Source organism: Microbacterium sp. SLBN-146 (assembly GCF_006715145.1).
Classification (GTDB): Bacteria; Actinomycetota; Actinomycetes; order Actinomycetales; family Microbacteriaceae; genus Microbacterium.
The window spans coordinates 1,670,279-1,782,450 of sequence record NZ_VFMR01000001.1; the positions used below are offsets into that span (position 1 = coordinate 1,670,279).

General features: G+C 68.5%; 110 protein-coding genes, 3 tRNA genes and 2 pseudogenes (2 of these 115 running past the window's edge). 64 read left to right on the top strand and 51 right to left on the bottom strand.

Annotated elements, in window-relative coordinates:
* The 4 genes and pseudogenes from FBY39_RS07090 to FBY39_RS07105 all read right to left on the bottom strand — a co-directional run.
* On the bottom strand, positions 1-1,124 hold the 5' portion of the coding sequence (locus tag FBY39_RS07090) for an ABC transporter permease (RefSeq protein WP_141931409.1). It extends 481 nt beyond the left edge of the window; 1,124 of the gene's 1,605 nt are visible here — the first part of the coding sequence; its start codon is at positions 1,122-1,124; its stop codon lies off the left edge, out of view.
* A gap of 62 nt (positions 1,125-1,186) precedes the next feature.
* Positions 1,187-1,840 (bottom strand): annotated as a pseudogene (locus FBY39_RS07095) (ABC transporter ATP-binding protein); the annotation flags it as partial.
* Positions 1,841-1,980: 140 nt separating this feature from the next.
* A complete protein-coding gene (locus FBY39_RS07100) occupies positions 1,981-2,637 on the bottom strand; it encodes a response regulator transcription factor (RefSeq protein ID WP_141931413.1) in 657 nt (218 codons plus the stop codon).
* A gap of 1 nt (position 2,638) precedes the next feature.
* The gene (locus FBY39_RS07105) at positions 2,639-4,165 is read right to left on the bottom strand and encodes a HAMP domain-containing sensor histidine kinase (protein ID WP_141931415.1); all 1,527 of its coding nucleotides are present in this window, start codon (positions 4,163-4,165) and stop codon (positions 2,639-2,641) included.
* Between the two features lie 90 nt (positions 4,166-4,255).
* Here FBY39_RS07105 and FBY39_RS07110 point away from each other — a divergent pair, with 90 nt between their 5' ends.
* The 3 genes from FBY39_RS07110 to FBY39_RS07120 all read left to right on the top strand — a co-directional run bounded on the left by FBY39_RS07110 (position 4,256) and on the right by FBY39_RS07120 (position 6,654).
* The gene (locus tag FBY39_RS07110; RefSeq protein WP_141931418.1) at positions 4,256-5,407 is read left to right on the top strand and encodes a phosphotransferase; all 1,152 of its coding nucleotides are present in this window, start codon (positions 4,256-4,258) and stop codon (positions 5,405-5,407) included.
* 102 nt (positions 5,408-5,509) lie between these two features.
* Positions 5,510-5,941: a hypothetical protein gene (locus tag FBY39_RS07115; RefSeq protein WP_141931420.1), complete on the top strand. Its 432-nt coding sequence runs from the start codon at positions 5,510-5,512 to the stop codon at positions 5,939-5,941.
* Positions 5,942-6,075: 134 nt separating this feature from the next.
* On the top strand, positions 6,076-6,654 hold the full coding sequence (locus tag FBY39_RS07120; RefSeq protein ID WP_141931422.1) for a hypothetical protein: 579 nt from the start codon (positions 6,076-6,078) through the stop codon (positions 6,652-6,654).
* A 111-nt stretch (positions 6,655-6,765) separates the two neighbouring features.
* Here FBY39_RS07120 and FBY39_RS07125 read toward each other — a convergent pair whose 3' ends face one another.
* Entirely contained in the window at positions 6,766-8,811 is a 2,046-nt protein-coding gene (locus FBY39_RS07125) for an NAD(+) synthase (protein WP_141931424.1), read from the bottom strand.
* A gap of 75 nt (positions 8,812-8,886) precedes the next feature.
* Between FBY39_RS07125 and FBY39_RS07130 the strand changes: the two genes are divergently transcribed.
* The 4 genes from FBY39_RS07130 to FBY39_RS07145 all read left to right on the top strand — a co-directional run bounded on the left by FBY39_RS07130 (position 8,887) and on the right by FBY39_RS07145 (position 14,850).
* On the top strand, positions 8,887-12,450 hold the full coding sequence (locus tag FBY39_RS07130) for a bifunctional RecB family nuclease/DEAD/DEAH box helicase (protein ID WP_141931426.1): 3,564 nt from the start codon (positions 8,887-8,889) through the stop codon (positions 12,448-12,450).
* A gap of 238 nt (positions 12,451-12,688) precedes the next feature.
* Positions 12,689-13,009 (top strand): DUF3467 domain-containing protein, encoded by a 321-nt coding sequence (locus tag FBY39_RS07135; protein ID WP_141931428.1) that lies wholly within the window; start codon positions 12,689-12,691, stop codon positions 13,007-13,009.
* A 63-nt stretch (positions 13,010-13,072) separates the two neighbouring features.
* Entirely contained in the window at positions 13,073-13,600 is a 528-nt protein-coding gene (locus FBY39_RS07140) for a hypothetical protein (RefSeq protein WP_141931430.1), read from the top strand.
* Positions 13,597-14,850: a type III PLP-dependent enzyme gene (locus FBY39_RS07145; protein WP_141931432.1), complete on the top strand. Its 1,254-nt coding sequence runs from the start codon at positions 13,597-13,599 to the stop codon at positions 14,848-14,850. The genes FBY39_RS07140 and FBY39_RS07145 overlap by 4 nt, the downstream gene beginning before the upstream one ends.
* A gap of 37 nt (positions 14,851-14,887) precedes the next feature.
* On the opposite strand, the gene upp is transcribed toward FBY39_RS07145, so the two are convergent.
* Entirely contained in the window at positions 14,888-15,520 is a 633-nt protein-coding gene (gene upp / locus FBY39_RS07150; protein WP_141931434.1) for a uracil phosphoribosyltransferase, read from the bottom strand.
* Positions 15,521-15,553: 33 nt separating this feature from the next.
* On the opposite strand from upp, the gene tadA reads away from it, so the two are divergent.
* Positions 15,554-16,015: a tRNA adenosine(34) deaminase TadA gene (gene tadA / locus FBY39_RS07155; RefSeq protein WP_396652256.1), complete on the top strand. Its 462-nt coding sequence runs from the start codon at positions 15,554-15,556 to the stop codon at positions 16,013-16,015.
* A gap of 42 nt (positions 16,016-16,057) precedes the next feature.
* Here the strand turns inward: tadA and FBY39_RS07160 are convergent, their stop codons facing one another.
* The 5 genes from FBY39_RS07160 to FBY39_RS07180 form a co-directional block, all read right to left on the bottom strand.
* Positions 16,058-16,987, bottom strand: coding sequence for an LLM class F420-dependent oxidoreductase (locus FBY39_RS07160; RefSeq protein WP_141931436.1), 930 nt, complete (start codon positions 16,985-16,987; stop codon positions 16,058-16,060).
* 25 nt (positions 16,988-17,012) lie between these two features.
* A complete protein-coding gene (locus FBY39_RS07165; protein WP_141931438.1) occupies positions 17,013-17,978 on the bottom strand; it encodes a cation diffusion facilitator family transporter in 966 nt (321 codons plus the stop codon).
* A 32-nt stretch (positions 17,979-18,010) separates the two neighbouring features.
* A complete protein-coding gene (locus FBY39_RS07170; protein ID WP_141931440.1) occupies positions 18,011-19,123 on the bottom strand; it encodes an alpha/beta hydrolase in 1,113 nt (370 codons plus the stop codon).
* Between the two features lie 102 nt (positions 19,124-19,225).
* Entirely contained in the window at positions 19,226-19,897 is a 672-nt protein-coding gene (locus FBY39_RS07175; RefSeq protein WP_141931442.1) for an SRPBCC domain-containing protein, read from the bottom strand.
* Between the two features lies 1 nt (position 19,898).
* On the bottom strand, positions 19,899-20,258 hold the full coding sequence (locus tag FBY39_RS07180) for a helix-turn-helix transcriptional regulator (protein ID WP_141931444.1): 360 nt from the start codon (positions 20,256-20,258) through the stop codon (positions 19,899-19,901).
* A 66-nt stretch (positions 20,259-20,324) separates the two neighbouring features.
* Here FBY39_RS07180 and proC point away from each other — a divergent pair, with 66 nt between their 5' ends.
* Positions 20,325-21,176 carry a pyrroline-5-carboxylate reductase gene (gene proC / locus FBY39_RS07185; protein WP_141931446.1) on the top strand — a complete coding sequence of 284 codons (852 nt, stop codon included), beginning with the start codon at positions 20,325-20,327 and terminating at the stop codon, positions 21,174-21,176.
* A gap of 188 nt (positions 21,177-21,364) precedes the next feature.
* On the opposite strand, the gene FBY39_RS07190 is transcribed toward proC, so the two are convergent.
* Both FBY39_RS07190 and FBY39_RS07195 read right to left on the bottom strand, forming a co-directional pair.
* Positions 21,365-22,036, bottom strand: coding sequence for a TrkA family potassium uptake protein (locus FBY39_RS07190; RefSeq protein ID WP_141931448.1), 672 nt, complete (start codon positions 22,034-22,036; stop codon positions 21,365-21,367).
* The gene (locus FBY39_RS07195) at positions 22,029-23,468 is read right to left on the bottom strand and encodes a TrkH family potassium uptake protein (RefSeq protein ID WP_141931450.1); all 1,440 of its coding nucleotides are present in this window, start codon (positions 23,466-23,468) and stop codon (positions 22,029-22,031) included. Before FBY39_RS07195 ends, FBY39_RS07190 begins: the two co-directional genes overlap by 8 nt.
* Positions 23,469-23,541: 73 nt before the next feature.
* Here FBY39_RS07195 and FBY39_RS07200 point away from each other — a divergent pair, with 73 nt between their 5' ends.
* The 6 genes from FBY39_RS07200 to FBY39_RS07225 all read left to right on the top strand — a co-directional run bounded on the left by FBY39_RS07200 (position 23,542) and on the right by FBY39_RS07225 (position 26,631).
* Entirely contained in the window at positions 23,542-23,949 is a 408-nt protein-coding gene (locus tag FBY39_RS07200) for a helix-turn-helix transcriptional regulator (protein ID WP_141931452.1), read from the top strand.
* A 123-nt stretch (positions 23,950-24,072) separates the two neighbouring features.
* Positions 24,073-25,473 carry an HNH endonuclease signature motif containing protein gene (locus FBY39_RS07205; protein WP_222115673.1) on the top strand — a complete coding sequence of 467 codons (1,401 nt, stop codon included), beginning with the start codon at positions 24,073-24,075 and terminating at the stop codon, positions 25,471-25,473.
* A gap of 130 nt (positions 25,474-25,603) precedes the next feature.
* Positions 25,604-25,795: a helix-turn-helix domain-containing protein gene (locus FBY39_RS07210; protein WP_141931454.1), complete on the top strand. Its 192-nt coding sequence runs from the start codon at positions 25,604-25,606 to the stop codon at positions 25,793-25,795.
* Between the two features lie 83 nt (positions 25,796-25,878).
* A complete protein-coding gene (locus FBY39_RS07215; RefSeq protein WP_003792170.1) occupies positions 25,879-25,977 on the top strand; it encodes a 30S ribosomal protein bS22 in 99 nt (32 codons plus the stop codon).
* Between the two features lie 106 nt (positions 25,978-26,083).
* A complete protein-coding gene (locus tag FBY39_RS07220; protein WP_141931456.1) occupies positions 26,084-26,377 on the top strand; it encodes a rhodanese-like domain-containing protein in 294 nt (97 codons plus the stop codon).
* Positions 26,374-26,631, top strand: a complete 258-nt coding sequence (locus FBY39_RS07225) for a glutaredoxin family protein (protein ID WP_141931458.1) — start codon at positions 26,374-26,376, stop codon at positions 26,629-26,631. Before FBY39_RS07220 ends, FBY39_RS07225 begins: the two co-directional genes overlap by 4 nt.
* A 27-nt stretch (positions 26,632-26,658) precedes the next feature.
* On the opposite strand, the gene FBY39_RS07230 is transcribed toward FBY39_RS07225, so the two are convergent.
* From FBY39_RS07230 to aspS, 3 genes are all read right to left on the bottom strand, one after another.
* Positions 26,659-27,453 carry a tyrosine-protein phosphatase gene (locus tag FBY39_RS07230; RefSeq protein ID WP_260838059.1) on the bottom strand — a complete coding sequence of 265 codons (795 nt, stop codon included), beginning with the start codon at positions 27,451-27,453 and terminating at the stop codon, positions 26,659-26,661.
* Positions 27,454-27,503: 50 nt separating this feature from the next.
* Positions 27,504-28,739 carry a mechanosensitive ion channel family protein gene (locus tag FBY39_RS07235; protein WP_141931462.1) on the bottom strand — a complete coding sequence of 412 codons (1,236 nt, stop codon included), beginning with the start codon at positions 28,737-28,739 and terminating at the stop codon, positions 27,504-27,506.
* A gap of 78 nt (positions 28,740-28,817) precedes the next feature.
* On the bottom strand, positions 28,818-30,158 hold the full coding sequence (gene aspS, locus FBY39_RS07240; RefSeq protein WP_141931464.1) for an aspartate--tRNA(Asn) ligase: 1,341 nt from the start codon (positions 30,156-30,158) through the stop codon (positions 28,818-28,820).
* A gap of 34 nt (positions 30,159-30,192) precedes the next feature.
* Here aspS and FBY39_RS07245 point away from each other — a divergent pair, with 34 nt between their 5' ends.
* The 8 genes from FBY39_RS07245 (at position 30,193) to FBY39_RS07280 (ending at position 37,615) form a co-directional block, all read left to right on the top strand.
* The gene (locus FBY39_RS07245; RefSeq protein WP_141931466.1) at positions 30,193-31,278 is read left to right on the top strand and encodes a DUF368 domain-containing protein; all 1,086 of its coding nucleotides are present in this window, start codon (positions 30,193-30,195) and stop codon (positions 31,276-31,278) included.
* A gap of 46 nt (positions 31,279-31,324) precedes the next feature.
* On the top strand, positions 31,325-31,954 hold the full coding sequence (locus tag FBY39_RS07250; RefSeq protein ID WP_141931468.1) for a histidine phosphatase family protein: 630 nt from the start codon (positions 31,325-31,327) through the stop codon (positions 31,952-31,954).
* Positions 31,951-32,565 carry a TlpA disulfide reductase family protein gene (locus FBY39_RS07255; RefSeq protein ID WP_141931470.1) on the top strand — a complete coding sequence of 205 codons (615 nt, stop codon included), beginning with the start codon at positions 31,951-31,953 and terminating at the stop codon, positions 32,563-32,565. Before FBY39_RS07250 ends, FBY39_RS07255 begins: the two co-directional genes overlap by 4 nt.
* Positions 32,562-33,440, top strand: coding sequence for a cytochrome c biogenesis CcdA family protein (locus FBY39_RS07260; RefSeq protein WP_141931471.1), 879 nt, complete (start codon positions 32,562-32,564; stop codon positions 33,438-33,440). The genes FBY39_RS07255 and FBY39_RS07260 overlap by 4 nt, the downstream gene beginning before the upstream one ends.
* Positions 33,421-35,151: a cytochrome c biogenesis protein ResB gene (locus tag FBY39_RS07265; RefSeq protein ID WP_186336931.1), complete on the top strand. Its 1,731-nt coding sequence runs from the start codon at positions 33,421-33,423 to the stop codon at positions 35,149-35,151. Before FBY39_RS07260 ends, FBY39_RS07265 begins: the two co-directional genes overlap by 20 nt.
* Positions 35,152-35,160: 9 nt before the next feature.
* Complete coding sequence (gene ccsB / locus FBY39_RS07270; RefSeq protein ID WP_141931473.1) at positions 35,161-36,225, top strand: c-type cytochrome biogenesis protein CcsB; 1,065 nt, start codon at positions 35,161-35,163, stop codon at positions 36,223-36,225.
* Between the two features lie 219 nt (positions 36,226-36,444).
* The gene (locus FBY39_RS07275; RefSeq protein ID WP_141931475.1) at positions 36,445-37,380 is read left to right on the top strand and encodes an Ltp family lipoprotein; all 936 of its coding nucleotides are present in this window, start codon (positions 36,445-36,447) and stop codon (positions 37,378-37,380) included.
* A 46-nt stretch (positions 37,381-37,426) separates the two neighbouring features.
* A complete protein-coding gene (locus tag FBY39_RS07280; RefSeq protein ID WP_141931477.1) occupies positions 37,427-37,615 on the top strand; it encodes a hypothetical protein in 189 nt (62 codons plus the stop codon).
* Here the strand turns inward: FBY39_RS07280 and FBY39_RS07285 are convergent.
* On the bottom strand, positions 37,599-38,087 hold the full coding sequence (locus FBY39_RS07285) for a hypothetical protein (protein WP_141931480.1): 489 nt from the start codon (positions 38,085-38,087) through the stop codon (positions 37,599-37,601). The two genes, FBY39_RS07280 and FBY39_RS07285, sit on opposite strands and share 17 nt — an antisense overlap.
* A 183-nt stretch (positions 38,088-38,270) precedes the next feature.
* Here FBY39_RS07285 and FBY39_RS07290 point away from each other — a divergent pair, with 183 nt between their 5' ends.
* Complete coding sequence (locus FBY39_RS07290) at positions 38,271-38,648, top strand: hypothetical protein (RefSeq protein WP_141931482.1); 378 nt, start codon at positions 38,271-38,273, stop codon at positions 38,646-38,648.
* A 408-nt stretch (positions 38,649-39,056) separates the two neighbouring features.
* On the opposite strand, the gene FBY39_RS07295 is transcribed toward FBY39_RS07290, so the two are convergent.
* Together FBY39_RS07295 and FBY39_RS07300 are read right to left on the bottom strand one after the other, a co-directional pair.
* Positions 39,057-41,057: a YhgE/Pip domain-containing protein gene (locus FBY39_RS07295; protein ID WP_141931484.1), complete on the bottom strand. Its 2,001-nt coding sequence runs from the start codon at positions 41,055-41,057 to the stop codon at positions 39,057-39,059.
* Positions 41,054-43,849, bottom strand: coding sequence for an efflux RND transporter permease subunit (locus FBY39_RS07300; RefSeq protein WP_141931486.1), 2,796 nt, complete (start codon positions 43,847-43,849; stop codon positions 41,054-41,056). Before FBY39_RS07300 ends, FBY39_RS07295 begins: the two co-directional genes overlap by 4 nt.
* Before the next feature lie 147 nt (positions 43,850-43,996).
* Here FBY39_RS07300 and FBY39_RS07305 point away from each other — a divergent pair, with 147 nt between their 5' ends.
* Positions 43,997-44,623, top strand: a complete 627-nt coding sequence (locus tag FBY39_RS07305; protein ID WP_141931489.1) for a TetR/AcrR family transcriptional regulator — start codon at positions 43,997-43,999, stop codon at positions 44,621-44,623.
* Between the two features lie 22 nt (positions 44,624-44,645).
* On the opposite strand, the gene FBY39_RS07310 is transcribed toward FBY39_RS07305, so the two are convergent.
* Positions 44,646-45,623, bottom strand: a complete 978-nt coding sequence (locus FBY39_RS07310) for an o-succinylbenzoate synthase (protein WP_141931491.1) — start codon at positions 45,621-45,623, stop codon at positions 44,646-44,648.
* A 100-nt stretch (positions 45,624-45,723) separates the two neighbouring features.
* On the opposite strand from FBY39_RS07310, the gene FBY39_RS07315 reads away from it, so the two are divergent.
* Genes FBY39_RS07315 through FBY39_RS07325 form a run of 3 tightly spaced genes read left to right on the top strand, consistent with a single transcriptional unit; the run spans position 45,724 to position 48,617 of the window.
* The gene (locus tag FBY39_RS07315) at positions 45,724-46,524 is read left to right on the top strand and encodes an LLM class F420-dependent oxidoreductase (protein ID WP_141931493.1); all 801 of its coding nucleotides are present in this window, start codon (positions 45,724-45,726) and stop codon (positions 46,522-46,524) included.
* 32 nt (positions 46,525-46,556) lie between these two features.
* Entirely contained in the window at positions 46,557-47,456 is a 900-nt protein-coding gene (locus FBY39_RS07320) for a 1,4-dihydroxy-2-naphthoyl-CoA synthase (RefSeq protein WP_396652257.1), read from the top strand.
* Between the two features lie 6 nt (positions 47,457-47,462).
* On the top strand, positions 47,463-48,617 hold the full coding sequence (locus tag FBY39_RS07325; protein ID WP_141931497.1) for an AMP-binding protein: 1,155 nt from the start codon (positions 47,463-47,465) through the stop codon (positions 48,615-48,617).
* A gap of 42 nt (positions 48,618-48,659) precedes the next feature.
* Here the strand turns inward: FBY39_RS07325 and FBY39_RS07330 are convergent, their stop codons facing one another.
* Positions 48,660-49,034, bottom strand: a complete 375-nt coding sequence (locus FBY39_RS07330; protein ID WP_141933992.1) for a VOC family protein — start codon at positions 49,032-49,034, stop codon at positions 48,660-48,662.
* A 113-nt stretch (positions 49,035-49,147) separates the two neighbouring features.
* On the opposite strand from FBY39_RS07330, the gene FBY39_RS07335 reads away from it, so the two are divergent.
* Positions 49,148-50,128, top strand: coding sequence for a 1,4-dihydroxy-2-naphthoate polyprenyltransferase (locus FBY39_RS07335; protein ID WP_141931499.1), 981 nt, complete (start codon positions 49,148-49,150; stop codon positions 50,126-50,128).
* A 24-nt stretch (positions 50,129-50,152) separates the two neighbouring features.
* Here FBY39_RS07335 and FBY39_RS07340 read toward each other — a convergent pair whose 3' ends face one another.
* Entirely contained in the window at positions 50,153-50,425 is a 273-nt protein-coding gene (locus FBY39_RS07340; RefSeq protein WP_396652258.1) for a DUF4229 domain-containing protein, read from the bottom strand.
* Between the two features lie 77 nt (positions 50,426-50,502).
* Between FBY39_RS07340 and FBY39_RS07345 the strand changes: the two genes are divergently transcribed.
* The 3 genes from FBY39_RS07345 (at position 50,503) to FBY39_RS07355 (ending at position 53,687) form a co-directional block, all read left to right on the top strand.
* Complete coding sequence (locus FBY39_RS07345; RefSeq protein ID WP_260837478.1) at positions 50,503-50,937, top strand: PLD nuclease N-terminal domain-containing protein; 435 nt, start codon at positions 50,503-50,505, stop codon at positions 50,935-50,937.
* A 1-nt stretch (position 50,938) separates the two neighbouring features.
* Positions 50,939-52,762, top strand: a complete 1,824-nt coding sequence (menD, locus tag FBY39_RS07350) for a 2-succinyl-5-enolpyruvyl-6-hydroxy-3-cyclohexene-1-carboxylic-acid synthase (RefSeq protein WP_260837479.1) — start codon at positions 50,939-50,941, stop codon at positions 52,760-52,762.
* A gap of 61 nt (positions 52,763-52,823) precedes the next feature.
* Positions 52,824-53,687, top strand: coding sequence for a polyphosphate kinase 2 family protein (locus FBY39_RS07355; RefSeq protein WP_141931505.1), 864 nt, complete (start codon positions 52,824-52,826; stop codon positions 53,685-53,687).
* Positions 53,688-54,013: 326 nt separating this feature from the next.
* Here FBY39_RS07355 and FBY39_RS07360 read toward each other — a convergent pair whose 3' ends face one another.
* Positions 54,014-55,276 (bottom strand): isochorismate synthase MenF, encoded by a 1,263-nt coding sequence (locus tag FBY39_RS07360; RefSeq protein WP_141931507.1) that lies wholly within the window; start codon positions 55,274-55,276, stop codon positions 54,014-54,016.
* Positions 55,277-55,304: 28 nt separating this feature from the next.
* Here FBY39_RS07360 and FBY39_RS07365 point away from each other — a divergent pair, with 28 nt between their 5' ends.
* From FBY39_RS07365 to FBY39_RS07395, 7 genes are all read left to right on the top strand, one after another.
* Positions 55,305-55,841 (top strand): DUF402 domain-containing protein, encoded by a 537-nt coding sequence (locus FBY39_RS07365; RefSeq protein ID WP_141933996.1) that lies wholly within the window; start codon positions 55,305-55,307, stop codon positions 55,839-55,841.
* An 84-nt stretch (positions 55,842-55,925) separates the two neighbouring features.
* Complete coding sequence (locus FBY39_RS07370; protein WP_141933999.1) at positions 55,926-56,585, top strand: class I SAM-dependent methyltransferase; 660 nt, start codon at positions 55,926-55,928, stop codon at positions 56,583-56,585.
* 23 nt (positions 56,586-56,608) lie between these two features.
* Complete coding sequence (locus tag FBY39_RS07375; protein ID WP_141931509.1) at positions 56,609-57,664, top strand: polyprenyl synthetase family protein; 1,056 nt, start codon at positions 56,609-56,611, stop codon at positions 57,662-57,664.
* 74 nt (positions 57,665-57,738) lie between these two features.
* Entirely contained in the window at positions 57,739-59,112 is a 1,374-nt protein-coding gene (locus tag FBY39_RS07380) for an FAD-dependent oxidoreductase (RefSeq protein WP_141931511.1), read from the top strand.
* Positions 59,113-59,161: 49 nt separating this feature from the next.
* A complete protein-coding gene (locus FBY39_RS07385; protein WP_141931513.1) occupies positions 59,162-60,169 on the top strand; it encodes an alpha/beta hydrolase in 1,008 nt (335 codons plus the stop codon).
* 123 nt (positions 60,170-60,292) lie between these two features.
* On the top strand, positions 60,293-60,496 hold the full coding sequence (locus FBY39_RS07390) for a hypothetical protein (RefSeq protein ID WP_141931514.1): 204 nt from the start codon (positions 60,293-60,295) through the stop codon (positions 60,494-60,496).
* Between the two features lie 14 nt (positions 60,497-60,510).
* Positions 60,511-61,434 (top strand): CPBP family intramembrane glutamic endopeptidase, encoded by a 924-nt coding sequence (locus FBY39_RS07395; RefSeq protein WP_160133017.1) that lies wholly within the window; start codon positions 60,511-60,513, stop codon positions 61,432-61,434.
* A 203-nt stretch (positions 61,435-61,637) separates the two neighbouring features.
* On the opposite strand, the gene ykgO is transcribed toward FBY39_RS07395, so the two are convergent.
* Positions 61,638-61,760, bottom strand: coding sequence for a type B 50S ribosomal protein L36 (gene ykgO / locus FBY39_RS07400; protein WP_067949122.1), 123 nt, complete (start codon positions 61,758-61,760; stop codon positions 61,638-61,640).
* A gap of 76 nt (positions 61,761-61,836) precedes the next feature.
* Between ykgO and FBY39_RS07405 the strand changes: the two genes are divergently transcribed.
* Positions 61,837-62,859 (top strand): GTP-binding protein, encoded by a 1,023-nt coding sequence (locus FBY39_RS07405; protein WP_141931519.1) that lies wholly within the window; start codon positions 61,837-61,839, stop codon positions 62,857-62,859.
* Between the two features lie 303 nt (positions 62,860-63,162).
* Here FBY39_RS07405 and FBY39_RS07420 read toward each other — a convergent pair whose 3' ends face one another.
* Positions 63,163-64,677 carry an HNH endonuclease signature motif containing protein gene (locus FBY39_RS07420; protein ID WP_141931521.1) on the bottom strand — a complete coding sequence of 505 codons (1,515 nt, stop codon included), beginning with the start codon at positions 64,675-64,677 and terminating at the stop codon, positions 63,163-63,165.
* Positions 64,678-65,035: 358 nt separating this feature from the next.
* On the opposite strand from FBY39_RS07420, the gene FBY39_RS07425 reads away from it, so the two are divergent.
* The 3 genes from FBY39_RS07425 (at position 65,036) to FBY39_RS07435 (ending at position 66,556) form a co-directional block, all read left to right on the top strand.
* Positions 65,036-65,212, top strand: a complete 177-nt coding sequence (locus FBY39_RS07425) for a CsbD family protein (protein ID WP_141931523.1) — start codon at positions 65,036-65,038, stop codon at positions 65,210-65,212.
* Positions 65,213-65,369: 157 nt separating this feature from the next.
* Positions 65,370-65,855, top strand: a complete 486-nt coding sequence (locus FBY39_RS07430) for a DUF1003 domain-containing protein (protein WP_313901687.1) — start codon at positions 65,370-65,372, stop codon at positions 65,853-65,855.
* Positions 65,855-66,556, top strand: coding sequence for a DUF1345 domain-containing protein (locus FBY39_RS07435; protein WP_260837481.1), 702 nt, complete (start codon positions 65,855-65,857; stop codon positions 66,554-66,556). The genes FBY39_RS07430 and FBY39_RS07435 overlap by 1 nt, the downstream gene beginning before the upstream one ends.
* 35 nt (positions 66,557-66,591) lie before the next feature.
* On the opposite strand, the gene FBY39_RS07440 is transcribed toward FBY39_RS07435, so the two are convergent.
* Positions 66,592-67,080, bottom strand: a complete 489-nt coding sequence (locus FBY39_RS07440) for a YajQ family cyclic di-GMP-binding protein (protein WP_141931525.1) — start codon at positions 67,078-67,080, stop codon at positions 66,592-66,594.
* A 247-nt stretch (positions 67,081-67,327) separates the two neighbouring features.
* On the opposite strand from FBY39_RS07440, the gene FBY39_RS07445 reads away from it, so the two are divergent.
* From FBY39_RS07445 to FBY39_RS07480, 8 genes are all read left to right on the top strand, one after another.
* A complete protein-coding gene (locus tag FBY39_RS07445) occupies positions 67,328-68,572 on the top strand; it encodes a maltose ABC transporter substrate-binding protein (RefSeq protein WP_141931526.1) in 1,245 nt (414 codons plus the stop codon).
* Between the two features lie 88 nt (positions 68,573-68,660).
* Positions 68,661-70,274, top strand: a complete 1,614-nt coding sequence (locus tag FBY39_RS07450; RefSeq protein ID WP_141931528.1) for an ABC transporter permease subunit — start codon at positions 68,661-68,663, stop codon at positions 70,272-70,274.
* 1 nt (position 70,275) lies between these two features.
* Complete coding sequence (locus FBY39_RS07455; RefSeq protein ID WP_141931530.1) at positions 70,276-71,268, top strand: sugar ABC transporter permease; 993 nt, start codon at positions 70,276-70,278, stop codon at positions 71,266-71,268.
* A 128-nt stretch (positions 71,269-71,396) separates the two neighbouring features.
* Positions 71,397-73,373 carry a glycoside hydrolase family 13 protein gene (locus tag FBY39_RS07460; RefSeq protein ID WP_141931531.1) on the top strand — a complete coding sequence of 659 codons (1,977 nt, stop codon included), beginning with the start codon at positions 71,397-71,399 and terminating at the stop codon, positions 73,371-73,373.
* Positions 73,370-74,182 carry a hypothetical protein gene (locus tag FBY39_RS07465; protein ID WP_141931533.1) on the top strand — a complete coding sequence of 271 codons (813 nt, stop codon included), beginning with the start codon at positions 73,370-73,372 and terminating at the stop codon, positions 74,180-74,182. Before FBY39_RS07460 ends, FBY39_RS07465 begins: the two co-directional genes overlap by 4 nt.
* Positions 74,183-74,209: 27 nt before the next feature.
* Positions 74,210-74,710: an FBP domain-containing protein gene (locus tag FBY39_RS07470; RefSeq protein WP_141931535.1), complete on the top strand. Its 501-nt coding sequence runs from the start codon at positions 74,210-74,212 to the stop codon at positions 74,708-74,710.
* Positions 74,707-75,618: a PfkB family carbohydrate kinase gene (locus FBY39_RS07475; protein ID WP_141931536.1), complete on the top strand. Its 912-nt coding sequence runs from the start codon at positions 74,707-74,709 to the stop codon at positions 75,616-75,618. Before FBY39_RS07470 ends, FBY39_RS07475 begins: the two co-directional genes overlap by 4 nt.
* Positions 75,619-75,705: 87 nt before the next feature.
* Positions 75,706-75,787: transfer RNA gene (locus tag FBY39_RS07480), tRNA-Tyr, on the top strand.
* A gap of 52 nt (positions 75,788-75,839) precedes the next feature.
* On the opposite strand, the gene FBY39_RS07485 is transcribed toward FBY39_RS07480, so the two are convergent.
* From FBY39_RS07485 to FBY39_RS07500, 4 genes are all read right to left on the bottom strand, one after another.
* On the bottom strand, positions 75,840-77,024 hold the full coding sequence (locus FBY39_RS07485) for an IS481 family transposase (protein ID WP_141931538.1): 1,185 nt from the start codon (positions 77,022-77,024) through the stop codon (positions 75,840-75,842).
* 159 nt (positions 77,025-77,183) lie between these two features.
* The gene (locus FBY39_RS07490; protein WP_141931540.1) at positions 77,184-77,645 is read right to left on the bottom strand and encodes a hypothetical protein; all 462 of its coding nucleotides are present in this window, start codon (positions 77,643-77,645) and stop codon (positions 77,184-77,186) included.
* A complete protein-coding gene (locus tag FBY39_RS07495; RefSeq protein WP_141931542.1) occupies positions 77,642-78,637 on the bottom strand; it encodes a hypothetical protein in 996 nt (331 codons plus the stop codon). Before FBY39_RS07495 ends, FBY39_RS07490 begins: the two co-directional genes overlap by 4 nt.
* On the bottom strand, positions 78,634-79,194 hold the full coding sequence (locus FBY39_RS07500; protein WP_141931544.1) for an RNA polymerase sigma factor: 561 nt from the start codon (positions 79,192-79,194) through the stop codon (positions 78,634-78,636). The genes FBY39_RS07495 and FBY39_RS07500 overlap by 4 nt, the downstream gene beginning before the upstream one ends.
* 343 nt (positions 79,195-79,537) lie before the next feature.
* Between FBY39_RS07500 and FBY39_RS07505 the strand changes: the two genes are divergently transcribed.
* Entirely contained in the window at positions 79,538-79,969 is a 432-nt protein-coding gene (locus tag FBY39_RS07505) for a hypothetical protein (protein WP_141931546.1), read from the top strand.
* Between the two features lie 21 nt (positions 79,970-79,990).
* Here FBY39_RS07505 and FBY39_RS07510 read toward each other — a convergent pair whose 3' ends face one another.
* Together FBY39_RS07510 and FBY39_RS07515 are read right to left on the bottom strand one after the other, a co-directional pair.
* On the bottom strand, positions 79,991-80,551 hold the full coding sequence (locus tag FBY39_RS07510) for a small multidrug efflux protein (protein ID WP_141931548.1): 561 nt from the start codon (positions 80,549-80,551) through the stop codon (positions 79,991-79,993).
* Between the two features lie 96 nt (positions 80,552-80,647).
* Positions 80,648-81,349: a GPP34 family phosphoprotein gene (locus tag FBY39_RS07515; protein ID WP_141931550.1), complete on the bottom strand. Its 702-nt coding sequence runs from the start codon at positions 81,347-81,349 to the stop codon at positions 80,648-80,650.
* An 84-nt stretch (positions 81,350-81,433) separates the two neighbouring features.
* On the opposite strand from FBY39_RS07515, the gene FBY39_RS07520 reads away from it, so the two are divergent.
* On the top strand, positions 81,434-82,042 hold the full coding sequence (locus tag FBY39_RS07520) for a TetR/AcrR family transcriptional regulator (RefSeq protein ID WP_160133019.1): 609 nt from the start codon (positions 81,434-81,436) through the stop codon (positions 82,040-82,042).
* Positions 82,043-82,223: 181 nt separating this feature from the next.
* Here the strand turns inward: FBY39_RS07520 and FBY39_RS07525 are convergent, their stop codons facing one another.
* Genes FBY39_RS07525 through FBY39_RS07540 form a run of 4 tightly spaced genes read right to left on the bottom strand, consistent with a single transcriptional unit; the run spans position 82,224 to position 86,369 of the window.
* The gene (locus FBY39_RS07525; RefSeq protein ID WP_222115674.1) at positions 82,224-83,099 is read right to left on the bottom strand and encodes an anchored repeat-type ABC transporter permease subunit; all 876 of its coding nucleotides are present in this window, start codon (positions 83,097-83,099) and stop codon (positions 82,224-82,226) included.
* Entirely contained in the window at positions 83,093-83,872 is a 780-nt protein-coding gene (locus FBY39_RS07530) for an anchored repeat-type ABC transporter ATP-binding subunit (protein WP_141931556.1), read from the bottom strand. The genes FBY39_RS07525 and FBY39_RS07530 overlap by 7 nt, the downstream gene beginning before the upstream one ends.
* Positions 83,869-84,807 carry a choice-of-anchor M domain-containing protein gene (locus FBY39_RS07535; protein WP_141931558.1) on the bottom strand — a complete coding sequence of 313 codons (939 nt, stop codon included), beginning with the start codon at positions 84,805-84,807 and terminating at the stop codon, positions 83,869-83,871. Before FBY39_RS07535 ends, FBY39_RS07530 begins: the two co-directional genes overlap by 4 nt.
* Positions 84,804-86,369, bottom strand: a complete 1,566-nt coding sequence (locus tag FBY39_RS07540) for an anchored repeat ABC transporter, substrate-binding protein (RefSeq protein WP_141931560.1) — start codon at positions 86,367-86,369, stop codon at positions 84,804-84,806. The genes FBY39_RS07535 and FBY39_RS07540 overlap by 4 nt, the downstream gene beginning before the upstream one ends.
* Before the next feature lie 99 nt (positions 86,370-86,468).
* On the opposite strand from FBY39_RS07540, the gene FBY39_RS07545 reads away from it, so the two are divergent.
* The 3 genes from FBY39_RS07545 to FBY39_RS07555 are packed head-to-tail and all read left to right on the top strand — an operon-like array spanning position 86,469 to position 90,683.
* Complete coding sequence (locus FBY39_RS07545) at positions 86,469-88,058, top strand: TIGR03773 family transporter-associated surface protein (RefSeq protein WP_141931562.1); 1,590 nt, start codon at positions 86,469-86,471, stop codon at positions 88,056-88,058.
* Between the two features lie 46 nt (positions 88,059-88,104).
* A complete protein-coding gene (locus FBY39_RS07550; RefSeq protein ID WP_160133021.1) occupies positions 88,105-89,577 on the top strand; it encodes a choice-of-anchor M domain-containing protein in 1,473 nt (490 codons plus the stop codon).
* Positions 89,578-89,585: 8 nt separating this feature from the next.
* Positions 89,586-90,683, top strand: coding sequence for a WxL protein peptidoglycan domain-containing protein (locus tag FBY39_RS07555; RefSeq protein ID WP_141931566.1), 1,098 nt, complete (start codon positions 89,586-89,588; stop codon positions 90,681-90,683).
* Positions 90,684-90,736: 53 nt separating this feature from the next.
* On the opposite strand, the gene FBY39_RS07560 is transcribed toward FBY39_RS07555, so the two are convergent.
* From FBY39_RS07560 to FBY39_RS07580, 5 genes are read right to left on the bottom strand one after another with little or no spacing between them, the layout of a single operon-like run.
* Positions 90,737-91,210: an S-ribosylhomocysteine lyase gene (locus tag FBY39_RS07560; RefSeq protein ID WP_141931568.1), complete on the bottom strand. Its 474-nt coding sequence runs from the start codon at positions 91,208-91,210 to the stop codon at positions 90,737-90,739.
* Positions 91,210-92,373 (bottom strand): aminotransferase class I/II-fold pyridoxal phosphate-dependent enzyme, encoded by a 1,164-nt coding sequence (locus tag FBY39_RS07565; RefSeq protein ID WP_141931570.1) that lies wholly within the window; start codon positions 92,371-92,373, stop codon positions 91,210-91,212. Before FBY39_RS07565 ends, FBY39_RS07560 begins: the two co-directional genes overlap by 1 nt.
* Positions 92,374-92,375: 2 nt before the next feature.
* Positions 92,376-93,044 carry a methionine ABC transporter permease gene (locus FBY39_RS07570; protein ID WP_141931572.1) on the bottom strand — a complete coding sequence of 223 codons (669 nt, stop codon included), beginning with the start codon at positions 93,042-93,044 and terminating at the stop codon, positions 92,376-92,378.
* Positions 93,041-94,072 carry a methionine ABC transporter ATP-binding protein gene (locus FBY39_RS07575; RefSeq protein WP_186336932.1) on the bottom strand — a complete coding sequence of 344 codons (1,032 nt, stop codon included), beginning with the start codon at positions 94,070-94,072 and terminating at the stop codon, positions 93,041-93,043. The genes FBY39_RS07570 and FBY39_RS07575 overlap by 4 nt, the downstream gene beginning before the upstream one ends.
* Positions 94,069-94,923, bottom strand: a complete 855-nt coding sequence (locus tag FBY39_RS07580; protein WP_141931574.1) for a MetQ/NlpA family ABC transporter substrate-binding protein — start codon at positions 94,921-94,923, stop codon at positions 94,069-94,071. Before FBY39_RS07580 ends, FBY39_RS07575 begins: the two co-directional genes overlap by 4 nt.
* Before the next feature lie 283 nt (positions 94,924-95,206).
* Between FBY39_RS07580 and FBY39_RS07585 the strand changes: the two genes are divergently transcribed.
* Positions 95,207-96,211, top strand: coding sequence for a hypothetical protein (locus tag FBY39_RS07585; RefSeq protein ID WP_260837483.1), 1,005 nt, complete (start codon positions 95,207-95,209; stop codon positions 96,209-96,211).
* A gap of 44 nt (positions 96,212-96,255) precedes the next feature.
* Here the strand turns inward: FBY39_RS07585 and FBY39_RS07590 are convergent, their stop codons facing one another.
* Complete coding sequence (locus FBY39_RS07590; RefSeq protein WP_141931578.1) at positions 96,256-97,860, bottom strand: NAD(P)/FAD-dependent oxidoreductase; 1,605 nt, start codon at positions 97,858-97,860, stop codon at positions 96,256-96,258.
* A 54-nt stretch (positions 97,861-97,914) separates the two neighbouring features.
* Here FBY39_RS07590 and FBY39_RS07595 point away from each other — a divergent pair, with 54 nt between their 5' ends.
* The 4 genes from FBY39_RS07595 to FBY39_RS07610 all read left to right on the top strand — a co-directional run bounded on the left by FBY39_RS07595 (position 97,915) and on the right by FBY39_RS07610 (position 100,418).
* Positions 97,915-98,706, top strand: coding sequence for an inositol monophosphatase family protein (locus FBY39_RS07595; protein ID WP_141931580.1), 792 nt, complete (start codon positions 97,915-97,917; stop codon positions 98,704-98,706).
* Positions 98,707-98,997: 291 nt separating this feature from the next.
* A complete protein-coding gene (locus FBY39_RS07600; RefSeq protein ID WP_260837484.1) occupies positions 98,998-100,173 on the top strand; it encodes a M23 family metallopeptidase in 1,176 nt (391 codons plus the stop codon).
* 65 nt (positions 100,174-100,238) lie between these two features.
* Positions 100,239-100,310, top strand: a tRNA-Thr gene (locus tag FBY39_RS07605).
* A 31-nt stretch (positions 100,311-100,341) separates the two neighbouring features.
* Positions 100,342-100,418, top strand: a tRNA-Met gene (locus FBY39_RS07610).
* A 191-nt stretch (positions 100,419-100,609) separates the two neighbouring features.
* Here the strand turns inward: FBY39_RS07610 and FBY39_RS07615 are convergent.
* Both FBY39_RS07615 and FBY39_RS07620 read right to left on the bottom strand, forming a co-directional pair.
* Positions 100,610-101,146 carry a hypothetical protein gene (locus tag FBY39_RS07615; protein ID WP_141931582.1) on the bottom strand — a complete coding sequence of 179 codons (537 nt, stop codon included), beginning with the start codon at positions 101,144-101,146 and terminating at the stop codon, positions 100,610-100,612.
* A gap of 60 nt (positions 101,147-101,206) precedes the next feature.
* Positions 101,207-101,560 (bottom strand): PASTA domain-containing protein, encoded by a 354-nt coding sequence (locus FBY39_RS07620; RefSeq protein WP_141931584.1) that lies wholly within the window; start codon positions 101,558-101,560, stop codon positions 101,207-101,209.
* Positions 101,561-101,683: 123 nt separating this feature from the next.
* Between FBY39_RS07620 and FBY39_RS07625 the strand changes: the two genes are divergently transcribed.
* Complete coding sequence (locus FBY39_RS07625; RefSeq protein ID WP_260837486.1) at positions 101,684-102,529, top strand: helix-turn-helix domain-containing protein; 846 nt, start codon at positions 101,684-101,686, stop codon at positions 102,527-102,529.
* An 11-nt stretch (positions 102,530-102,540) separates the two neighbouring features.
* Here FBY39_RS07625 and FBY39_RS07630 read toward each other — a convergent pair whose 3' ends face one another.
* Together FBY39_RS07630 and FBY39_RS07635 are read right to left on the bottom strand one after the other, a co-directional pair.
* Entirely contained in the window at positions 102,541-103,131 is a 591-nt protein-coding gene (locus FBY39_RS07630) for a hypothetical protein (RefSeq protein WP_141931588.1), read from the bottom strand.
* Between the two features lie 55 nt (positions 103,132-103,186).
* The gene (locus FBY39_RS07635; protein ID WP_141931590.1) at positions 103,187-103,951 is read right to left on the bottom strand and encodes an SDR family NAD(P)-dependent oxidoreductase; all 765 of its coding nucleotides are present in this window, start codon (positions 103,949-103,951) and stop codon (positions 103,187-103,189) included.
* 174 nt (positions 103,952-104,125) lie between these two features.
* On the opposite strand from FBY39_RS07635, the gene FBY39_RS07640 reads away from it, so the two are divergent.
* Both FBY39_RS07640 and FBY39_RS07645 read left to right on the top strand, forming a co-directional pair.
* Positions 104,126-104,575, top strand: a complete 450-nt coding sequence (locus tag FBY39_RS07640) for a hypothetical protein (RefSeq protein WP_141931592.1) — start codon at positions 104,126-104,128, stop codon at positions 104,573-104,575.
* A 148-nt stretch (positions 104,576-104,723) separates the two neighbouring features.
* The gene (locus FBY39_RS07645) at positions 104,724-105,416 is read left to right on the top strand and encodes a tetratricopeptide repeat protein (protein WP_141931594.1); all 693 of its coding nucleotides are present in this window, start codon (positions 104,724-104,726) and stop codon (positions 105,414-105,416) included.
* A 231-nt stretch (positions 105,417-105,647) separates the two neighbouring features.
* On the opposite strand, the gene FBY39_RS07650 is transcribed toward FBY39_RS07645, so the two are convergent.
* From FBY39_RS07650 to FBY39_RS07670, 5 genes and pseudogenes are all read right to left on the bottom strand, one after another.
* The gene (locus FBY39_RS07650; protein WP_141931596.1) at positions 105,648-109,259 is read right to left on the bottom strand and encodes a hypothetical protein; all 3,612 of its coding nucleotides are present in this window, start codon (positions 109,257-109,259) and stop codon (positions 105,648-105,650) included.
* A gap of 133 nt (positions 109,260-109,392) precedes the next feature.
* A complete protein-coding gene (locus FBY39_RS07655; RefSeq protein ID WP_141931598.1) occupies positions 109,393-109,743 on the bottom strand; it encodes a hypothetical protein in 351 nt (116 codons plus the stop codon).
* 31 nt (positions 109,744-109,774) lie between these two features.
* A protein-coding gene (locus tag FBY39_RS07660) for an IS3 family transposase (RefSeq protein ID WP_141931600.1) occupies positions 109,775-111,027 on the bottom strand; the annotation gives its coding sequence in 2 pieces (ribosomal slippage) (positions 109,775-110,745 and positions 110,745-111,027; 1,254 coding nt in all).
* 605 nt (positions 111,028-111,632) lie between these two features.
* Positions 111,633-111,746, bottom strand: a pseudogene (locus FBY39_RS07665) (hypothetical protein); the annotation flags it as partial.
* A gap of 354 nt (positions 111,747-112,100) precedes the next feature.
* On the bottom strand, positions 112,101-112,172 hold the 3' portion of the coding sequence (locus tag FBY39_RS07670; RefSeq protein ID WP_141931602.1) for a LacI family DNA-binding transcriptional regulator. It continues 1,005 nt past the right edge of the window; 72 of the gene's 1,077 nt are visible here — the last part of the coding sequence; its start codon lies beyond the right edge, outside the window; it ends in the stop codon at positions 112,101-112,103.

Here is a 112,172-nt window from a genome sequence, read left to right on the forward strand (position 1 = left end):
TCCGCCTCGTCGGCACGCATCCGGGTCATCGCCTGGACCCCCGCTGCTGTGGCGAGTGTCGCGCTGAGCCCGAGGAGGGCGACGGTGAACGCGGCACCGGTGTCGACCTCGAGCCCCGGCGACAGGCGTCCGATGAGCTCCGCGAGGGCGTCGTTCTCCGCTACCGCCTCCGCGACGACCGGACTGAGCAGTCCCGCGAAGAGGCCGAGGATGCCGGCACCGATAGCCCAGCCGATCGTGGACCCCCGCTGCATCCTCACGGCGAGACGACCCGCCGACGCCCGCGCCCAGACGGGCCGACCCGTCCGCTCCGCGATGAGGCTCTCCCCGAGGTCGCGTCGGGCCCGGACGAGGATCGCGGCGACTCCGGTCACGGCGCCGAGGCCGACGACCGCGAGGAGCGGGAGCGGATCGGCCGATGAGAAGGGAGCGGTCGCCTGTGCCCAGCCGATGGGCGAGAGGAAGGAGATCCAGGACGGCGAGACCGACGTGAGATCGGTCGCCGTGCCGAGCGCGTCCCCGATCCCGCGGATGAGATAGGCCACTCCGACGATCGCCGCCGCGAGCCCGTTCGCGCCGCGTGAACTCGGCATCACTTGCGCCGCGAGCGCGGCAATTCCGGCGAAGCACACACCGATCGCCCCGATCGCCGCCGCCATGACGACGGCCGATCGCAGCTCGTAGCCGAGAGCGAGTCCGATCCCTGCGGCACCTGCCGCGAGCAGGACGTCGGCAGCGAGCGCGATCCCGAGAGTCACCCTCAGCGGAAGAGTGCGCGCGATGGGCGTGGCCGCGATGAGCTCCGCACGGCCGCGTTCCTCATCGGCGCGGGTGTGGCGCACGACGAGGAAGGTGTTCATGAGGCCCGTGAGGATCGCGAGGAAGGCGAACGTCTGGAAGAAGACGAGCGCACCGGTCTCCGCTCCATCGGGAAGGCCACGCAGGAAGAGGAACGCCGGATTGCCCGCCGCGACGGCAGCGAGGGCGATGCGCTCCTGCTCGTCGCCGAACTCACGCGCGACTGCGATGCCCGACGCCGCGAGCAGACCGAGGATCCCGAGCATCCAGATGGGCAGCAGCCAGCGTTCGCGCCGCAGCTGAGCGCGAACGAGAGCGCGGGTCACGACGCGTCCCTCGTGTAGTGGCTGAGGAAGAGCTCCTCGAGCGACTCCGCACCCGATCCCGTGATCTCGGCCATCGTGCTGGTCTGCACGGTGCGCCCGTCGCGGATGATCGTCACGCGGTCGCACAGTTGGCTCACTTCGCTGAGGATGTGGCTCGACAGCAGCACCGTCGCCCCGCCCGCGCGCACGCGGTCGATCTCCCGCCGGAATGCCGCCTCCATGAGTGGATCGAGCCCCGACGTCGGCTCATCGAGCACGTAGAGGCGTGCGGGGCGCGCGAGCGCCGCGATCAGCGCAACCTTCTGCCGGTTGCCCTTCGAGTACGTCCGGGCCTTCTTCCGGGGGTCGAAGTCGAACTCCTCGACGAGTCGCTCCCGCTCGGTCGTCGAGCCGCCACCCCGCAGACGCAGGAGGAGATCGATCGTCTCGCCGCCCGTCAGGTTCGGCCAGAGCGCGACGTCGCCGGGCACGTAGGCGATGTCGGCGGTGATCTCGGTCGCGTGGCGCCACGGGTCGCGGCCGAAGACGGTCGCTGTTCCCGAGCTCGCGCGGGCGAGTCCGAGCAGGATGCGGAGAGTCGTCGACTTTCCCGCGCCGTTCGGCCCGAGGAAGCCGTGCACTTCGCCCTCCGCGACATCGAGGTCGAAGCCGTCGAGGGCCGCCGTCCGGCCGTAATTCTTGCGCAGATCGCGCACGTGGATGAGGGGAGAGCCCATGGTCTTCCTCCGGTCGAGCCAGGCGCCCGAATGGTCGCCTGAGGTTGCCGCTGTGTCGCGGGCCGACCAGGCTTCCCGGCTCTCCGAGGGATGACGGTACTCCTCGCCGGGCCCCCGCGCCAGTGCCTTTCGAGCGCGTGTCAGACGAGCCGGTAGCCCACTCCGCGCACCGTTTCGATGCGTCCCTGGCCGAGCTTCTGCCGCAGGTACCCGACGTAGACGTCGACGACGTTCGAGCCGGGATCGAAGTCGAAGCCCCAGACGCGGCTGAGGAGCTGCTCGCGGCTCAGCACCTGTCCGGCGTTGCGCACGAACTCCTCGGCGAGGGCGAACTCCCGCGCCGACAGTTCGACGGCGCTTCCGTCGAGATGGGCTCGGCGGGTGCGGATGTCCAGCACGAGATCGCGGTGCGAGAGCACGGTCGTCGTCGACCCCGTGTCCCGCCGCATCCGCAACCGGATACGCGCGACGAGCTCGTCGAAGCGGAAGGGTTTGCCGAGGTAGTCGTCGGCACCGCCCTCGAGCCCCGCCACGGTGTCGGAGATCTCGACGCGCGCCGTCAGCATGATGACGGGCATCGTGGATCCCGACCCCCGCAAGTTCTCCAGCACGGCGAATCCGTCCATGCCCGGCAGATTGACGTCGAGGACGAGCAGATCGAACTCGCCGCTCAGCGCGAGATCGAGCGCTTGCGGCCCCGTTGTCGCGACCGATGTCGCGTACCCGGCTGCGCGCAGTCCTTTGTCGATGAAGCCCGAGATCCGTGCTTCGTCGTCGGCGATCAGAATGGATGCCACGTCACGTCCGCCTCTCCGCTGCGCCGACGGGGGTCTGGGGGGAAGCCGCGTCCACCGGGAGCGGCGGGCGCGGGGGGATCACGAGCCCCGGGGGGAGGGATGCCGCCCCGATGAGGGGGAGGGAGATCACGAACTCGGCGCCGCCGCCCTCGGCATCCACGACGCGGACGCTGCCGCCGTGTGCCCGCGCGATGACCTGCACGATGTTGAGGCCGAGGCCGCTGCCGGCGCGCTCGCCGGCGTCGGCGCCGCGGTGGAAGCGGTCGAACACGTGCGGCTTCGACTCATCGTCGACTCCGGGCCCGAAGTCGCGAACGGACAGCTCGAGCCGTTCGCCGACGACGCGGCTGGACAGCACCATTCGGCCACCGGCATGGGTCACGGCGTTCTGGGCGAGCTGGAGGACCGCTTGCGTCACGCGCCCCGGATCGAGCGACGTCACGATCTCCGCACGCGTGCCCATCGCCGCATCCGCGCCGTCGATGCCTTCGGCCTTGCGCAGGATCTGGCGCATGAGGTCGTCGACGTCGGTCGGCACGGGGCGCACGGGAGCGGGGCCGTGGAGGGCCGCCGCCGCCGCGAGATCCTGGACGAGGTCGGCCATGCGCTGGAGCTCGTCCACGACGAGGTCCCGCGTCTCGCGCACATCGGCGGAGTCGTCGGGGTCGACGACTTCGAGGTGACCGCGCACGATCGTCAACGGTGTCTTGAGCTCGTGCCCGACGTCGCTCAGGAGCCGTCGCTGCGAGTCGAGCGCTTCGTCGAGCCGGTCGAGCATCTCGTTCATCGTGCGGGCGAGCTCCGAGACGTCGTCGCGCCCCTCGATCGGCAGCCGTTCGGAGAGCGATTGGGCGGAGACGCGCTCCGCCGTCTCACGCATCTGACGGAGCGGACGCAGCAGCCGCGTCGTCACGAGAGCCGCCGCGGCCGCGATGAGGAGGAGGGTGACGAGCGAGGCGATCAGGAAGACGCGCGCGGCGCTGTTGATCTCGGCGAGCTCGGCCTCGACGTCGTACGCGATCACGAAGGTCGCGGGGGGTGCGGCATCCGTGTCGACCGAGATCGGAATCGCGAGGTACCGCCACGTCACTCCGTCGTCGGCATACGTGCCGATGACGGGATCGGCGCCGCGTGAGGTGCTCACGACGTGGCTGACGAAACCGGGGGCGGACTGCAGGTCGACGTCGAGGGGCACCCCTGGGACGAGACGGGGCTGGCCGTCGACGAGACCGATGACGCCCGTATTGTCGTCGGGTGCCGCGCGCTGGACGACGGCTGCGAGCGCCGCCGTCGCGTCGTCCCACGCGAGCGTCTCGCCGTCGCCCTGTTCGACGAGGTAGCGGGCCGAGGCGAGGTTCGCCTCGAGGAGATCGTCGACCTGGTCGAGGATGCGCTGGCGTTCTTCGACGTAGACGACGAAACCCACGGCGATGAGGCCGAGGGCGGCGACGACCGTGATGACGGCGATGAGGCGCGTGCGGACGGACACGACGGGAAGTCGTACGCGCGTTCCCCGTCTCCTTTCCACGATTTCAGTATGGATGTCTGATCGGGCACGAACCGGATTGATAAGAGACATCTCATGGGTCGGGACGCTCTCCCGTGCTGTGATCGAAGGATGTACATCGCACCGCCCGAGCGCGCGCTCCTCGTCGACGCGCTCGCGCTCGACCCCGCTTCGGAGATCACACTCGTGAGTCGCGAGCCGCTCGGTAGCGGGTCGGTGGCAGGCTTCTCCGTCGCGTCCGTCGACGGCTCCCTCACCTACTACGTCGACACGTCGACGCGTCGAGTGGTGCAGGAGACGGGCCTCCTCGTCGGCACGCCGGAGGAGCCGTCGGTGCGGATCTGGCTGCATCCCTCCGATCCGTACCTCCCCGCTCTCGCCGCCGTCGCGTTCTCGCAGGCGGCCGAGACGCTGCTGGACAGGCTCGGCGTCCGGGCGACCGGGATGCCGCAGATGGTGGCGTACCGGCCGGGTCGGCGCGCTGTCCTGCGCGTCCCTGTCGGAGACACGTTCGCGTGGATCAAGGCGGTCCTGCCGTCCCGGACGTCGGCCATCGTCGACGCGCACCGTGCCCTCGCGGACGCCGGGGTGCCCGTGCCGGCGCTCCGTGGATGGTCGGACGCGGGCCTCGTCGTGTGGGATCACGCCTTCGGCACCGCCGCGCAGGACGCCGACTGGACGGCCGACGGGCTCCTCGACGAGGTCGACGCGCTCCGCGACCGCCTCGCGCGGGCTTCGATCGAGCGTTCCGCCCGTACGGACCTCGTTCGCCGCCTCGAGTGGTACGCCGACCGACTGGACACCGTCCTCCCCGACGCCTGGCGTCCCGTCGCCGCCGGCATCGCCGCCCGAGCGCGCGCGTCGTGGGGCGAGGAGCCGGCCGTCACGATCCACGGCGATCTGCACTTCGGGCAGGTGTTCCTCGACGCGGACCTGCGGGTGTCGAGCGTCATCGACGTCGACACGGCGGGTCGCGGCGAGCCGAGCGACGACACCGCCGCGTTCCTCTCGCACGCCATCGCGAGCGCCCTTTTGACACCTGCGCCCCGCGATCTGCGGCTCTGGGAACTCGCCGATCGAGCGATTCGCCGATGGGATGCCGCCGGCTCCGGGCTCCGAGCCCGGGCCGCGACACACCTCCTCGGCCACGCGATCGGCGCGTGGGAGCTCGGTGACCGGGAGCGTGCCGAGCTCCTCCTGCGCGCAGCGGACGACGTCTCGCTCGGTCGCGTCGAGCCTCTCCGGGCAGCCACGGAAACCTAAGAGGCGTCTCACGGACTCCTTCGATACGGCTTACCGCTCGCCGTGACACTGGAAGAGTCCCGGCGGGGTCCGACCCCCCGTCGGAGTCGGAAGGAGAAGGAAATGCCTGAGAAGAAGAAGTGGATCACGTACGGTGTCGCGGGTGCCCTGGGTCTCACGCTCGTCGGCGGCGCCGCAGCGGCGACCGCGGCGAACATGGACCTGCGCACGGGTGACGGCGCCGTCGTTCCCGGTGGGGCCGTCGTCGGCTCGAAGGGGTCGGTGCTCGACAGTGGCACCGTCCAGATGCGGGCAACGGACACGTCGGCATCCGTCATGTCGTCGCCCTCCCCGTCGCCGTCGCCGGCTTCCCCGGTGACGCCGGCATCCCCCGCATCGCCCGTCTCGGCGGTGAGCGCCCCCACGCCGGTCCCCCCTGCACCGGCACCCCCCGCACCGGCGCCCGCGCCGCCGGCACCTGCGCCGGTCGACTCGCCGGCATCCCCGCCGTCGGCACCCTCGGCCGGATCGGTCGCGTCTGCCGGCAGCAACTGAGCAGGTCCCTTCGGAGGGGCGGCGTCTTCACGCCGCCCCTCCGTGGTGTCTTTTCTCCGGCGCGTGCCGCTATCGCCCGGAGTCGTGTCCGGGCAGGATGTGAGTGCGGCCCCGCCGCACGAAGTGGAGGACACATGCAATCCGTCCTGCTGGACACTCCCGCCGGCATCACCGCGCGGCTCGGCTGGGATCCGAAGATCGCCGAGCACGACCGCAAGCGTCTCCTCGCGAAGGAGATCATCGCCGAGCGACTGGGTATCGAGGAGAAGGCCGTGCGCGTGGAGCGCGAGTCTCCGGGGACGTTCGGTTTCCACACGCAGCTCATCGCCGAGGTCGCGGGCGCGGAGGTGCCGCTCTCGGTGAGGAACGCGAACTTCCGCGCCGCGACCGTCGTGGCCGTCGCCGATCCCGCCGTCCCGATCGGGCTCGACCTGCGTGACGCGCACCCCGACGATGCGGAACTGCGCGTCATGAAGCGGCACTCGCACCTGTTCGACGAAGACGATCTCGGCGTACTCCTCGCTCACTGGACGCGTGTGCAGGCGGTCCGCGACGCCGACGGCCGCGGGACGAGGGTCGCCGCCGACCACGTGCGGCTCGACTCCGCCCGCACGAAGGGGTGGATCCCCGACCGCCGCGTCTTCTATCAGCTGTCGGACCTGTCCCGCGACGGCTGGATCATCACGCTCGCCTACGGAGCCCACCCCGCCTGATCCCTCGGCTTCCCATCGCAGAACTGAGGGGATCCGCGATTCTGAGGAGGTTTGCGGCATCCGGGTCCTCAGGTTCGCGGATCTCCTCGCGAACGCGCGGATGCCGCGGGGTCAGGCCTGCGGAAGGGCGGCGTCGAGCTCCGCGAGCCACGCGCGGGCGTTGCCGTCCGAGGGGGCGCGCCAGTCGCCCCGCGGCGAGAGAGAGCCCGCGGGGGAGACCTTCGGTCCGTTGGGGATGGCGGACCGCTTGAACTGCGCGAACGCGAAGAAGCGCTGGAGGAAGACGCGGAGCCACTTCGCGACGGTCTCGAGGTCGTAGGCGAAGCGGTCGCTCTCGGGGAAGCCGGGGGGCCAGGCTCCGGCATCCGGATCCGCCCATGCCCGCGAGGCGAGGAAAGCGATCTTCGAGGGCGCGAAGCCGTAGCGGAGCACGTGGAAGAGGGCGAAGTCGTGGAGGGCGTAGGGCCCGATGCGGTCCTGTGTCGACTGGATGCGGCCGTCCTCGCCCGCCGGCACGAGCTCGGGGGAGATCTCGGTGTCGAGCACCGACTGCAGAACGACGGCCTCGGCATCGTCGACGCCCTCGCCCGCCGCGATGACCCAGCGGATGAGGTGCTGGATGAGGGTCTTGGGCACGCCGGTGTTGACGGCGTAGTGGCTCATCTGGTCGCCGACGCCGTAGGTCGCCCAGCCGAGCGCGAGTTCGGACAGGTCGGACGTGCCGATGACGATTCCGCCGCGCTGATTGGCGAGGCGGAAGAGCAGGTCGGTGCGCACACCGGCCTGCACGTTCTCGAACGTGACGTCGTAGACCGGCTCGCCGTCGGCGAAGGGGTGGCCGATGCCCTTCAGGATCTCCGTCGCGGTGGGGCGGATGTCGATCGTCTCGATCGACGCTCCGACCGCCTCGGCGAGGGCGATGGCATTGGACTTCGTGTGGTCGCTCGTGGCGAAGCCGGGCATCGTGTAGGCGAGGATGTCGCTCCGCGGTCGCCCGAGCCGGTCCATCGCCCGCGCGACGACGAGAAGCGCGTGCGTGGAGTCGAGTCCGCCCGAGACGCCGATGACGGGCTTCGGGTTGCCGATCGCCCGTAGACGCTGCTCGAGCCCGGAGACCTGGATGTTGAAGGCCTCGTAGCAGTCCTGAGCGAGGCGGGACGGGTCGTCGGGGACGAAGGGGAAGCGATCGAGCGATCGCCGCAGCCCGATGTCGCGCGGCGTCGGGTCGAGCTGGAAGTGCACCGTGCGCATGCGGGGATCCGTCGTGCGCCGGTTGTCGTCGAAGGTGCCCTGGCGAAGACGGTCCTGTCGCAGCCGGTCGAGGTCGACGTCGGCGACGGAGCGTCGGGGTCCGTCGGGGAAGCGCTCACTCTCGGCGAGCAGCATCCCGCCTTCGTAGATCATCGTCTGGCCGTCCCACGAGACGTCGTTCGTCGACTCGCCCGTACCTGCCGCCGCATAGACGTAGGCGGCGAGGCAGCGCAGCGACTGCGACTGCACGAGCGTCTTGCGGTCGTCCGCGCGGGCGATCGTGATGGGACTCCCGCTGAGGTTGACGAGCACCGTCGCTCCCGCGAGGGCCGCCGACGACGAGGGGGGGATCGGCACCCAGACGTCTTCGCACACCTCCGCGTGGAGGACGAGGCCCGGAACGTCGAGCGCTTCGAAGAGCAGATCGGGGCCGAACGGCGCCTCGAAAGCTCCGATCCGGATGTCCGCGCCGGCCTGGTCGTCGCCGGGGGCGTACCAGCGACGCTCGTAGAACTCGCGGTAGGTGGGGAGGTACGACTTCGGCGCGACGCCGAGGATCTCTCCGCGGTGGATCACGACGGCGCAGTTGTAGAGGCGCGAGCCCTGCCGGAGCGGTGCCCCCACGACGAGGACGGGCATGAGGTCGACGGATGCCGCGACGAGCTGCTCGATCGCGGCGACGACGGCCTCGAGCACGACGTCCTGCATCACGAGGTCCTCGATCGCGTATCCCGTGAGGCACAGCTCGGGGAAGACGGCGACCGCTGTGCCGTCCTCATCGCATGCGCGTGCCGCGTCGAGGACCGCCGCGGCGTTGGTCTTCGGGTCGGCGATCGCAACGGGGATCGTGCACGCGGCGATTCGTGCGAAGCCGTGCCGGTACACGCTCTCGAACGGAAGGCTCATGACCCCAGTCTGGCACTCACGCGCGCGGATCCGGCTGTCCGAACCCCCGGCTAGGGTCGGGGGGAAAGGGGAGGCATGCGCTACATCGAAAGTGAAGGCCGGATCGTCTGGAGTGCGAGCGACCTGAAGGCCGCGGCCGAATGCGAGTTCGCGTGGATGCGGGCTGTCGACGCCAAGCTCGGCCGTGTCCCCGCCGTCGAGGAGCCCGTCGATGAGACGCTGGCCCGCGCCGGGCGTCTCGGGATCGTCCATGAGCAGCGCGTCCTCGCCGACTACGTCGCGCGGTTCGGTGCGGCATCCGTCACCGTCATCCCCGAGACGGCGTCGCGCGACGTCGAGGCGCTCGCGGCCGCCGTCGCAGCGACGAACGCGGCTCTCGCCTCCGACGCGCAGGTGATCTACCAGGCGGCGTTCGCGACGTCCGACTTCGTGGGGTTCGCCGACTTCCTCGTGCGCGACGAACGCGGCAGGTGGATCGTGCAAGACACGAAGCTCGCCCGAAGGGCCCGCGTCACGGCGCTCATGCAGCTCGCGGCATATGTCGATCAGCTCGACCGGTTGGGAGTTCCCCGCGCCGACCGTGTGGAACTCCTCCTGGGTGACGGCACGACCTCGGTCCATGCGGTCGACGACCTCATGCCCGTCTTCGGGCTGCGGCGCGAGCGGCTCGCGGCCCTCGTCGCCGATCGGCGGCTCGACCTCGGTGCGGGCGGCGCGCCGCTCGCGTGGGGCGACGATCGCGGCCAGCTCGCGGTCGTCGCGTGCGGCCGGTGTGCGACGTGTGACGCCGAGGTCACGGCCGCCCGGGATCTGCTGCTCGTTGCGGGCATCCGGCCCGTCCAGCGGCAGCGCCTCCGCGATGCGGGGGTCACGACGATCGACGACCTGGCCCGGCTCGACGAGCCCCCGGCGCGGATGAGCGTCGAGGTGTTCCGGATGCTCCGCACGCAGGCCCGACTGCAGCTCGAGAGTCCTGCGGGCGGTGTCGCCGTGGCATCCGAACAGGCGAGCGACGCTCCCGTCGCGATCCCGACGTTCGAGGTCGTGCAGGCGCAGGCGCTCGCGGCGCTTCCGCGCCCCGACAACGCCGACATGTTCTTCGACTTCGAGGGTGACCCGCTGTACACGGAAGACGGCGTGCACCCCGATGCCGTCAAGAACTGGGGCATCGACTACCTCTTCGGGTGGGTCGATGACCGCGAACAGTACTCGGCGCTCTGGGCGCATTCCTTCGCCGACGAGAAGCGGGCGTTCGAGACGTTCATCGATGTCGTGACGCTCAGACTCGCGCAGAGCCCCGGCATGCACATCTACCACTACGCACCCTACGAGCCGACGCACCTGCTCGCGATGGCGGCGCGATACGGCGTGCGCGAGGCCGATGTCGACCGGCTCCTGCGCGACGCGGTCTTCGTCGACCTCTATCCCATCGTGCGGCGTGCCCTGCGGGTCGGGTCGAGGTCGTACTCGATCAAGAAGCTCGAGCCGCTCTACATGGGCGCCGACGTGCGCACGAGCGACGTGCAGAAGGGCGACGACTCGATCGTCAGGTACGTCGAGGCACGGGCGCTCGCCGAAGACGACCCCGATGCGAGCGCCGCGATCCTCGCAGACCTCGCCGACTACAACCGCTACGACTGCGTGTCGACGAGGCGCCTGCGCAATTGGCTCGTCGATCGGGCACGCGAAGCAGGACTCCGCCCCACGCCGAATCCTGATCCCGACGAGAACACCTACGAGCCGTCGCCGCGCGCCGGGATGCTTGCCCGTCTTGCGGGCGATCACGAGGCGGAGTCGGCTGCCGCGCTCGCCCTGCAGTTGGGGGCCGCGGCGATCGACTACTACCCGCGCGAGGCGAAGTCCTTCTGGGCGACCCACTTCCTCCGGCTCCGCGAACCCGTCTCCCTCTGGCAGGAGACCCGCGACGTCCTGGTCGTCGATCCCGATCTGTCGCGCGCCACCGACGACTGGCACTTCGCCGAGAGTGGTCGAGGAGGGGAGCGCCGCACGATCGAGCTGCGCGGCGAACTCGCTCCGGGAACGAGGATGAGCGTCGGCACCCAGCCATTCGCGCTCTACGAGGTGCCGGCGCCCTATCCGTTCGAGGCGAAGCCGCGGTGGATCCATGCGGCGCGACCCGTGACGGTCGTCGAGGTGCTCGACGACGGCGTCGTGGTGGAGGAGACCGCGGTCGACGGAGTGACGTGGAGCGACCTCCCGCTCGCGGTGACTCCCGCTCCGCCGCCCCACGCGGGCAAACAGCAAGCGGCGATCGACGAATGGGCCGACGCCGTCATCGCGGCGGCACCCGGGCTTCCCGGCGACGCCGCGACGGATCTCCTCGCGCGTCGACCGCCTGCGACGAAGAGCGGCGCTCTGCCGGCATCGCGGGGTGATGACGTCGATGCGATCGTCCGCGGCATCCTCGACCTGGACCACAGTTTCCTCGCCGTGCAGGGTCCTCCCGGCACGGGCAAGACCTACGTCGGCTCGCACGTGATCGCGCGGCTCGTCCGCGAACGCGGCTACCGCATCGGCGTCGTCGCGCAGTCTCACGCGGTGGTCGAGCACATGCTCGATCGGATCGTCGCGGCGGGTGTTCCTCCGCAGCAGGTCGCGAAGGCGCCGAAGTCGACGGCGTCGGATGCCGCACCCCCATCGTTCACCGTCATCCCGAAGAACGGCGTCGCGGCGTTCGCCGCCGAGCATCCCGAGGGCTTCGTCGTGGGCGGAACGGCGTGGGACTTCGCGCACGACGGCCGCATCCCGCGCGGGAGCGTCGACCTTCTCGTCATCGACGAAGCGGGACAGTTCTCGCTCGCCTCGACGATCGCCGTCTCGCTGGCATCACCGCGGCTCCTCCTCCTCGGTGATCCGCAGCAGCTTCCGCAGGTGAGTCAGGGAACGCATCCCGCTCCCGTCGACACGTCCGCCCTCGGGTGGATCATGGACGGCGCCGACGTCATCGCGCCCGAGTTCGGCTACTTCCTCGGCCGCACACGCCGGATGCGTCCCGAGGTGGCGGCACCCGTCTCGGTGCTGTCGTACGGGGGTGAACTCGCGGCGCATCCCGCGACCCACCTCCGCGCGCTCGAGGGTGTCGCACCCGGAGTGATCCCTCTGCCGGTCCGCCACCGCGGGAACGCGACGCAGTCGCCCGAAGAGGCCGCGGTCGTCGTCGAGCTCGTGCGGGATCTCCTCGGCCGCACGTGGCGCGACATCCGCTTCGGCGACGGAGATGACGCGACGACGTGCGATCCGCGTCCGCTGGAGCAGCGCGACATCATCGTCGTGACGCCCTACAACGCCCAGCAGGTCGAGGTCGAAGAGGCGCTCGCTGCGGCGGGATACGCCGACGTGCCGGTGGGGACGGTCGATCGCTTCCAGGGCCAAGAGGCCGCCGTCGCGATCGTGTCGCTCGCGGCCTCCTCGGGGCGCGACGCGCCGCGCGGACTCGAGTTCCTCCTGCTGCGCAACCGTCTCAACGTCGCGCTGTCGCGTGCGATGCACACGGCCTACCTCGTGCATTCCCCCGAGCTGCTCGACGACCTTCCCCACACGCCCGAGGGCGTTGCGCGGCTCAGCGGCTTCGCGCGGCTCGTCGGACGCGACACGTCGGCCCGCCCCTCGGGGGTTTGAGCACGGGGGCGCCCGCCATCGGCGACGCCGATCCGGCACGTTTCGGCAGGTCGCATCCCTGCGCCCCGCCGGCGAGGCGATGCGCCGCGTGCGAGGCGCTGCGCCGCGTGCGCACGCCGTGTATGGCCTCGGTCGCGGGGTGTCGTTTCGGCGGCGAGGTGCTGCGTGACACCCCCTCCGGCCCGCCCCTCGGAGTCGTCCGCGTAGACTCGCGGAAGCGACCCGACGGAGGCATTCTGTGGCCGATGAGGCAGCCCGACAGTTCGAGATCGATCTTCCCCCGGAGGTGGTTCCCGGCTCTTACGCCGACTTCGCGAACGTATGGCACACGCCATCCGTCTTCGTGATGGACTTCCTCGCCCTCGCGAGGCCGCCGCGCGAAGAGGTCGACGAGACGACGGGGGAGCGGCGGACGGTCGTCCCCGCCCGTGTGGTCAGTCGCATCCGCATCCCTCCGGAGCAGGTGTTCGAACTCGCCAAGGCCCTGACGCAACAGCTCGAGTTCTGGGAGCAGGAGACGGGACGCCGTTCCGCGTCGGACCCCATCGTCGGAGACTGACCCCCGCCCGCAGACGTATCACGTCGCACCCTCGGCCCTCTCACGGTGAGAGAGGGGCGCATCATGACGTCGATCCAGGCCGCGGGCTCCCGCGGCGAATCCGAGGGAGCCGAGGGTGATGCACCCACGCGCCGGCGCCGCGGCATCCGGTTCTGGATCATCCGCTACCTGCCTGCCGAGATCTCCGGCACGGCGGCGATGGTGGTCGCGGGGCTTGCCGCATCGGTCTGGACCGAGAACGACGCCCTCGTCGCCGTAGCCGCGCTCGTGGGCGAGATCGTGGGCTTCTACGTCGTGCTGGCCGCGACGGTCGCGATCGAACAGGCGCGGCTCGGCCAGCGTCGCGTCCTCGCGCGCACGTCGATGCTGCTGGTCGCCGAATTCGGCGGTGCCGAACTCATCGACACCCTCCTCGTGCGGCCCCTCGCGCTCCTCGCGGGCGTTTCCCTGCTGAAGGACCCCGTCGTGGGTCTGCTGGCGGGCAAGATCGTGGCCGACGTCATCTTCTACGCCGTCGCAGCGGGTGCATTCACCGTGACCGAGCGAACGGGCCTGCGCCGTCGCGGCACGGACCGGAGGGTCGCCTCATGAGCGTCCGACTCGTCGATCGCGTCGCCGTTGCGGAGCTCGTCGAGGTGCGGCGTCGCGAGACGGCGGCGCTGTTGTCATCGGATGCTGCGCGTGCCGCGCTCGCCGTCCGGGGGACGCCGCTGCTGCTCCTCGACGTCGGCCGCGTCACGCGACAGTACCTCCGCCTGAGGCGGGCTCTTCCCTTCGTCCGCTTCCACTACGCCGTCAAGGCCCTCGCCCATGAGGCTGTTATCGGAGCCCTCGCCCGCGCCGGGTGCGACTTCGATGTCGCGACGCGCGAGGAACTCGATCTCGTGATGCGCCAGGGAGCACTTCCCGGGCGTGTGCTCCACACGCATCCGATCAAGAAGATCTCGGAGATCTCGGGTGCCGTTGCGCTCGGCGTCCGCACGTTCGTCGTCGACAACGAGGTCGAGCTGGAGAAGTTCCGCGGTGCGCCGTCGGGCGTCCGTGTCCTCGTGCGTCTCGCGTATCGGAGCCCGCACGCCGCGAGTGATCTGTCGAGCAAGTTCGGTGTCGGCGCGCACGAAGCGGAGCGTCTCGTTCGCCACGCGGTCGACCTCGGCGTGTGCGTCGCGGGCTTCAGCTTCCATGTCGGAAGCCAGCTCGACGACCCCGACCGCTTCGCCGATGCCGTCGAAGAGACGATGGCGCTCGTCGAGGATCTCGAATCCCGACTGCCGGTGCGCTTCTCGGTTCTCGACATCGGGGGAGGCTTCCCCGTCGCCTACGACGTGCCCGTCTCGTCGATCGAGGCGATCGCGGAGCGGATCCGCCCCTCCCTCGAGGTCGCTGCATCGAGGCTGGACGTCATCGCCGAGCCCGGACGGATCCTCGCTGCGGAGTCGATGACACTCGTCACGAGCGTCGTCGGGATCGCGGAGCGTGACGACGGACGCTGGTATTACATCGACGACGGCGTCTACGGCTCGTACTCGAACGTGGTCGCCGAGGGCGTGCATCCGCTCGTCTTCGCGGCGTGCGAGCTGCGCTCGCGCCGCGACGATCACCGCTGGGCGACGGTCGCGGGGCCGACGTGCGACTCGACCGACGTCGTCGCCCGCGAAGTCCTCCTCCCCGACCTCGCGGTCGGCGATCTCCTCGCGAGCCCCGTCATGGCGGCGTACACGAGCGTCACCGCGACACGCTTCAACGGTCGAGAGCTGACTCCCATCGCGGTCGTCGATCGCCGGATGGTGCAGCCCGCGGCATCCGTTTCGCCACCCGTTCTGCGACGGATTCCGGCCTGACGCCCTGCGGGCAAGGCGGTGCGCAGTGCCGCTGCCGTCAGACGGTGCCGTAGAGGCGGTCGCCGGCGTCGCCGAGACCCGGCACGATGTAGCCCTTCTCGTTGAGCCGCTCGTCGAGGGCTCCGAGCACGAGGGTCACATCGCGTCCGTCGACCTGTTTCTCGATGGCCGCGACGCCCTCGGGTGCACCGAGGATGCAGATCGCCGTGACGTCCTGCGCGCCGCGCTGGAAGAGGAACTCGATCGCGGCGCCGAGCGAGCCGCCCGTCGCGAGCATGGGGTCGAGGACGAAGCACTGCCGGTCGCTGAGGTCGTCGGGCAGGCGTTCGGCGTAGGTCGTGGGCTCGAGCGTCTCTTCGTTGCGCGCCATGCCCAGGAAGCCGACTTCGGCCGTGGGGAGGAGCTTCACCATCCCCTCGAGCATGCCGAGACCCGCGCGCAGGATCGGCACCACGAGCGGCCGCGGCTCGCTGATCTTGACGCCCGTCGTCGTCGTGACGGGGGTGCGGATCTCGATCGGCTCGACGCGCACGGCACGCGTCGCCTCGTAGGCGAGGAGCGTCACGAGTTCTTCCGTGAGTTGCCGGAAGACCGGTGAGGGGGTGCGCTCGTCGCGGAGGACCGTGAGCTTGTGGGTGATCAGCGGGTGTTCCGCGACGTGCAGGCGCATTCCTCCAGGGTAGTCGCGTCATAGTCTCGTCGTGTGAACTCCTCGTCCGCCGACCTCGCCGCGATGGATCGCGCGCTCGACCTCGCGCGTGACGCTGCCGCGGACGGCGACGTGCCGGTGGGGGCGGTCGTGACGGATGCCGCGGGCGCGGTCATCGGCGAAGGCCGGAACCTCCGCGAAGCCACGCACGACCCGACGGCGCACGCCGAGATCGTCGCGCTGCGTCAGGCTGCGGCATCCGTCGGGTCCTGGAACCTCGACGGCTGCACGCTCGTCGTGACCCTCGAGCCGTGCGTCATGTGTGCGGGTGCTGTGCTCCAGTCACGGATCTCGCGGCTCGTCTTCGGCGCGTGGGACGACAAGGCGGGCGCGGCCGGTTCGATGTACGACGTCGTCCGTGACCGCCGGTTGCCCTACCGGGCCGAGGTCGTCGCGGGAGTGCGCGAGTCGGATGCCGCGGGGTTGCTGCGCGACTTCTTCGAGGCCCGCCGCTGACGTCCGTCCATCTTCCGCCCGTCGGAGCCGCGCCCCCCGACCTCAGCGGGGGAGGAGAGGGAGCACCTCGGTGCCGAGGAACTCGACGTGCTCGACGTCGCGCAGGTCGAGCAGCTGGAAGTGCACGCGCTCGGCACCGAGCGCCCTGAGCCGCTCGACCTTCGCCGCGATCTCCTGGGGTGTGCCGACGATGTTCGTGCCGTCGCGCGCCTCGTCGAGTGTCTCGCCGACGTTCTCGGCGCGGCGGACGAGCGCCGCCTCATCGGCGCCGGCGATCGTCGGGAGGGCGACCGAGAGAGTGAGTGTCGCGGGGTCGCGCCCGATCCGTTCGCAGGCCTCGCGCACACCCGCGAACTTCTCGGCGATGACCTCTTCTGCGACGAACCCGATGTTGAACTCCGTCGCGTAGCGCGCGGCGAGGGAGGGAGTGCGCTTCGCTCCACCGCCCCCCACGATGACGGGCATGCGTTCCTGCACCGGCTTCGGAAGCGCGGGTGCGTCTTCGAGGCGATAGTGCTCGCCGTCGAAGGAGAAGGTCTCGTCGATCGGGGTCTGCCACAGCCCCGTGACGATCGCGAGCTGTTCCTCGAACCGTCCGAACCGTTTGTCGGGGAAGGGGATGCCGAGGGCCCGATGCTCGGCCTCGAACCAGCCTGTCCCGAGCCCGAACTCCACGCGACCACCCGACATCGCATCGACCTGCGCGACCTGGATCGCGAGGATCGCGGGGTGCCGGTGCGTTGCGGAGGACACGAGGGTGCCGAGACGGATGCGCGACGTCTCGCGCGCGAGCCCCGCGAGCGTCGTCCAGGCGTCGGTGGGACCGGGCAGAGCGTCGCCGGGACCCATCCTCATGTAGTGGTCGGACCGGAAGAACGCGTCGAACCCGACACGCTCCGCCGTCTGCGCGAACGCGAGCTGGTCGTCGTACGAGAAACCCTGCTGCGGCTCGGTGAAGATCGTGTACTCCATCCGACCATCCTTCCAGCGGCGGGGATCAGTCGGACGAGCGGACCACGAACTCCTCTGTCGCGGGTCCCGCCGCAGCCCTCGCGCGGTAGACGTCGGGCTCCAGGTAGACGATGCGCGCGGCCGGAACGGCGTCCCTGATGCGCGCTTCGACGATGTCGATGTCGTGCGCGACCTCGACGAGCGACTTGTCGGTCGGGAGTCCGATCTTCGCCGCGACGAGCAGTTCGTCGGGGCCGAGGTAGAGCGTCTTGAGGTGGATCAGCTTCTCGACCTCGGGGCCGTCCTCGACGGCGGAGACGATGCGATCGTGGTCGGCATCCGTCGCCCCTTCGCCGACGAGGAGGCTCTTGGTCTCGATGCCGAGTGTGATCGCGACGAGGATCAGGAGCGTCCCGATCATGAGCGTGCCGATCGCGTCGAAGAGCGGGTTGCCCGTGATCCACGTGAGCCCGACGCCCAGCAGCGCGAAGACGAGGCCCGTCAGGGCGGCGACGTCTTCGAGGAGGACGACGGGGAGCTCGGGAGCCTTCGCGCGGCGGACGAACGAGACCCACGACTGCCCCTTCTCGCGCACAAGGTTGCTCTCGTGGATGGCCGTGCGCAACGAGAACGACTCGAGCCCGATCGCCACGATGAGGACGAGGATGGGGATCCACACGTTCTCGAGTTCGTGGGGGTGCGTGATCTTGTCGACGCCTTCGTAGATCGAGAAGAGTCCGCCGACGGAGAAGAGGATGATCGCTACGACGAAGGCGTAGACGTAGCGTTCGCGTCCGTGCCCGAACGGATGCTCCCGGTCGGCCGCCCGCTTGGCGCGGCGCCCGCCCAGCAACAGGAGCAGCTGATTGCCCGAGTCGGCGACCGAGTGGATCGCCTCGGCGAGCATCGAGGCCGAGCCCGAGAAGAACCACGCGATGAACTTCGCGACCGCGATTCCCATATTCGCCAGGAACGCCGCGATGATCGCCCGCCCGCCACCCGATGCACTCATGCGGGGGAGCTTACGCCCGCCCGGCGACGTCGTCAGTCCGCCGAGCGGATGATGATGGCCTCGGTGGGCGGCGACGGGTTCGCCGGGATGCCGACGTACCCGATCCGCGAGAGGAGCGCGCGGCGGAACTCCGCGGGACGCTCGAGGTGCGGGGCATGACCGACGCCCCCGAGGAGGACCTCCGTGACGTCGCCTCCCGCCGCCGTGTACGCGCCGAGCACGTCGCGCGTCTGCGACACCATCTCCTGTGCTGGGGCGGCGTCGGCTCCCGGCCATCCGGGGATGATCCCGAGCTGGCCCAGATGATTGAGGTCGTAGAACGACGTGTCGGAGACGATCGCGTCAGCCGTGCCGTGGATCCACAGGATCGGCGGCTTGGGCTCGATGTCGACGATGCCGGAAACGTCGAAGTACTGCGGCGCCATCGTGTTGAGCACACCGAACCGTCCCGCCGCGAATCCCGGCCAGTTCTCGCTCGGGACACCGTCGCCGGGGTAGTTCGCGTCGGCCGTCGACGTCGTGAGCATCGACTCGACCCACAGGTCCTCGTTCTCGCTCGTGAAGCCCGGCGCGACGTAGCCCGAGCGGAAGACGCTCCGCGGCGATGTCGGGGCCTCGTCGCTCGTGTCCTTGGCTGCGAGCCGCTGCACGAAGTCGGGGTTGGCCCCGCCCGCACCCGCGCCCGCGTCGTCGTCGGTCACCCGTGTGCCGTCGCGTCGTGTGCCGCCGAATCCGTACGGCGACACGGGCGCCTGGAGCGTGAGGCTGAGTGCGGGGTGGTCGAGCGCGTACTGCATCACGACGCCGCCGCCCATCGACCATCCGACGAGGTGCGCTGTCGGGATGCCGAGCGCTTCGAGCGTCGCGTGCACGTCGTCGCTGAAGTCCCGAACCCCGCGCGTCGCATCGACGGGAGCATGCTCGCTCCCTCCGAAGCCGCGCAGGTCAATCGCGATGACGCGGAGGTCGCTCGGGAGATCCTGCATGATCTCCTGCCAGAAGAGGCTTGACGAGACGTTTCCGTGAATGAGGACGACGGTCTGCTCCGGTGCCGTGGCGGGATCGTCTCCCGTGCGTTCGAGGATGTTCACCGCGAGCCGCGGCGTCTCGATGATGCGTGAGCTGATGCCGTCGAGCAGGGTCATGATCGGGGTCCTCCGGGTGCGGCCGCGGGGGGCGGCGCAGCCCCCTCCGGCTCGACTATAACCCCGCTCACCCGTGCTCACCCGGGGGTTTCGCCCCGGGTGTCACGCCTCGGGGGACGCGGGTGCGGGTTGGCCCGTGTAGAACCGGTACGTCGCCTCGGCGGCTGCGGCGGCGGCATCCGGATCTGCCCCGCCCGCGACGTGCGCCTCGGCCCAGGCATCCGCGGCACGCCGCGAGAACCGCATGCCCTCCTCGCTCAGCGACCACGCTTCCGCGTCGGCCGGAGTGACGCTCGCGTCGCTCCGCAGATGCAGCGCGAGCCCGAGGAGCGACAGATCCCATCCGACGCCCGTCGCTCCGGGTCCGTACAGCTCCCAGAAGCCCGGCGGCACATCGCCCGGGCGGGCCGCATGTGCGAGCTCGAGCCGCGTCGAGTCGCCCTCCGCCGTGAGCACGATCTCGACCCAGGAGACGGCGCCGCCCATCTCCCACGACAGGCGGTATCCGGCGCTGCCGTCGGCGGGCGGCGAGCACGCGAGGACGTCTCCGCCGGCGTTGCCGACGATCTGGTAGCGCCCGCCGAGCACGGCATCGCCTTCGACCGGCGCGAACCAGCGTGCGATCCGTTCGGGGCTCGTGACGGCATCCCAGACGTCGTCGATCGGCGAGGCATAGGTCTGCACGATCCGCTGGAGGCGCAGTTCCTCACCCTCGGTCTGCTCGATGCCGGTGCTGCGGCTCACGGCGCGGATCTGGGTGTCGACGTCGACCATGTCAGTTCTCCTTCATTGGGGGCGGCGGTGCGGGGGCGCGGCGCGCCTTGCGTCCGCGCGCGAGTTCCGTTCCGAGAGCATCGAGGCGCGGCTGCCAGAAGCCGCGGAACGGATCGAACCATTCGTCGGCGGCTTCGAGCGGCGCGGGATCGATGGCGTAGAGCCGCCTCGTGCTCTCGCGGCGGACGGTGGCGAACCCGTTCTCGCGCAAGACGCGGAGGTGCTGCGACGTGGCCGGCTGCGAGATGCCGAACTCGTCCTGCACCGTCGCAGCGATGTCTCCCGCGCTCCGCTCGCCTGTGGCGAGGAGCTCCAGGATCCGGCGCCGGACGGGGTCTCCGAGGACGTCGAGAGCGTGCATGGTCCCATGATTCAGCCGCGGCTTATATAAGTCAATACCGAAATAGGGGCGATCTAAGATGAACCCATGACCGCGTTGCTGCCGCCCATCGCCATTCTCGGAGCAGGATCGATGGGCGGTGCGATCCTCTCGGGCCTCGTCGAGTCCGGCCTGCTGGCCTCGGGTCTCGAGGTCAGCGGGATGACCGTGACGAACCGTTCACGCGCGAAGGCCGAAGCGCTCGCCGGTCTTCCGGGAGTCACGAGCGTCGCGCTCGAAGACGCCCCGACGGGCAATCCGGATGCCGCCGGCTCGGCCGACATCGTGCTGATCGGCGTCAAGCCGGTCATGGTTCCCGACCTCCTGAGAGAGATCGCGCCGCACCTGCGCCCCGGAACGATCGTCGTGAGCCTCGCCGCCGGCGTGACGATCGCCACCTTCGAGCAGATCCTGGGGCCCGGCATCGCCGTCCTGCGATCGATGCCCAACACTCCCGCGGTCGTCGGGAAGGCCGTGACGGGGCTCGCTGCCGGGGCATCGGCATCCGACGACGACGTCGCCGTCGTCCGCCGCCTGTTCGAGACCTGTGGGTCGGTCGTCGAGGTTCCGGAGTCGCAGATCGACGCGCTGTCGACGATCTCCGGATCGGGTCCGGCGTATGTGTTCCTGCTCATCGAGGAGCTCACGAAAGCCGCCGTCGGCAAGGGCTTCTCCGAAGAGCAGGCACGGCTCATGGCCGAGCAGACGTTCATCGGCGCGGCGGCGCTGCTCGAGGCATCCGGAGAAGACCCCGCGGAGCTGCGCCGGCGCGTCACGAGCCCGGCCGGAACCACGGAGCGCGCGATCGCCGTCCTGCAGGCGGCGCGCCTCGACGTCGTCTTCGAGAGTGCGACGGATGCCGCGCTCGTGCGGGCCCGAGAACTGGCCGCCCCGGCCTGAGCCGCGGTCCTGAGTCGCCCGGTCCTGAGTCGCCCGCCCGGAGCCGCCCGGCGTGCGAGACGACACGCGGCGTGCCAGACGACACACGGCGTGCGCGCGAGGAATGTCGTTTCGTGCGCGCCGTGTCGACTCGGGAGCCACCGCCGAGCGGGAGCCACCGCCGAGCGGGAGCCCCGCCGAGGCGCGAGTTACCGCTCGAGGGCGGCGAAGCGCTCGATGTCGACGTTCGTCCCAGACACGATGATGAGGTCGTGGTTCGTCACGATCGTGTTGGCCTCGGCGTAGCGGAACGGCTTTCCAGGGCTCTTCACGCCGACGACCGTGACGTTGTACTTCGTGCGGACGCCCGACTCATTGAGGCCCACGCCGCGGATGAACTTCGGCGGGTACATCTTGGCCAGCACGAAGTCGTCGTCGAAGCGGATGAAGTCGAGCATTCGCCCGCTCACGAGGTGGGCGACGCGCTCGCCGGCTTCGCGCTCGGGGTAGATGACGTGGTTCGCGCCGACGCGGGCGAGGATCTTGCCGTGCGACTGCGAGACCGCCTTCGCCCAGATCTGCGGCACCTTGAGGTCGACGAGGTTCGCCGTGATCAGGACGGATGCCTCGATGAGCGACCCCACCGCGACGACGGCGACCTGGAAGTCCTGCGCCCCGATCTGCTTGAGCGCGTCGATGTTGCGTGCGTCCGCCTGCACCGTGTGGGTGACGCGCTCCGACCACTTCTGGACGAGGTCGAGGCTCTCGTCGATCGCGAGCACTTCGCGCTCGAGTCGGTCGAGCTCTCCCGCGCACGCCGCGCCGAAACGGCCAAGCCCGATCACGAGGACGGGTGCGTCGCTGCGAATCCTCTCACCCAACGATCGGCCTTTCCACTGGCAGCGCGTAGAGCTGCGAACGGGACGACGCAGCGACCGCTGCGGCGAGTGTCACTGTACCAACGCGACCCATGACGATGGTGATGGCGAGGACGTAGACGGCAGGATCCGGCAGTTCCGCCGTCAGTCCCGTCGACAGTCCGACGGTGCCGAACGCCGAGATGACGTCGAAGAGCACGTCACCGAGGTCCGCTTTCGTGATCTGCGTAATGATGATCGTCGACAGGGCCACGATCGTCGATCCCCACGCGACGACGGAGAGGGCGACGCGCAGGACGTCGCTCGGGATCCGGCGTCCGAACACCTGGTTGGATGCGCGTCCTTTCGCCTCGGACCAGACCGCGAGCGCGATGACGGCGAGCGTCGTGACTTTGATGCCACCCGCCGTCGACGCCGACCCGCCGCCGACGAACATGAGCATGCACGCCACGAGCAGGCTCGACTGGTTGAGTTCGCCGATGTCGAGGAGCGAGAATCCGCCCGAGCGCGTCATGGCGGACAGGAAGAACGCCTGGAACGTCGTGTCCCACGCGTTCTGCGTGCCGAGCGTGAGCAGGTTGTCGTACTCGAGGATCAGGAAGACGACACCGCCGCCGATGAACAGGGCCACCGTCGTGATGATCGTGAGCTTCGCGTGCAGCGACCAGCGGCGCACGTGCCAGAGGTGCCGGCGCAGCGTGTAGATGACGGGGAATCCGATCGAGCCCATGAAGACGCCCGCCATCAGCACGGTCAGGAAGAAGTAGTCGTTGGCGAACGGGGTGAGCCCCTCGGCGTTGGGGGTGAAGCCCGTGTTCGTGAACGCCATGGCGGCGTAGAAGGGCGCCTCCCACAGTGCCGTGTACCAGGGGATTCCGGCGAGGAGGAGCCCCGGAAAGAGGAGCGCCGCTACGACGCCTTCGATCACGAGGGTCGACAGCGCCACGGTCGCCAGCAGGCTGCCGATCTGGCCCAGCTGCACCGTCTGGCCCTCGTTGACGGGACCGCCGTGCGAGCGCAGGGGGTTCGAATCGCTCGCGGCGATGAGCTTCGCGCGCAGGCCGAGGCGCCGCGAGATGACGAGGCCCAAGATGGATGCCAGTGTCAGCACGCCGAGCGCGCCGATCTGCACGCCGAGGAACACCAGCACATGGCCGAACGGCGACCAGTGCGTCGCCATGTCCACTGTCGCAAGGCCCGTGACGCAGATCGTCGAGACCGCCGTGAAGAAGGCGTCGGCGAAGGGCGTCACCTGGCCGTCGGCGGCGGCGAAGGGCAGGGAGAACAGGGCTGTGAAGACGAGGATCAACGAAACGAAGATCAGGATCGCGAAGCGCGAAGGCGACCGTTGCGTCAGTCCGCGGAAGAAGTCCACGATCGCATGGCCCGCTCTGCGTACCGTCGAGGTGCCCGGAACGCGCGTGGCGTCCGGCATCCGGATCCTCCCTGTCACGGTCCCACGGTAGGCCCTCATGGTACTCCCCAGCGTCCGCGGCTAATCTGAGCACATGGCGGACATCTTCGACGTGATCGCGGACGGCACGCGTCGCGACATCTTGCGACTCCTGCTCGATCGCTCCGCCGACGGCGAGCGGGGAACGAGCGTCTCGCAGATCGTGCACGAGCTGGGCGTCAGCCAGCCGACGGTCTCCAAGCACCTCAAAGTGCTGCGCGACGCGCACCTCGTGTCGGTCCGCGAAGAGGGGCAGCACCGCTTCTACAGTCTCGCTGCCGAGCCGCTCGACGAGATCGACGATTGGCTCATGCCGTTCCTGAGCGATGGGACCGAGTTCGAGTTCGGTGGTCCGTCGACGCTGACGGAGGGTGCGGCACATGCCGCCGACGTCGTGGGCCGGGCTGCGGCATCCGCCAAGCACGCCGTCGCTGCCGCGTTCAAGCGCCTGCCCAGCCGCTGAGTTTCGGGTCGTCTGGGGCGGCGTCGCGAGGCGCCGACACTGGTCGTGGTTCCGCGTGTTTCCGCGCGCAAGAGGCCTGTGGATAACCCGTTTCGCGGATGGGTCGGCGCCTAACATTAGAACATGCGTTCTCCTCGGTTCTCCGGCATCAGCGACGGTGATGCCGCCGTTCTCGCGCAGATCGTGGCCGACGTGGAGAAGTCGCAGTCGATCATCGCGGCGGCGCAGGCGGAGCAGACTCGCGCTCTCGCACGCGCTGGCGAATTGGCTCGCACGCAGACCGCGGGATCTCGTGCTTCGGTCCGCGATCACGACATGGCGCTGAGGTCGATCGCGGCAGAGTTGGCCGGGGTCTTTCGGGTGACCGATCGGTCTGTCCAGCGCCAGATCGGCGACGCGTCGGTGCTCGTGGCCGACTATTCCGAGAGCATGGCCGCGTGGGAGAGCGGGCGTATCACGCGAGGACATGTCCGAGTGATCGCCGAGGCGGGCGCGGTTCTGCCGGTGGAGCAGCGGGGTGAGTTCGAGTGCGAGGCGCTGCGGCGATGCGAGCGCGAGACTCCGGGCCGAGTGCGGGCGGAGCTCGATCTACTGGCTCAGCACCTGCACCCGCGGCCGCTCACCGAGCGCCACGCCGAAGCGGCCAAGGGGCGACGCGTGCGGGTCGTCACGGTCGGCGACGGCATGTCCGAACTCTGCGCGACGATGCCTTCGCTCCTGGCCGACGCGATCTACGATCGGATCACGCAGCAGGCTCGCTCCGTCATCGATGCGCGCAAGGTGACCGGTACGGCCGACGACGGCGACGCGGATGCCGCGTCCCGCGGTGCAGCCATCTCGAACGACACCCGCACGACCGACCAGGTGCGGGTCGATGTTTTCGCCGACATGCTCCTCACGGCGGCGCCCGACGCCGATCCCACCCGCACCGATGACGGTCCGGGAGTGCTCGGCGCGATCCGCGCGAAGGTCCAGGTCGTCGTTCCGGCGCTCGCCCTCCTCGGCGTCACGAAAGAGCCCGCCGATCTCGTGGGACGCTCGCCCATCGACGCCGACACGGCCCGTCGGCTCGCCGGCGCCACGCGCGTGCCGTGGGAGCGGATCCTCACGCACCCCGTGACGGGTGCCGTCCTGCACGTCGACGCGTACCACCGCACGACGGCGATCGATCGGCACCTGCGGGCGCGCGATCAGCACTGTCGCTTTCCCGGATGCCGGATGCCGGCTGTCCGCTGCGAAGTCGATCACACGGTCGACGCCGCCCGTGGAGGCCCGACGCGGGTCGAGAACCTGGCCCACCTGTGTCAGCGCCATCACAGCATGAAGCAGTTCACCGCCTGGCGCGTGCGACAGCTGCCTGGCGGCGTCCTGCAATGGACGTCACCGCTCGGACGTGTCTACGACGATCATCCGCCGACGCTCGGCGTGCACTTTCGGCCATCGGGGAGTCCTGATGCGACCCCGAACTGGCGCGCTGAACCGTGGACGGTCGATCCGCGACGTACTGGCTCGCCACCGTTCTGAGGAACCCGAGGATGAGCAGGGCTCCTGAGAACTCCCGCACCAGTCGTCACAAGGGCCACGCGGGTTTACACGCGTACGCTCCTGACCCTAGAGTGGCCACAGCAGACTGGGGAAAGATCTGGAGGGCCCGATGGCTGAGTTGCCCGATATGCGCTTCTTGACCGTCGCAGAGGTCGCGGAGCTTATGCGCGTGTCCAAAATGACGGTGTACCGGCTCGTCCACGCGGGGGAACTCCCCGCTGTGCGGTTCGGACGGAGCTACCGCGTGCCCGAATCGGCGGTCACCGCCGCCCTGCAACGTCCTATCGCCGACGTCGGCTAGACTGATCCGAGGCATTTTTTCCGATTGCCAGATCCCGGGCGCAGGCGACCCTGCGTCCAGACCCCGATCTAGTGAGGTTTTCCGTGGGTTCAGTCATCAAGAAGCGCCGCAAGCGCATGGCGAAGAAGAAGCACCGCAAGCTGCTTCGCAAGACTCGCCACCAGCGCCGCAACAAGAAGTAAGCGGCATCCGCACCAAGCGCCTCCCGGCCGACCGTCGTGTCGTCGAAGGGGGCGCTTCGTGTCTCGATAGCGCCCTCATGAGCCATCGCATCGAAGGAGACAGCCGATGAAATCGGTAGACGTCCAAGCTCTCCAAGCCGGCACGGGCCGGCCGCTCATCGACGTGCGCGAGGAGTGGGAGTACGCCGAAGGCCACGTGCCGGGTGCCGTGAACCTTCCCATGTCGACGCTCGGAGAGCACCTCGACGAGCTCCCCGCCGAGCCGTTCGACGTCATCTGCAAGTCCGGAGGGCGTTCCGCCCGCGTCATCGAGGCACTGACGCCCCGAGGACACGACGCGACGAACGTCGACGGCGGAACCGACGGATGGATCGCGGCGGGGTTCCCCGTCGAGCGATGACGACGCTCACCCTCATCACGAAGCCCGACTGCCACCTGTGCGACGTGGCCCGCGAGGTCGTCGAGACAGTTCTCGCCGACCTGCCGGACGACGTCGCCGACGCTGTCGAGGTCGATGAGCGTTCCATCATGGACGACCCGGCGCTCTACGACGTGTGGTGGGAGAAGATCCCCGTTGTGCTCGTGGACGACCGCCTCGTCGGCCACTGGCGGATCTCTCCCGAGCGTCTTCGGGCCGCACTCGCCGTCGAGTAACCCCGCCGTCGCCCCGCGCCGACGTCGTCAGCCTGCGAACCGCGAACGGACGCCCTCGAGCTCCGCGTCCGTCAGACCGCCGGACTGCAGGTATGCCGCCGATCCACCCCGCTCATCCAGCCACGCGAGCACACGCTCGATCGCGTCCGCGGGGCTGCCGCCGATCAGCTCGGCGAGCGGCGGAGTGACGGTGACGCCGAAGCGCTCGATCGAGTGCGTCATCGCACCGAACCAGGCCCCGCTCAGGTTCTGCTGCGTCGCGGTGTAGTCGGCGACGATCGCGGGGCGCTCCACGCCCACGGCATCCAGGATCACCGCCGTGCAGACGCCCGTGCGGTCCTTCCCGGCCGTGCAGTGGATCAGGACGCCGGGATGATCGGCGTCCTCGGGGGTGGCGATCATCCGCGCCACCTCCGCGAAGGGAGTGGCGCCGTGATCGAGCATCTGCGCGTACATGTCCCCGAGCGTCGGAAGGTTCGCCATCGCCGCCTCGGCAGCGCGTCCGAGGGCCGAGTGGTCGCCGAGCGCGCGGGCTTCGAGTGCTTCACCGACGATGTGCGACATCGCGCCCTCGAGGAGCGGTAGGTGCATATCCCGGATGCGCCGCGCGGCGGGTCGGCGGTCGGGAGCGAGGTCACGCTCGATCGGGGTGCGGAAGTCGACGATGACGCCGATTCCGGATGCCGCGAGCTCGGCTTCTCCCGCCGGTGTAAGGGCGTGGAGGGCATCCGAGCGGTACAACACCCCGTAGGCGGTGGGCTCTCCCGCTGTCGGCAGTCCGCCGAGATCGCGGAAGTTGACGGTACCTGGCAGTTCGCTCATGACGGTCACCGAGCCAGGCTATCCGGAGCGTCGGGGACGGCGCCCCGTCATCACGGCGTGCGGCGCGCCGGTGGGTCGATCTCGGATGCCTCGGGGTCCGCCGTGATGATCGGGATCGCGTTCGTGAATGCCGCCGCGCGCTCCTCGGCCTCAGCGCTGCCCGTGAACAGCCCGGGTGACACCTCGGGCATCTGGGTGTCCACGGGATCCTCCATCGCCCGGCTGTTCGTCGACGCTCCTCCCGCGGTCGGATTGTCTGCGACGAGCACGCGCTGAACCGGAACCGCGTCGGGCATCGAGCGCTGGATCCACGTCACCATGCCTTCGCGGACGTAGCAGCGCAGATCGAACAGCGTCGGTGCATCCTTCGCCGTCACGAGGATGCGAACTCGGACGAGTCCGCCCACGGCATCCGTCACCTGGACGACGGAGGTCCGGCCGTCCCACAGATCGGTGGTCGCGAGGATGTCCTTCAGATGCGCTCGGATGTCAGCGGGCGACACCCGCCAGTCGACGTCGAGTTCGACGGCGCCGAGAAGCTCGCTGCTCTGACGGGTCCAGTTCTGGAAGGGCTGCGTCGTGAAGTAGGTGCACGGGAGGACGAGCCGCCGGTCGTCCCACAGGTTCACGACGACGTACGTCAGCGTGATCTCGCCGATGCGGCCCCACTCGTTCTCGACCACGACGACATCGTCGACGCGCAGCGCGTCGCTGAAGACGAGCTGCACACCGGCGAAGATGTTCGCCAGCACCGACTGCGCCGCGAGACCCGCGACGATCGAGGCGATTCCGGCGGATGCCAGGATGCTTGCGCCCACCGCGCGGACGGCGGGGAATGTCAGGAGCATCGCTCCGATCGCGATGATGACGATGAGGACGATCGCGAGTCGGCGCACGATGAGCGTCTGCGTGCGGATGCGACGCGCGACACGGTTGTCGGGAACGTCGATGCGGTGCCGGCCGAGCGCGATGTCGGTGACGAAGAGGACGGCGCCGGCGAGCATCCACGCCGATGCGGCGATGACCGCCATCGTGAGCACCTGCTCGATCACCGGCATCCATTCCCCCTCGGATGCGGCGGGGAAAGCGAGGCCCACGGCGATCCACAGGCCGATGAGGAGCAGGACCACCCGGAAGGGCGCTCTCAGTCGACGGACCAGTCCTTCCGGCCAGGACTGCTTACGCGCCAGGAGGCGCGTCGCGAGCGAGACGAGTGCGGCGAAGACGGCTGCCGCCGCGAGACAGACGGCGACCGTGATCGCGAAGGAGACCCAGGGATCAAGCATCCGGCCACCTTACGGACCGAGTCTCCGAGACCCCTCACCGTGGGGGCTGCGGCAGCTGATATCGGGACCGGCGTCCTGCTACGGCGCGAGGCGCGTCGGTCCGCGGAAGAGGTAGGTCACTTCGCGGATCGACGACTCTCCGAGGAGGAGCATCAAGACGCGCGCGAGGCCCATCCCGAACCCGCCGTGGGGTGGTGCACCGAACCGGAAGAAGTCGAGGTAGAAGTCGAGGTGCTCGGGGTCGAGCCCCTTCTCCTTCGCCTGCTCGATGAGCACGTCGACGCGGTGCTCGCGCTGCGCGCCCGTCGTGATCTCGACGCCGTTGAAGAGCAGGTCGTACGACTTCGTGAGCCCCGTCTCCTCGTCTCGCATGTGGTAGAACGCACGGATTTCGGGGTGGTAGTCGGTGATGAAGACGAACTGGTGGCCGTAGGTCTCCTCGACGTACGCGGCGATCTGACGCTCGCCCTCGGGGTCGAGGTCGCCGTCGGTGCGAGGGATGTCGTAGCCGCGGCTCTTGACGATCTCGCGCGCCTCGGCGAGCGGGATGCGCGGGAAGGGGACCGCGGGAACGCGGACCTCGACGCCGAAGAGCTCTTCGATCTCGGCGCCGTGCTTGTCCTTGACCGCCTGGAACGCCGTCTGGAGGAGTTCCTCCTGCATGCGCGCGACGTCTTCGTGCGAGTCGATCCAGCTGATCTCGGCGTCGATCGAGGTGAACTCGGTCGCGTGGCGCGACGTGAACGACGGGTCGGCGCGGAAGGCCGGGGCGATCTCGAAGATCTTGCCGAAACCCGCGACCTGGGCCATCTGCTTGAAGAACTGCGGCGACTGCGCGAGGTAGGCCGTCTGGTCGTTGAAGTACTCGAGCGAGAAGAGCTCAGCGTTGGACTCGGACGGGCTCGCCATGAGCTTGGGGGAGTGGACCTCGATGTAGTCCCGCTCGATCCAGTACGTGCGAAGGGCGTGCTCGAACGTCGTCTGCACGCGGAAGATGAGGTTGTTGCGACGCTGGCGGAGGTCGAGGAAGCGCCAGTCCATGCGCTTGTCGACACTCGAGTCGGCCGCGATCGGCGTCTCGGGGTTGGCCGCCGCCGCGATGTCGAGCGTGCCGATCTTGATCTCGACGCCGCCGAGCTTGACCCGCTCGTCGTGCTTGAGCTCGCCGTGCACCGTGAGGAAGGTGCCCGTCGCGAGCTCGGAGATCGCCGAGGTGAGGGCGAGGGCTGCGGCATCCTGGTCCGTGCCGTCTTCGGCGGGACGCGTCGCGGGGTTCACGAGCTGCACGGCGCCGGTCTCATCGCGCAGGATGACGAACTGCACCTTCTTCTGATCGCGCACCGTCTCGACCCACCCGGACACCGAGACGGGTCCGTCTTCGCGGGACAGCAGCTGGGAGACGAGAGTGCGTTCAGTCACGAGCACTCAGTCTACGTGCGGGTAGGTTCGAAGAATGCCGCCGCACTCACCTGCCGACGACAAGCCCCTCCGACCCTCGGGGACGTCCGACGTCTCGGGATCCACCGAGCCCCGCACCGACGTTCCGCCCCTCCCTCTCGATACGCCCCGTCCGGACCGGCGTTTCCAGCCCGTCCACCTCGTGCTCAACGCCATACGCGGCGCTCTCATCGGGCTCGCGGAGCTCGTGCCCGGGATCTCCGGCGGAACCGTCGCACTCATCACGGGTGTCTTCGAGCGACTCATCGACGGCGCCTCGCACGTCGTGTCGGCGTTCAAGCGCCTCGTGTTCGGGCCCGAGAGAGTGCGAGGCTTCGCTTCGGAGATGCGTCGCGTCGACTGGTGGCTCGTCGTGCCGGTCGTGAGCGGCATGATCGCGATCCTGCTGACGCTCGCGGGACCCATCGAGCACCTCGTGAGCAGCAACGTCGAGGCCTCGCGGGGGCTCTTCTTCGGCCTCGTCGCCGTCAGCATCATCGTGCCGCTGCGCCTTCTTCCCAAAGGCCCGCACTCGACGGGCGCGGTGATCGGCGGAGTGGTGCTCTTCGTCGTCGCGGCCGCCGTCGCTTTTCTCCTCATCGCGCTGACGGGGTCGGAGGTCGACGCGGAGCCGCCGCTGTGGTTCGTCGGGATCGCCGCCGCGATCGCCGTGTGTGCGCTCGTCGTGCCGGGTGTGTCGGGCTCCTTCTTCCTCCTCGCGGTGGGCTTGTACTCGCCGACCCTCCGCGCCGTCGACGAGCGCGATCTCGCCTACCTCGGCGTCTTCGCGCTCGGTGCCCTCGTCGGGCTCGTGACCATCGTCCGCGTCGTCAAGTGGCTCCTCGACCGATATCGCCGCCTCACGCTCCTCGCGATGTCGGGCCTCATGCTCGGTTCCCTCCGGGCCCTGTGGCCGTGGCAGGACACCCCGGAGGACTCCCACGGGGTCGGTGCGCTCCTGCTTCCGACGGAACCCCTCGCGCTGCCGATCCTCCTGGCGCTCGCCGGGGCCACCGCCGTCATCGTCCTCCTCGTCGTGGAGCACCATCTCCACCGGCGGACATCGGCAGCGACCCAGGTGCCGAGCCTCGACATCGAGTGACGCACGCTCAGCCCGTCCACAGAACGCGCCGCCGTAGACTGGACGCGTGCCCGCCGATCGCCTCCATCTCGTGCGCCACGGAGAGGTCTTCAACCCCGACCGTGTCCTGTACGGGCGGCTCCCCGGGTTCGGACTGAGTGCTGACGGGCGCACGATGGCACGGCAGGCGGCCGAGTACATCCACGGCCTCGAGCGGCCCGTGGCATCCCTCGTCTGCTCCCCGCTTCAGCGTGCGAAGGAGTCGGCGGAACCTTTCACCGAGATCTTCGGGATCGAACCGGTCGTCGATGACCGCGTCATCGAGCCGACCAACGTCTTCGAAGGGCGCCGCATGGCGCGCGCCCTCTTCAACCCGTGGAACTGGCGGCACTTGCGAAAGCCCGCCCTTCCCAGCTGGGGCGAACCGTACGCCGACGTCGTGGGCCGCATGAACGCCGCGATGACGCAGGCGTGGGAGGCCGCGGCATCCGGTGACGTCGTGATCGTGTCGCACCAATTGCCCATTTGGATCACGCACCTCGCGATCGCGGGGGAGTCCCTCCGGCACGACCCTCGACAGCGCCGGTGCGCGCTGTCGAGCGTGACGAGCTTCGAACTCGCCGACGGCACGTGGACCGAGGTCTCGTACATCGAGCCCGCCGCGACCGCCGGGGCCGTGGACGTGGGGGCGGTATGACGCGCACGACTCCCCGCCGCAGGCTGCGGGCCGTGGCATCCGTCCTGCTCTCGCTCTCGCTCGTCGCGACGCTGGCCGCGTGCGCGAACGACCCGCTGGCCGACCAGTATCGCGAAGGCAGCAACAAGGGCTTCATCGAGGGCGACTTCCGGTGGGTGGAGATCCCGCCCGAGGAGCGCACGGATCCCGTCGAGTTCGAGGCGGTGCTCGACACGGGCGGCACCGCGACGACGGCCGACTACCTCGGCGAGGTCTCCGTCGTGAACTTCTGGTACGCCGCGTGCGCACCGTGCCGCGTCGAAGCGCCGTTCCTCGAAGAAGTGCACGAGGAGTATGCCGACGACGGCGTGCAATTCCTGGGGGTGAACCTCTACGACGGCGCTGAGGCGTCGCAGGCGTTCGCCGAGACCTTCGGTGTCACGTATCCGAGCGCGCTCGTGACGGAGGACGGCTCGATCAAGCTCGCCTTCGCGGGTCAGACTCCGCTCGGTGCTGTCCCGTCGACGCTCGTCCTCGACCGTGAGGGGCGCGTCGCCGCGCGCATCATCGGGATGCTCGAGGACGCCTCGATCCTCTCGACGCTCGTGCGCGACGTCATGGACGAATCGTGAACATCGGCGGCATCGTCGCCGACGGCTCGCTCCTCGTCGCCGTCCCCATCGCGGTCCTCGCGGGGCTCATCTCGTTCCTCTCGCCGTGCGTCCTCCCGCTCGTGCCGGGCTACCTCGGGTTCATCGGGGGCGCCGCCACTCCTCGGCCGCCGCGTGCGTCCCGCGCAGCGCTCGCCGGTCGGACGATCCCGCGTTCGTCGGAGGATACGGCCGGAATGCTCCGGCCGGCGACCGATTCTCCGACCGCGACGGTCGCCGAATCGGATGCCGGACCGGATGCCCCGGCCCCGGCTCCGACGCGGGGGCGGCTTCTCGCGGGCGTCCTGCTGTTCATTGCGGGGTTCGCCGTCGTCTTCATGGCGATCAACATCCTCGGTGGCACCCTCGGGGTGTTCCTCGTGCAGTACACCGACCTCATCACGCGCATCCTCGGCGCCGTCGTCATCGTGCTGGGCCTCGTCTTCGTCGGCGCCTTTGGATTCGCGCAGCGGATCGCACGTCCGCAGGTGCGCGGCAACCTCGGCCTCGTCGGCGCCCCACTCCTCGGACTCGCGCTGGGGATCGGGTGGGCGCCCTGCATCGGGCCCACCCTCGCCGTCATCCTGGGCATGTCGTTCGACTCCGCGTCGGCGGGGCGCGGCGCGCTCCTCGGCCTCGCGTACTCGCTCGGTCTCGGCATCCCGTTCGTCCTCATCACGCTCGGCTTCGGCTGGGCCGTGCGATCCGTCGCTTTCGTCCGTCGCCACATCCGCACCGTCAACATCGTCGGCGGCGTCGTGCTCATCGTCCTCGGCATCCTGATGGTCGCGGGCGTCTGGAGCACGTGGATGGCGCAACTCCAGGGGGTGTTCGCCGGTGTCCCGACCCTCCTCTGACGCGCCCGAGACGCTGCGGCCGGCCGACCACGCCGACGCGGCGGTCGAGTCCGACGACGCGATCGTCTCGCCCGCGCTCGGGTTCGTCGGCTGGCTCCGCTGGGGCTGGCGGCAGCTGACCTCGATGCGGACGGCTCTCGTGCTGCTCCTCCTCCTCGCGATCGCCGCCGTCCCCGGGTCGCTCGTGCCGCAGCGGAGCGCCGACCCCAACGGCGTGACGCAGTACTTCGCCGACAACCCCGACCTCGCGCCCGTGCTCGACAACCTGAGCATGTTCGACGTCTACGCCTCGCCGTGGTTCTCGGCCATCTACATCCTGCTGTTCATCTCGCTCATCGGGTGCGTCATCCCCCGCACGAAGCACCACTGGAAGGCGATGCGGTCGCGCCCTCCGCGGACGCCCGCGCGCCTGTCCCGCCTCGACGATCACGTCACCGAGACGCTCGAACTGGCACCCGGCGCAGCTGCGGATGCCGCGGCATCCGTCGCCATCGAGACCGCCGCCGAGCAGTTGAAGAAGGCGGGATACCGCGTCGAGCGCTACGACTCCCGCGGGACGCTGTCGGTGTCGGCCGAGCGCGGCTACCTGCGTGAGACGGGGAACCTCGTCTTCCACGCGTCGCTCATCGGCGTGCTGCTGTCCGTCGGCATCGGCGGCGGCTTCACTTACACGGGGCAGACGGTCATCATCGAGGGCCGGACGTTCGTCAACACGCTCCTCGACTACACGTCCTTCAACCCGGGACGCTTCGTCGACTCCGACGGACTGACGCCGTACGCGCTGACCCTCGACCGCTTCGACGTCACGTACATCCCCGCCGGTGAGCAGGGCGGCGGGCAGGCAGGTGACTTCGTCGCGAACCTCACGACGCAGTACGCCGACGGCGAGACGTCGACGGGTCAGGTGCGGGTCAACCAGCCGCTCGATATGGCGGGCGACCGCGTCTACCTCATGGGCAATGGGTATGCGCCGACGATCACGATCCGAAACGCCGACGGCGACGTCGTCTTCTCGGAGTCGGTGCCGTTCCTGCCTCAGGACACGCAGATGACGTCGCTCGGCGTCATCAAGGTGCCGGATGGGATGCCGGAGCAGCTCGGTCTCACCGCGTTCTTCTACCCGACGCAGGTCGAGCTGTCTTCGGGCGCGTACGCGTCGAGCTACCCCGACCTCGTCTATCCGATGGTGACGCTCGACGTCTATTCGGGAGATCTCGGGATCGACGGTGGAATCCCGCGATCGGTGTACACGCTCGACACGAGCGAGATGACGAAGCTCGCGGGGCGCGAGACGGACACCCCCGCGCTCGAACTGCTGCCGGGTCAGACCGCCGACCTTCCCGACGGACTCGGCACCGTGACGTTCGAGAACGAGGCGCCCGCGGGCGCGAACGACTTCGAGGGCGCCGTCAAGCGGTACGTCTCGCTCTCGATCCATCGGGATGCCGCCGCCACCTGGGTGCTGCTGTTCGCGGTGCTTGCGACGGCGGGCCTCCTCGCGGCGCTCTTCGTGCCTCGGCGCCGCATGTGGGTGAAGGTGTCGGCCGAGGGGTCGTCGCTCAACCTCGAGTACGCAGGACTCGCGCGTGGGGAGGACCCGACGCTGTCGGGTGCCGTCGCTCAGGTGGCCGAACGCCATCGCGCCGAGGTGGCGGAGCGCCTCGACCTTCCCGACTCACCGCCCGCGTCGTCACGACCGACCCGCGCGTAGAATAGCCCCATGCCCGAATCCGCCCCGCTCTCGCTCGATACGGTCTCGGTGCTCCTGGTCTGGACGGCCATCGCGATCTACGCGCTCGCGTTCATCGCGTACGCGGTCGACCTCGCTCGCCGCTCCGCCGCAGCCACCCAGGTGGAGGCTGCGGAGACCCGCGAGCTCGTCGGAGCATCGGCCAAGGGATACGCGGGCATCAACGAGGTGCGGGCGGCTGAAGCCGCGGCATCCCGTGACGTGTCCGGACCCCGCTCCGAACGGCCTCGCCTCGTGTGGGCGCGGATCGGCACGTCGCTGACGGTGCTCGGGTTCCTCTTCCACCTCGCTGCGACCGTGCTGCGCGGCATCGCCGCCGAGCGCGTGCCGTGGGCGAACATGTACGAGTTCGCCATGACGGGCACGCTCCTCATCGTCGCGGTGTACCTCGCCGTGCTGTTCCGCTACGACCTGCGCTTCCTCGGAACGTTCATCACGGGCCTCATCGTCGTGCTTCTCGGCGCCGTCATGGTGGGCGACATCTACGTCCAGGTCGTGCCGCTCATGGACCCCCTCAAGTCGGTCTGGCTCGTCATCCACGTCTTCGTCGCATCGCTCGCGACGGCCCTCTTCGCCCTCGCGTTCGGCCTCTCGATCATGCAGCTGCTGCAGGCGCGCCGGGAGCAGCGGGTGATCGCGGCAGCGGCCGTTGCCGAGGCCGACGGGGCCGCGGCATCCGCCCCCGCTAAGACGGGCCCGGGGTTCCTGCGCACGCTGCCGAGCTCGGAAGCGCTCGAGACGCTCGCGTACCGCTTCGCGATCATCGGGTTCATCTTCTGGACCTTCACCCTCATCGCCGGGTCGATCTGGGCCAACGACGCGTGGGGTCGCTACTGGGGCTTCGACACGAAGGAAGTCTGGACCTTCGTCATCTGGGTTCTCTACGCCGGATACATCCACGCGCGGGCGACGCGCGGCTGGCGTGGATCGCGGTCGGCTTGGCTGTCGATCATCGGATTCACGGCGGTCCTGTTCAACTTCACGATCGTGAACATGTTCTTCAAGGGCCTCCACGCCTACAGCGGCCTCAGCTGAGCCCACGCGGTTTTCCCTGCGGCCGCAGACACCTGATGCCGGATTCTGTGATCGGCACTGGTGGATGTTGCGGGTGCCCGCTACGGTGATCTGACGCACGCGGGAGTGCAGATCCGACTCGTGAAGGGTAGGTCGCGCATTCGTTGGGGAACGAACCCGGGTGCGACGACTGGGGGACGAGTCTTGGGGCCCTCGGCGATTCAACGAAGGGGAACTCCTATGACCACTCCCAACGACGGGCAACCGATCTACCCGGCCGGGTGGTACGCCGATGTCAACATGCCGGGCACCGAACGCTGGTACGACGGAACTGCCTGGACCGCGCATGTGCGTCCCGCCGCACCTCGGGTGGCTCCTGAGGTCCCGCTCCCCGCAGCAGGAGCGGATCAGTCGATGCCGACGCAGACGAGCTCGCTCGCTCATCCCGTTCTCGACTCAGAGTCGGCGGACGTCCCCTCTACGCTCCCCTGGTACAAGCGCAAGGGAATCGTCATCCCGGCAGGAATCGCCGCCGGCATCATCGTGATCATCGGCGTCTCCGGCGCTCTTGCGGGTGGCGGAGACGAGGACATCGTCGCGATCGCCGAAAGGACCGCTGCATCCCAACCGCAGGTTGAGGAAGTCGTCGAGGAAGACACGGTGGTCATGGTGGCCGTGCCTAGCGTGGTCGGGATGACCGGCACGGACGCGCAAGCAGCTCTTTCCGCGCTCGGCTTCCGGGTTGACGTGGCGGGCGAAGACCTGACGATGCCTGTCACAGCTCAGGATGTCGCGGCGGGCGCGGACGCTGAAGAAGGATCGACGGTGACGATCACCCTCCAAGAGAAGCCGAAGCTCACACTGGGTCAGGAGAACGCGATTCGCTCAGCGGAGCAATACCTGAGCTTCATGGGTTTTAGCCGGGTCGGCCTCTTTGAGCAGTTGACCAGTGAGTACGGGGAGGGTTTCGCCGCCGAGGACGCTGAGTTCGCTATCGCAACGCTCGAACAGGGCGGCAGAGTCGACTGGAACGCCGAGGCCGCCCAGTCCGCACAGTCCTATCTCGACACGATGGCATTCAGCCGCGACGGATTGTTCCAGCAGCTCACAAGTGAGTACGGCGAAGGCTTCACTGCCGACCAAGCCAATGCGGGGCTCGCCGCAGTGGGCTACTGATCGAACATGGTGAACGACGGCTCTCCGCGGGAGGTCTGAATTCGGGATGGATGACGCGCAAAGGTCGGCGATCTCACGCCACATCGAGGAGCTCAGTCTCGCTCGCGATGAGGCACTCCAGCGCTGGGCCTTCTCTCCTCGCGGTGCCACGGCCGGCGCCATGATGCGCGACCAGATCGACGCCATCGATGCCGAGATCGGCGCGCGCCGACTCCTCCTCATGAAGTCCGGGTGAGGTCGTGCGCTTCATCGTGAGTGGTGCCGACCGCGGAAGCCTCGTGCTCGCTCACGCGCTCACGGACCACGCCGCCGTCGTCGTCGACAAGCGGGGAGTCGCGAGGCGAGCCGGGACGAGGCCACCGCAGCCGAACTCTCGCGACTCCGCGCCATGAAGGTGAGCCACGCACTCTCGTCCTCACCTGCAGAATCCGGACGGGCTTCGTGCGCCGCTCGTCATTCAGCGGCGTGAAGACCTCGCTCTGACGAAGGTGGAAGCTGAGATCGCCGAGCGACCCATCGAGGCATCCGCGAGAGAACTCCCTCGTGAGAAGGAAGGCCCGCACGAGGAGTTCTCCGAACTTCCGGGCAGGCTCGCGTTCCTCCATGCCCAGACGGCGCCGGACGTCGTCCTCCTCGGCATCGAGTTCTTCCGTGTGCCACGATGCGCCGAGGCCCGTGAAGCGGAGGCTCCTCTTGGTGATCTCCATGCGTTGGTCGGCGATCTCGTCGAGGCGCTGTCGCAGACGATGCTCGTCCGAGGCGTCGGGCGGGTCTGGATCGTCGGTCGGAACTGTGCCACAGAACCAGGATCGGGGCTGGGCGCGCAACCACGGGGATGCTGCCTCGCCGGATGCGTGACCGTCAGCCGGCGCTTGCGTAGAGTCGTGGCCATGAGTGCAGTGTCCACGCAGAGCAGGATCGTGCCGGTCACGCGTCGGCGCATCAGCCGCGGGCTCGTTCTCGTCCTGGGCGTCATCGTCGTTCCGTTCGCTCTCAGTGCCGCGCTGAACAGCTACGGAGCGCTCACGGTCGACGGAGCCCTCCGGATGGCGTACGCCACGGTCGCGGGGCAGACGATCGCGATCTTGAGTGCGATCGCGGCGGTCGTCCTGACAATCACTCAGCGGCGCCCATGGCCTTCGCTCGTGTTCTTCCTCGTCGTCGGAGCATTCATCACGGTCGCGGCGCTCAGCACGATGGGGTCCGCCGGCGACCTCCTCCTCACCCGCCTCGACCTGATCGCGGACGTTGACCGGATGAACGGCTAGCAGCGCCTCCCCGCGGCATCCTCCCCAACCAGCGAAAAGACCCGAACTGCTCATCTCCGCCGAGATTTCGGGAAGTTCGAATCTTCTCGAAAGGGGTGCTCGCCGGGGGAGGGCCGAGCCCTCTCCGCCGAGAAGACCCAAACTGCGGGCTGGGGGTCTGATTTCCCGCAGTTCGGGTCTTCTCGCTTGGCGTGCTTACCCGCAGGCATCGGGGACGGGACCGGTCGAGGTCAGTGTCCCTCCATCGAAAAGACCCGAACTGCGCGAATCCTCAGCGGATCGCAGCAGTTCGGGTCTTCTCGGCACTCAAGCGCCGGCCACCGGCGGAAGGGGCCTCGGCGCCGGGGGTGGGCGCCGAGGCCGGGGGAAGGCGCCGGGGGAGGGCGCCGGGACCGGGGAGCCTTGCCGTCAGGCGGTGGCGGGAGCCGCCTTCAGGATGGCGCGGGCTGTCGTCGTGCGGCGGCGGGCGACCGCGAGGATCGTGGCACCGAACGCGAGAAGCGTCCAGATCACGAGGCCCGCGACGGCGGCGCCACCGCCGGTCGCCGACGTGAGGGCCGCGACCATGCCGTGGTAGGCCGGCGACGTCGGGAGGAGCGACGCGAGACTCGCCAGCACACCCGGCACGGTCGAGACGATCCCGGTCGCGACGGCGAGCACACCCACGAGGGCGGCGATCCAGCGTCCTGCGCCGCCGAACACCGCGACGAGCGCCTGGTTGACGGCAGCGAACGCGATTCCCGCGACCACCGCGACTCCCGCGAAGCCCCACCACTGGCCCCAGTCATAGGATGCCGCGACCTGGACGACACCCGCGACGAGAAGTCCCTGCGCGGCACCGAGAGCGGCGGCCGGGAGGAACGACCGCAGCGCGAGCGCGAACGACGGCTCGCGCGCGGCGAGGGCGCGTCGCGAGACGGCCTGGAGCGCCACGAACGTTCCGAGACCGCCGAACCACAACGCAAGCATCGCGAGGAGGGGGATCGCCGACGCTCCGAAGAGCGACGTGCCGACGCCATCCGTCTCGACGGGGTTCGCGACGACGTCGGCGAGGCTCGACGCCTCCGCGTCCGTGTACGTCGGGATCTCGTCGACAGCGGTGGACAGACCGGATGCCAGTTCGCCCGTGCCGTCGGCGAGCTGCTGCACGCCGTCGGCGAGCGACACAGCTCCCGCGCCGGCCTCGTCGAGGCCGCCCGCGAGCTGCGAGGCACCCGAGGCGAGCTCGCCCGCACCGGCCGCCGACTGGTCGGCACCCGTCGCGAGCTGCGCGACGCCGCTCCCGAGCGACGCGACGTTCGCGCCGATCGTGCGGAACTGGTCGGCGATCTGCGTCGGCGCCTGCTGCGCGAGCTGCGTGATCCCCGTCGCCGTCCCCTGCGTGAGGGTCACGGCGCCGGGGTTCGAGGCCGTGCCGTTGCCCGACAGGATGACAGACGCGGTCCCGGCCGACAGAGCAGCCTCGCCGAGCTGCGCGCAGAAGTCCTCCGACTGCGTGCACGATGCGGCAAGCGTCTGGAGCGTCGCAGCGGCGGCGGCCGCGTTCTGCGCCGCGAGTCCCGTCGCCGTCGCAGCGCCGTTCGCGGCCTGCGTGAGCTGCGCGGGAACGATTCCCGTCGCCTCGAGCTCCGCAGCGCCCTGGTTCACGCCCGCCGCGAGCTGGTTGGCTCCGGATGCCGCCTGCCGGGCACCGCCCGCGAGGCTTCCCAGCCCCGACTGCAGCTGCGAGGCGCCCGACGCGAGGCCCGAGGCGCCGCTCGAGAGCTGCGGGAATCCGTCGGCGAGCTGCGTCGCGCCGTCCGCGGCGGATCCCGCGCCGTCGGCGAGCTCCGACGCGCCCGAGGCTGCCTCGCCGAGCTGGTCGCCGAGCGTCGTGAAGCCCAGGAAGACGTTCTCGAGGTAGACCGACGAGAGCTGTTCACCCATGACGGATGCCGCGGCCGTGGCGACCTGCGCCGTGATGGCGTCGTCGACGATGAGGCTGTCGGGCGGCGTCTGTACTTCGATCGTCGCGCGTTCGGGCGTCTCGCCCGGGCGGGTCGACGTCGCGGCGGCGGAGAAGTTCGACGGGATCGTGATGACGGCAGCGTACGTGCCGTCCTCGAGGCCCTCGGCGGCGTCGTCGGCGTTCGAGATCGTCCAGTCGAGGTTCGACGGAAGGTCGTCCGACCCCTCGACGAGGCCCGCCGTGAGCTGACGACCGAGCGGAACCTGCTGGCCGTCGATCGTGACCGCTTCGTCCTCGTTCACGATCGCGGCCTTGACCCCGTCGAGTCGTTCGACCGGGTTGTAGAGAGCGGCGACGAGGATCCCGCCGATGACGACGGGGAGGAGCAGCACGCCGACGAGGGTCAGCCACGTGACGGGGCGCCGCGAGCGGGCGCGTTCGATGGTGGGTGTCGTGGTCATGAGGTCACCTCGGTGGCGTGGGTCGAGCGGATACCGGCTCGAAGGGGAAGCGAAGAGATGTCGGGACGGTGTGCATCGGCGAGCACAGCGAGAGCGCGTCCTTCCGACTGGGCCGTCGCGACGATGGTCAGGGGGCGGTCGTCCCGCGTGTGCCGGGCGGTCGTCGCGTCGCGGAGGACGGCGGCGACCTGGTCGCGCTCGGCGGCGTCGAGCATGTCGAGACCGTCGATCACGAGGATGCCGGGACGCCCGCGGAGCGCGCGGCGAAGATCGCGCACGGGCTCGTCGGAGCCGGCGAAGAGCGCGACGCCGACGTGGGCCCTCACCCACGCCGCGCGTCCGGGCAGCAGGTGCCCAGCCACGCGAAGGAGCCCGTCGCTCGGCGTCAGACGTCCCGCGACGGCGAGCGCGAACGCCGTCCCCGCGCGGGGGTCGCCCGTCGCGACGAGCGTGCCGCCGGGTTCGATGCGGAAGCTCGCGTCCTGGAACAGGTCGACCTCGCCCGCGTCACCTCCCGCCTCGGCGCGGACGGTGAGACTCTCCGCGACGACGGCGGCCGTCGTCTGGGGCTCGGGCCACTCGGCGAGTGCGAGCTCGCGCTCGACCGCTTCGCCCTCGATGTCGAAGTGGGGGAGCAGTCGATCGAGCCATCGTGGCATCCACCACGCTTTTTCGCCCAGGAGCGCCATGAGCGCGGGGATGAGTGTCATGCGCACGAGGAAGGCGTCGACGGCGATGCCGACGGCGAGTCCCAGCGCGATCGGTTTGATCGACGAATCGCCTTCCGGCACGAACGCGGCGAAGACGGCGAACATGATGAGCGCGGCAGCCGTCACGACGCGGGCCGACGCCGTGAAGCCCGAGCGCACGGCGCCGACGGCGGTCAGGCGGTCAGCCCGGCCCTTGCGAGCGCGAGACGCGTGGACGTAGTCCTCCCGCATGCGCGAGACGAGGAACACCTGATAGTCCATCGCGAGTCCGAAGAGCACGCCCATGAGGACGATCGGCATGAAGCTGATGACAGGACCCACGCGGGCGATGTGGAGGAGGTCGGCGAACCAGCCCCACTCGAAGACGGCCGCGACGACACCGAAGGCCGCGAGGACGGACAGCAAGTATCCGAGCGCCGCGGTCAGGGGGACCGCGATCGAGCGGAAGACGATCATCAGGAGGATGAACGACAAGCCGACGACGAAGATGCCGAAGGGGAGGAGCGCCGCACCGAGTCGGTCGGAGATGTCGATCCCGACGGCCGTGAATCCGGTCACGATGAGGTCGATCCCGTACTCGTCGGCGAGCTCGGGCGCCAGGGCGCGGAGATCGCGGACGAGCTGCGCCGTCTCGGGGGAGTCGGGGGCGGTGTCGGGGATGATCTGGATGATGCCCGTGTCGGCCGTCTCGTTGGGGGTCGCGAGCGCGATCTCCTTGACGCCCGGCACCTTCTCGACCTCGGCTGCGAGATCCTCCATGAGTCCGAGGGGGTCGGTCGACGTGACGATCGTGCCCGTCATGATGAGGGGGCCGTTGAAGCCCGGACCGAACTCTTCGGCAGCGAGGTCGTAGCTGATGCGGGCGGGCGACGACTCGGGTTGCACGCCGGCGTTCGGGAGCGCGAGGGCGAGGCTCGACGCGGGGATCGCGAGCACGCCGAGTCCGACGACGACGGCGATCGTCGTGACGACGGGATGCCGCGTGACGCCGCCGACCCAGCGCGCGGCGAAACCGCGGCGCGGACGCGTGCGCGTCTTCGCGGGCCGAGCCTTCGGCATCCGTCCGACGACGCGGCCCTTGACGAAGCCGAGGAGTGCCGGGGTCAGCGTGATGGCGACCGCGACGGCGAGGGCGACGGCGACGGAGGCCGCGACTCCCATCGTCGTGAGGAAGGGGATGTTCGCGAACCCGAGTCCGATGAGGGCGATGAGCACCGTGACGCCGGCGAAGACGACGGCGGATCCTGCCGTGCCCGTCGCCCGGGCGACGGACTCTTCGGGTTCCATCCCTCCGCGCACTTGATCCTGATGTCGCGCGGCGATGAAGAGGGCGTAGTCGATGCCGACCGCGAGCCCCAGCATGAGGGCGAGGAGCGGCGTCGTCGAGGAGATCGAAGCGAACGCGGTCGCGAGCAGGATGAGCGCCATCGACAGACCGACGCCGATGATGGCGGTCGCGAGCGGGAGGCCCGCGACGAGGAACGAGCGGAACGTCACCATCAGAACGACGAGGGCGATCAGGATGCCGAGGAGCTCCGTCACCGTGAGGCCGGGCACCGAGGTCGAGAAGAGGTCGCCGCCGAGGGCGACCTGCGCGCCGGCGGGGAGGGCTTCTTGCAGGCTGTCGGACACGGCGCTCAGGGAGTCCTTCGCTTCGTCCGAGACGTCGGTGGCCTGTCCGTCGAACTGCAGGCGGATGATGGCGGCGTTCTCGTCGTCGTTGACGAGTCCCGTGACGAGCTCGTCGAACGGGTCGGTCACGCCGAGGACCCCGTCGATGTCTTCGAGGTCGGCGACGGCGTCGTCGATGGCACCGCGGTAGGGCTCGTCGACGACGAGATCACCCTCGTCCGCGACGACGACGATCTGCGCGGAGGTTCCGCTCACTTGCGGGAAGGTACGGTTCAGCTGTTCGAGCCCCGCCTGCGACTCGGTGCCGGGGATCGAGAAGGTGTTGTCGGTGCCCTGGCTGAAGAGTCCGGCGCTCGCGCCGGCGATCCCGAGGACGAGGATCCAGGAGACGAGCACGCGCCACGGGTGCCGATACGACCAACGTCCGAGCGAGTACAGAAGGGTGGACACAGCGCCTCCGCGATTTCGGGTCGATCAGTTCGTCGGTCAGATTTCGATACAGCGCTGTATCCGATGCATGAGTGTATCGTAGAGGCCGCGAGCGTCGCGAACCTGAACGGTCCGTGTGTATCCCAAAATGGGGAAAGGGGGTAGCTCATGAGCGAGAGCGTCATCGTGACGTCGAAGCGACGAGAGGCGACGCGTCAGAAGCTCCTCGACGCCGCTGCCCAGGTCTTCGCCGAGGTCGGTCTCGACGCGGCATCCGTCGAGGCCATCTGCGAGCGCGCGGGCTTCACACGCGGCGCCTTCTACTCGAACTTCGAGACGAAGGACGAGCTCATGCTCGCCCTGACCGAACGCACTGCCGAGGAGAAGATCGAGCTCGTCACGGAGCGCATCCAAGCCCTTCGCGCGACGGGCGAGCAGTTCTCTCCCGCCGAACTCGTCCAGCGCGTGCTCGATGTCGCGATGGACGAGAAGATGGGGATCCTCCTCACGAGCGAGATCCGCACGCGCGCGCTGCGCGACCCCGCCCTCGCTCAGGCCTACCTCGCGTGGCAGGCCGGCCTCATCGAGCGCGTCGCCGCCGTCATCGAGGAGCTCGGCCGCACCTATCGCCTGTCGCCGCGGCTTCCCGCGCGCGATTTCGCGCAGCTGATTCTGCAGCAGTGGGAGGACACGTCCGCCTACGCCGTGATGGCGGGACTCGACACCGATGCCCTGTGCACCCTCGCGAACGAGCGCACGGCCCAGCTCGCGATCGCGCTCGTCGACCCGGCGTGAACAGCGGCACTTCGAACGCGAGTCAGAGCAGGTCGTAGCATCGCGCGAGCCGCGCGAGCCACCACTCTCTGCGTTCAGCGGGCGCCGCGAGATCGTCGAGCATCGCGGCGTCCGGGACGACACGTCCGACCGGCAGCGAACCGTCGTGCGGAGCGAGTGACGGCACACTGACGTCGGCTGTGAAGAGCGACGACGTGCCGAGACCGCAGTCGTAGTCGAGTTCCGCGAGGGATGCCGCGAGCCACACGCCCATCGACAGTCCGATCGACGTGTCGAGTGCACTAGAGACGACGGCGGGAAGTCCCGCTTCGGCGACGATGTCGAGCGCTCGCCGGACTCCGCCGAGGGGCTGCGCCTTGATGACGAGGAGGTCGGCTGCGCCGGCGCGCGCGACGGCGAGGGGATCCGCAGCCTTGCGCACGCTCTCGTCGGCGGCGATCGGAATGCCCATGTACTTCACGCGGCGGTGGAGCTCGGCGAGCTCGTCGACCGACATGCACGGCTGCTCGACATACTCGAGATCGAACTCCGCGAGGGCGTGGATCGCGTGCTCGGCTTCGTCGAGGTTCCACCCGCCGTTCGCGTCGACGCGCACGCGCCCCTCGGGGCCGAGGGCCTCGCGCACCGCGCGTACGCGGGCAACGTCGTCGGCGAGGACCTGCCCAGGCTCGGCGACCTTGACTTTGGCCGTCCGGCATCCGTCGAACCGGGCGAGCACGTCGGGGACGGATGCCGCGGCGACCGCCGGCACGGTCGCGTTGACGTTCACCCGGTCGCGCAGCGTCGCCGGCTGCGGCCTCCAGCCGAAGTCGATCGCCGCCGCGAGCCACGTCGCCGCTTCGAGGTCGTCGTACTCGGTGAACGGCGAGAACTCCGTCCACCCTTCGGGTCCTTCGAAGACGACGGCTTCGCGCACGTCGACGCCGCGGAAGCGTGTCGCGAGGGGCAGGGCGACGACGCGGGCCGAGGCGAGGAGGTCGGCGAGGGCGGGATGCGACATGTGCCCATCTTGCCGCGTGGCATCCGAATCCGCGGGAGATCGGCGCAGCTGATCGACCACGGCGGAGCCCGGTCGCCCGCGCGAGCCTAGGCTGGAAAGCATGCTCTTCGACACCCCTGTCCGGCTCGGCGTGCAGCTGCAGCCCCAGCACGTCACGTATCCGCAGATCCGCGATGCCGTCCTCCGCCTCGAAGACGAGGGCGTCGACATCCTCTTCAACTGGGACCACTTCTTCCCGCTCTACGGCGACCGCTACGGGCTCCACTTCGAGTCGTGGACGATGCTCGGCGCATGGGCCGAGCAGACGGAGCGCGTGGAGTTCGGGGCGCTCGTCAACTGCAACAGCTACCGCAACCCCGATCTGCAGGCCGACATGGCCCGCACGATCGACCACATGTCGGCCAAGGGCGGCGGCGAAGGCCGATTCATCTTCGGTACGGGGTCGGGCTGGTTCGAGCGGGACTACGACGAGTACGGCTACGAGTTCGGCACGGCGGGATCACGCCTCGACGACCTCGCCGACGGACTCGCACGCATCGAGGCGCGATGGGAGAAGCTCAACCCCGCGCCGACCCGCCGCATCCCCGTCATGATCGGCGGCAAGGGCGAGCAGAAGACACTGCGTCTCGTCGCCCGTCACGCCGATATCTGGCACAGCTTCGTGACGGCCGAGGAGCTTCCGCACAAGCTCTCCGTCATCGAGAAGTGGGCGGACAAAGAAGAGCGCGACACGTCGGGTCTCGTCATCTCCAACGAACTGCAGCGGCGCGGGCAGGACGACGCCGACGCGCTCTACGCCGCCGGCACGCGCGTCTTCACGCTCGGGTTCCCCGGCCCCGACTACGACTACGACCTCGTGCGGTCGTGGCTGCGCTGGCGCGACGCCAAGAACGGAGCGTGAGCGGCGGCATCCGTCGTTCTATGGTGGAGTCCATGGTCTCCGAGCTCTTCGACGAGCGTGAATGGATGCCGGCCCCCGGCTCCGACGCGTACACCGACATCACGGCCCACGTTTCGAAGGACGGTCGGATCGCGCGTGTCGCCTTCAACCGTCCGGAGGTGCGCAACGCCTTCCGGCCGCACACGGTCGACGAACTGTTCCGCGCACTCGACACGGCGCGGCAGGATCCGCGGATCGGCGTCGTGCTCTTCACGGGCAACGGCCCGAGCCCCAAGGACGGCGGGTGGGCGTTCTGCTCGGGCGGCGACCAGCGCATCCGCGGGCGCGACGGCTACAAGTACGACGGGCCGGAGGAGCACGCACCCGATCCGGCGCGCGTCGGACGCCTCCACATCCTCGAAGTGCAGCGTCTCATCCGCTTCATGCCGAAGGTCGTCATCGCCGTCGTCCCCGGCTGGGCGGCCGGGGGAGGACACTCGCTCCATGTCGTCTGCGACCTGACGATCGCCTCGCGCGAGCACGGCCGGTTCAAGCAGACGGATGCCGACGTCGGATCGTTCGACGCGGGATACGGGTCGGCCTACATGGCGCGCCAGGTCGGGCAGAAGATCGCGCGCGAAGTGTTCTTCCTGGCCGAGGAGTACTCGGCCGACCGCGCCTACGAGATGGGCGCTGTCAACCGCGTCGTGCCGCACGCCGAGCTCGAGACCGAAGCGATCGCGATGGCGCGCACGATCCTGACGAAGTCGCCCACGGCCATCCGGATGCTGAAGTTCGCCTTCAACGCCGTGGACGACGGACTCATGGGCCAGCAGGTGTTCGCGGGCGAGACGACCCGTCTCGCGTACGGCACCGACGAAGCCGTCGAGGGCCGGAACGCCTTCCTCGAGAAGCGCGAGCCCGATTGGTCGCCCTACCCGTGGCACTTCTGAGGCGCCATGCGGCTTGAGCCCGCCACCGGCGACGATCCGCGCGACATCCTGCGGGCGCTGCGGGTCGCACTGCACGGCGCGGGTCCCGCACTCGGTCTCGGCCTCGTCGACGATCTGCCGGGGGAGGTGCGTGCGGGGACCGCGGTCGTCGTGACGACATCGGGCTCGACCGGCATCCCCAAGAGCGTCCTACTCAGCAGAGACGCCCTCACCTCGAGCGCGCTGGCCACGGCCGACCGCATCGGTGACGGCACGTGGCTCCTCGCCCTGCCCGCCGCGTACGTCGCCGGGGTGCAGGTGCTCGTGCGTTCGATCATCGCCGACCGCGAACCCGCGATCCTCTCCGGAGCATTCACGCCCCAGACGTTCTCGGCGGCGGCCCTCATGATGGTGTCGACCGAGCGCGGCCACCGCATCCCGACCTTCACGTCGCTCGTTCCCGCGCAGTTGTCGAAGCTCCTCGACGCCGCCGAGCACGACGGGCAGGTCCTCGCGGCGCTCCGGTCGTTCGAACGGATCCTGATCGGCGGGCAGGCGCTCCCCGCTCTCGTCCTGGAGCGGGCCGAGGCCGCGGGCGTCCGGATCACGAAGACCTACGGGTCCACCGAGACGAGTGGCGGCTGCGTCTACGACGGCGAACCGCTCCGCGGAGTCCGCCTTCGCATCGTCGGGGGCGAAGTGCAGATCGCGGGTCCGACGCTCGCCGACGGCTACCTCGGCGATCCCGCGCGGACGGACGCCGCGTTCCCGCGCGACGCCGACGGGACGCGCTGGTACCGCACGGGCGATGCCGGGATCCTCGAGGACGGTCGCCTGCGCGTCCGCGGCCGCCTCGACAACGTCATCGTCTCGGGCGGTGTGAACATCTCCCTCGACCGCGTCGAGCGGATCGTGCGGTCGGTGCCAGGGCTCGCCGGGGCCGTCGTCGTCGGGGTCTCCGATGAGCGGTGGGGCGAGGCATCCGTCATCGTCGCGCCGCGCGGCGAGGCGCTCCGGCGGAGCGAATCCGTGCAGCTGTCGGAAGCGCGGACTCTCGTGGCGGAAGAGATCGGCCCCCACGCCCGCCCGTCGCGCCTCGTCCTCGTCGACGAGATCCCGGCTCTCCCGTCGGGCAAGCCCGACCGCGAGGCCATCCGCCGCGCGATCGCGGCGCTGCATTGAACCCACGCCCACGCGGCGGCTCTCCCCGCATTCGGGGTCGGCTCACTCCGCCGACACGTCGACGACGCAGAACCTGTTGCCCTCCGTGTCCTCCAGCACGACCCAATCGGCACCGGGCGGGTAGTGGTCCCAGTCGACGTGCCGTGCGCCCAGACTCGTCAGGCGTTCGATCTCGGCTGCCTGGTCGTCGGCATACAGATCGAGGTGGATCCTCGGAGGGTACTGCTGGGGGTATCCCGAGACCGACAGGGCGATGCTCGCACCGGGCTCGCTCCAGTGCTCCTTGTCGGCCGGATCGAGGATGACCCAGTCGTCGCTCGCTCCGCCACGGCTGACGTACCCGAGCGCTGCACGCCAGAAGTCCCCTGCACGGTCGATGTCTTCGACGGTCAGGACGACCGTTCCCATTCTCAACATGCCGCCATCGTGCGCCTGCGCGTCGAGGGATGCCAGGGGCTTGCGCTGCAGCGGAACACCGCCCTGCGGCATCGTCGGAACGACATATCCGCAGCGCCGTAAGATGACTGCTCGTGGCAGGAACCTCCAGCAAGAAGCGCAAACGTCCGGCTCCCAAGAAGCGGCCCGTCCGCGGCAATCCGCAGAAGCCCCGCGAGACGGGCGACCCGCGCCGCGTCGAGAAGGCGACGCCGCGTGACTGGATCGGCGCCGCACGGCTGCGGACGCTCCCTCTCGCGATCGCCCCCGTCCTCCTCGGTACGGGTGCCGCGATGGTCGTCGTCGACGAATTCCACTGGGTCATCGCCCTCTTCTGCCTCCTCGTCGCTGTCGCGCTCCAGATCGGCGTCAACTACGCCAACGACTACAGCGACGGCATCCGCGGGACGGACGACGTCCGTGTCGGCCCCGCGCGTTTGACGGCATCGGGGAGCGCGAAGCCCCGCACGGTCGCGATCGTGGCGCTCGCCTTCTTCGCGATCGCCGCCGTCGCAGGTCTTGCCCTCACGATCCGCACGCAGCAGTGGTGGTTCCTCGTGATCGGGGCCCTCTGCCTCCTCGCAGCGTGGTTCTACACGGGCGGGAAGCGCCCCTACGGCTACTTCGGGCTCGGCGAGGTCTTCGTCTTCGTCTTCTTCGGACTCGTCGCAACACTCGGAACGACGTGGGTACAAGCCTTCACGCTCCCGCAGGAGGCGTGGTTCGGCGCCGTTGCGGCGGGCCTCTTCGCGTGCGCCGTCCTGCTGGCGAACAACCTCCGCGACATCGACCAGGACCGCGCCGCAGGCAAGCGCACGCTGACGGTGCTCGTCGGGCGCACCGCGACGCGTGTGCTCTTCACGCTCTTCGTGCTGCTTCCGTTCCTCATCGCGGGATTCCTCGCGATGTTCTATCCGATCGCGTGGCTGAGCCTCATCGTGCTGCTCCCCGTGCTCGCGGCGATCCTCATCGTCTGGACCTACCGGCTGCCGCGCGAACTCGTCGTCGCCCTCGGCCTGACGTCGCTGTCGTCGCTCGCTTACGCCGGGTTGCTCTTCTGGGCCTTCGTCGGCTGAGAACCGGATGCCGCGGCCCGGCCGTCAGCGGTCGGTCGCAGCATCCTCGACGTCTTCGTCACTGGTCTCGTCGCGCAGTGCCGCGCGTCGCTCGGCGAGTCCCACCGAGACCTGCTCGAGCGGGCGCCGCAGGAACAGCACCGAGAGGCTGAGGCCGATGAGGGCGGCGAAGATCGCCGCGAGCCAGTAGTACTCCTGGAAGAACGGGAAGAGCATCATGATCCCGAAGGGCACCAGGAAGGCGAGAAGTCGCAGCACGGTATAGAGCAGGACGGACCGGGCTTTCACACCTCCCATGGTAAGCGAGCCCCGTCCCGGCGTACGCGGCGTCGGTTCGGTCACAACCCAGTCCCTGTCCAGGCAGCGCACCTAGGATGGACAACGTGGCACGAGCGCTCCTGATCTTCGCGCTGGTGGCGACCGTGTTCTGGGTCTTCACCATCGTCGACTGTGCTGTGCAACCGCCCACCCGCCATCGCGGCGTGAGCAAGCCCGTCTGGATCGCGATCGTCGTGCTGATCCCCGTTCTGGGTGGCATCCTGTGGCTCACGATCGGCCGCGTCCGCCGGTCCGCCGTGCTCGTCTACCAGGCCCCCGACGACGACCCCGACTTCCTCGGGAGCCTCGGCGGGATCACCGATCAGGACGAGCGGATCCGCCGGCTGGAAGAAGAGCTCGCGCAGCTCGATTCCGAAGACGACGACCCGCGATGGCAGGATCCGCCCGTCGGCGGTACGCCCGACCCAGGGCCCACGCCGCGGACCGACGGAGACGACGACTCCCGCGGTCAGCGCGGGGCCGTCAACTGACGTGTCCGCCGGTGAGACCGCGCACGATTCGCGCGCCATCGCCTCTCCCGCGACCGACGCCGCAGCCGCTCTGCTGTGCGCGCTCGTCGAGCGCGGTGTCCGTCACATCGTCCTGAGCCCGGGATCACGCTCGCAGGCGCTCGCCCTCATGGCGGCTGAATTCGAGCGCCGAGGGCTCGTCCGGCTCCATGTGCGGATCGACGAGCGGGTCGCGGGCTTCACGGCACTCGGACTGGGGCGCGAGACGCGGATGCCGGCGGCCGTCGTCTGCACGTCGGGCACGGCTGCGGCGAACCTCCTCCCCGCGGCCCTCGAGGCCCACCACGCGGGCGTCCCGCTCCTCTTGCTGACCGCCGATCGGCCCCTCGAACTGCGTGGCGTCGGCGCCAACCAGACGACGCGTCAGCCCGGCATGTTCTCGCCGAACATGCGATACGAAGCAGACCTCCCCGCGCCGGAGGAGACCGATCCCGACGGGACGGGCGAGCAGAGCGCGATGCTCCGCGCCGTCGCCGCCGAGGCCGTCGCCGCGGCGCTCGGCGAAGGCCTGCGTTCGGCGGGCCCCGTGCACCTCAACCTCCCCTACCGCGAGCCGCTCGCGGGCGACCTGCCGCAGTGGATCGGCGTGCCCGAGTCCGAGCTGGGCGCGGCATCCGACACCGATGCCGACGAGGTTCCGCCGGTCGACGTCGTCGCCGAGGGCGAGGTCTTCGGCGCGCTGTACCAGGGTGGTGGCGGCATCGGACAGGCCGACCTTCCCGCCGAACCCGACGACGACCCCTGGGTCATCGAGCGAGGCCCGCGAACCATCGTCGTCGCGGGCGCCGACGCGGGCGTCGAGGCCGAAGCGATCGCGCACGCGGGCGGCTGGCCGCTCGTCGCCGAGATCGTCAGCGGGGCGCGCTTCGGTCGCTACCTCATGCACGGATACCGCGCGCTGCTCTCCGACCCCGACCTGGGTTCGCGGGTCGAGCGGGTCATCGTGCTCGGGCACCCGACGCTGTCCCGCGAGGTCACGCGGCTCCTTTCGCGCGCGGACGTCGAGGTCGTCGCGCTCCGCGGACCCGGCGAGCCCCTCAACCTCAACGGCCGGACGACCCCCGTCGACGCCATCGCGGTGGCCGCGGGTGACTCCGACCGCGAATGGCTGGGGGCCTGGCTGCGGGCGTCGCGCGCGGCATCCGTCGATCTGACTCCGCCGGCACCGGATGCTGCGGCGCTCTCCTCCGCCGAGCCCTCGACGCGGCTCGGGGCGATCGCGGCCGAACTCGACGTCATCCGCGCCCCGCTCGATCGCGAGGCGCTCGTCGATGCCGTGTGGCGGGCGACCTGGCCCCATGACCGGCTCGTCTTCGGATCGTCGCGGCTCGTGCGGGTGGCCGATGCCGTGCTGGGTGGCAAGAAGGTCCCCGTGCACGCCAACCGCGGACTCGCCGGCATCGACGGGACGGTCGCGACGGCCACGGGGGTCGCGCTCGCGCGCGCGGGGCACCCCGGCGTCACGCGCGTCCTCCTCGGCGACCTGGCGCTCCTCCACGACGTCGGGGCGCTCCTTCTGCCACCGGTCGAGGACGAGCCGCGCATTCAAGTCATCGTCGGGAACGACGGCGGCGGAACGATCTTCGACGGCCTCGAGGTGGCGGACGTCGCGTCGCGTGAAGCGATGGATCGCGTTCTCTACACGCCGCAGACGGCCCGTTTCGCGGAGCTCGCTCTCGCGTACGGCTGGGAGTATCAGCGCGTCACGACGCGGACGGCGCTCGATCAGGCACTGACATCGCCGGTCGGGGGACGCCAGATCATCGAGGTCCCGCTTCCTCGCTGATCCCGTCGCGCGTTCGCCGCGGACCCTGGAGCGCGGGCGGCAGGACGGGCAGGATGGGCTCATGACAGCGACGAGTCAGAAGGATTGGACGACCGATGTCCGCGAGATCCTCCGGGTCGGCCCGGGCTTCCGACTCTCCGATGTCGATGCGGATTCCTCGCCGGGCCACAACGGCGACAAAGACGCCGGCGGCCGCGATCTGGAGGCAGGGGTCGCGCAGCTCGAGGAGTACCAGGAGCGGCTCTTCGCGGCATCCCGATCTGAAGCGACCGACGCGAGCGTCCTGCTCGTGCTGCAGGCGATGGACACCGCGGGGAAGGGCGGCATCATCCGGCACGTCGTCGGATCGGTCGATCCGCAGGGGATCATGCTGACGGCATTCAAGAAGCCGACGCCCGAAGAACTCGCCCACGACTTCCTGTGGCGCATCGAGAAGCGTGCGCCGACTCCCGGCATGATCGGCGTGTTCGACCGATCGCAGTATGAAGACGTCTTGATCGGACGAGTGCGCGAACTCGCGCCGCCCGCGGAGATCGAGCGACGCTACGGCGCGATCAACGACTTCGAGAAGCGGCTCTCCGACGCCGGGACCCGCATCGTGAAAGTGATGCTGCACATCTCGCCCGAGGAGCAGAAGGAACGCCTCGCTGAACGGCTCGAGCGCCCCGACAAGCACTGGAAGTTCAATCCCGGCGACATCGACGAGCGCGCGCTGTGGCCCGCGTACATGGACGCGTACCAGACCGTGTTCGATCGGACGTCGACCGATCACGCGCCCTGGTACGTGATCCCCGCGAACCGCAAGTGGTACGCGCGTCTCGCGGTCCAGGCGCTCCTGCTCGAAGCCCTCGAAGACATCGATCCCCAGTGGCCCGCGGCGACCTTCGACGTGGAGGCCGAGAAGGCGCGCCTCGCGGCGTCCTAGCCCCCCCTCGCCTGGTTCTCCCCCATCCGCCGAGAAGACGCGAACTGCTTTCTTTCGAGCAGCTACACGCCAGTTTGGGTCTTCTCGGCCACGGGGGTGCCTCGATCGGAGCAGGTCATGTCGGGCGCGGCCTGCTCGCGAGGGAGTCCGTACCTGTCGCCGAGAAGACGCAAGTTGCTCGAAAATGAGGCGCTGGACGCCCGTTTGCGTCTTCTCGGCACAGGGCAGGGGCACAGGGAAGCGGTGCAGGGCAGGGGCACACGGCAGCGGCACAGCGCAGCGGCATAGGGCAGCGGCGCAGGGCAGCGGCGCGGGGGAGCGCGGGTCTACGCGAGTGCGTCGACGATGGGGCGGAACTTCACTCGGGTCTCGAGCAGCTCCGTCTCGGGATCGCTGCCGGCGACGATGCCCGCTCCCGCATACGCGGTGACGGCGATGCCGGCAGCCGTGTCCGTGGCATCCAGGTCGAACTGCGCGCACCGGAGCGCGATCGCCCACTCGCCGTCGCCCGTGCCGTCGATCCAGCCGACCGGACCCGCGTAGCGTCCGCGATCGAAGGGTTCGAGGCGACGGATCACCTCGATCGCCGCTGCCGTCGGTGTCCCGGCGACCGCCGCGGTCGGGTGCAGTTCGCGCACGAGATCGAGAGCGGATGCCGCGCCCGCCAGCTCGCCTTCCACGTCGGTCGCGAGGTGCCACACGTTCGGGAGCTTGAGGGTGAACGGTGCCTCCGCCGCGGCGAGGGCGCGCGTGTGCGGGCGGAGAGCGGCCAGGACGCTGCGGACGGCGAACTCGTGCTCATCGAGGTCCTTCGCGCTCGACGCGAGGCCGGCGGATGCCGCGACGTCGGCGTCGGCATCGGCTCCGCGCGACGCCGTACCGGCGAGCACACGGGCGGTGATCGAACCGCCACGCACCGTCACGAGGGTCTCAGGGCTCGCCCCGATGAGTCCGTCGACGGCGAACGTCCACGTGTCGGGGTAGTCCTGCGAGAGCGCACGCGCGAGGCGGCGGAGGTCCGCGCCCGCGGGGACGGAACCGCGGAGATCACGCGCCAGCACGACCTTGCCGACCTCGCCGGCGGCGATCGCCTGCAGGGCTGCGCGCACCGACTCCATGTAACCGCCCGCGGTCTGCTCCCCGGGACCGAGGGTTCCCGCCCAATGCGGACCGTAGGGCTCGGGCAGGCGAACGGGCACGGGGTCCCGCGTGTCCGCGACGTCGCTGATCGTCGTGATCCACGCACGGCCCCCTCGGCGGCCGACGATGACGGACGGGACGATGAGGATGCTCCGGCGTGCCGAGTCGTCGTCGAAGGCGAGCGTCCCGAACGCCACGAGGCCCGTTCCCGGAAGGTCGACGTCGTCGCGGACGTCTGCCGCGGCAGCGAGCCGGGACCAGCGATCCGTGAGCGGCGGAGTGCCGTGACCCGCATGGTGCACGAGGGTGTGGGCGACACCGAATCCGACGATCCCGTCGCCCTTGCGCGTCCACGCGAGAGGATGCGACGGCGATGTGTAGGGGAGCAGGTCTTCGACCGCGTCGATCTCGCGGGTTTCCACGCGGAGTCGCGGGGCCGAGGGTGTCACCTTCCCAGCCTAGACTCGCGTCGTGACGATGGATCGCCCCGCCCCCGGTACCCGGCTGATCTTCCGCTGGCGGAAGTGGGACGGCGGACCGCACTGGGTGCACGACTGCGTCTACCTCGGGTCGGACCAGTGGGGCGACTGGTTCGGTCAGCCGACGGGCTGGCGCAGTTCGAGGCCGGGACGCGATCACGTCGCGGGCGGCCCGAACGTGACGCTCCTCCCGCCGAGCGGCGACTACGCGCTCACCGTCAACCTCGCCCCGCCCGCGTCGTATCGCATCTACATCGACATCGCATGGGATGTCCGCTGGGATGGCGGTGAGCCGACCGGCATCGACATGGATCTCGACGTCATCCGCGCGATCGACAGCCGTGGGGTTTGGATCGACGACCGCGACGAATGGGACGAGCACCGCGTCGCCTACGGCTATCCGCTCGACGTCGTCGCCGAACTCGAAGCGCTCGCCGTCGACCTCGAGCGTCGTGTCCAGGGTCGCGAGGCGCCCTTCGACGATGCGACGGGGGATGCCTGGCTGGCACGGCTGGCATCCATGGACCTGTCCTAAGCTCGACGCGTGACCGAGAACGAAGGCGACCGCGCCGATCTCACCCGCGCTGATCTCGACAAGGACCCGGCGAAGGTCAGCGGCATGTTCGACCAGGTCGCGAAGCGCTACGACCTCACGAACGACGTCCTGAGTCTTGGCAACGACCGCTTCTGGCGGGCCGCCACGACGCGCGCCGTCGCCCCTCGAGCGGGCGAGCGCATCCTGGATCTCGCGGCGGGCACGGGTGCGTCGAGCGTCTCCTTCGCGCGCAGCGGTGCGCACGTCGTGGCCGCGGACTTCTCTCCGGGGATGATCGCCGAGGGCAGGCGCCGACACGGCGGCATCCGCAATCTCGAGTTCCGCGAAGCGGATGCGACGGATCTGCCGTTCGCCGACGACGAATTCGACGCCGTGACGATGTCCTTCGGCCTGCGCAACGTCAACGAGCCTCGGACGGCACTCGCGGAACTCCTGCGCGTCACGCGTCCGGGCGGACGACTCGTCGTCTGCGAGTTCTCGCACCCGCCGTCGCGGGCATTCGCGGGTCTGTACCGCTTCTACAACGACCGCGTCCTCCCGGTCGTCGCCAAAGCGATGAGTTCGAATGCCGATGCATACGACTACTTGAACGAGTCGATCCGGGATTGGCCCGATCAGCCCACATTGTCGGCGTGGATCCGCGACGCCGGGTGGAGCGAGGTCGCGTACCGCAATCTGTCGTTCGGTATCGTCGCCCTTCACCGTGCGGTAAAGCCGGTATGACCGCACCCCGGTAGGCTGGGGGTGTGACTCCCTCAGCGTCGGACTCGCGGATCGCGGGCAAGCTGGGCCTCACCGACCGCATCTTCGCGGGGCCTCGATCGCGGCGCCTCATGTCGACGGTCGAAAAGGGGCTCCAGCGCGTCGACGAGACCCTTGCGGCGGAACTGCGCATCACCGATGCGATCGCCGATGCGCCCTCGCGCTATCTCTACGAAGCGGGGGGAAAGCGCGTTCGTCCGATGCTGGCTCTGCTGACCTCTCAACTCGGCGACGGCGCGACCGATGCGGTCATCCAGGCGGCGACGGCTCTCGAGCTGACGCACCTCGGTTCGCTCTACCACGACGACGTGATGGATGCCGCGGACAAGCGCCGTGGTGTGCCCAGTGCGCACGCCGTGTGGGGCAACAACGTCGCGATCCTCACGGGCGACCTCCTCTTCTCGCGTGCGAGCCAGATCATGGCGCGAAACGGCGAGAAGGCGATCCAGCTGCAGGCCGACACGTTCGAGCGTCTCGTCCTCGGACAGATGCACGAGACGGTCGGAGCGCAGCCGGGCGACGATCGTGTCGCGTTCTACCTCCAGGTCCTCTCCGACAAGACGGGGTCGCTCATCGCGGCTGCCGCGCAGTCGGGCATCCTCTTCTCCAACGGGCCCGAAGAGCTCGAGCAGCCGCTCGTCGTCTTCGGCGAGAAGGCCGGTGTCGCCTTCCAGCTGCTCGATGACGTCATCGACCTCTCCGCCGATCCCGCCGAGACCGGGAAGGTGCCCGGCACCGATCTGCGTGCCGGAGTGCCGACGATGCCGTACCTGCTTCTTCGCGAGAAGACCGACGCTGCGTCGGTTGCGCTCCGCGAGACGATCGACGAGGGTGTCGATCGCATCGCCGATGGCGCCGACATCGCGATCCTCGACGAACCGCTCGCGCTCCTCCGTGAGCACGCCGCGACGGAAGAGACCCTCGATCTCGCGCACGCGTGGTCGCGCGAAGCCATCGACGCCCTCGCCCCCGTGCCAGACGGCCCGGTGCGCGAAGCGCTCACACGCTTCGCGCAGGCCGTCGCCGATCGCTCCAGCTAGCATCTCGACGGCCGCCGAGCCCGTCCCCGCTCGATCGCGACGGAACGGTGGCCGGACCTGAAAGGAAGACCTCCATGACCAAGCTCCGACTCGCTATCGTCGGTGCGGGCCCTGCGGGCATCTACGCCGCCGACATCCTCCTGAAGGCCGAGCGCAAGTTCGACGTGTCGATCGATCTCTTCGAGCAGCTTCCGGCGCCGTACGGTCTTGTCCGCTATGGCGTCGCCCCCGATCATCCGCGGATCAAGGGTGTCGTGTCGGCCCTGCGGGATGTGCTCGACCGCGGCGACATCCGCATCTTCGGCAACGTCCGCTTCGGTCAGGACATCACGCTCGACGACCTGAAGTCGCACTACAACGCGGTCATCTTCTCGACCGGTGCGATCCTTGATGCCGACCTCGACCTCCCCGGGATCGATGCCAAGGGCTCCTACGGCGCTGCGGACTTCGTCAGCTGGTTCGACGGTCACCCCGACGTTCCCCGCGAGTGGCCGCTGGAGGCCGAGTCGATCGCCGTCATCGGCAACGGCAACGTCGCCCTCGATGTCGCGCGCATGCTCGCGAAGCATCCCATCGACCTTCTCCCGACCGAAGTGCCGGCCAACGTCTATGAGGGACTCGAGGCATCGCCCGTCACCGACGTGCACGTGTTCGGTCGTCGCGGGCCCGCGCAGGTGAAGTTCACGCCGCTCGAGCTTCGTGAACTGGGCGAACTGCGCGATGTGGACATGGTCGTCTACGACGAGGACTTCGACTACGACGACGCGTCCCGCGCCGCGATCGAGACGAACAAGCAGGTCAAGGTCATCGACCGTGTTCTGCAGTCGTGGCGGCAGCGCCCGAGTGTCAACGGTGCCGGTGGCGAAGCATCGCGCCGTCTTCACTTCCACTTCTACGCTCGGCCGGTCGAAGTGAAGAAGGATGCCGAAGGCCGCGTGGCTGCGCTCGTCTACGAGCGCACGCGGCCCAACGACGAAGGCGGTGTCGAAGGTACGGGCGAGATGCGAGAGGTTGCCGTTCAGGCCCTCTACCGGGCGGTCGGCTACTTCGGTTCTCCGCTTCCCGGTGTGCCGTTCGACAAGCGGCACGGCGTCATCCCCAACCACGAGGGACAGGTGCTCCACAAGGACTCCAACGAACGCGTCCCCGGTGTCTACGCGACGGGATGGATCAAGCGCGGTCCCGTGGGTCTCATCGGCCACACGAAATCCGACGCCATGGAGACGATCCGTCACGTCATCAACGATCAGGGGTCGTGGTGGACCCCCGAGGATCCGTCGGAGGAGGCGATTCCGGCTCTCCTCGCGGAGCGGGGTGTCCAGTGGACGGATCTCGACGGATGGCACCGGCTCGACGAGCACGAGATCGCCCTCGGTGCGCCGCACGAGCGCGCGCGCATCAAGGTCGTTCCTCGCGAAGAGATGATCAAGATCTCGCGAGGCGAGTAGACGAAACCAGATCCTCCGGCGGCGGAGAGCGCCTGGCTAGGCTGGGAGCATGTCCGACGAGTGGGTTCCCGACGTTCTGGGGGAGCCGTTCGAGCAGCTGACGCTGCCGCTCGGAACGGACGAGGAGGGCGAGGTCGTTGCGACGCTCGTTCGCCTTCTGCCGTCTGCGGCACCGTTCGGCGGCCTGTTCGGTGACCATCGTCCGTTCGCCGATGTCGATGTGCTCTACGTGCACGGCTGGTCGGACTACTTCTTCCAGGCGCGCTTGGCGCGATACTGGGCGGATCGCGGTGCGCGGTTCTACGCGCTGGATCTGCGGAAGTACGGTCGGAGTCTCCGTGACGGACAGACCGCGGGCTTCATCACCGACTTGAGCCACTACGACGCCGACATCGGTGCAGGCCTCGAAGCGATGGGTCGATCGGCCGACGGTGGAGGTGAACGGCGGCTCGTGCTGCTCGGGCATTCGACGGGCGGGCTGACGCTGAGCCTGTGGGCTGCGCGGCATCCGGATGCCGTGAGCGCCGTCATCCTCAACAGTCCGTGGTTGGAGTTCCAGCTGAGTGCGGCCACGCGCGCCGCGATCGCTCCGATGCTGGGTCTCCACTCGCGCCTTCGGCCGCTCGATCTCTGGCCGCAGGTGGATGCCGGGTTCTATTCGCGTGCCCAGACCGAGGTCGCGGACCCCGACGATCCGGTGTCGATCAATACCGTGTGGCGACCGGAGCAGACGATGCCCGTGCACGTCGCCTGGATGAATGCCGTCATCGCAGGACACACGAAGGTCTCGGCAGGACTCGGGATTCCCGCGCCGGTCTGCGTGCTCCTGTCGGCCCGCACTGTTCCGCCGACACGATGGGGTGAGGATCTCACGTCGGCCGACACGGTGCTCGTCGTCGATGACATCGCGCGAGCGTCGTTAAAGCTCGGGCCCTCGGTGACCGTCGAGCGGATCGACGGCGCCCTGCACGACGTGTTCCTCTCGCGACACGACGCGCGCGACCAGGCCTATCGGCGTCTCGATCGCTGGGCGATGGGGATGCTGCGCCGCCACTGAGCCGCGCACGTCGCACCTGGCGCGCATCCGTCGCGTGATGCCGGCATCCGATGGGACGTTCGACCCGCTCGCGCCCGCTCGACCTCGGGACGATGGACGGAGTCGGACGAACCGGGAGGCATCATGGCTGACAGTCGTCGCAGCGTTCAGGTCGTGGAGCGCAACGGTACGTGGGGTGTCTTCTTCCTCCTCGCGTACATCGGTGCCGCGATCTTCTTCATCTCCCGCTCGGACGGGTCCTTCTGGTCCGTCGTGCTGGGCCTCCTCCAGGCGATGGTATGGCCCGTGTACGTCACCTACTACGTTCTCGACGTCCTGATCGCGTGACGAGGGATCGCGAGATGGCTCGGGATCCCGTGCAGGCGACGGTGGCGCGGGGGACCGGCCGCCGTCGCCCATCCGTCGCGATGGCGTGGGTGGCGACGGCCCTCTTGGGTGCCGTGCCCGCGATCGTCACGCATCTGGTCTTCGGTCGCGTGCCGTCGTGGATGGTGTTGGCTCAGCTGTCGGTCGGTGCGCTCGTGCTGGTCGGAGTCGTCACGGTGCCGCCGCTGCGGCGACTGTGGCGATTCGTCGCTGTGCTGTTGACGCTCCTCACCGCCACGACGCTCACCTCGTGGGGAGACTTCTCCCTCGAGCCCGTGCAACGTCTCCTGGGTGGGACGGCTCTGGACGCTCAGCTGCAGCCTGTGCTGACCGCGAAGCTCGCGGTCGCCGCCGTGATGGTCGTGGCACTGATCGGGATGGGGCTGCGGCCTCGGGAGTTCTTCATGACGGTGGGCGACCTCGCCGCTCGGATACGGCCGGTACCGGCGCTGGGATTCCCGAAGCCCGACTCGTGGACGCGCTTCGGGCTCATCTGGGGGTTCGGAATCGCCGCGGTTCTCGGAGTCGGGCAGTACCTGCTGCTGCGACCGCCGGCATCCGCGTTCGTCGTGATCCTGCCGATGGTGCCGGCGATCCTCGTCTACGCCGCCGTCAATTCCGTTGCGGAGGAACTCGCGTACCGCGCTCCCCTGCTGGCGACCGCGCGACGCGCCGTCAGTTCGGCGCAGGCGCTGTGGATGTCGGCGGTGTTCTTCGGCCTCGCGCACTACTTCGGCATCCCGGGTGGCCTCTTCGGCGCGCTCGCCTCGATCTTCATGGGCTGGATTCTGAGCAAGGCCATGCTCGAGACGCGCGGCCTGTTCTGGCCGTGGCTGATCCACTTCCTCAGCGACGTCGTGATCTTCGCGTTCCTCGCGGTCGCGTTCGTCAGCGGCTGAAGCGTTCTCTCCCCGGAGGACTTTCGTCCCGCTGCGAATCGACGGGCGTGGGGTACCGTCAGCGTACGGGCGGACGAAGAGGTGGCGCTGGCACAGATCGGGCTGTGCCCGCTCTCGGGCTCTTCTGCCCCGCGGGCGCCGGGCCGCGTGCATGCACGCCGGGGACGGCGCCCGCGACTCTTCCCCTCGCGAAGGCGTTTGTCTCAGCCCTGGCGGCCCTTGAATCTGGGGTTGAGCTTGTTGATGACGTACACGCGTCCGCGACGACGGACGACCTGAGCGCCCGGCTGGTTCTTGAGGGACTTGAGCGATGCGCGTACCTTCATTGAGGACTCCTATCGAGAACGATTCTCAATAAACAGTATGATCGATCACGGTCATCGTCAATGTGAAGGGTCTTCCATGAGTGCTCGTCCGGTTCTCGTCGTCGGTGTGTGTGTACCCGAGCGGCGACGCTTCGTCGAGAGCTTCGCCGTCTCGTCGGGTGCAGGTGTCGTGCGGATTCTGGACGCTCCGCGCCGGGGAGCGGTGTCGTGGCCCGGGCAGGTCGATGTCGAGGTGCTCGAGGGGGAACCGGTCGTCGTGGATGTCTCTTCGGGGGTCGATATCGCCCATGTGAGCGCCGCGGGGACCGATGTGCCGACGGTCGTCTGCGTCGTGGATGCGCCGCATATGATCGACGACTTCTGCGACGACGTTGCGCTGATCGATAACCCCGGCGCCGGGGATGAACGGGGTGATACCGGGGCGCGGGCGCGCCAGGCGGCGACCCTCATCGAGGCGGCGACGCTCGTCGTCCTCGTGAACTGGGAGGGCCTCGACACGTCGCGGCTCGCGATGCTGATGGCGGTCGTTTCGCACCTGAGCCCGACGTCGAGGGTGAGGTTGAGTCGCGGGGCTGTCGAGGATGCGCGCGCGATCGCGAAGTTGGGTGACGATGGCATCGCGATTCAGGAGCGTGCCGGGTGGATGCGGGCGCTGAACGAGGAGCACGACCCGTACATGACGGATCGGCGAGTGAGCACGTTCCGCTACGAGCAGCTGCGGGCGTTCCACCCCGGGAGGTTGGCGCGGGTCCTCGATGAGGAACTCGACGGTGGTGCGTGCGGGTTGCTTCTTCGGTCGGTGGGATTCTGCCGGTTGGCAACGCGGCCGGGGGTGCTCGCGCGGTGGGAGCATGTGGGATCGGCGATCTGGCTCAATCCGCTCGCGCCGGACGCGGGATTCGCGGCGCTCGGGCAGGAGATCGCGATCACGGGCCTCGATCTGAAGCGTGGGGAGATCACTCGCGCGCTGGATTCTGTGGCGCTCACCGATTCAGAACTCGCCGGTGGTCCGGATGTGTGGCGCCGGTTCGCGGATCCGCTCCCGGCGTGGCCCGTGTGGCCCCTGGACGTCGGCACGTCTGACGGCAGCGGTCGTTAGGGGTGGCAGCGCGCTGGGCCATGCTTCGTGCTCCGCGTTCCGTGCTTCGTGCTTCGTGCTTCGTGCTCGGTGCTCGGTGCTTCGTGCTCCGCGTTCCGTGCTCGGTGCTTCGTGCTCCGCGTTCCGTGCTCGGTGCTTCGTGCTCCGCGTTCCGTGCTCCGCGTTCCGTGCTTCGTGCTCCGTGCTCCGTGCTCCGTGCTTCGTGCTTCGTGCGCCGTGCTCCGCGTTCCGTGCTCCGCGTTCCGTGCTCCGTGCTCCGCGCTCCGTGCTCCGCGCTCCGCGCTTCCCGCGGATCGGGCACGGTCAGGCGGCGCGCCAGTGTGCGCGAGGGGGTGGGGTGGGTGGGTTCCAGGCCCATTTCCAGGTGGCGTGGGATTGCACGGTGATGGGGTCGCGGTGGTCGCCGGGCGGGGGATGGAGGGTGAACGGGCCCGTGTGTTCGCGTCGGATCTTCCAGCCATGGTTGTGGAGGAGGAGATGGTGGTGTCGGCAGAGAAGAATGCCGCGGTTGATGTCGGTGCGGCCGCCGTCGGCGACGTGGTCGATGTGGTGGGCCTCGCAATACGAGGCGGGCGTCGAGCACCCGGTCCATGCGCAGCCGCCATCTCGGACGGCGAGAGCGATGCGCTGCTTGGGGGTGAAGAGGCGGTGCTCGTGTCCGACGTCGAGCGGGTTGCCGGTCTCGTCGAACCTGAGGCGGGTGGTGCCGGAGGTGCACACGGCTCGGTCGATGAGAGAGCCGGGGAGAACGTGCCCGCCGTCTTCGGCGTACCCCGCGGCGCGGAGTCGTCCGAACGCATCCCGACGTTCCGCGTCATGTTCGGGAGCGGTCTCGATGGTGACGACGCGAACCCCGGGTTGCCGGGCGCCGAAGACGTCAGAGGCTTCGGCGAGGGATCCGGCGCGGAGGATCGACATGAACAGGTCGTACTGCAACTGATCGTTCGTGCGGGGGTCATCGACCAGGGCGGTGGCTGCGGCGCGCTCTTCGTCGGTCATGAATCGGGGTCCGCCGCGGCGAGGCCGCAGAGCCGCGTCGCGGATCGCGTGAACCCACAGGGCCATCTCATCGTCGAACACGATCCGGCCGTGGTGCTGCCCGGTGTCGTCGATCCAGGTGCGGAAGGACCGGTTGGCGTACCTCTGTGCGAACCTCTCTTCCGCTCCGATGAGATCGAGGGAGTCCCTCAGCGCCCGCGCACGGATCGCGAGGTCTTCCACCGTGAGACCGGCGGCATCGTCGATGAGGTGCCGCGCTGCGGTCGCCCACACGGTGCGGGCATCGGGGGAGTCGTCGCGCGGGTCGGCCAGACCGCGGCGGATCGTGTCGTGCTGAGGGGTCGTCAGTCGCCCGGCCATCAATGCCTCCCGCAGCACCGCGGCATGAGTCACCGCGGCAGCATCGGTCTCGGCAGCATCCGGCCCTGCATCACCACGCGAGTCGTCGCCCTGTCGTCCGTCGCTGCCAGCGAGAGCGTCTTCCAACAGTGCTGAGCCGACACGCACGTGCCTGGTCGCGTCGGCTTTCGTCCCGCCGGTGATCGCCTGGATCAGCGAAGCCGGACTCCCGTGCCCTTGCGTCGCGGCAAGCCCGGACTGCCCCGCGGACCTCTGTGATCGGTGCGCGGCCACCCCGGCAAAAAGCGCCTGCAACCGTGCGATGTCGTTCGCGATCCCGGCGAGGTCTCTGCTGATCTCGAGCACGGACGCGTCACTGAGTCGTAGTGCCGCCACCGGCAGTTCTCGCGCGGGGACCCGCAGCTCGGCGAACACCGAGATGCGGTCGAACCGCTCTGCGATGTTCGTAATAAGATCCATAAGAGAATCCTCGCAGAGCCCACCGACATTCGAATATGGCAACGATCAGTCTGTGGATAACCTCTGCCGGGCACAGCCCGATCGCTCGACGCGACGGCGCTCATCTCGAGAGGAGCCATCCGCATTCGGCGAGAACCTCGCACCATACGCGCATCGCGCTCGGATCACAACCACCCCTGACGGCACAGCTTCGTTGTCTACCGTCGAGTGATGAGCGCTGATGAACGGGGCATCGAAGCCGCGGAGTCACGTCCGGATCCGCGTCGCTCGAAGCCGCATTCACCCTCGACCGCACCGCCCACCAGAACCACCGACCACTGACGGTCACCAGATCGTCAGACTGTTGAGAGGAGAACCCATGGGTATGGGAGACGACATCAAGCACAACGCCGAAGACCTCAAGGGCAAGGCCAAGGAGGCCTACGGCAAGGCGACCGACGACAAGTCGACCGAGGCCGAGGGTCACGCCGAGCAGGCCGCGGCGAAGACGAAGAAGGCCGGCGACGACATCAAGGATGCCGTCACCGACAGCTGAGTACACGACGGAAGTGCCCGGCGCTGCGTGCGAGCGGTGCCGGGCACTTCTGCGTCTGGGCGCAAGGGACCTTGGTCCCTGCGGCAGCGGGCGGGCGGGACGTACGTTTCGGAGGTGGGCCGGATCGCACGAGAGACTGGCCCGTCGGAGGTGCGACGTGAGGAATGCGGGAGCGACGCAGTCGCCGTCGACCGATTCGGAACCCTTTCGCGGTGACGCCGAGCGCCCGATTTCGCCCGCTGCGCGGCATCCGTTCAACTGGCACGATCGGCACCTCGACAGCTTGACGCGAGGCGAACGCGCCGCGGATCGACTCCGCAACGGCATGGGCTCCTGGGCGTTCATCGCGGGATTCGTCGCCTTCATGCTCCTGTGGGCCGTCGTGAACGTCATGGATGTCGCGTGGGACCCCTATCCCTACATCCTGCTGAACCTCTTCTTGAGCATGCTGGCGGGACTCCAGGGGGCGATTCTTCTGATCGCGGCCAAGCGGCAGGACGCGATCGCAGCTGCTCTCGCTCAGCACGACTACGAGACGAACGTTTCGGCCAAGCGGGAGCTCGAAGAGCTGATGGAGATGAACAGGGCTCAGCTCGACCTGATCGTCCGGATCCATCAGCGGATGCCGGACTCGGAGACGTGATGGGCGATGAACCTCCCGTGCGCCGGGAGGATGCCGTGAGTCGAGCCGACTCCGACCGTGATTTCAGCGGGTTCTGGCATCGGGCGGGTGTGAGGGTCGGCGCGATGCTGTCGATCTTCGCGGTGGTCGCCGTCGTCACCGGGGTTGCGGGATCGTGGGTGTTCGCGCCCGCGGTCGGGTGGATCATCGCGATCGGCGTGTACGCGTCGTGGGTGTGGCGCAGCGTCGTGACGCTAGGCCCGGCTGACACCGCCAGTCATGCCACCCGGGAGGATCCCACCCAGCCGGTCGCGCAGGCGCTGTTGATCGCAGCCGGCGTCGCCAGTGTCGGAGCTATCGTGCTCCTGCTCGTCGAAGCGGGAACGACGCAGGGTCCCGCCAGATTCGGTTTGGCGGGGGCGGCACTGGGAACCGTCGGTGCGTCTTGGCTGCTCGTGCAGATCGTCTTCACCCTGAGGTATGCGGGCGTCTACTACCGGGATGGGGGCACCGGAGTCGACTTCAACCAGTCTGAACCGCCGGCATACCGGGACTTCGCCTACGTGGCGTTCACGCTCGGCATGACGTACCAGGTGTCGGATACCGACCTCACCAGTACGTCGATCAGACGGGAGGCGCTGCGTCACGCCGTCTTGTCGTACGTGCTCGGGGTGATCGTGCTCGCCGCGGCGATCAACCTCATCGCCGCCCTCATCCGGTGACGCCGAACGGTGACGAACCTCGGCGTCGAGTCGCGTCAGCGGTAGTTGACGAACTGGAGATCGACGTCGAGGTCGGCTGCCTTGAGCAGACGCTGCACTTCCTGAAGGTCGTCGCGGCTCTTCGACTGCACGCGCAGCTCGTCGCCCTGGATCTGCGACTTCACGGACTTGGGTCCCTCGTCGCGGATGATCTTGGAGATCTTCTTCGCGTTCTCCGACGAGATGCCGTCCTTGAGGGTCGACGTGATCCGGTACTCCTTGCTTCCCGCGACCGGCTCACCCGTCTCGAGACTCTTCAGCGAGATGCCGCGCTTGACGAGCTTGGACTGGAACACGTCGAGGACGGCCTTCGCCCGTTCCTCGGTGCTCGCCTTGATGAGGATCGCTTCGCCGCTCCACTCGATCGAGGCGTTTGTGCCCTTGAAGTCGTAACGCTGCTCGACCTCTTTGCGGGCCTGATTGAGCGCGTTGTCGGCCTCCTGGTTGTCGACCTTGCTGACGATGTCGAAAGAGGAATCAGCCATCCCAGAAGTCTACTCACGCCGACCGCTCGCGGGAGTTCTGCAAACGCTTCCACATCGATGGATGCCGCGGTGTGACCGCCACGGAAGATCACAAAGCCATATCGACGCTCTGCCTTGTGTTGCACACAGGGTCGAGAACGTACACAATGTAAGCGCTTGCAGCTCTGTGCAGGCGTCAGAACCACGGCCTCTCCCACTCAACAGGTGCGGAGACGGCAAGAGAAGCACTCAAGAGAGGCACACACCAATGAAGGTGAACAAGAAGAGCATCGTCGCCTTCGGCGCGATGGCTGCTGTTTCATCCCTGGCTCTGGTCGGCTGCGCGAGCGGCGGAAGCGGCGGCGGTTCGACCGACGCCCCCGACGCTGCCGGAACCCTCACGGTCTGGGTGGACGCCGACCGCGCGGGCGTCCTGAAGGAGCCTGCCGCCGAGTTCACCCAGGAGACCGGCGTCAAGGTCAACCTCGTGCAGAAGGACTTCGGCGAGATCCGCGATCAGTTCATCTCGCAGGTCCCCACGGGCAAGGGCCCGGACATCGCCGTCGGCGCGCACGACTGGCTCGGAACGCTCGTCACGAACGGTGTCGTGGCGCCGGTCGAGCTCGGTGACACGGCCGCGGACTACGAGAAGGTCGCGATCGACGCCTGGTCGTACGACGGACAGGTCTACGGAGTCCCGTACTCGATCGAGAACATCGCGCTCATGCGCAACACGGCTCTCGCTCCCGAAGCCCCCGCGACCTGGGACGACATGATCGCCGCCGGGACGGCAGCGGGCACGGAGTACAAGTTCCTCGTCGGGCTCGACCCCGAAGCGGGCGACCCGTACCACATGTACCCGTTCCAGACATCGTTCGGCGCCCCCGTCTTCGGCACCAACGCTGACGGCACCTACAACCCCGACGACCTCCAGATCGGAAACGCGGGTGGCGAGGCCTTCGCTCAGTGGCTCGCGGCGCAGGGTGCTGCCGGCATCCTGAACCCGAACATCTCGGGCGATCTCGCGCGGGAGAACTTCGTCGGCGGTAAGTCGCCGTTCTTCCTGACCGGACCGTGGAACGTCCCCGCGGCGCAGGAGGCGGGGATCGACATCGCGATCGACGCCGTCCCGACCTCCGGTGGCGAGGCCGCGCAGCCGTTCGTCGGTGTGCAGGGCTTCTTCATGAGCGCCAAGAGCGAGAACGTCGTGGCCGCCACGAACTTCCTCACGAACTACGTCGGCTCCGAAGAGGTGCAGACGGCGCTCTACGAGGTCGGTGGACGCGCCCCGGCGCTGTCGTCGGCCTTCGACGCGGCCGTCGCTGCAGACCCCATCGTCGCCGGCTTCGGCGAAGTCGGTGCGACCGCCGTCCCGATGCCGAACATCCCCGAGATGGGCTCCGTCTGGGAGTTCTGGGGCGTCACCGAGAACGCCATCGTCAAGGGTGAGGGCGACCCGGTCGCCCTGTGGCAGAAGATGGCGGCGGACATCCAGGCCGCGATCGCCCGCTGATCCACACGAAGTCCGGGGCGGCACCCACCGAGGTGCCGCCCCGGACCTCGCTCACCTTTAGCTCCCACTTCATCGGAGGGTCCAGACGATGACGACGACGCCCACCCGCACGCCGGCCGAGGTCCGCCTCGACAAACGGCGCAAATCCGCGGCACGCATGGCCGAAGCCGCCGCCGGCGGCTGGAAGCTCGTGCTGTTCAAGATCGTGGCCCTCGGCCTGATCGACGCGATGGCCGTCTACGCGTGCCTCGTGCTCTTCAGCACCGGCAATTGGCTGATCGGATCCCTCGTCGCCGTCGGGACCCTCGCCGTCAACTGGATCTACCTCCGCAAGGGCGGCCTGCCGGCGAAGTACCTGACGCCGGGGCTCATCTTCCTGCTGATCTTCCAGATCTTCGTCGTCCTCTACTCGGGCTACATCGCCTTCACGAACTACGGCACGGGCCACAACAGCACGAAGGAAGATGCCGTCGAGGCGATCCTGCTCCAGAACACGGAGCGCGTCCCCGACTCGCCGTCCTACCCCCTCACGATCGTCGAGTCGTTCGGGGAGCTGTCGTTCCTCGTCACGTCACCCGAAGGCGAAGCGCTCCTCGGCGGGGAAGAGCGTCCGCTCGAAGAGGTCGCCGATGCGACGTTCGACGGCGGCAAGGCGACCGGCGCTCCCGGCTACACCACCCTCGACTTCGCCGCCGTCATCGCCAACCAGTCGGCGATCGCACAGCTCGTCGTCCCGATCAGCGATGACCCCAACGAGGGCTTCCTCAAGACGCAGGATGCCACGACGGCGTTCCAGTACACCTCGCGCTACGTCTACGACGAGTCCGCCGAGACGATGACGGACTCGCAGTCGGGCACCGTCTACTCCGACACCGGCAACGGCGCCTTCACCGCGCCCGATGGCACGGAGCTCCTTCCGGGATGGCAGATCACGGTCGGCTTCGACAACTTCGTCCGAGCGTTCACCGAGCCGACCATCCGCGGTCCGCTCATCTCCGTCACGATCTGGACGTTCGTCTTCGCGATCCTCTCGGTCGCAACGACGTTCGTCCTGGGTCTCTTCCTCGCGATCGTCTTCAACGACCCGCGGATGAAGAGCAAGAAGTACTACCGCGTCGTGATGATCCTCCCGTACGCCTTCCCGGGGTTCCTCTCGGCGCTCGTGTGGGCGGGAATGCTCAATCAGGAGTTCGGCTTCGTCAACGTCGTCCTGTTCGGAGGCGCCGAGATCCCGTGGCTCACGAACGAGTGGCTCGCGAAGTTCAGCATCATCTTCGTGAACCTGTGGCTCGGCTTCCCCTACATGTTCCTCGTGACGACGGGAGCGCTGCAGTCGATCCCCGACGAGCTCCAGGAGGCCGCGCAGATGGACGGAGCCTCGGTCTTCCAGGCGTTCCGCCTCATCAAGTTCCCGCTCCTGCTCGTCTCGGTCGCGCCGCTGTTGATCTCGTCGTTCGCGTTCAACTTCAACAACTTCAACCTGATCTACATGCTCACCGGCGGCGGACCGCGCGATGTGACAGCCGGTGTGAACGTCGGGGCGACCGACATCCTCATCTCGATGGTCTACAAGGTCGCCTTCATCGGCGCCAACCGCGATTACGGGCTCGCCAGCGCATTCTCGATCATCATCTTCATCCTGGTGGGCACGATCTCGATCATCGCCTTCCGACGCACCAAGGCACTCGAGGAGCTGAACTGACATGACGCAGCCAGGACTCCAGACGGGCGGTGGCGTCGCCGCCACGCCCGAAGGCTTCGAAGCCGGCACCCCGGAGGGCGGCAGGAAGCTCGACGTGACAGCGGCCCTCCGTCGCGACGAGCGGATCGCGTATCCGCGCCGACCGTTCCGCAAGTACTTCCGCGAGACGGGATGGCGTCACCTCGTCGGCGTCGTCATGCTGATCTTCTCGGCGTTCCCTCTGCTGTACGTGCTGTCGGCATCGCTCAATCCGGGCGGAACCCTGATGACGGCGAACTCGCTGTTCTCGACCGTGAACCTCGGCAGCTATGTCGAGCTCTTCAACCGTCCGCAGCAGCCCTACGCCGCCTGGTTCGGGAACACGCTCTTCATCGGACTGACGTCGGCCGCCGGCACCGTGCTCCTCGGCGCACTCGCGGCGTATTCGTTCTCGCGGATGCGCTTCACGGGCAGGCGCTTCGGCCTCATGACCCTCCTGCTCGTGCAGATGTTCCCGCAGCTCCTCGCGATGGTCGCGATCTTCCTGCTCATGAGCGGCATCGCCGAGATCTTCCCCGCGATCGGCCTGAACACCCAGATCGGCCTCATCATGGTCTACCTCGGCGGCGCACTGGGGGTGAACACGTACCTCATGTACGGGTTCTTCAACACCGTCCCCGCGTCGATCGATGAGGCCGCGAAGCTCGACGGCGCCGGCCACGCACGCATCTTCTTCACGATCATCCTGCGCCTCGTCGCGCCGATCCTCGCCGTCGTGGGTCTCCTGTCGTTCCTCGGCACGATGAGCGAGTTCGTGATCGCGAGCGTCATCCTCATCGATCCCGAGAAGCAGACCCTCGCCGTGGGGCTGTACCAGTTCATCTCGCAGGAGACGTCGCGCAACTGGAGCGTCTTCGCAGCGGGCGCGGTCCTCGCCGCCATCATCCCGATCGGCCTGTTCCTCGCGCTCCAGCGCTTCATCGTGGGCGGCCTCACCGCCGGCTCGGTCAAGTAAGCGCAGCAGGCTCTGCCACCGACCTGGCAGGATCGTCACGACAACTGAACAACAATCCGAGGGCTCTGTCATGGCGGGTGCGCCGTGCAACCACGACGCGCACCCACCCCCTCTCGAAGGAGACAGTCATGACCCCCCTCACCCCGCACCACGACGGCTCGCCGCTGTACGTGTCCGACATCGCGCCGCAGCTGGGCGACATCGTGCGCGTGCGCGTACGCGTACCCGCCGCGTACGGTCCGCTCACCGCCGTCCGCACGCGATCGAACCCCGATCACGAGCCCGAGTGGGCGGATGCCGCGCTCGTCGGCTCGGCGGACGGGTGGGACTGGTGGGAAGCGCCCCTCGCGGTGCGCAACTTCCGGCACGGATACCGCTGGCTCTTCGTGCACGAGAGCGGTCTCGTCGAGTGGCTCAATCAGGTCGGCATCCATTCGATCGAGACGCGGGACGACGATGACTTCGCCCTCGTCGCCCATCCGGCGCCGCCCGCATGGCTCTACGACGCCGTGATGTACCAGGTGTTCCCCGACCGGTTCGCGCGGTCGCCGCAGGCCGACACTCACCCGACTCCGGAGTGGGCGATCGCGACCGCGTGGGACGAGCCCGTCGACCCCGTGCTGCCCGGACGCTCGCAGCAGTTCTACGGGGGCGATCTCGACGGGATCACCGGCAAGCTCGACCACCTCGTCGAGCTCGGGGTCAACCTGCTGTATCTCACGCCCGTCTTCCCCGCCGCCTCCAACCACCGCTACGACGCGGCGAGCTTCCACTCCGTCGACCCGCTCCTCGGCGGTGACGACGCCTACGTTCGGCTCATCGAGGCGGCTCATGCCCGCGGCATCCGTGTCATCGGCGATCTCACTCTGAACCATTCCGGCGATCGGCACGAGTGGTTCGCGTCGGCGTTCGGCAACCCGGGTTCCGAGACCGAGGACTACTACTACTTCCTCGACGACGACAACCTGACGTACGAGTCGTGGCTCGGCACACCGACCCTCCCGAAGTTCAACTGGGCGTCGGAGGCGCTGCGCGCCGCTTTCGCGGATGGTCCCGACGCCGTCATCGCGAAGTGGCTGCGTCCGCCCTACTCCGCCGACGGCTGGCGGATCGACGTCGCGAACATGACGGGCCGCCTCGGAGCGATCGACCTCAACGCCGAGGTGCGTCAGCTGATGCGCCGGGCGATGATCGACATCAACCCCGAGACGATTCTGCTGGGGGAGTCGACGAACGACGCCGCGAGCGACCTGCAGGGCGACGGATGGCACGGAGCCATGACCTATCCGTCGTTCACGCGACCGCTGTGGGGCTGGCTCTCGCAGCCCACGGGCGAGCCGTACCTGACGGCCGAGGGCGAGGAGCGCACGGAACCCTGGTTCTTCGGACAGCCGATCGGCGGCATCCCGTCGTTCACGGCCCGTCAGTTCGTCGATGCCGTCGTGCGGTTCACGAGCGGGATCCCGTGGCGCGTGCGGCTCGGCAACATGCAGCCGCTCGACACGCATGACACGGGGCGGTTCGCGACGAACGCGGCACCCGGCACGATCCCGGTCGCCGTAGGCCTGTCGATGACGCTTCCCGGGATGCCGGTCGTGTTCGCCGGCGACGAGTACGCGTTGACGGGAGTCGACGGCGAGATGAGTCGCACGCCGATGCCGTGGGGGACGGAGGGTGAGCCCCTCGTCGCCGAGCGTCTCGCGCTGTACCGGCAGCTGATCGGACTCCGCCGGGAGCACCCCGTGCTGGGGACGGGCGGACTCCGCTGGCTCCACGTCGACGACGAGACGATCGTGTTCGTGCGGGAGTCGGCCGAGGAGTCGGTGCTCGTGCTCGCCACGCGCGGTGATGCCGACGTCGAGCTCGTGCCTGGAGTGCTCGCGGGCGTCACGGAGGCGTCGACGCTCGTCGGTAAGGCGACCTTCGCGACGGCAGCCGACGGGTCCGTCCTCCTCTCAGCCGACGGTCCGGCGTTCGCCGCATGGGCCCTCCCCGGCGTCGTCGCGCCCGAGGCCCACGTCGATGCCGACCTTCCGGCATCCGTCGGAGCTGTCGACGGGGCGCGGGCCGTGAGTCCCGCCGACCTCGTCGCAGAGACGCCGTGACGACGCCCGACCGTTTCGAGGACCTGTCCGACGGGCTCGCTCGCGGCGTGCGCGACCACGACGATCTGATCGGACTCGTTCTGCTGGGCTCCGCATCGGATGCCGCGCGCGCTCGCCGCGATGAGTGGTCGGACCACGACTTCTTCGCTCTGATCGCGCAGGGTCGGGGCGCTGCCGTGCGGCCCGACCTGTCGTGGCTCCCGGATCCGCACCGCGTCGCCCTCACGGCTCGCGAGGGCGAGATCGGCTTCGTCGCGGTGTACGACGACGGCCATGTGTTCGAGTTCGCGCTCGCCGAGCCCGCGGAGCTCGCCGGTGCCGTGGCCGAAGACGCCACCATCGTCGTCGACACGGGAGACGTGACCGCCGAGCTCATCGCCGCCGCGCGGGACCGGGCCGCGGCATCCGACACATGGGATCCCGTCAACGACACGCGACTCGTCCTGGTCAAGCTCCTGATCGGGGTGGGACGCGCCCGTCGTGGCGAGACGCTCGTCGCGGGGTCGTTCGTGCGTCAGTGGGCCGTCCAGCATCTCGTGCGCGCGGTGCGCGGGCGCTTCCCCTCCCGCTCGACCGCGCACCGGGATGCGATCGATCCTGTCCGCCGGTTCGAGCTCGACTTCCCCGCCGAGGCCGCCGCCATCGCCGACGCTGTCGCCGAGCCCGTCGAGTCGGCGGGGCGCGCGCTCTTCCAGCTGACCCGTCAACTGCTCGAGCCGGGCTGGGACCTGTTCCCGAGTCGCGGTGCCGATGCCGTCGCCGCGAGACTCGGGTGGCACGACGGTGCCGGTGGGCCCAGGCGTTCGTAGACTGGGGCGGAACGCCGAGGAGGTGGCATGCGCCCACTGACAGAAGACGACATCCGATCCGCGATCGTCAATGCATCGAGCGACGAGATGCGGGTGATGGCCGTTCCGGCCGACGTGCTGCTCGCCGACTGGGACCACCTCGACTTCTACGCGTGGCGCGACCCGCGCTCGCGGGATCGCGGCTACATCGTCATCGAGGTCGACGGAGAGCCGCGCGGCATCGTTCTGCGCGCCGCCAACGGCTCGTCGCACGCACGCGCGGCGATGTGCAACCTCTGCCACACGATGCAACCCGCCGACCAGGTCACGATGTTCAGTGCGCGCAAGGCGGGTGAGGCCGGCGAGCACGGAGACAGCATCGGCACGTACATCTGCGCCGATCTGTCGTGCCACGAGAACGTGCGGCTCGCGGCACCCCTCGCACCGAACGAGATCCGCGCGAGCGTCGATCGCCGCATCGACGGCACGCGGCACCGCACGGAGTCTTTCGTGTCGCGCGTGCTCGAGACCGCGGGGTCGCGGCGATGACCGGCCGGGTCGTCGTCGTCGGCGACGCGCTTATCGACGAACTGCGCGACGACAACGGCGTGCGAGAGTTCGTCGGGGGAGCAGCGCTCAACGTCGCGGTCGGTCTCGCGAGGCTCGGGGCGCCGGCATCCCTCGTCGCGATGATCGGCGACGACGAGGCGGGGGAGCGCATCCGTGCGTATCTCGCCGACTTCGGCGTGGATCTCCTCCCGACGATCTCGCCCTACGGCAGTGCCCGCGCCGTCAGCACGCGATCGGCGGGTGGGGAGCCCGTGTACGAGTTCAACAAGGCCGCGTGGGAGCGTCGCATCCGCTACGGCGATGAGGTCGCTGCGGCGATGGCCGACGCGGCGCTCGTCGCCGTGAGCTGCGTGCGCTTCGACGATACGGAGCAGACGGTCGAACTCGCTGCGGCCATCGGACCGACGAAGCTCGCGATCGACCCGAACCCGCGCACCGGGATGCTGCACGACCGGCACGTCTTCCGTGAGGGATTCGAAGCGCTCGCCGCCCGGGCCGATCTCGTGAAGGTCGGCGAGGACGACGCGCACCTTCTGTACGAAGAGCCGCTCGACGTGCTGCGCACGCGCCTCGTCGACCTCGGCGCCGGCGCCGTGCTGGCGACCTACGGGTCGAACGGCGCCGCGATCGACGTGGGCCGCGAGACGGTCACCCGGCCGGTATCCGATCTTCCGGGACGCATCATCGACACGATGGGCGCGGGTGACGCCGCGTTCGCCGCGACGATCGCCGCTGTGCTCGAGAACCCGCCACGGACGCGCGACGACTGGTCCGACGTGCTCGAGAAGGCGATGGATGCCGCCGCGGCGACGTGCCGATTCGAAGGTGCGCTGCTGCGTCTCCCTTCGTCCCTGCAGGGGATGGACCTCGACCGGCTCGGCACCTGACGCATCGATTTCTGGCAGTCGTCACGAACCGGTAAGATGGTGGATCGCGCCTCTGTTCGACTGGAAAAGCCGGGCAGGTGCGCACCTGGCGAGTTACCCAAGCGGCCAAAGGGATCTGACTGTAAATCAGCCGTCTTAGACTTCGGGGGTTCGAATCCCTCACTCGCCACCGTGTGATGAGTCGCGACATAGGAGTCATCTGAGTCGCGACATAGGTGACATCAAGAGAGAGAGCCCGGCCATCGGCCGGGCTCTCTCTCGTTGTTTCGCCAGTAGGTTCGGGCGGGGTCGATGGTGTTGGTCGCGATGATCTCGCCGGTCTCGAGGTGCACGACGGTGACGGTGTGTTCGTCGGCGATGAGGATGCAGCGTTTCCCGCGGTGTTCGACGCCGATGCCGAGGTGGTGCATGCGAGCGGCTCTGCGGAAGCTGATCTTCCCGTTGGTGCCGACGTGGTCGTGGCGGATTCGGTAGTGGACGGCGTCGGTGCGCGCGCCGGCGGGGAGGGCTTTCGGGGTCGCGGTGTAGGCGTTGGCTGGTGTGGTTCCGCGGGCGCGGTGGGGGCGGTGGGTGTTGTAGTGCGTTCGGAACGTGTCGAGTTGTGTGTGCAGCTCGACGATGTCACGGGCGCGTGGTCGGACGCCGAGCCACTTCTTCAGGGTCTGGTGGAACCGTTCGATCTTCCCTTGGGTTTGCGGGTGGTTCGGTGCGCCGTTCTTCTGCCGGATGTTCAGCGCGGCGAGGACGTACTCGAATTCGTTGCGGCCGCCTCCGTGGCGGGCGGTGTAGACGCGGCCATTGTCGGTGAGGGTGGAGGCGGGTGGTCCGTAGGCGTCGACGCAGGCGAGGAAGGTGTCCACGACGGTGCGGCCGGTGACGGGGCGGTGGGCGGTGCAGGACAGCAGCAGTCGGGAGTGGTCGTCGAGCCAGCTGAGGATCTCCATGTCGGTGCCGTCAGCCAGGCGCCAATGGGTGAAGTCGGACTGCCAGGTCTCGTTGGGCCGGTCGGCTTCGAACCGGACGTAGGAAGAGCGGGGACGTTTCCGGGGTTCCGGGGTGATCAACCCTGCCTGATGCAGGATGCGGCGGATCGTGGACGTCGATGGGGCGGTCAGTCCTTGCTGCCGCAGATGCCAGGCGATCGTGAGCGGTCCGGCGTCCGTCCCTGCCGCTGTCAGAGCGTGCCGCAGCTCCACGATCCGGTCACGGACACGTTCGGTGACCGCCTGGGGGCTGGTCAGCGGGGCTCGGGACCGCGGGTCGAGCCCGGCAAGGCCCTCGTCCCGGTAACGGGCGAGGAGCTTATGGAGATACTGCCGGGACATCCCGTACTCGGTCGACGCCTGGGTGACCGTGATCTCTCCGGCGACAATCTTCAACACCACGACCCGATGCTTCGACGACATGCCCGAGTGTCGCCTATGTCCCGACTCACGTGTCGCCCATCACTTGTCGCCTATGTCGTGAACCCAGACACCTCACTCGCCACCGATCGACTGAGGGGCTCCGCGTAGCGGGGCCCCTCAGTCGTTTCCGCCTCCGCGGCTACAATCCTCTGCCCCGCGTCAGCAGTAGACGTTCGTGATGCTCGACCAGTACGTCGAGGGCACGTTCGCCCACGAGTTGGCGCTCGCCCACGCGCGCACCGTCGTCACCTGGCGAGCGCTCAGGATGCCGCTCGAGCGGGCGTTGGCGATCGAGCGGACCTGGCTGAGTGCCGCGGTCGACTTCTGACCGCACGTCGACCACGACAGCTGCGTGCCGGCGAGGCCCGTCCCGGAGTAGGCGCAGATGCTGCCCGTCGCGCACGAGCCCACGGCGCGAAGCATCCCGTTCGGAACGTCAACGCGCATGCCCGTCTCTGGCCACGCTGCCGAGTAGTAGCCTTCGGCGACACCGCCCGGTACCGCGGCCAGGGCGTAGGCCACGTCGGGATGAACATCATTCTTCTCTACGGCGCCGGCCATGGCCGGGGTGCTCAGCGCGAGCGCGACGCCAACCGCGATCGCTGCGAGAGCTCGTCTCATTCGGGATCCTTCCAAAGGGTGTACGAGATGACGGTGCCATCTGGTACCCCCAGGGCATCGTCGGGTGAGAGCACAGTGCGCTCGACACCGACGATACGGCCTGTGCTCGCGGACAGCAGCAGGGTCGCTTCTCTCTCATCCGCGCCCGGCGCGGCGATTCCGACGACTTCGCGCCCCAGGCGGTCCGTCGTCGTTCCGAGCGGGCGTAGACCTTCGTAAACGAGCAGACCCTCCAGCAGGTCGGCGTGCTGATCCGCGGTGAGCGTCCATTCCGTGAGGAGGCCCGCGACGGCGAACAGCGCGTCGCCGGGATACTGCGGGTCAGGAGCCACGAGCGCGTAGAGCTGGGCGATGTCGTCGGCGTCGAGATCCGCGGCATCCGGGAACGCCGCTGGATACTCGCCCGGACCGTAGACGCGATCATCGATGACCGCCCCGGGGGCCCACGTGTCGTCGTCGGGCACCGCGCTCTCCCCGCCGTCGGCGGGGAAGGGCTCGCCGGCGATCGTCACCATCCTCCCGGAGAGGTCGGCCGCCCAGGTCAGCTCGGTGACGATCGGAAGGATCGAGAGGACCTGTTCGGGGGAGCCGGCTTCGTCGACCGACAGGTTCCACGCGGTCGAGGCCGATGTTCGCTCCGCGACAGCGGGTTCCCCCGAAGCGCGCAGAAGCTGTGTAGCCGTCGTGACTGTCTCCTCGACGGTGGCGGTGGTGCCCTGGTACACGAGCGGCGCGGGTCCCCACGCGGCGGCGGGGGAGGTGCCGAAGATCGTCAGGAGTGACACCGACAGCACCGTCAGGATGGCGAGGGCCGCGGCCAGCGGAGTCAGCAGGGTGAGTGCCAGTCGGCGGGTGCGCGGTGTCTGCCGGCGGGGTGTCTGCTCGACGATGCTCGCAAGGATCGTCTGCTGCCGCAGCGTCAGGGAGTCGCCGGAGTGAGGCGGCACGGGAGCGCTGGCGCGCAGCATCCGGTCGAGCTGTTCGTCGTTCACCGCTCACCTCCGGATCCCGAGTCACCCTGTGTCGAGTCACCCAGCGTGGAGTCACCCAGCGCCGAGCGCAGTGCTGCTCGCGCCCTGTGGAGTCGCGTCCACACGGTGCCCTCGCGGATCTTCAGCACTTCCGCGACCTCGGCCGCGTTCAGGCCGTCCCAGTAGGTCAGGCGCACGATCTCACGGTCCTTCTTCGGGAGCCGGTCCACCGCATCGGAGAGAGCGAGCCTCTCGTCGTGCGGAATCGCTTGCTGAGCCGCCTCCTCGACGGAGTGCGATATCGAATCGACTGCCGCGGCCGAGCGGTAATGCTCCCGCTGCGCATCGCGCATCTTGTGCATCGCGGTGCGGATGAGCCACGGCAGTCCGAAGGGATCGTGGGGATCGAGATTGTGCCAGGCCGTCTGGAACACCTCGGACGCGACGTCTTCGGCTGCGGTGGGGTCGCCGATGTTGCGCTGGATGTACCTCGTCACTCGCGGGAAGTACGTCGTGAACATCTCGCGGAACACCGCTTCTCGGAACAGGCGTTCCTGTTCCGCGGTGTCGCTGGTCACGTGTCGGTTCTCCGGGCTTGCAATAGGTCGGTGTCGCCAATGTAACCGCCCCTCACGCCTCGCAGGACCAGATTCGGCATCTTGCGCGCGCTGCACAGGACGCCAGGAGGGAGGATCCGGATGCCGCCAGGACCGCACTCGCCGCGTCGCTCCGAGGAGAAGGGGTGCGCCGTCGCTGAGCGACGGCGCACCCGGCGCGGACACCGCCACCCGAAAGCAGTGCCCCGCAACGAGGGGAAGCCGAAAAGTCCCTCCACTATGTAGTCGCTTGGGAGAGCGGATTCCTTACAGAATTGCTCAAACTTTTTTTGGGGAGTTTTTCCGACCCCGCCATACTGGGGCCGTGAGCAACCCGCGGGGGCGACGATTCGACCCGATCCACCTTGTCGATGTGCTCGTCTATCTCGTCGTGCTGGGACTGTTCACGCAGTTCTTCCCGAGCGTCATCTCGGAGTCGTTCTCGGTGTCGCTCATCACGGCGATCCTCTTGAAGCTCGCGCTCGAACTCGTCGTGCGGGCGAAGTCGGCCGTCATCACGCGCTTTCGCGCCGCCGCGAGTCCGGTCGGAAAGGTGCTCCTGGCGCTCGCGCTCGTCGCGACGGGAGCGGGCAGCAAGTTCCTCGTGCTGTGGCTGACGGACCTCTTGCTCGGCGACGCCGTTCACCTCGGAGGGTTCTTTCTCGTCACGGTGCTCGTGATCACGCTCGTCCTGTCGCGGACGGGCGTGCGGCTCTTGCTCCAACCACGAGCGGCGGTCACGCGAGAGATCGCGTAGCCGCCGCTGTCGCGGCATCCGTCAGCCCACGACGAGTGCGAGGACCCCCGTCGCGACGGCCGTCGTGAGACCCGTCCACAGCAGGATCGCGATCGCCTGCCACAGCAGCACCCAGCCCTTCGCGACGCCGGAGGCGACGAGCATGGCGGAGGTGAACTGCGTGGGCAGGGCGAGCGGACCGAGGAGGCTCGCGCCGGGGACGCCGAAGCGGACGAGGAAGCGACGGAATCGCTGACGGCCCTTCGACTCGGGCTTGGACTCGGTGGCATCCGGTGCCGAGGACACCGCCATCGTCTCGGTCGACCCATCGGACATGACCCGCGCCGCTCGCGACCGGGCACGGCGGGCGACGATCGCGCTTCTGATGCGGGATCCGAAGAAGACCACGACGAAGACCGACAGGAAGTTGCCGATCGCGGCGGCGAAGAACGCGACGAGCGGGTGGAGTCCCGCCCAGACGCCGAGAACCGAGGCGAGCTCGCCTTCGACGAAAGGAATGGCGCCGGCGAGGACGACGATGAGGGGCTGGATGAGGTCGGGGACCTCGGACATGAGGTCTTGCAGGCCTTCGATGATGTTCATGGGGAGTTCCTTCCGGGCGCGCCGAAGCAGCGCCCGTGTACTTTCAGGCGCGCCGACGCAGCGCCCATGGCGATGGATGGAGGGAGGGAGGGGTGGTCAGGCCCGGGTGGCGATGATGCTCGTCGCGACGACGGAATTGACGACGATCGCGGTCATCGTTCGCGTGATGGCCTCGGATGCCGCATCCGCACCCCACTCGCCGCGCTCGAGTTCTTTCGCGCGCTCGATGACGGGCGAGGTCCACGGGATCTCGCGATCGAAGACCGGCAGTGAGCCGCTCGCCGAGAGGAGGGCTGCCAGGGCGGCCGTCCGGGAGTCCGGGATGCTGCCGTCGACGAGGGCCGAGCGCACGCCCGAGATGAGGTCGACTCGGCGTCCGGTGTCGCCTTCTTCGAGGGACTCGGTCGGTATGAAGCCCAGCACTTTGCCTTTCGTGCGGCGGAGGTCGCCGCGGGCGACGAGCCGCTCGAGGATCGGCGCTCGCAACTCGGGTCCGATGGCAGCGAGGACGGTCTGCACTCCGCGCGGTTTCTCGGCGATGTACTCCCACGCCTCGCGCAGGATCTCGTCGTCGGGGGCGGTGTCGACCGACACGCGCACGCGCGTCTGACCGAGCGGGCCGTCTTCTGTCGTGATGTGTCCGCTCGCGGCAAGGTCGGCGAGCACGGCTCCGGCGAGAACGTAGAAGAGCGTGTTCTCTCCCGCGATGGTGCCGGAGTCGGGCTGGAAGAGGAGCAGGAGAAGGTCGTCGGCGACGCCGACGCGCGTCGTGGTCTCGTCTGCGTGATCGGTGCTCATGTCGAGCCTTCTTTCTGCGGGGATGTCCGCTGGGAAGACTCTAGCACACTGTACTGGTACGGTGTACTAGAGTCTACGATCGAGGTGACACAGGAACGGGGGCGCGAGATCGACACGCGAGAGAAGATCGTCGCCGCGGCGACCGAGATCATCCGGGAAGGCGGGGACGCCCGGCCGAGCGTCCGCGCCGTTGCCTCCCGGGCGGGCGTCGGAGCCAGCACCCTGCGCCACTACTTCCCCACGCAGCGCTCGCTGCTGGATGCCACGCTGACGGAGCTGTACAGCGAGGCGATGCCGGACATCCGGATCCGCGACACCTCGGTGCCTGCCCGCGAGCGGCTCATCGAGTGCCTGTGGCATCTGCTGGAGCCGTTCAGCACGCAAGCGGCCGCGCGAGCGGCGTGGAAAACAATCTACGAAGCGTTCATGGCGCCCGAAGCGACCGAAGAAGCGCGTATCGGTTATCTCGTACTCGTGCGGCAGGCGCAGCAGCGTATCGAGTCGTGGCTCGCGATCCTCGACGCCGAGGGGGCTCTGCAGCCGGGGTCCCGCGAAGAGCAGTCGCACTTCCTCATGGCGGTCGTCGACGGGCTCTCGCTCGACCGGGCGTTTCCGACCGTCGACGAGCGTCCCACGTTCGAAGCGTCGACCCTTCGCCTCGCCGTCGAGGCCCTCGTCCGCCCGACCCCGTAGCCCCTTCTCGCTCACTTGTCCCAAAGTGCGGCCTCCCGCCCGAGCATCCCGCCCTTTGCGACAAGTGAGGGATCGGCCTCAGCGCGCACGGCGGGCGTTCACTTGTCTCATATGGCGACCTGGACCGCGGGCAGCCCGCCATTCGCGGCAAGTGAACCTGGTGGAAGGGGTGGATGCAGGGTCAGGGGGCGACTGCCGCGGGGCGACGGGCCCAGCGACTGCTGAGGATCCCGTGCTTCGGAGCCAGGAGCCACGCCCCGACGAAGAACGCCGTCGCGACGAGGACGATCGTGCCGCCCGCCGGGAGGTCGACGCTCCACGACAGGTAGAGCCCGACGATCGCGCTGACGGCGCCGATGACGGGAGCCAATGTCATCATGACCCCGAGCCGGTCGGTGAGCAGCCGCGCCGTCGCGGCGGGTGCGATCAACAGGGCCAGGACGAGGACGTTGCCGATCATCTGCACCGACAGGACGACCGCCATCGCGACGAGCGCGTAGAGGAGAAGATCGAGCGGAAGCACGGGCACCCCCGCGGCACGCGCCATCTCGCGATCGAGCGTGATCAGCACGAAGTCGCGATGGAAGAGGAAGACGAACGCAAGGATGAGAGCGCCGCCGATCGCCACGACGACCACATCCTCGTCGGGGATTCCGGTGATCGAACCGAACAGGAACTGCTGCAGCGATCCCGCGTATCCCGGCGCTTGGCTGATGATGACGATCCCGAGCGCGAACGCCGCGACGAACAGCACGCCGATGATGCTGTCTTCGCGAAGGCGGCGGTTCTGCGAGAGGAGCGCGACGAGCACCGCCGTCACGACTCCCGCAACGGCTCCGCCCAGCACGAGGTTCCCCTGCAGGACGAACGCGACGGCGAGCCCGGGGAAGACGGCGTGCGCGACCGCGTCGCCGATGAACGCCATGCCGCGCAGCACGACGTACGTGCCGACGACCCCGGTCACGATGCTCGACATGATCGCCACGACGAGCGCTTTCGGCAGGAAGGCGAGGTCGGGATTGAGGAGGTCCTGGATGAAGTCGACGGGACTCAACACGGGACGCTCGCAAGAGTCGGATCCCCGGATGCCGCGCGCACGACCGCGAGCATGGGGTTGTCCGGCCTCACCTGGAAGGTGTGCATCCACAGCTCCGGCGAGGTGAGGTGCGCCGGAGCGGCATCGGCCTGCACGGTGCGGTTGAGGAGGATCACGCGCGAGCAGTCGTGCAGGGCGGCCGCGATGTCGTGCGTCGTCATGACGAGCGCGCACCCTTCGCGAGCGAGTTGCGAGAAGAGGTCCATGAGGTGTTCGACCGTCGGCATGTCGAGGCCCGTGAACGGCTCGTCGAGCAGGAGGAGCGGCGGCGCGAGGGCGAGTGCACGCGCCACGAGAACGCGCTGACGCTGTCCGCCGGACAGTTCGCCGACAGGACGGTCGCGCAGGTGCGAGAGACCGACGCGGTCGAGCGCCTCGTCGGCTGCCCGGTAGTCGGCCGCGCGGGGGCGGCGGAATCGACCGAGGAGCGCTGTCCGCCCGGTCAGGACGGTGTCACCGATCGAGATCGGGAAGTCCCACGCGAACTCGTGCCGCTGCGGCACGAGGCCCACCGCGGAGCGCGAGCGCGATGCGGGCCCTCCCTGGACACGGATCGTCCCGCTCGCCGCGGGGATCATGCCGAGGATCGCGCGGAGGAGGCTCGTCTTTCCCGCTCCGTTAGGCCCCAGGACGCCGACGAACTCGCCACGATCGACGCGCATGCTGACGTCGTCGAGCACGCGGCGGCGCGCGAGGTCGACGCTCACGTGCTCGACCTCGAGGACGCCGCTCATGCTCCATGCTCCGTGCGCGGGGTCTCGCTGCGGGCCGCTCGACGGGCGCGCCGCGAGGCGACGCTTCCGACGACGACGCCGACCGCGAGGACGACAGTGATCCCGCCCGCGATGATCCAGGGCCAGGGCGCGGCATCCGTCTGCTGCTCCGCATCCGACTCGGGAGTCGCATCCGCTGCGGGCGAGTGGACCGACGACGTCAGGGCGAACGCTTCGTCGGGCGCGGTGCCCTCACCGACCGCGAACCGCAGAGAGCCGGATGCCACGACCTCTTCGCCCGCGATCGTCGTGGCGGCGAACGCGACATCGACGAGATACGCACCGGGTTCGCCGAAGACCCAGTTGGCGTGGGTGTGCGTGTTGAGCTCGATCCATGCCTCTTGCGGGTAGGCCTCCCGCGAAGAGAAGAGCACGTCGGGTTCGCCGAAGCTTCCGCTCTGCAGGAAGACCGTGACGGCGCCGGGGCCCGTGATGCCGGTGACGCGCAGAGTGACGCCGCGGTCGACCGCCTCGAGGACGCCGGGATCCTGCGTGTTCCACCCCACCCACACGACGCCCGGAGCCTCGGTCTGCGGCACGACGTAGGCCCGTTCGCCCGGCGTGAGGTCGAGGAACTCGAAGCCCTCGGTCGGCACGTCGCGGGCGGCGGCGTCGGTCACCGCCAGTACGACATCGTCGCCGCTCCGCCATACGGGCGGCTCGGCCGAGTCGTCGTGGAGCCGCAGCTGCCACTGGCCATCGCGATGCAGGAGGCCGAGGTCGACGTGTCCCTCCGAGATGACGGCCTGGCCGGTGGCATCCTGCTGGTCGTCGTCGATGTCCTGATCGAGATCCGATACGGGGGTGACCGCTGCGAGAGCGAGGGCCAGGAGTGTTGTCGCGGCGATGCGGCGGAAGGGAAGCTGGCGGCGCATGAGTGCTTTCGTTTCGGTCATCGGGTGAGGCAGTGGACGAGAGAGTCGGCGTTGAAACGCATCATGTCGACGTAGGTCGGCACCTCGTCGTCGAGTGCGTCGCTGTAGATGGGGCACACGGCGATGTCGGCCTCGCGCGCGACCTCGGTGAGGGTGGACGACCGCGCCGCGAGCGCGGGCTCGAGGAACACCGCCGGCACCTCGAGCGTGCGGATCGTCTGGGTGAGCCGCTTACGGTCGGCGATGCTCGGCTCGGTCGCGGGGTTCGGCGTCACGAAGCCGGCGATCGTGAGGTCGTACGCGCGTCCGAGGTAGCCGAACGCGTCGTGCGCCGTGACAAGCGTGCGTCGAGAGGGCGGTATGGACGCCACGGCGTCGCGCACGTACGCATCGAGTTCGTCGAGTTCGTCGATGTAGTCCGCGGCGTTGCTGCGGTAGAGCGCCGCGTTCGCGGGGTCGACCGCGACCAGCTCGTCGGCGATCGTCTTGACGTACGCGATCGCGTTCCGCACGTTCTGCCACAGGTGCGGGTCGATCTCGCCGTGGACGTGTCGTCCGAGGACGGCCTGCGGCAGCTGATGGACGAGCGTTCCCGCGCGTCCGAGGAAGCGGTACGAGGGGTCTCCGGGGATCTCGAGGGCGGCCTTGCTGGGCACCGAGATGACGACATCCTCGAGGTCGAACCGCTCGCTGTGCGTCTCGGAGGTTCCGTGGGTGTGGTCGGCGATGACGAGCATCCGTCGCCCCTCGAGGTCGACCGTGAGGTCGGTGTGGCCGGAGTCGAGCACGGTCGCGCCCGCGCGGACGCCGTGCGGATCGACGCCGACGGCGAAGGTGACGGTGCCGCCCGCGACGGGGATGCTCGGCTCTCCGGGCACGGCCGCGAGGCGGGCCGAGAGGTCGAGGGTGTAGACGCCGGGTTCCGTGAACGCCCAGCTGACGTGCGTGTGCGCATCCGGCGGCAGGGTCGCGGTGTCGTCGCGGTATCCGGATGCCTCGTCGAAGCCGTCCGATGAGTCGACGTAGACCGTGACATCGCCGAACGACCCCGTGAGGTAGGCGAAGAGGTCGCCCGGACCGGACGCGCGGGTCGCACTGACGAGCACCGACGAGGAGCGGTCCGCACCCTCGGACCTGCCATCTCCTTCGACGCGCAGTCCGAGCCAGATGGCGTCGAGGGCGACGTTCTCGACGAGAGGGATGATCTCGGCTGCGTGCTTCACAGCGCTCTCGGCGAGTGCGATGTTCGGCACGTCGTCGCGCAGATTGGCGTCGAGGGCCTTCACGATGCCCTGTTGCTCGAGAAGCAGGTAGTTGGTGAACGCGATGTCCGCGTACACGATGTCGCGGACATCGCGGAGCGTCGGCTCGTGGCTGTGCGGGTCGGCTCCTGGGGGCACGAGAGACGTCACGCCGACGGCCGATCCGCCGACGTTGCCGACGAGGTCCGCGAGGATCTGCGTCGTCGCGACAATGCGCAGCGGGCCGCCGGGCGGGGGAATGTCGGATGCCGCGGCGCATCCGGTCAGCGCGACGAGAGTGCCGAGGAGGGCGGCACTGGTGGCGCGGTGGCGCAGACGCATGGGGGCTCCGGTTCGGGTCGATGGGGATGTGCGAGCGACCGTGTCGATGCTATACGTTAACGATAATCATTCTCATTACGGAAAGCCCGCGCTCCCCCCATGGCACCCACCCGATCGCTCGACCCTGCTCTTCGTCCGCCCCGCCGCTCCTTCATCAGGGTGATCGCTGCGGGAGTCGGTCTCACCCTCGGCATCGCGGGTGCCGCTGTCTCGGTCGTTCCGGCTGCGGCGGATGCGGCACGCGTCCCGCTCGCGGGAAGCGCGCCCATCGTGATCTCGCTCGCCGACGACGCTCTCGTGCTCGACGACTCTGCGGGAGACGACGTCGTGTATGCCGCCGGCGACGATGCGGGTCTCTCCTCGGCCGGGGTCGAGTGGTCGACGAGCGGCGTCAGCCTGGACACCGTGGCGCCGGAGCCGGACATCACGCTGCAGATTGTCGCGCTCGACGGTCCCGGCGATCTCGAGATCCTCGACGCGACCGGCGCGCCGCTCCTGCAGTCCGCGTCGAACGGGCGTGCCGAGGCCATCCTCGCCGCGGGCGAGAGCGGCTCCGGCACGTGGAGCTTCACCGAGCCGGGGGAGTACACGATCGCGCTCGAAGCCGCCGCGACGCTCGCGGACAGCGAGACCGTGGCATCCGAGCCGCGTACGTACCGCATCTTGGTCGTCGACCCCGCGGCGGTGCCGGTCGAACAGCCGGTCGAGGTGCAGCCCGCCGAGCCGTCTGCGCCCGTCGACCCCGCTGCGCAGGCGGCTCGACAGGCATCCATCTCTCCTCTGGCGGCATCGGCCGACGACGCAGACGTCGAGGCTTCCGTCGCCGCGACGGCGACGCCCATTCCGACGCCGTCGGCGACGCCGGAGGCCGAGCAGTGCATCGCGACGCCCGTGACGACGACGGTGCGCCCCGACAACGTCGGCGTCGTGTCGTCGGGACACCTCGATTTCGGTCCCGTCGTCGACGGAAGCGAGATGCGCGCCCTGTTCAAGGACGACCGCCAGTCGCCCGCGCAGTGGGTCGATCCGGGAACCATCGTCATCCACCTCGCCGACAATGCCTCCGTGCAGGCGCCCGGAGGAGACTTCGCTTTTCTCGGCGGCGGCACTGTGTGGCAGATCCCGCTGACGCAGGATCCGGGCATCCCGTGGCTCGGGTGGAACACGCAGCATCCCACGATCGCGGGACACACGAACGGCACGATCGCGCTGACACTCGACGGTGTCGACGGGCCTGGCGACCTCGTCGTGTACTCGCTCGACTCGTGGGGCGGCGTCGGCAACCGCTACTTCGGCACCGTCGACGGCTTCCCCCGCAGCACGGCGATCGAGGTCGGCGGCAGCGGCGTGCACGTCCACGGCATCTGGGCGTTCACGCAGCCCGGCGCCTACCACGTGACCCTCACCTTCTCGGGAGACGTCGACGGCCAGCAGCGTTCCGGGACGAGCGTGCTCACGTTCTTCATCGGATCGGGGGATGCCGCGTCCGCGGCGCGCGAGCAGACGGTCACGACCTACGTCGGACGCACCGCCGACGGCGAGGAGTGCACCGTCGCGCTCGCCGACACGGGGCTCGATGCCTCGACCGCCGACCTCGCCGGCCTCTCGGGAACCCTCGTCGTCGTGGGCCTCGCCCTCTTCGGCGCCGCCGCCCTCGCTCCTCGTCCCCGCCGCTCGCGCGCGTCCTGACCTCACCCCGGCCACAAGGCCACAACCCATAGAAAGGATGTCCCCGATGACATCTCTCCGTTCCCGTCCACGGTTGACCGTGGCAGCGGTCGCGGCGCTCGCCGTCGGAGCCTCCGTGCTCCTCGCAGCGCCCGCGCACGCCGACGATATCGCTGAACCGATCAGCTTCGACACGGGTCACATCGACACGTTCAACATCGCGGTGAATGACGACGGCAGCATCCGTCTGAATCTCCAGGAGGACGTGACCGGTTCGCACGTGCAGCGCACCCCCGAGTCGGTCGAGCTGGTCGTGAAGAACTCCGCGTACCAGGAGAACCTGCCGTCGGCCTACCTCCCCGTCGGGGCGCCGACGTCGCTGTGGTACCTGCCGCTGACGCAGGACCCCGATCTGCTGTGGCCGGGCTGGAACAGCCAGGGCGCCGCGGGCGCGTGGGGCGGTCAGTCCACCGTCGACATCGTCGTGAGCGACGTCGACGGTCCCGGTGACGTCTACCTCTGGTCGTCGGGCACGTTCGGCGACCCGCGGACGCTCCTCGCCGACGGCGCGTGGAAGTTCCCCGGGACCATCCGGCAGACCTTCCTCGCTCACTCGCACGCCAACTGGGGCTTCACGGCCGCGGGCACCTACAAGCTCACGGTGCAGGCGACGATCACGAGCGCCGATGGTGCGCGGACCTCGACGTCCGAGGTCGAGACCTACACGTTCGTCGTCCAGGGCGACGCGACGGAACAGCCGCCGACCGACGTGACGCTCGGCATCGAGAACGTGGGTGCGCACTACCACACGGGTGATGTCGCGTCTCTCCGGGCCGTGCCGTCGGAAGACGTCTCGGACCACTTCCACTGGTTCACGCGTGCATCTGCTGACGCGGAGTGGGAGGTCGTCAGCGGCGCCTTCAGCTCGACGTACGGCTTCATCGTGACGAGCGAGCAGCAGGTCAAGGCGGTCCTCTACGACGGCAACCACACCGCCATCGCCGAGAGCGCACCCGTCGACATCCACATCGACGACCACGGCAACACTCCGGGCGTCGGACCCGAGATCAACGTCTCCCTGCCCGCGAACGAGGGAGCCCTCGTCCTCAGCGTCAGCGCGGAGGGCGAGTCGACGACCCTCAGCGACCTCACGCTCAGCTCGACCGCCGACCGGTACGAGTCGACGGGGTCGCTCACGGGCATCACGGTCACCGACACCCGCGCAACGGCTCCCGGATGGTCGTCGTCGGGCCGTGTCCGCGCGCTCGCGAGCGTCGACGGGGGAGTCCTCGACGGCAAGTACCTCGGATGGACGCCGAAGGTCGTGAGCTCGTCGAGCGGCCAGACCGTCACCGCCGGTCCGGCCGTCGCTCCCGGCTTCGCCGCGGGCAACGGCATCAAGGGCTGGAGCGTCCTCGGCTCGGCACCCGCCGGTGCATCGGTCGGTACGGCCGTTCTCGGTGCGGACATCCGTGTCGAGGCGCCGACCACGATCGAGGTCGGCGACTACGCCGGCATCGTGCTCATCACCGTCATCTGACACCGAACGTGACGGGCGTCGCCGCGATCCGCGCGCGGCGCCCGTCACGCCGTGAGGACCTCATGAACGTCACCCGTCGCCTGTTCGCCGCCACCGTTTTCGGTGCCGGGATCGCCGTCATCGCCGCGGGCCCGGCCCTCGGGCTGGCGGCACCCGTCGACCCGAGCGACTCGGACTCGTCTCGGCAGACCTGGGCGGTCGTGCCCGCGTCGCCCGAGGGACCCGACGGGCGGGCCCAGCTCGAGTACGTCGCGCAGCCGGGAACGGCGGCAGTCGATCACGTCGCGGTACGCAACTTCGGCACGTCGCCGCTCACGGTCGAGCTCTACGCACAGGATGCCGCGACCACGAGCGACGGATCGTTCGACCTGCTCGCGGGCGATGAGACCTCGCGGGCGATCGGCAGCTGGATCGCGCTCGACACCGAGACGGTCACGATTGAGCCGCGGAGCGCCGTCGTCGTCCCGTTCACGATCGACATCCCCGCCGACGCCGAGCCCGGCGATCATGCGGGCGGCATCGTCGCGGTCAACGCCGTCGACGCCGCGAACGGCTCGTCGACCCAATACCGCGTCGGCACGCGGGTCTACACGCGCGTCGCGGGCGCCGTCGATCCCGCGCTGATCGTGGAGCGCATCGACGGGGCGTACGAGGCGCCGCTGTCCCCCTTCCCCGTGGGGACCGTCCCGATCGGTGCGACCCTCGTCAACACCGGCAACATCCGGCTCACGCCCGAGGCGGTCGTGCGTGCGACGTCGATCTTCGGGTGGTGGAGTGCGGAGGTGCCGCTGTCCGGCATCCCCGAGATCCTTCCCGATGCTGCGACCGCAGCATCCGCCGTGCTCGACGACGTTCCCGCGCTCGGGCCGCTGTGGGTGACGGTCGAGGTTCCGTCCGTGACGTCGTCGGGTCAGGAGCTCGTCGAGTCGGTACGGACCGAGAGCGTCACGGTCATCGTGTGGGCGGTGCCGTGGATCGCCCTGGCTGCCATCGCCCTTCTCCTCCTCGCCGCCGTCACCGCCGTGATCAACCTGCGCCGCCGCCGCCGCGCATCCGTCGCCCCTCAAGATCCACTTGTCGTAAATGACGCGTCGGGAGCCCTCTGAGCCGACATTTACGACAAGTCGATGGGGGGATGGATGCCGGTGAGCGAGGGGAGCTAGACGCCGACGCGCTGGTAGGCGTCGAGGCTGATGCCCTGGTCGAGCACGACCTTGGCCCACTCGCGGGCGGAGTGGAGGGAGTGGTCGCGGTAGTTGCCGCACTCGAGCGCCGAGACTCCCGGGATGTCGGCCTCGACGGCTTCCTCCGCGATGAAGCGCAGCGAGCCGTTCAGCGCGTCGACGACGTCGGCGACCGACGGCTCGCCCCACATCAGCAGGTGGAAGCCCGTGCGGCATCCGAAGGGCGAGATGTCGATGACGCCGTCGATGCGGTCGCGGAGGAGCCCCGCGAGCATGTGCTCGAGCGTGTGGATGCCGGAGCTCGGGATCTCACCGGCGTTGGGCTGCACGAACCGCACGTCGAAGTTGGTGATCGTGCCGCCGGAGGGTCCGTGCTCGACACCGATGCGCCGGACGTAGGGGGCCAGCACGGCGGTGTGGTCCAGGGTGAAGCTCTCGATCTCGGCCATCAGTTCCTCCTCGCGAACGCGCTCATGCGCTCGATCAATTCCATCAGGGTTTCGTCGTCCTGGACGAGTCCGAGCCGGATGTGTCCGCGCCCGCGCTCGCCGAATCCGTCTCCCGGCGCGACGGCGACCCGCGCCTCTTCGCGAAGCCGCGCCGCGAGCTCGACGGCGTCGCCCGGAACCCGCAGCCACACGAAGAACGAGCCCTCGGGTTCGATGACGTCCCACCCGCCCGCGCGCAGCCCGCTCACGACGAGATCGCGACGGCGCTCGTATACCTCGACCAGAGCGAGGGATGCCGCTTGGTCACCGCCGAGAGCCGCGGCCGCAGCATCCTGCGACGCGCCGAACATCGTGCTGAACGCGTGTGCCTGGTAGCGCTTCATGGCGTCGATGATGGACGGGTTGCCGGCGGCGAACCCGATGCGCCAACCGGCCATGCTGTAGGTCTTCGACAGCGTCTGCAGCTCGACGGTGCGCTCGAGGCCCGTGTCGACCGCGAGTGCCGACAGTGGTCGGCGCCCTCCGAACCCGAGCGACGAGTACGCGAAGTCGTGCGCGAACGCCGCGCCGATCCGCTCCGTGACGGCCAGCGCCCCTTCGAACGTCTCGCGGGTCGCGAGCGCGCCGGTCGGGTTGTTCGGGTAGTTGAGCATCAGGATGCTCGCGCGCTCGAGGTCGTCGAGCGCCTCGAACTGCGGCTGGTACCCCGGCTCGGCGAGCGGCAGCGGCACGATCCGGCCTCCCGCGAACCCAGCCGCCGACGTGTACATGGGGTACCCCGGGTCGGGGAGCACGATGTTCTCGCCCGGATCGGTGAGCGCGATGATCGCCGACATGAGGCCCTCGTGCGATCCATGGAAGATCGCGACACCGGCATCCGGATCGATGTCGACGCCGTGGTCGTCGCGGTAGCGCTGTGCGATCGCGATCCGCAGGGCAGGCCGACCCGCGTAGGACGGATAGCGGTGGTTGGCGGGATCGGCGACGGCCGCCTGCATCGCGCCGACGATCGCTTCGGGTGTCGGCAGGTCGGGGTTGCCCTTCGACACGTCGATCATGCGCGCGCCGGGCTCGAGCGAGAGCCGCGCGATTTCGCGGTCCATCGCGCCCCAGAAGTTCGGCGGGAGCACCTGCACGCGCGCGGCGGGGGTGAAGGATGCCACGCTCAGCGCCTCCGGTAGCGGCGGGCGATCGACGTGCCGATCATCTGGATGCCCTGCACGAGCACGATCAGGGTGACGCACGTGAGCACCATCGCGAAGCCGTCATAGCGCTGGTAGCCGTACGAGAGCGCGAGGTCGCCGATGCCGCCCGCGCCGACGGTGCCGGCCATGGCGGTGGCGTCGATGAGTCCGACGGTCGCGATCGTGACGGCGAGGATGAGCGACCCTCGCGCTTCGGGAAGGAGGAAGCGCCAGAAGATCTGGAACGGCGAGGCTCCCATCGAGCGTGCGGCCTCGATGACGCCCTGTGGCACTTCGAGGAGCGAGTTCTCGACGAGACGGCCGATGTAGGGGGCGATCATGACGGTGAGCGGCACGATGGCCGCCCAGACGCCGATGCTCGTGCCGACGATGAACCGTGTGAAGGGGAGGATCGCGACGAGCAACACGATGAACGGCAACGAGCGCACGATGTTGACGACGATCCCGAGCGCGATGTTGACCGCGCGGTTCTGCACGACACCGCCCGGGCGGGTGACGGCGAGGATCGTGCCGATCGCGATGCCGAGGATCGACCCGAGCACGAGCGAGACGCCGAGCATCTGCAGCGTTTCGCCGAGGGCCTTGAAGAAGATCTCCGGTGTGATGAGCGTGAAGCGTTCGTCGTTCATGCCGCGACCGCCTCGAGGCTCACGACGCGCGAGGAGAGATAGGCGCGAGCGGATGCCACGCGGTCGGCCGGCCCCGACACCTTCACGATCATCTGCCCGACCGTGTGCTCCTGGATCTCGGTCATGTCGGCGTGGAGCATGTTGACCGTCACGCCGTGGTCCGTGATGAGGTCGGAGACGAGCGGCTGCGTGACCTGCTCGTCGAGCAGCAGAAGGCGCCAGAGGCCGTCGCCGCCGAGGTGCTCGACGACGCGGTGCGGGATCCCTTGCGGAACGACGGTCGTGACGAAGTCGCGGGCGATGTCCGTCCGCGGGTGCAGGAAGGTCTCGAGCACGGAGCCCGTCTCGACGACCTCGCCTGCCGCCATGACGGCGACGTCGTGCGCGAGGTCCTTGATGACGTCCATTTCGTGCGTCACGACGAGGATCGTCGTGCCGTACTCGCGGTTGACGCTGCGGAGCAGGTCGATGATCTGCGTCGTCGTCGTGGGGTCGAGCGCGCTTGTCGCCTCGTCGGCCAGGAGGATCTTGGGATTGCGGGCGAGGGCGCGGGCGATGCCGACGCGCTGCTTCTGTCCGCCCGACAGCTCGCCCGCGAAGCTGTCGGCCTTCGCCGCGAGCCCGACGAACTCCAGCAGCTCATCAGCGCGGGCGCGGGCTTTCTCGGGCTTTACGCCGTCCAGGCGCAGCGGCATCGCGACGTTGTCGCGCACGCGCACCGTCTCGAGCAGATTGAACTGCTGGAAGATCATGCCGGTGTGCTTCTGCGCGTCGCGTAGCGCGCGTCCGCGGAGTCCGCCGATCTCGACACCGTCGACGACGACGCGTCCCGACGTGGGCTGCTCGAGCCCGTTGACCAGTCGGATGAGGGTCGACTTTCCCGCGCCCGAGTAGCCGATGACCCCGAAGATCGACCCCGGCGCGACGGTCAGAGAGACGCCGCGGAGGGCAGCCGTCTGGGCGGCCCTCCCGGGGAACGTCTTCGACACGTCGTCGAAGACGACGGTGCCTTCCGGCTGTGGACTCACTCGAACCAGGCCGGCAGGTTGTAGCCGTCGTACTGCGGGTTCGACGTGATGTACTCGATGAACTCCGGCGACTCGTAGGCCGCCTTGATCGCGAGGGCCCACGGCGACTCGAGGTCGGCTTCGCGCACGGTCACGACGTTGGAGAACTCGATCGGCTGGTCTTCCACCGCGAGGGCGTCGTCGTAGTCGAGTCCGCCGGCGATGATGAAGTTGCCCTGGATGGTCGCGTAGTCGACGTCCTGCAGAGCGGGAACCTGCTGTGCGTTCTCGATCGGGGTGATGTTCAGGTTCTTCGGGTTGTCGGTGATGATCGACAGGTCGGCCGTGTTGGGGTCATCGACGTCGTCGAAGTCGATCCAGCCCACGTCGCGGAGGATCAGCAGCCCGCGGTACAGGTTCGACGGCGAGTTCGGGACCGTGACGGTCGCGCCCTCGGGCACGTCGTCGAGCGACGTCTGCTTGCCCCCGAAGAGGCCCATCCGCGGCGTCGGGATCTGCACGAGCGGCGCGTTGGTGATGCCCTCCTGCTGGTTGACGAAGTCGAGATAGACGGGGTGCTGCATGATGTTGGCGTCGATCTCGCCCGTCGAGACGGCGACGTTGACGACGATGCCGTCGGTGAAGTCGACGGTCTCGACCGTGTAGCCGTCCTCTTCGAGGATCGGGAGGATGCCGTCCTGGAACATCTCGAGGTACGGGCCGGGGTTGAATCCGATCGAGATCGCGGTCTTCTCCGCGGCATCCGAGCTGTTGGCGTCGGGGGTGGCGGTCGATCCGCCGCCGCACGCCGAGAGCGTGAGAGCGAGGGCGGCGGCGCCGGCAACGAGCAGCGCCGTGCGGGTCGTCTTCATGGGGTCCTCTTTCGCTGTGTGGGCGCGGCTCGACGGGTGGGGCTCGGGTGGACGCGCGCTGTCACGCTAACCGGGCGGGAGACGGGATGCGGATTCGGAGCGTCACACTGTTACGGACCGCCGTCATCGAGCTCTCCACAGGCGGTGCGCGCCCGCGCTTTGTGCACATGGGGGATTGTGCCCACTGCGGGTGAAGGGTCCCGCGTGTGAGGATGAGGGGGCCTGCTTCGGCGACGCGAACGGAGAGACGATGACTGCACCCGGACACCCCGAGGAATCACCGGTGAGAGACGCGGGAACGTCGTCGCTCCTGCGGGCCGCGATCTGGGTTGCGATCGGCGCGCTCATCGCCGCCGCGATCGTCTGCGTCGTCTGGCTCTTCGTCGGGTCGCAAGACGGCATCATCGGCAAGGCGTTCCTCACGATCCTGTTGCTCGTCGCCTTCTCCGGGGCCGCGATCCTCGATGCGCACCTCGCTCCGCGGCGTCCGGCATGGTTCGCGTTGTCGAGCATGATCGGCTGGGTCGCGCTCCTTCTGATCGGCGCCGTCATGATCTGGATGCCGGAACGCGCGTACTTCGCGAGCTTCACGCGCTTCATCCAGTTCCTCCTCATCGTGCTCATCGTGCAGCTCGCGCTCCTGCACTTGCGACTGTTCGTCAAGGCGTCGCAGCGCTACGTCACGGGGTTCACGCGCACGGTCACGGTCGTCACGATCGCCCTCGTCGTGGGGCTTGCCGCCCTGTTGATGGCCCCGCTCGTGCTGTGGGAGTACGTCGACTTCCGCGACCTGTACTGGCGCTTCGTCGTCGCCGCGGCGATCCTCGCTGCCGTCGGGTCGACGCTCATCCCGCTCGTCAACGTGCTCTTCGCGCCCAAGAAGGAGCGCGCCGCCACACCGCCGTTCGCTCACGTTCCCGCGGCACCGATGGGGCATGCGCCCGCTCTCGCAGCGGGCGGCTACCCGCCGGCCGCTGACGCAGCCGCTCCCGAAGCGCACGCCGGCGAACCCGAGCTTCTTCCGTGGCCCACGTACGTCGACGGCGTCACGCCGTTGCCGTACATGCCCGACGGGCAGCCCGACTGGGGCGCCTACTACTCGGGCGACCCGTCACCGGGTGCCCAGGTGTTCGGTCCGATCCATCCTCCGGCTCCCGCTCCGCAGCCGGAGGCACCCCAGAACCATCCCGTGCCGCCTCAGCCGGGCTTCCAGAACTTCCCGCCGCCGCAGGCACCTCCGGGCTACGACGGGTTCCCGCCGCCCCCGCCGTTGCCGCCGCGTCCGTAGGGGTACGACCTGACGGATGCCGCGGGCCGTGGCATCCGTCAGATTCAGCGCTCGAGCATCTCCAGCGCTGCCATCGCCGCGTTGTGCCCGCCGATGCCGCTGACGGCACCGCCGCGGCGGGCACCGGAGCCGCACAGCAGGATCGCGGCGTGCGGCGTCGCAACGCCCCATCGCTCCGCGGGGGTGCGGAGAGGCTCGTCGTCTTCAGCCCACGGCCACGACAGCGAGCCGTGGAAGATGTCGCCGCCCGCCATCCCGAGCGACTGCTCGAGGTCTGCCGTCGTCTTCGCTTCGATGCAGGGCGACCCATCGGGGGCCTGGAAGACGACGTCCGCGATCGGTTCGGCGAGCACGCTGTCGAGCGAGCGCTGCGCGGCGGCGAGCAGCTCCTCGCGCAGTTCGTCGCGGTGGGCGCCTTCCGCAAGGCGATGGGGCACCTGCAGTCCGAACAGGGTCAGGGTCTGGGCTCCCGATGCCCGCAGCTCTGGCCCGAGGATCGTCGGGTCCGTCAGGGAGTGGCAGTAGATCTCTGCGGGGAGCGGATGCGGGATGCCGCCCGCCGCCGCCGTCGCATAGGCGTCGTCGAGCTGGGTCATCGTCTCGTTGATGTGGAAGGTGCCCGCGAAGGTGGCCTCGGGGGCCACGCGTTCGTCGCGCAGGCGCGGCAGCCGCTTCAGGAGCATGTTGACCTTCACCTGCGCGCCCTCGGGAAGCTCCGACGAGACGGGGTCGGCGCCACTTGCGCCGCCCTCGCCCAGGAGGCGATCGAGAACGGCGGGTCCGACGCCGCTCAGCACGACCCGCCCGTGCAGCGTCTGCGTGCGGTCGCCGTCGGCGACGACGACCTCGCCGTCGGGCGACAGCGATAGCACCTCGGCACCCGTGCGGATCTCGGCGCCGGCCGCGCGGGCGGCGCGCTCGATCTCGGCCGTCACGCGTCCCATTCCGCCGACGGGCACGTCCCAGTCGCCCGTCCCGCCGCCGATCACGTGGTACAGGAAGCAGCGGTTCTGGCGCAGGCTCGGGTCGTCGGCGCTCGAGAAGGTGCCGATGAGCCCGTCGGTCAGCGCGATGCCACGGGCGAGGTCGGTCTCGAGCGATGTGCGCAGCACCGCGCCGAGCGGATTCTCGAACACATCGGCCCACAGCCCGTCGTCACCGACGAGGCGCTTGACATCGCTCCGGCGGGCGAGCGGTTCCAGCACGGTCGGGAAGAGCGTGCGGGCGAGCGGATCGATGCGGGTGTAGAAGTCGGCGAAACGCTGCGCCTCGCCCGGATCGCCGGTGGCGTCGAGGAACGACGCAGCGGTGGCGGCGGCATCCCCCGTGTCGACCAGGATGCCGCGCGTGGGATCCGACGGAACCGGTGTGTACGACGAATAGCGGCGGCGGAGCAGATCGATCGAGAGGCCCAGGTCGTCGATGATGCGGCGGGGGAGGAGGCTCACAAGGTACGAGTAGCGGGACAGGCGCGCGTCGACGCCCTCCCATGGGCGTTCCGAGACCGCCGCGCCACCGACGTGGTCGAGGCGCTCGAGGACCACGACCGAACGGCCGGCGCGGGCGAGGTACGCGGCGGCGACGAGGGCATTGTGCCCGCCTCCGATGATGATGACGTCATGGGTGCGGGAGAGGACTGCGTCGGCCATCCCTCCACGCTACCCGGGCCTCCAGGGCGGAGTAGTGGCCGGTAGCGTGGAGGCATGCCTGCACCCAGTGAGCTCGAGACCCTCGCCGTCGAGATCGCGCGGGAGGCCGGTGAGCTGGCGCGACGGCGACGGACCGAGGGCGTCGCGATCGCGGCGACGAAGTCGGCGCTCGCCGACATCGTGACGGAGGCCGATCGTGAGGTCGAGGATCTCATCCGTCGGCGGATCGCCGAAGCGCGGCCCGACGACGGGTTCCTCGGCGAGGAGTCCGGCGCGGAGCGCGGTGCGAGTGGGATCACCTGGGTCGTCGATCCGATCGACGGGACCGTCAACTACGCGTACGGGATCCCCGTCTACGCCGTGAGCATCGCCGCCGTGCAGGGCGAGCCGGTTGCGGGGGAGTGGGAGGCGCTTGCGGGCGCCGTCCTCAACCCCGCGTCGGGCGAGCTCTTCCGCGCGTCGCTCGGAGGAGGCACCTGGCTCGGCGACGTGCGGGTCGAGGTCTCCGAGGTCACGGACGCGGGAGCCCTGCTCGGCACGGGGTTCGGGTACGACCCGGCGACGCATGCGGCCGATCTCGCCCGCGTCGCCCGGGTCATGCCGATTGCGCGCGACGTCCGGCGGGCGGGAGCCGCCGCGCTGGATCTCGCATACGTCGCCGCGGGCAAGCTCGATGGCTACTTCGAGCGCGGACTGCAGCCGTGGGACCACGCTGCCGGTGCGCTGCTCGTGACCGAGGCCGGTGGACGCGTGGCGGTCGACGACGTCGACGCCATCGGCCGCAGGCTCGTCGTGGCGGCAGGGCCGGCGCTCTTCGAGAGGCTTCTCGCCGTGGCATCCGACTGAGTGGACTCGCCCCGCCGCGTACATGGCGCTCTCAGGTGGTGCGGGGTATGGTGGGTTACCTGATCGTTACTTTTGCCCGCGTACGCTTCTGCGAGCGGGCGAAGAGATCGCAGCCCGAAGCACGTGCTACCGCCCTTTCCCCCGAGGGTGGATGACCCGAGAGTTCCCTGCGCATTGCCGTTTGAATCCCCCCTGGCCGAGCCCGCCCGCACGCGGCGTTCGATCCGCAACACCCCCGCGCCCGTTCCGGCGCACGGTGAAGCCACCCCAGATGCGGCTGTCGCTCCCCTCGTGGTCGAAGCCGCTGTCGTCGCCACCGCGATCGCTGCCGCTGATGGCGTGACGGATGCCGCAGCTGTCCTCCCCGCAACGCCGGCCGCGTCGCTGCCTCCGATGTCCCGCCGCGCCGCGCGCGCTGCTGCGGCGGCAGCCGCGGCGACGATCGCCGAGCCTGTCCGCGTCGCCGCCGAGCCGTTCGAACTTATCGAGCCGCCCGTCGAGACCGACCCCGTCGTGGCGGACGTCCCGGCCGCAGAGACCGACTCCGAGCCGTTGTCGGAGGCTGAGTCCGAAGCCGCCGACGCCTTCGAAGCCGCAGCCCGCCTCTTCGCTTTCACCGGCGAGACCACGATCGTCACGGAGAAGCCCGAGTCCGCGGCATCCGCTGACGACGACATGGCTGAAGCCGTTGCCGCTCATGCCGCAGCACGCGGGACTCGGCGTCGCCGAGGACTCGTCGCCTTCCAGCGCATCACGGCCGCGTCGTTCTCGATCGGTGTCATGGGTGTCGTCGGCCTTCTGACCGTCGGCCTCACGACTCCCGCCGAGGCCGTCGCGTCGAGCGTGAACGGTGAGGCCACCGTCTCGGTGCGCGCACCGATCGCCGATGAGGCCGAGGCTTCCGACGCCGCCGATGAGATCCAGGCGTACGTCGCCCCGTCGAGCGTCGAGAACGTCGATCTCTCGCGCCACGAGAGCTATTCGACGATGACGATGGCCGAGCTCGCCGCGGAGTCGGGCATCAAGAACGTCTCCAACTTCTTCGTCAACGACCCCAACGCTGCGATCCAGTGGCCGTTCGCTGTCGGTGTGCCGATCACGTACGGCTTCGGCATGCGGTCGGGCGCGATGCACAACGGCGTCGACTTCGTTCCTGGCGCCGGTGCCCCGATCCAGGCGATCGCCGATGGCACGGTGCGGGTCGCGACCAACTCGGGCGGCGGCTACGGCGTGCACGTCATCATCGACCACGTCATCGACGGCGAACTCGTCTCGAGCCACTATGCGCACATGATCACGGGTTCGATCGAGGTGTCCGAGGGCCAGCAGGTCACGGTGGGAACCGTGCTCGGTCGCACCGGCAACACGGGCCGCTCGTTCGGTGCTCACACGCACTTCGAGATCCTGCTGAACGGCACCACGCCGATCGACCCGATCCCGTGGCTGCGGCAGCACGCAGGCGGTTGACACCGATTCAGAGCGGGCGGGTTGCTCTGATATCCTCTTCTAGTTGCCTGCACGCAGGCAGCCACGCCCCGATAGCTCAGTGGCAGAGCACTTCCATGGTAAGGAAGGGGTCGTCAGTTCAATCCTGACTCGGGGCTCGCAGTATTCGGTGTTGACCGGATGCTACGCGGCGGGGTAGCTCAGTTGGTGAGAGCGCACGACTCATAATCGTGAGGTCGCGGGTTCAAGCCCCGCTCCCGCTACCAAACTCCTCATACTCGAACAAGTGACCTTTAGATAGAGGTTTGGCTGTTCGGCAGAAGAAGCGTCGGAGATTTCTCCGGCGCTTCAGCTGGCCCGTCATGGCCCCGCCGAGGTACACTTCATGCACGGCGGGCAGTAGCCCTCGGAGCCTGGCAGTCTTCCGGACGGTATGACGAGCCAGGCTCACGTGTTCCTACAGCAGCGTGACCCGGGATTCGACAATCGCTTCGACGCGACGTACCCAGTCACCGCCGTTCGAGTAGCACCAGGCGACCGCACCGCTCACCCAGAGCAGCGGATGCTCATGTGGTGCGACATGCCGATATTGCATCTCCGAAGATCCGACGCGGCGGATTGTGTTCGCGATCAGGCGCCGGTCGGCGCGCTCGAGGGACTCGTCTCGTTCGATGATCAGCTGTGACACACCGACGCGGACGGCCTCCTCAGTGAGTGCGCCAAGTGACAGCGGCCGCGCTTCTTTGTCCGACCGCTGCTTGACGACCCACACGGACACTCGTACGTCGAGTCCGCACATACGCGAGAGGAGGTGGCGGCGCCGACTGTCGCTCTCACTTTTGAAGTGGATGCGTCGCTGACCCGGCTTGAGGAGATCGCGCAGCGCTCGTTCGGATGTGTGAACGTCGTGGATTGCGGTGGCGGTCGCAACGACGTAATACCCGCGGGCCTTCGACTCGTCGACATAGACGCGGTCAGCGGCACGGAAGGTCACTTCGACACCATAGGCGAGACCTCCGACGGGTCCAGTCCGGCAAGTTCCGTGGCCGTCGGCTCAGGCGCCGTCGGGGTGCTCCGTGAAGTCCACGAACACTTCGCGATCAGGCCTGGCGTGCGCAACATCGTGCGGCGGCGGCTCACTGCTGTCGCGCAGTGCGTTCGACTCCGCCGTGCCGTGCTCGACGATGTCGACGGCGACCGAGTCCCATCGGTAGAGAACCGTGCCGGCATCCGGTCGTTGGCTGGTGATGTAGAACAGTCCCGGCCATGTGAGTGCCCCGATGGGTGGACCGTCGGGATCGGGATTGGCCAGCGTCACGCCCGCGGCGGATGCGATGTCGCGGCCGACGTGGAACGGCAGGCCGACGACGTCGGGAACGGTGACCTGGTCAGCGACGCGGTCGGTCATGAATCAACGGTACTCCGCGCAACGCGATCCCGGCGAGATCGAAAGAGGCCCTAGGTTGAAGAGAGGGTTCTGTTCCCGCGCAAGGAGGTCGAGCTGACGGTGTACGGAGACATCCTTTCCCGGGTGCCGCTGTGGGTGGTCGGCGTCGCGATCTTGGTCGCACTGGTCCTCGCGTGGGTGTTCTCGGGCGCCGCGCGCGTGCTTCTGCGTCGTCGTGCGCGCCTGCGCTGGTCGACGGCGATCGTGCTGTCGATCATCGGGATCGTCGCGGGGCTCCTGCTCGGTGAACTGGTTGCACCCGATCCTCACCTCAGCAGTCCACTCGCGTTCCTCCTCCCCATGGGCGTATCGATCCTGTTCATCGCCGTGTATGCGGCTGTTGCCGCGCACCTGCAGAAGCCGGCACGCGCGACGATCGACGAGATGCTCGTGGCGGGGGAGTCGGGCACCGTCGAGTTCAAGTCCACGGCGCGCGTCAACCTCCGCACGGGTCAGAAGGACGAGCGGATGGAGCACGTCGTCGCTAAGACGGTGGCCGCGTTCCTCAACGCCGACGGCGGCGTGCTGCTCATCGGTGTCGACGACCATGGCACGCCGCTCGGGCTCGACGCCGACCTGGCGACGCTGAAGACCCCCGACGTCGATCGGTTCGAGTTGTGGCTGCGCGATCTGATCATGACGACGCTCGGTACGTCCGCGGCCGCGCTCGTCGAGGTCGACTTCGCGGAGATCGGCAACGAGCCGGTTCGTACCGTCTGCCGTGTGCAGATGGTGGCGTCGCCCTCGCCGGTGTACCTGCGGCCCGGCAGGAACGCTCCGCCGGAGCTATGGGTTCGCGCGGGCAACTCCACCCGCCAGCTGACCGTGGACGATGCCGCCGCGTACATCATGCAGCGCTGGCCGCTCGGACTCGGCGCGAGCGCCGCTGCTCAAGTGCGCGCCGCCGTGAGGTTCTCCGGCAGCAGGTGACGGCGGGGGCGTCAGCCCATCCCGGGTGCCCCGTACTGCGCTCCATCGGGTAGTTCAGGGCAGGATGCCTCAGAGGTCTGGGCTGCGATCTCCGCACGCACAGCGATGCCGCCGGAGACGGTCCGGAGGGTGTACACGATCCCCTCTTGCGCGCCTGGTTCCGGGATGTATCCGAGGAGCATCCCGTCGTAATCGAGGCTGTCGGGCCGGTGCTCTCCCCACACGGAGATGAGGCCGCCGGCAGGATGCTCGTCGAGCCAGACGGCGATGTCGCTGAGGGTGGCGTCGGGGACGAACCAGAACGCCTCGAGCTCAGCCACCGGCCCGCACGGCCAGCCGCTGTAGGACTGGAACGAGGCGACGCTCCGCGGCGCGGCTGTTGCGCCCGCGGGGAGCGTGATGTCGTCAAGCCATGCCTGAGCCTGTGCGCGTGCCTCCGCGTCGTCGCTTCCTGATGCGATGACGTCGGCGATGGGCTGTGTCGGCTCGGGCGTGATGGCCGCTATCGGGTCGGCCGCTCCCGTGGGCGTCTGACCGGTCGCGCATCCGGTCAGGGCGAGAGTGACCAGAACCGCTGCGGCGAACGTGAGACGGTGACGCATCCGCCCACTCTAGGAGAACGGATGCTACGCGTCGTAGAGTCCGAGCCGTGCGGGCTCAGTTGCCTCCCGTGACGCGCAGGTCGGCGCCAGACGTGAATGCGGCACCCGGACCGAAGAAGTAGGCGACGGCGTCGGCGACCTCGTGGGGATGCGCAGCGCGCCGCAACGGGATGCCGGGGGCGCGTTCTTCGGGAGCGTTCGGGCGCCCGCCATCGGCGTGGATGGTCGTGTAGGTGGTCCCGGGCGAGACTGTGTTGACGCGTACGCCTTGCGGCCCGAACTCCTTCGCGAGGCCGATGGTCATGGCGTTGATCGCGGCCTTGCTCATCGCATACGGCACGTAGGTGTTCGGCGCGCCGCTGGTCGCAGCACCCGAGGAGACGCTGACGATCGTGCCGCCTTCGCCGCCGCTCTCGGTCGACATGACTTCGAGCGCGGCGCGCGTGACCGAGATGGGCGCGAGGACGTTGATGCGCAGCATCCGTTCCACTTCGGCGAGGTCGAGGTCGAGGTAGTCGCCGATCCGCATCGTGACGCCGGCGTTGTTCACGAGGCCGGTCAGTCGGCCGTACTCGGCGAGTGTCGCCGGGACCACGCTGGCGGCATCGTCGAGGTCGGCGAGATCCGCTTGGATGAGCAGGACCCGCGCACCCAGGGCGCGGCACGCGGCGGCGACCGTCTCAGCTTCATCGCGAGCGACCCGGTAGGTCAGTGCGAGGTCATGGCCGTCGGCGGCAAGTCGTTCTGCGATGGCTGCGCCGATACCGCGGCTGCCACCGGTGACGATCGTGACGGGTCGGGATTCGGTCGAATGCATCATTCGGCCAGCCTATGTTTCGGTGTGTGCGCCGGAGGAGTGACAACATCTCGGGATCACGGCGTGTGATGTTCATCGTCGACGTCGTCTGCCCGTTTCGTGCGTCGCGGCGCACCGGGGTTGCACGGTCCGATGTGAGTCGGGTGTGGGGCGTCTATCCGCTACCGTGGAGCTCCCATGGAGAGGGAAGAAGACGCAGGCTGCGGCGAGGAGCAACGGCAGTTCGACAGCCTCGTCTCGTTCACGCGCTCGCTTGTCGGCCACACCGCGACTCTCGAGGTCACTCACCTTGAGAGTCGCCCCGTGAGCTACTGCGACATAACTCCCCGCAACCCCCGCGCGTGCAGATTCTCGATCATCGCCGAGCAGATGTCCACCGTCACCTTCGGTGACGGTGGCGGCGAATGGATGATGGACTACGCAGAAGAACGCATCGAGTATGCCCGGAGGCTAATCGACGCGGTCGTTTCAGGACGCGTGCAGGAGCGCACTGCCTTCGGTCGGGCCCGGCTCTACATCACGCTCGACACGGGAGAGCGAGACTCTGCCACCCGTGTACAGCGGATGCCTCGCACTCTTGGTGCCTCAACCAGGTTGGAAGACTTGCGGCCCGCTACGGTCCTATGAGCCCTACGCGAAATGACCGACACCGGAGGCGACCTCTCGCTGAATCACGGCCGGTAGCCTCCTCGCCCTTATCGAGCCGGTTCGTTCCGCCCGCTAAGCGATCCTCGCGTGACGCGGAGATCTGGCTCTGCGGGTAGTGTCTGGCGATGTGACGGGCGAGGAGGATCTGCGCGCATTCGCCGCGGCGTGGCAGGACACGAAGGACGGTCAGACCGGCAGTAGGTATGTCGACGCGCTGCACGCGGAAGGGCGCTCTGATGAGGCCTTGGCTGTGTGTCGGGACCTCTGGGATCTCGGGTATGTCGTCGGTCTGACGGAAGCCGCTTGGGTTGAGCATGACCAGGGCGACTATTCGGCCGCGCTCGCGTCGATGACCGCCGCGCTTGACCACCTTGAGGGTGACGAGCGGCTGTATGCGGTCGGAGTCGTCGGTTGCTGGCGCTGGCACCATTTCAACGACGCGATGGCAGAGCCCTTGCTCCGCGAGGGCATGGCACACTACGGGTCAGCGTGGGCGGGCCTCGGCACACTCCTGCGGGCGACCGGTCGCCAGGAGGAGTGTGAGGAGGTGCTTCGTGCTGGCGTCACGGCGGGCGTGCTGGAGTGCATGATTCCCCTGGCGAACATCCTCTCGCGTCGGGGCGAGCGCGCCGAGGCCGAGGTTTTGTATCGGCGCGGATACGATCTGGGCGACGCCCACTCTGCCTGGAACCTCGCGATCGACCTTGCCGATGCAGGGCGGCTCGAGGAAGCGTCTGACTGGCGCTGGAAGGCCGCAGCGGGGGGCGACGAACTCGCCATCCAACACCTGATTGACGAAGCAGTCAGCGACGACCACTGAATATGTAGAGGCTCGGCCGCGGGTCCAAGAACGCACGATGCGGGCGACTTCTCGTAGGCCGTTGACAGAGCGTTGGCGAGAGACGTCTCGGTCGGTCTCATTTGCTGCAGATCGTGGTCACGCCTGAAGAGCAGACTATCGCCACGCGCCGACCCGGCCCGCCTTGATTCTGCAACTCCTCGCTGCACAATCCGCCGGTATGCCTGATCGAGTAGGGAACCGATCCTGAGCTCATCGGCGCTGCCGTTTGGCGGGGTGCTTCCTGGGTGCGCTATAGATCTTGGAGAGGCCGAGGAGATTCCGGTCGAGGTCCTCGAAAGGAATGACAGGTATCGAGCTGGATTCCACCAGCGGAGCAATCAGGGGCTCACTAGTCACGATCACACCGTCCACCCGCCAGCTTGGTCCGTCGCCCTCGATGCCCAGAGTTGACAGGGCGAGGTCAACGTGCCGACGCAACCAGTCGATACGTCTGCTATGCAACACGATTGTCGGCTTCTTCGTGTTCGTCCCGGAGAACAGCTTCTCCAGCTCGTTGGAGATCTCAGCAGGAGTTCGTGCGATCTCGAAGTCCTTTGCCTCAACCGCGATGAGCGACTTCGATTCGGGGTGAGCGGCCAGAACGTCGATGTCGCCAAGAGCCCTTCCTTCGGAATCTGCAATGTGGTGCTTTCCAAGCTTTTTGACCGAAAGTCGGGTGACTAGTCCGAGAGACTGCAGCCGCGACGCGACTGACCGGGCGAAGTTCTCGTTCACCTTTCCTCTCGCGGTCGAGATGAACTGCCGCATCTCAGGCGTCTTCGCCCGCCCTTGAAGCCGACCCGACAAGATGTTGTCGGCCCAGTAGACGCCCAGACGGTAGACGCTCCGAAAGCCGAAGATCAGCTCGTCCCCGTCGAGGACGAGCGGTCTGCGTATGAACGACATGTCCCGGTTGAACCGCCACGGAAAGGCATCCTGGCCGATGCTAAGGAACGCTGATCGCTCCGTTAGTGTGATCGCGTCGAGCACTGAGGACACCGATTGCGACGACATACTCCTCTTGCGAACAATCTGATCCACGACCTCAGAACGCGCCATACGTGTCACACGATCCGCTTCGGCGATGTCGAGCAGACCTCCGCAGACCTCGCGAAGGTCTGGGAGCGTGAACCCGAACTCGGCGCGCATCGCGTCCTCGCTGCTAGCCACAAAATCGGCGGCATCGAAGTGCCCCACGTCCGCGCCCTGGCTGCCGAGTCCAGCGTCACGGACTGTGCGGGCACCCGAGTTCGCGGCATATCTGTTCATTGCATGCAGCACCGGCTGGTCTCGCTCTATCCCGAGTCTGCCGGACTCAAGAATCGAGACTCCGAAGTCCGCCAGGTTGTAATGAAGGAAGTCCGAGAGTGTCGCCCTTTCGATGACCTCTCTCGCGATGCTCAGGAGCCGGTAGTAGTCCAACACCGTCACGGCGTCAGCACCCGCAAGAGGTTGTGCCGCGACGTACTCAATTAGGAAGCGATTCGCTCTGTGTGCGGCCGAAATCTCCCTGCGCCGCTCGACCAACTCCGCCACGGTGTACGAATGCTCACCGAAGCAGGCCAACCGCGAAGGCAACAACCGTGCGTCGAGCTTGGCGCTGTGACTGAGCGACTCATTCTGCGCGACCAGAAAGTCGAGGAGAGTGCGCTTGTGGAACGTCGCGACGTCTACTTCAAGCCGATCGAAGAGATGCATAACCGCAGCGTTGAGAATGCGAACTTTGGCCTCGCCCTCGAGGATGCCGATGGCGTACCCACCGCCGCTCGGCGACCGCAGCCATTCGCCGAGCTCATCGAGAAGCTGTGCGGCGACTTGGTCGTGGCCCGTGAGGGCCCGTGGGAGTCGCGCGGACAGCATGTCCGGGGAGCGATCCTGATTGAAAACATTCAACATGCGCTTCGGCCCAAGCGGCGCGACGAGATCGACCGCGCTCTGTATCTGATCGTTCGCAATCCCGAAGACGTTCCTCAACAGCACCGCTACGAGCTCCCGTTCCGCCTGGTTGTTGGACTGCTCGAGCTGTCCAACAAACGACTCAGTGAACTCAAAGACGAAGCCGCGTTCCGACGCCCCCACAATCACGGCCTCGCCCCCAAGCGACGCGGTACCGACCCTGGTCCACGCCTTTGATGCGGTCAGCGCAACAGTTACCTCAACGACGTCGGTGGCGGGCCTGGCGGCTGAGAGGATCGCGCACTCCCGAATCCAGTACGCCACGCAGTCGAGCAGATCCGGTTCGACGCCCAAGAAGCTATGACCACGAAGGTCGATCGTGACGAAGATCTGTTGCTCTCCAAGCTCAACAACGGAACCGACGTATGAGTTGCTCGGCAAGGTGATGAAAATCTCTGGCGCGTCGCGCTCGTACCGGCGCTGGACCTGGATGATCGGCGAGCCGACGACGGGCGCGACCACACCATGTCGGTCTGTTTCCACGGAGTACTTCAGTCTCGGCCCGAGCCCATCGCCGGGTTGGAATGCCGTGAAGGTGGAGGGACCGTCGTCGGAGAGGTAGAACGACTTCTCCGATTGGACATATGAGCTGTACTCATCGAGGACGCTCGTGGACATCGACTCCCCAGGCCTCCGCGCTACGGCCTGCGCGAAGAGTAGAAGCCCGAGGGCGCCATCCGGTTCCTGATGCCAAATGGCTTCCAAGTCGTCCGAGCGGGAGATGAGTACCGGATCAGCGTCATCGACATTGGGAACCCCCCAGAAGGCGCCGCGTCCCGGACTGTCGGTGATCACGACGTGAAGCAACTCTTCTGCCTCGGAATAGCTCTGTCTCACGTCTGGAGCAATGAGTGTTGCCAGTTCATGAAGAACCGGTTGTGTGTCGTGCCAGCCCCACACCTCTTCGCCCAAATCGCCAAGCGGGTCAGTGGCCACGATCAGGTGGAGATCGCGCTTATCGTCGATCTTCGTGATGTACCTGGTCATGTGTTCATCGCGGGCGATCTCATCAAGGAATGCGTCAGTGGGTAGGAGTCTTGCAAATCGCCGCAGCGCGGCCTCCCGCCAGCGCCTACCTAGTTCTTCGAGTTGCCCCTCCTGACGTGCAAACCGCAGCAGATGAAACCGGATGGTGATCCCGAGGTCGAGAGGCAGGACAACGCGGTATCCGGCCGGGAGCCGAAGAAAGGGGGAAACATAAAGGCGATCGTCGGTGTAGTCGTCACGGCAAGGGTCGGTTAACTGGCCCGGATCCAGCGCGAAGGTGTCCACCACCATTCGCAACCAGCCGGAGTGGCGATCGAGATCTTCATTCGAGACATAGGTCGCGTCGGTGAGTTCCTTCAGTCGACGGGCGCCGGGCACATCTATAGGAGTTCTTGCTGATCCCTCCGGGACGGCTCCTCGCGCAAGCCCCGCCCGTCGGAGCACCAGATCGCTGACAAAGAGGAGACCCTGGATCAGCTGACGCGCTGGAACCCTAACATCGTCGGGCATCCACTGGTCTCGGAACGCCGCCTCGATTAGAGTCTCGAGATCGGAGACAGTGTGTTCGCCGGACCCACCTGAGACGAGATACGGACCGCCGCTGAAACTAACGGTCTGCACGAGCGTCTCTGAGTAGGGATCCTCTAGCATCAACGTGCCGACACCACCGATATCCTCACGCTTCAATAGCGAGCGGACCGCAGACGGACTCACGGGTGCTGCATCGTGATCCTCCAGCGCCACCCCCAGCGCCGCCAGCCGATGAAGGCGAACGTTCCTCGACGCGTTAGACGGAAGCAGCATCAATCCGGAGGAGGCCGCAACAATCGCCGGTCCGTCTACGTGCCCTGGGATGCCGTCGAAGCGCAATGAAGCCATATGTAATTGTCACAGTTGTCGGGCGCCGGCCGACGAGCCGAGAGTGTCGCGGCAATTCACGGGGCGACTGCCCAGCGAGACTTCTCGCAGCGGACAGCCGTTCTGAGACCGAATCAACGTTGTCGCGGGCGACTCAACCCATCGACTCGAGGTGAATACGTGCGGGCGAATAGCCCAGGCTTAGCAGCTTGTTGAGTGTCTGTCGGGCCAAGATCTCGTGGGTCGACGCGATCTGAGACACCGCGACCAGCAGATGCTCAACAAATGGAGGCGGCGTCACGTTCATCTGCATCAGATGGTTGGCTACGCGAAGGTACTGCACGGGGTACTCCTCGTTTGGGAAACCGTCGAGGTCGTAGTAGTCGTAAAGGTCCTCATCGCGGACAGCGACGGCGGGACCGCGGACAAAGAGTTCCGCTGCTCGCGATACATCGATTCCAGGCAGAGTTAGCCAACGAATGAGCGCGCGCTGTTCCTGAGTCACCCCGGCGTGTCCGGAGAGCGTTTTGCTGGTGTCAGCCCGCTCGTTCGAGGGGTTCGGTGAGAGCGTAGTCGAGCTGCTCGGCCTCGACGGGGGTGAGGTCGTCGATCGAGCTGTGGGTGCGTTCGGTGTTGAACCACTGCACCCAGCTCGCGGTGGCAACCTCGACCTGATCGACGTCGCGCCAGGGGCCCTCATGGTGGATGAGTTCGGACTTGTAGAGCCCGATCTGCGACTCCGCGAGGGCGTTGTCATACGCGTCGCCGACGCTGCCGACGGACGCGTCGATGCCCTCATCCACGAGCCGATCCGTGAAGGAAATCGACGTGTAAACGCTGCCCGCATCCGTGTGATGGGTGAGGCCGGCGAACCCAGCGATGCCCTCACGACGACGCGTCCAGAGCGCCATTTCGAGACAGTCCAGGACCAACGGTGTCGTCATCGAGGTGGCCGCCCGCCAGCCGAGGATGCGGCGGGAGTGCGCGTCGAACACGAACGCGACGTAAACCCACCCGGACCATGTCCAGACATACGTGAAGTCGGCGACCCAGAGCTGGTTCGTGCGGAATCTCGCGAAGTGGCGGTCGACGAGGTCGGCTGGTCTGGTCTCCCGCGGATCCGCATCGACCGGGCGCTTCCGGCGCCCGCGGATCACGCCGGCGATCCCGAGGTCGCGCATGAGGCGCTCGACCGTGCAGCGGGCGATATCGTGCCCATCGCGACGGAGCCTCAGCCAGAGCTTGCGCGCGCCGAGGATCTTCCGCTGCTTCTGCCACGTCGCCAGGACGATCGACTTCCACCGTTCGTCCGACACCTCCCGGGGTGAGGGGCCGCGGCGCCTCGCGTCGTAGTAGGTCGATGGGGCGATCTTCACGTCGTGCTGGGTGAGCACGGCGCAGATCGACTCGACACCCCATCGCAGCCCACCATCACGGCGGTCCTTGTGCGCCTCGATGAAGGCGACTAACGCAGGTGTGGCCGGTCGAGTTCGGCCGCGAAGAAAGTCGAAGCCGCCTTCAATATCTCGTTCGCCCGCCGCAACTCGGCGTTCTCCCGCTTCAGCTTCTTGATCTCTGCCTGCGCGTCGGTCGTGACACCCGCCCGGTCGCCGGCATCGACCTCACGCCGCCGAATCCACGTCCGGATCGTCTCCGGCGAACCGATACCGAGCATCCCCGCCACCGCCTTCATCGCGGCATACTCGCTCGGATAATCGGGCCGCACCTCGGCGACCATACGGACAGCGCGCTCACGAAGCTCACGCGGATACTTACTGGGACGTCCCATAAGACAGATCCTTCCAAGGAATCTGCTCTCCGGACACACCGGGGTGACTCATCCGATTGGGAGATCGGCGGCTGACCATCCAGCCGGTGGCTCCAATGCGCAAATAGAAGCTCCTCGTACTCGGGGGCACTCCCTCCTGATCTAGGTAGTGCGCGACCGAGCGAATCCATCGCTCCCGCGCGGATTCGGGTGCGTGAGTCAGAAAGGCATCTGCCCATTCGTGATTGGCGTGACCGAAGTCGAACGCGAAGCAGATCGAGTGGAGTTGAATAAACGATTCGATCGAGCCCGGCAGGCCGCTTTCGATCTGGGACCAGCCAGTGCGGATTTCATCTTGGAGCGCTTCTCGCAGTCGCGGTCCTGGGAACTTTCGCGTCAGCAAACCAGCCCACAACGCACGCGCGTGCGAGCCGTTGTCGAGCATCCTGAGACGAGGCAGAAGTTGTTCCCCGAACCACTCCGGAGCGCGGAACTGGAGGTTCGACGCGTACTCGGCCACCATCATCGGACTCGGATCTGCTCGAGTCTCATCCTGAGCGTCCAGTAGCTCCTGCAGCCCATCCCTCCCTTCCGCCGTAATCCGGCCTTCCTCGCCATCCCGAAGCCTGTGACTGCTCAGCGACCTGACGGAGGGTCTCCTCGCCGTACAGGTTCTGACTACCGGTGACGAACCACACCTCGTACGCGTCGAGGGAGCGGGCGAGAGGCGTGCGGGTCATATCGGGTTCCTCTGGTTCAGAAGGCCGCGACAGCCGCAGACTTCCGCCGCCTGCCCGGCGCAGTGGCGCGCGAGGGAGGCGGCGGAGCCGCGGCCTGGCACGAGGCCTCCGTTGGCTCATGTCCGGGCGGAACGCCCGTCGTTCGGCGAGTCGCCGTGGGGGAGCGACGGTGATTTACAACGTCAGCAAAAGCGATCTTGGCAGGAGTCTGCTCGCCCGGTCAACATGTCGGCGCAGAGATATTACGACGTTGTAATCAGGGTTCACTTGTCGCGAATGGTGGGCTGGCGACAGCCAAGCCCACCATTCGCGACAAGTGAACCTTCGCGCGAAGGTGTCTCGAGGCGGACGGCTCTACGCGTCGCGGAGGGCGGCGGCTGCTGTCGCGCTCTCGGTCGTGTCGACGACGAACGGGTGTCCGGTCGA

Bases quoted from the DNA above. Each gene is read 5' to 3' on its own strand.
- FBY39_RS07490 (WP_141931540.1), bottom strand. From the start codon at position 77,645: ATGAGACGAGCTCTCGCAGCGATCGCGGTTGGCGTCGCGCTCGCGCTG.
- FBY39_RS07485 (WP_141931538.1), bottom strand. From the start codon at position 77,024: ATGTCGTCGAAGCATCGGGTCGTGGTGTTGAAGATTGTCGCCGGAGAG.
- FBY39_RS07650 (WP_141931596.1), bottom strand. From the start codon at position 109,259: ATGGCTTCATTGCGCTTCGACGGCATCCCAGGGCACGTAGACGGACCG.
- FBY39_RS07125 (WP_141931424.1), bottom strand. From the start codon at position 8,811: ATGAGCCTTCCGTTCGAGAGCGTGTACCGGCACGGCTTCGCACGAATC.
- FBY39_RS07160 (WP_141931436.1), bottom strand. From the start codon at position 16,987: ATGGAGTACACGATCTTCACCGAGCCGCAGCAGGGTTTCTCGTACGAC.
- FBY39_RS07330 (WP_141933992.1), bottom strand. From the start codon at position 49,034: ATGTTGAGAATGGGAACGGTCGTCCTGACCGTCGAAGACATCGACCGT.
- ykgO (WP_067949122.1), bottom strand. From the start codon at position 61,760: ATGAAGGTACGCGCATCGCTCAAGTCCCTCAAGAACCAGCCGGGCGCT.
- FBY39_RS07195 (WP_141931450.1), bottom strand. From the start codon at position 23,468: ATGCCGGACGCCACGCGCGTTCCGGGCACCTCGACGGTACGCAGAGCG.
- FBY39_RS07355 (WP_141931505.1), top strand. From the start codon at position 52,824: ATGACAGCGACGAGTCAGAAGGATTGGACGACCGATGTCCGCGAGATC.
- FBY39_RS07275 (WP_141931475.1), top strand. From the start codon at position 36,445: ATGACCACTCCCAACGACGGGCAACCGATCTACCCGGCCGGGTGGTAC.
- FBY39_RS07225 (WP_141931458.1), top strand. From the start codon at position 26,374: ATGACGACGCTCACCCTCATCACGAAGCCCGACTGCCACCTGTGCGAC.
- FBY39_RS07425 (WP_141931523.1), top strand. From the start codon at position 65,036: ATGGGTATGGGAGACGACATCAAGCACAACGCCGAAGACCTCAAGGGC.
- FBY39_RS07570 (WP_141931572.1), bottom strand. From the start codon at position 93,044: ATGAACGACGAACGCTTCACGCTCATCACACCGGAGATCTTCTTCAAG.
- FBY39_RS07440 (WP_141931525.1), bottom strand. From the start codon at position 67,080: ATGGCTGATTCCTCTTTCGACATCGTCAGCAAGGTCGACAACCAGGAG.
- FBY39_RS07560 (WP_141931568.1), bottom strand. From the start codon at position 91,210: ATGGCCGAGATCGAGAGCTTCACCCTGGACCACACCGCCGTGCTGGCC.
- FBY39_RS07545 (WP_141931562.1), top strand. From the start codon at position 86,469: ATGGCACCCACCCGATCGCTCGACCCTGCTCTTCGTCCGCCCCGCCGC.
- FBY39_RS07395 (WP_160133017.1), top strand. From the start codon at position 60,511: ATGGCTCGGGATCCCGTGCAGGCGACGGTGGCGCGGGGGACCGGCCGC.
- proC (WP_141931446.1), top strand. From the start codon at position 20,325: ATGACCGCGTTGCTGCCGCCCATCGCCATTCTCGGAGCAGGATCGATG.
- FBY39_RS07230 (WP_260838059.1), bottom strand. From the start codon at position 27,453: ATGAGCGAACTGCCAGGTACCGTCAACTTCCGCGATCTCGGCGGACTG.
- FBY39_RS07390 (WP_141931514.1), top strand. From the start codon at position 60,293: ATGGCTGACAGTCGTCGCAGCGTTCAGGTCGTGGAGCGCAACGGTACG.
- FBY39_RS07515 (WP_141931550.1), bottom strand. From the start codon at position 81,349: ATGAGCACCGATCACGCAGACGAGACCACGACGCGCGTCGGCGTCGCC.
- FBY39_RS07175 (WP_141931442.1), bottom strand. From the start codon at position 19,897: ATGGTCGACGTCGACACCCAGATCCGCGCCGTGAGCCGCAGCACCGGC.
- FBY39_RS07170 (WP_141931440.1), bottom strand. From the start codon at position 19,123: ATGACCCTGCTCGACGGCATCAGCTCACGCATCATCGAGACGCCGCGG.
- FBY39_RS07475 (WP_141931536.1), top strand. From the start codon at position 74,707: ATGACCGGCCGGGTCGTCGTCGTCGGCGACGCGCTTATCGACGAACTG.
- FBY39_RS07435 (WP_260837481.1), top strand. From the start codon at position 65,855: ATGGGCGATGAACCTCCCGTGCGCCGGGAGGATGCCGTGAGTCGAGCC.
- FBY39_RS07245 (WP_141931466.1), top strand. From the start codon at position 30,193: ATGCCGCCGCACTCACCTGCCGACGACAAGCCCCTCCGACCCTCGGGG.
- FBY39_RS07325 (WP_141931497.1), top strand. From the start codon at position 47,463: ATGCGGCTTGAGCCCGCCACCGGCGACGATCCGCGCGACATCCTGCGG.
- FBY39_RS07420 (WP_141931521.1), bottom strand. From the start codon at position 64,677: ATGGATCTTATTACGAACATCGCAGAGCGGTTCGACCGCATCTCGGTG.
- FBY39_RS07285 (WP_141931480.1), bottom strand. From the start codon at position 38,087: ATGGAGATCACCAAGAGGAGCCTCCGCTTCACGGGCCTCGGCGCATCG.
- FBY39_RS07370 (WP_141933999.1), top strand. From the start codon at position 55,926: ATGTTCGACCAGGTCGCGAAGCGCTACGACCTCACGAACGACGTCCTG.
- FBY39_RS07365 (WP_141933996.1), top strand. From the start codon at position 55,305: ATGGATCGCCCCGCCCCCGGTACCCGGCTGATCTTCCGCTGGCGGAAG.
- FBY39_RS07140 (WP_141931430.1), top strand. From the start codon at position 13,073: ATGACGTCGATCCAGGCCGCGGGCTCCCGCGGCGAATCCGAGGGAGCC.
- FBY39_RS07345 (WP_260837478.1), top strand. From the start codon at position 50,503: ATGGACAACGTGGCACGAGCGCTCCTGATCTTCGCGCTGGTGGCGACC.
- ccsB (WP_141931473.1), top strand. From the start codon at position 35,161: ATGCCCGAATCCGCCCCGCTCTCGCTCGATACGGTCTCGGTGCTCCTG.
- FBY39_RS07310 (WP_141931491.1), bottom strand. From the start codon at position 45,623: ATGTCGCATCCCGCCCTCGCCGACCTCCTCGCCTCGGCCCGCGTCGTC.
- FBY39_RS07540 (WP_141931560.1), bottom strand. From the start codon at position 86,369: ATGCGTCTGCGCCACCGCGCCACCAGTGCCGCCCTCCTCGGCACTCTC.
- FBY39_RS07455 (WP_141931530.1), top strand. From the start codon at position 70,276: ATGACGCAGCCAGGACTCCAGACGGGCGGTGGCGTCGCCGCCACGCCC.
- FBY39_RS07405 (WP_141931519.1), top strand. From the start codon at position 61,837: ATGAGTGCTCGTCCGGTTCTCGTCGTCGGTGTGTGTGTACCCGAGCGG.
- FBY39_RS07635 (WP_141931590.1), bottom strand. From the start codon at position 103,951: ATGATGCATTCGACCGAATCCCGACCCGTCACGATCGTCACCGGTGGC.
- FBY39_RS07115 (WP_141931420.1), top strand. From the start codon at position 5,510: ATGCCTGAGAAGAAGAAGTGGATCACGTACGGTGTCGCGGGTGCCCTG.
- FBY39_RS07205 (WP_222115673.1), top strand. From the start codon at position 24,073: ATGCGTTCTCCTCGGTTCTCCGGCATCAGCGACGGTGATGCCGCCGTT.
- FBY39_RS07630 (WP_141931588.1), bottom strand. From the start codon at position 103,131: ATGCGTCACCGTCTCACGTTCGCCGCAGCGGTTCTGGTCACTCTCGCC.
- FBY39_RS07595 (WP_141931580.1), top strand. From the start codon at position 97,915: ATGCCTGCACCCAGTGAGCTCGAGACCCTCGCCGTCGAGATCGCGCGG.
- FBY39_RS07290 (WP_141931482.1), top strand. From the start codon at position 38,271: ATGAGTGCAGTGTCCACGCAGAGCAGGATCGTGCCGGTCACGCGTCGG.
- FBY39_RS07130 (WP_141931426.1), top strand. From the start codon at position 8,887: ATGCGCTACATCGAAAGTGAAGGCCGGATCGTCTGGAGTGCGAGCGAC.
- FBY39_RS07165 (WP_141931438.1), bottom strand. From the start codon at position 17,978: ATGAGTGCATCGGGTGGCGGGCGGGCGATCATCGCGGCGTTCCTGGCG.
- FBY39_RS07295 (WP_141931484.1), bottom strand. From the start codon at position 41,057: ATGACCACGACACCCACCATCGAACGCGCCCGCTCGCGGCGCCCCGTC.
- FBY39_RS07180 (WP_141931444.1), bottom strand. From the start codon at position 20,258: ATGCACGCTCTCGACGTCCTCGGAGACCCCGTCCGGCGCCGGATCCTG.
- FBY39_RS07280 (WP_141931477.1), top strand. From the start codon at position 37,427: ATGGATGACGCGCAAAGGTCGGCGATCTCACGCCACATCGAGGAGCTC.
- FBY39_RS07305 (WP_141931489.1), top strand. From the start codon at position 43,997: ATGAGCGAGAGCGTCATCGTGACGTCGAAGCGACGAGAGGCGACGCGT.
- FBY39_RS07470 (WP_141931535.1), top strand. From the start codon at position 74,210: ATGCGCCCACTGACAGAAGACGACATCCGATCCGCGATCGTCAATGCA.
- FBY39_RS07640 (WP_141931592.1), top strand. From the start codon at position 104,126: ATGGAGAGGGAAGAAGACGCAGGCTGCGGCGAGGAGCAACGGCAGTTC.
- FBY39_RS07340 (WP_396652258.1), bottom strand. From the start codon at position 50,425: ATGGGAGGTGTGAAAGCCCGGTCCGTCCTGCTCTATACCGTGCTGCGA.
- FBY39_RS07380 (WP_141931511.1), top strand. From the start codon at position 57,739: ATGACCAAGCTCCGACTCGCTATCGTCGGTGCGGGCCCTGCGGGCATC.
- FBY39_RS07110 (WP_141931418.1), top strand. From the start codon at position 4,256: ATGTACATCGCACCGCCCGAGCGCGCGCTCCTCGTCGACGCGCTCGCG.
- FBY39_RS07550 (WP_160133021.1), top strand. From the start codon at position 88,105: ATGACATCTCTCCGTTCCCGTCCACGGTTGACCGTGGCAGCGGTCGCG.
- FBY39_RS07530 (WP_141931556.1), bottom strand. From the start codon at position 83,872: ATGAGCGGCGTCCTCGAGGTCGAGCACGTGAGCGTCGACCTCGCGCGC.
- FBY39_RS07460 (WP_141931531.1), top strand. From the start codon at position 71,397: ATGACCCCCCTCACCCCGCACCACGACGGCTCGCCGCTGTACGTGTCC.
- FBY39_RS07320 (WP_396652257.1), top strand. From the start codon at position 46,557: ATGGTCTCCGAGCTCTTCGACGAGCGTGAATGGATGCCGGCCCCCGGC.
- FBY39_RS07445 (WP_141931526.1), top strand. From the start codon at position 67,328: ATGAAGGTGAACAAGAAGAGCATCGTCGCCTTCGGCGCGATGGCTGCT.
- FBY39_RS07510 (WP_141931548.1), bottom strand. From the start codon at position 80,551: ATGAACATCATCGAAGGCCTGCAAGACCTCATGTCCGAGGTCCCCGAC.
- FBY39_RS07315 (WP_141931493.1), top strand. From the start codon at position 45,724: ATGCTCTTCGACACCCCTGTCCGGCTCGGCGTGCAGCTGCAGCCCCAG.
- FBY39_RS07120 (WP_141931422.1), top strand. From the start codon at position 6,076: ATGCAATCCGTCCTGCTGGACACTCCCGCCGGCATCACCGCGCGGCTC.
- FBY39_RS07235 (WP_141931462.1), bottom strand. From the start codon at position 28,739: ATGCTTGATCCCTGGGTCTCCTTCGCGATCACGGTCGCCGTCTGTCTC.
- FBY39_RS07210 (WP_141931454.1), top strand. From the start codon at position 25,604: ATGGCTGAGTTGCCCGATATGCGCTTCTTGACCGTCGCAGAGGTCGCG.
- FBY39_RS07145 (WP_141931432.1), top strand. From the start codon at position 13,597: ATGAGCGTCCGACTCGTCGATCGCGTCGCCGTTGCGGAGCTCGTCGAG.
- FBY39_RS07220 (WP_141931456.1), top strand. From the start codon at position 26,084: ATGAAATCGGTAGACGTCCAAGCTCTCCAAGCCGGCACGGGCCGGCCG.
- FBY39_RS07590 (WP_141931578.1), bottom strand. From the start codon at position 97,860: ATGGCCGACGCAGTCCTCTCCCGCACCCATGACGTCATCATCATCGGA.
- FBY39_RS07620 (WP_141931584.1), bottom strand. From the start codon at position 101,560: ATGACCGACCGCGTCGCTGACCAGGTCACCGTTCCCGACGTCGTCGGC.
- FBY39_RS07200 (WP_141931452.1), top strand. From the start codon at position 23,542: ATGGCGGACATCTTCGACGTGATCGCGGACGGCACGCGTCGCGACATC.
- FBY39_RS07385 (WP_141931513.1), top strand. From the start codon at position 59,162: ATGTCCGACGAGTGGGTTCCCGACGTTCTGGGGGAGCCGTTCGAGCAG.
- FBY39_RS07580 (WP_141931574.1), bottom strand. From the start codon at position 94,923: ATGAAGACGACCCGCACGGCGCTGCTCGTTGCCGGCGCCGCCGCCCTC.
- upp (WP_141931434.1), bottom strand. From the start codon at position 15,520: ATGCGCCTGCACGTCGCGGAACACCCGCTGATCACCCACAAGCTCACG.
- FBY39_RS07535 (WP_141931558.1), bottom strand. From the start codon at position 84,807: ATGACCGAAACGAAAGCACTCATGCGCCGCCAGCTTCCCTTCCGCCGC.
- FBY39_RS07450 (WP_141931528.1), top strand. From the start codon at position 68,661: ATGACGACGACGCCCACCCGCACGCCGGCCGAGGTCCGCCTCGACAAA.
- FBY39_RS07255 (WP_141931470.1), top strand. From the start codon at position 31,951: ATGACGCGCACGACTCCCCGCCGCAGGCTGCGGGCCGTGGCATCCGTC.